The following is a 115,343-nucleotide window of genomic DNA, read 5'->3' as shown; positions in this document are numbered from 1 at the left end:
TCAGGGGCGTGCGGATCTCATGGGACACGTTCGCCACGAAGTCGCGCCGCATGGCCTCGGCCTGCTCCAGCGCCGTGACATCGCGCGACAGCAGCAGGGTGCGCCCGTCGCCATAGGGGTGCAGATGCACCGAGATGCGCACCGGCCGCGATGGCGTGCTGAAGCGCCCCTCCAGCACCACATCGTGGCTGAAATCCTGGGCGGCATAGTAGGCCGTGAACTCGGGATCGCGCACCAGGTTGCCGATCGACTGCATCACATCGCGCTGAGCGTCAAAGCCGAACTGGCTGGCGGCCATCTGGTTGCACCACTCGATGCGGCCTTGCGCATCCAGCAGCACCACCCCATTGGGCGTGGCCTGCAGCGCGGCCAGGATCTCCTGCAGCCGGTCCTGGCTGTCGCGGATCTGGGTCTCCTGCCTGCGCAAAAGGCGCCGCGCACGGTCTGCCGCCTCACCCCAGATACCGCGCATGGCCGGGACTTCGGACAGGTCACCCGTGCGCAGCCAGCGCAGCACACGCGCGCCACGCAGCAGATCCCAGACAAACCAGGCCCACGCCGCCAGGGCGGCGCCCAGGGCTGCGCCCCAGGGACCACCCTGCCACCATCCCAGCCCGCCACCCGCTATCTGCCAGAGCAGGAAATACGAAATACGCCACAGCATGCGGTCAGCAACGCCTTCTCAGAAAAACAGGGGCGCATCCTGTGCGCCCCATCGACAACATCAGGCCCGCGCCCTCAGCACCTGTTCACACTCTCGCTGGAGATCATGACCAGACTCTCAGACTCTCAGCCTCTCAGGCCTGCAACTGCACCTGGGGCTGAGCGGTGAGCCGGTAGCCCGCGCCACGCACGGTTTCCACCATCACGGAGGCGGCGCCCAGGGCTTCGCGCAGCCGCTTGACGTGCACATCCACTGTGCGCTCCTCGATGAAAACATGGTCACCCCACACCTTGTCGAGCAACTGCGAGCGGCTGTGCACACGTTCAGCGTGTTTCATGAGGAAATGCAGCAGCTTGAACTCGGTGGGGCCCACCTTGAGCGGCTGCCCCTGGAAGGTCACGCGGTAGGTCCCGGCATCGAGCACCAGCTCGCCAATGGTCACGCTGTCGCTGACCTGCTCGGGAGCACGACGGCGCAGCACGGCACGGATCCGCGCCAGCAGCTCCTGCGTGGAGAACGGCTTGGTGATGTAGTCGTCGGCACCCGCATCGAGCCCAGCGATCTTGTCGGGTTCATCGCCCCGGGCCGTCAACATCAGGATCGGGATCGGCTTGGTGCGGCTGTCCGCACGCCACTTGCGTGCCAGCGACAAGCCGCTTTGCCCCGGCAGCATCCAGTCGAGCAGGATGACATCCGGCAGCACGGCATCCAGCTCGCGCTGGGCCGAGTCACCGTCTTCCGCCCAAAAGGGCTGGAATCCGTTGTGGCGTAGATTGACTGCAATCAACTCGGCAATCGCAGGTTCGTCCTCAACGATGAGGACGCGTGGGAGCTTTCTCATAGTTTTGCCAAAGCTCTTTTTTTACAGAACGGCTGACTCGATCTCATCGAGGGCAGTGTGGCGCACATCCTTGCCCTTGACCAGATAGATGATCAACTCAGCCACGTTCTTGGAATGGTCGCCGATGCGCTCAATCGCCTTGGCCAGGAACAGCAGGTCCAGGCTGGGGGAGATGGTGCGCGGGTCTTCCATCATGTAGGTGATGAGCTTGCGCACGAATCCATCGAATTCTTTGTCGATCAGGTCGTCTTCCTTGAGGATGGCCACCGCCGCCTTGACGTCCAGGCGCGCAAAAGCATCCAGCGTCTTGCGCAGCAGGCCCGACGCCAACTCGGCTGCCGTGCGCAGGTCGCTCGACGGCAGCGAGCGAGGTGCACCACTCTCGATGATGGAGCGCACCATACGGGCCATCTTGTTGGCCTCATCACCCATGCGTTCGAGGTTGGCTGTGGCCTTGGAGAAGGCCAGCAGCAGGCGCAGGTCGCGCGCCGTCGGCTGACGGCGCGCGATGATGGACGACAGCTCCTGGTCGATCTCGACTTCCATCGCATTGATACGGGTTTCCATCGAGGCCACGGTCTCCACGGCCTCCAGGCTGAACTGCGACAGGGCGTATACCGCCTGGCGAATCTGCGATTCCACCAGGCCACCCATCTCCATCACACGGGCGGAGACGCTGTTGAGTTCGCTGTCGAACTGGGACGAAAGGTGTTTATCGGGCATCTGCGGTCTCCTTAGCCGAAACGGCCGGTGATGTAGTCTTCGGTTTCCTTGCGCTCGGGCTTGAAGAAGATCTGCTCGGTAGCACCGAACTCGATCATTTCGCCCAGGTACATGTAGGCCGTGTAGTCGCTGCAGCGGGCAGCCTGCTGCATGTTGTGCGTCACGATGGCAATCGTGTAGTCATGCTTGAGTTCGTCGATCAGCTCTTCGATCTTGGCAGTGGACAGCGGGTCCAGCGCCGAGGTGGGTTCGTCAAGCAGCAGCACAGAAGGCTTGACCGCCACGCTGCGTGCAATGCACAGGCGCTGCTGCTGTCCGCCAGAGAGCGACAAACCGCTTTGGTGCAGCTTGTCCTTCACCTCGGTCCACAAGGCGGCCTTGGAGAGCGCCCATTCCACGCGGTCGTCCATCTCGCTTTTGCTCAGGCTTTCGTAGAGCTTCACACCGAAGGCGATGTTGTCGTAGATGGACATGGGAAACGGCGTGGGTTTCTGGAACACCATGCCGATGCGGGCGCGCAGCAGGTTGATGTCCTGCTTGGGGTCCAGGATGTCCTGGCCGTAGAAGTTGATGGTGCCTTCGGCACGCTGGCCCGGGTACAGGCTGTACATGCGATTCAAAGTCCGCAGCAGGGTGGACTTACCACAGCCCGAGGGGCCAATGAAAGCAGTCACCTTGTGCTCGGCAATGTTGAGGCTGACGTTGCGCAGCCCCTGAAACTTGCCATAGAAGAAGCTGAGGTTGCGAAGTTCCAGCGCATTCTTGCTGGGGGTGACGGTAGCGGTGGCGTTCATTGTCAAATCCTGAAAATGGAGGCTGTCTGGGTGGTGTCTGCGTAATGGGCCGACAGGTCAGGCACGGCTCTTCTCGCGCAGGAAAACCCGCGCCACGATGTTGAGGATCAACACCGACAACGTGATGAGCAACGCCCCACCCCAGGCCAGGCGCACCCAGTTTTCGTAAGGGCTCAGGGCAAACTGGAAGATCACCACCGGCAGGTTGGCCATGGGGGCATTCATGTTGGTGCTGAAGAACTGGTTGTTGAGCGCCGTGAACAACAGCGGCGCAGTCTCGCCACTGATGCGGGCCACAGCCAGCAGCAAGCCCGTCATCACCCCACTGCGCGCAGCACGCAGGGTGACCATGGTGGACACTTTCCAGCGTGGTGCACCCAGTGCAAAAGCAGCCTCGCGCAGACTGCCGGGCACCAGGCGCAGCATGTTCTCGGTGGTACGGACCACCACCGGCACGGCGATCAGCGACAAGGCCAGGCTACCGGCCCAACCAGAGAAGTTGCCTACCGTCGCCACGGCAATGGCATAGACGAACAGGCCCAGAACGATGGAGGGCGCGGACAACATGATGTCGGTCACAAAGCGGGTGAGTTCGGCCGTCTTGCTCTGGTCGCCGTATTCCGCCAGGTAGACGCCAGCCAGTACACCAATCGGTGTGGATACCAGCACGGTAAAACCCACCATCATGAGGCTACCGACGATGGCATTGGCCAGCCCACCGCCTTCCGATCCGGGTGCCGGCGTGGACTGGGTGAACATGTTCCAGTCCAGCGCAGCAAAGCCGTTGGACAGCAGAACGCTCAGGATCCAGAGCAGCACGAACAGACCCAGCACCATCGCCCCCAGGGAAAGGGTTAGCCCGATGGCGTTGGAGCGCTGGCGCTTTTTGTAGAGTTGTTGGTTGAATTCCATGGAGCTTGTCTCAAAAGAGGTTCATGGTCAGGGCATGAGGACTCAAAGGCCCTTGGCCTTTTCAGCACGCAGCATCAGGATCTTGGCGGCCGAAAGCACCACGAAGGTGATCACGAACAGCAGGAAACCCAGCGCGAACAACGTGGAAAGATGGAAGTCAGCCGCCTCGCCGAACTCGTTGGCCAGCGTAGAGGCAATCGAGGTTCCCGGCGAAAAGAGGGATGTCGGCATGCGGTTGGCGTTGCCGATCACAAAGGTCACAGCCATGGTCTCCCCCAGAGCGCGACCCAGGCCCAGCATGATTCCGCCTATAACGCCCTTCTGGGTGTAAGGCAGCACCACGCGGCGCACCACTTCCCAGGTCGTGCAGCCCAGGCCATAGGCAGACTCGCGCAGGATGGGCGGAACAATCTCGAACACGTCGCGCATCACTGCCGCCACAAACGGCAGCACCATGAACGCGAGCACGATACCGGCCGCCAGGATGCCAAAGCCGTTGGTGCTGCCGCCAAACAGAAAGCCCACCAGCGGCATGGAGCCCAGCAGCTTTTGTACCGGCATCTGGAAGTAATCGGCAAACAGCGGGGCAAATACGAACAGACCGAACATGCCGTAGATGATCGAGGGGACGGCCGCCAACAGCTCCACTGCGGTGCCCAGGGGGCGCCGCAGCCAGACCGGGCAGGTTTCCGTCAGAAAAAGGGCAATGCCAAAAGCCAGAGGCACCGCAATCAGCAGCGCAATGCCAGCACTGGCCAGGGTGCCGACGATGGCAATCGCAGCACCGAATTCTTCATTGATGATGTCCCATTCCACGCGCCAGATGAACTGGACACCGAACTTATGGAACGTCGGCCAAGCGTAGATAAACAGAGAGACGATGATCCCCAGCAGCGCCGCCAGCACCAGCAGCGAAAGACTTTGGGTCAACCGATGAAAAAAGATGTCCTGAAGACGCTGCCGCCTGGCAATCGATACCATCGACTCCGTAGGGGCGTCCGTCTTTTTGGCGGACCCGGGTTGCGAACTCATGGTGGTTCCCACGCTCATGTTGACTCCCATCTGGCTTCTGGAGATCCCCACAAACCAGCACCCATCGGCCAGCCAAGGCGGCCGATGGGGGGTATTCTGGGGCAGACTGACTTACTTCTTGATCTGCGACCAGACTTTGGAACGGATCTCGGCGGTCAGGCTGTCAGGCAGCGGCACATAGTCCAGCTCCGTGGCCATGCCTTTGCCATTCTTGAACGCCCAATCAAAGAACTTCAGAACTTCAGCCGACTGCGCCTTGTCCGCAGGGTCCTTGTACATCAGGATGAACGAGGCTGTGCTGACAGGCCAGCTTTCTGCACCCTTGGCATTGACCATCGAGATGCCCATGCCAGGAACGCTGAACCAATCAGCGCTGGCTGCGGCTGCGGCAAAGGTCTTGTCATCAGGGCTCACATACTTGCCGTCAGCGTTTTGGAGCTGCAGGAAGTTCATGTTGTTCTTCTTGACGTAGGCGTATTCCACATAACCTACAGCGCCCTTCACGCGGGTCACGTTGGCGGCCACGCCTTCATTGCCCTTGCCACCCACCGACGACGCAGCAGGCCACTTCACGGCAGCGCCCTTGCCCACGGAGTCTGCCCATTCCTTGCTGACAGCAGACAGGTAGTCGGTCCAGTTGAACGTAGTGCCCGAACCATCAGCGCGGTGAACCACGGTGATGTTTTGGTCCGGCAAGGTCTTGCCTGGGTTCAGTGCGGCCAGCTTGGCGTCATTCCACTTGGCGATCTTGCCCAGGAAGATTTCTGCCAGTACAGGACCAGTCACGCGCAACTCGCCGGGCTTGAAGCCTTCCAGGTTGACCACGGGCACCGTACCACCAATGATTGCGGGGAACTGCACCATGCCATCTTTGTCAAGGTCAGCACCCGGCAAGGGGGCATCGGTAGCACCAAAGGCCACGGTCTTGGCGCGAATCTGGCGGATGCCCCCGGAAGAACCGATGGACTGATAGTTCAGCCCTGTGCCCGTTTCCTTTTTGTAGGCTTCAGCCCACTTGGCGTACATGGGGAACGGGAAGGTTGCGCCCGCGCCGGTGATGTCTGCCGCAAAAGCACTGCCTACAGCCATGGAGGCCAGTGCTACAGCGACGGTTTTGAGAAATGTGCGTTTCATTATTCAGTACCTTTTGGCTAGGGTTGACAGGATCAGGCTGAACTCTAGGGCTCCAAGATGACAATTCAGTGACACACCCCTCCCCCATCCCAGCAACTGCAACACAGGCATTCCACCCCCGTCCAACATCAGTAACGTCGTCATTGATTTGTCATACAAGCCGCAGACACTGGCGAAGATCACAGTCTCACGACCAGCCCTCCCGCCGTCCTGGTGGCGATGCGCTTTGCGCGGGCGCACCCAACGCTCGCGGTACCATGCCGAACGAAGCTCCAACCAGAAAAACATGCAGAACGGCACACGCCTCGCCGCAGTCGACCTCGGCTCCAACAGTTTTCGCCTTGAAATCGGGCGTTATGAGTTCGGTCATATCCAGAGGGTGGAATACCTCAAGGAGACCGTGCGCCAGGGCAATGGCCTGGACGAAGACCGCAATCTGACCCGCGACGCCATGGAGCGCGGCTGGGCCTGCCTGGCGCGATTTGGAGAGCGCTTGGCTGGATTTCCGCGCTCGCAGGTTCGCGCCGTAGCCACCCAGACCCTGCGCGAAGCACGCAACCGGGAAGAGTTTCTGTCACGCGGGAGCGAAGTGCTTGGCTATCCCATCGACGTCGTCTCCGGCCCCGAAGAAGCGAGGCTGATCTACCAGGGCGTCGCCCGCCTGCTCCCGCAGTCCGACGAGCGCCGCCTGGTGGTGGACATCGGGGGGCGCTCCACCGAACTCATTTTGGGCCAGCAATTCACGCCCCATGCCGTGGCCTCGTACCGCGTGGGCAGCGTAGCGTGGTCGCAGCGCTACTTTGCCAATGGTGAGTTCACCACGCAGGCGTTCCTGGCTGCCGAAATTGCAGCCAAGGCCGTGCTGGACGAAGCGCTGGAAACCTTCCAGCCAAATGCCTGGGAGGTGGCCTATGGATCATCCGGCACAGCTGGCGCCGTTGGCGACGTGCTTGCAGCTGCGGGCGGCCCCCAAGGCGTCATCACCCGCGAAGGCCTCGACTGGCTGCACGAACGCCTGCTGCGCGCCCAGTCTGCGGATCGCATCCGGCTGGAAGGCCTCAAGGAAGAACGGCGCGCCGTCATTGGCGGAGGGATCAGCGTACTGCGCGCCGTGTTTGATCTGCTGGACATCGAGCAGATGCAGGTGGCCCAGGGCGCCTTGCGCCAAGGCGCACTCTACGATCTGCTGGACCGCGAACAACCCGGAACCGACCTGCGCACCGCCACCGTGAACGGCCTGATGCAGCGGTTTGGCGTGGACATGGAGCACGCGGAACGGGTTGCACGCACGGCCTGTACGCTGTTTGACCAGGCTACGCCTTTTGGAAGTGAGCGAGCATCGCGCAAGCTCGACTGGGCGGCCAGGCTTCACGAAATTGGCTGCCTGATATCCCATAGCGATTCCCATCGCCATGGCGCCTACATCCTTGACAACACCGACGCAGCCGGATTTGCAGTCCCTGAACTGCACCGCTTGGGCATCTTGGTTCAAGGCCAGCGCGGCAAGGTCCGCAAGCTGGAAGCGGACCTGCAAGACCCCGTCTTCGTGCTTCAACTGCTGAGCATGCGGTTGGCTGTGGCACTGTGCCATGCCCGCCGCGACCCCGACACCCAAGGCTTGTCACTGCAGACTCAAGGCCACCGTTTCATTCTGAAAGCCCGCGCTGGCTGGGCTACGGCGTTTCCACAATCTGCACACCTGCTGCGCGAAGAAATCCAGGCATGGCAGAAGACCCCTTGGGAACTGGTGGTTGACCTTCCCTGAGCATTGGCAATAAACTATATAAACTGTTTATACCGTTTATTGAAAGCGTTTGTTTGCCATGACCACTTCAAGCCCCGCCCTGCCCGCAGCCCCCTCGCCCAGCCCCGCCCCCACCACAGTGGCAAAGTCGGTCAAGCCGGCTGCGGCGGCCACCAAGGCTCCCGCCAAAACGGCTGCGGTCGCCAAGCAGCCACAAAAAGCAGTCACAAAGCCTGCCTTGGCTTCCAAGAAAAAGGCGTCCACCGCCACGCAAGTGCCACCGAAATTGACCAAGACCCCCCCCGCTCCAGCCGCCGCCCGGGATACCAAGGCGAAGAAGCCCAAGCTGGTGCGCGACAGTTTCACTATTCCCAAAGATGAATACGCAGTCATAGAAACCCTGAAGCAGCGCTCGACTGCTCTCGCCCAGCCCGTGAAGAAAAGCGAGCTGTTGCGCGCGGGCTTGAAGGTCCTGGCCGCCATGTCTGACGCCGCCCTGCGCAGCGCGGTACAGGCAGTACCTTCCATCAAGACAGGTCGCCCCAAGGCGGAAGCCGCGCCTGCGGTTCCGGCGCCCGCCACCAAAACGTCGACCAAAGCCTCGCGCAAGTAGCCCCAGCTGTACCGAGGCATCCCCTCGGCACAACAGGTCTCAAAGAAACTCGGGGGACTGGACGGTGATCAACAAGGTCTGGCTCTGGTCCAGCCGCTGCCGCTGCCTCAACCACCAGACAGCTCCCTTGCGCACAGCGCATTCCGAAGCCTGCAGCCCCATCAGCTGCGCAATGGTCTGGCCCAGCATGGGTTGATGGCCCACAACCAGCACCGTCCCCTTGGCGCGCGGCCACTGCACAAGGTCCAGCAGATCTTGCGGCGTTCCACCAGGTAACAGCTCGGCGCGCATCTTGAACTTGCGCCCCAGGGCGTTGGCCGTTTGCTCGGTGCGCCGGGCCGGACTGGCAAGCACGCGCAAGCCCTCGGGCAATTGCCGGTCCAGCCAGGCCGCCATGCGCGCTGCCTGCTTTTCCCCGCGCGACGTCAAGGCCCTCGCCAGATCATCACCCGCCTCTGCGAGCTCCTCTGCCTCCGCATGGCGCCACAGGATGAGGTCCATCATGCCGCCCCCTGGTCCATGCGCGTCCCCGACGGGGCTGGACCGTAGCGAACCATTAAAGCGTTCTGGGCACCCAACCCATCCTGCGGACGGGGGGCTCGGCTGTAGGAGCCGTCAGCGTTCAGCGTCCATGCATCCCGGTCGTCATGCAAATAGGCGACCAGGCACTCGTCCACAATCTGCTGCCGCAGGCGCGGATCTGTCACAGGCCAGGCCAACTCCACACGCCGCATCATGTTGCGGTTCATCCAGTCGGCGCTGGAAAGGTACAGATCTTCCTCCCCCCCGCTGCGGAAGTAGAAGACACGTGTGTGCTCCAGGAAGCGGCCGATCACCGACCGTACACGGATGTTGTCGGTCACCCCGGGCACCTGGGCTGCCAGCATGCAAGCTCCCCGCACGATGAGATCAATGCGCGCACCGCGCTGGCCGGCCACGATCAGAGCACGCATCAGGGCCTCGTCGGTCAGGGCATTCATCTTGGCCACGATCCGCGCATCCTCTCCCCGGCTGGCCGCCAGACCCACTTGTTCGATTTTCTCCAGCATTCGCCGGTGCAGATGGAACGGAGCCAGCATCAGCTTGCGCAGCTTGGGCGGGCGGTTCTGGCTCGCAAGGTGATTGAACACCCCGTCCATGTCGGCGGTGGTTTCTTCATCGGCCGTAAGGTAGCTCAGATCGGTATACAGCCGTGCAGTACGTACGTTGTAGTTGCCCGTGGATAGGTGCCCGTAGCGCCGCAGTTTTCGCCCTTCCCTGCGCGTAACCAGCAGCATCTTGGCGTGCGTCTTGAGACCCACTACGCCGTAGACCACTTGGGCGCCAATCGACTCCAGGGCCTCGGCCCAGTTGATATTGGCCTCTTCATCAAAGCGCGCCTTGAGTTCCACCACCGCCATGACCTCTTTGCCACGGCGTACGGCCTCGGTGAGCAGGTCCATGAGTTCGGAGTCCGCGCCGGTGCGGTAGATGGTCTGTTTGATGACAAGCACATCAGGGTCATTGACGGCTTCACGCAAAAAGGCAAGGAGCCCGTCAAAACTCTCGAACGGCTGGTGGATCAGCACATCGTGCTTGCGCAGTTGTTCCAGGATGGACACGCCGGATTGCAGCTGCCGGGGCCACGCGGAATTCCAGGGCGGAAAGAGCAGGTCCGGCGCATCCACCAGATCCACCAGTTGCGTCAAACGCACCAGGTTCACCGGGCCATGCACCCGGTACAAGGCAGCGGCCGGCAAAGCAAACTGCGCCAACAGAAAATCCGACAAAAACTGCGAACACCCGGAGGACACCTCCAGCCGTACCGCCTGCCCATAGTGCCGGTGTTGCAAGCCCTGGCGAAGGGCTGTCCGCAGGTTGCGCACATCCTCTTCGTCCAGTGCCAAATCGGAATGGCGCGTCACGCGGAACTGCGAGAATTCCGTGACCTCCCGCCCCGGGAAAAGATCCTCCAGATGCGCGCGAACAATGCTGGAGAGGCTCACGAAAAGAGCCTCCCCAGGCGCCACGCGGGCGGGCATGCGGATCAGCCTTGGCAGCGCACGCGGCACCTTGACGATGGCAATCTCGTTCTCCCTGCCGAAAGCGTCGTGGCCCTTCAGGCGAACAATGAAGTTCAGCGATTTGTTGGCCACCTGTGGAAACGGATGGGCCGGATCCAGCCCCACTGGAATCAGCAGTGGCCGGACCTCGTTCACAAAATAGTCGTGGACCCAGCGCTTTTGGGCGGGTGATCGCTCGCCATACCCCACGATGCGAATCCCGTGCGCGGCAAACGCAGGCACCAGGGACTCGTTGTACAGCGCGTATTGCCGCTCCACCAGGCTGTGTATTTTGGCGGCCATGGCTTCGAACGATGCCGTCGAATAGAGCCCTTTGGTCTCACCTTTTTGAGCAGCGGTAATGTGCGGCGCAGCACGGACCTCAAAAAATTCGTCGAGATTGGACGACACGATGCACAGATATCGCAATCGTTCCAGTAGCGGCACATCCGGCCTCACAGCCCAGTCGAAAACACGCTCGTTGAAAGCCAGGATGCTGTGGTCCCTGTCCAGAAACATGTGAGGGGGCGCGCTGGCGGACTGTGAGGATCCTCCGCTCGTGCCACTGTCCGGCGACAGGGAGGCGTTGGCATGCACGAGAGCATCATCGGAAGGCAAAGGCAACATGGGTACGCAAACGCGGCTAGTGCAGGATGGCAGCAGTATTTAACGCCCAGATGACAAAGATGTGACAGATTTTGTGACAGTCACACGAGGCGAGCCCTGCGCTTGGGCGGGAACCAGATACTGCTCGAACAGCCGGGCGGCATGCGCCCAGGTGAAATCGAGTGCCCGTGCGCGCGCTTCGGACCGGGGTATCGCCAGTGCCTGCTGGCTTGCCACGAGCAAATCGTTGTGCAGCACGCCCCCTCTGGGCGGCTGACCTGAATGCGCCCCCAGCACCTCCATCGGGCCGTCCTCAGGGTAGGCGGCCACCGGCGTCCCGCAGGCCATTGCCTCCAGCATGACCAAGCCGAAGGTTTCTGACCGGCTGGGAAACACAAACACATCCGCAGCCGCATATACCTGCGCCAGCGCGGCGCGGTCCAGGATGCCCAGCCAACGGACCTGCGGATACTTGGCCTTGAGGCGAGCTTCCAGTGGACCGACCCCGCACACCACCTTGGAGCCTGGTATGTCCAACTGGAGGAAAGCTTCGATGTTTTTCTCGTACGAAATCCGCCCGACATACAAGGAGACGGGGTGCGCCAAAGCACCCGTGAGCGGGCTCTGGATGGTTGCACCGTGGAACGGAAAAGCCCGTGTGTCCACCCCATGGGTCCATGGGCGCAGATTGCGAAAGCCCCGTCGCTCCAGCATCTGCAAAACGCCTTGCGTAGGCACCATCACCCCCGAAGATGGCTGGTGAAAGTGCCTGAACAGCGCATACCCCCATCGCAGTGGCACGCGCAGCGCTGCATGCAGTATTTCCGGAAATCGCGTGTGGAAAGCGGTAGTGAATGCCAACCCCTTGCGCAGGCAATAGCGGCGCCCTGCCCAGCCCAACGGCCCTTCCGTGGCAAGGTGAATGGCATCGGGTTTCATCGCGTCCAGCATCGTCGTCACCCGCTTCGCCGGGCGCACTGCCAAGTCGATGCCAGGATAGCCGGGGCACGGACGGGTTGCGAACTGGCCGGGGTGCAGCACCTGCACCTCGTGCCCGGCCGCTTCAAGCTCCTGCACCAGTTCCAGCAAGGTGGTAACCACCCCATTGACCTGGGGCAGCCAGGCGTCTGTCAACAAGGCAATTTTCATACAACGGCAGCCGACTCGGCCCGGGAAATATTGGCGACAGGAGAAGCCGGCCACTGCAACAGTTCCAGCCTGCCGTCCATGTGCTCGACCAAGGCGGTGTGGCTTTCCACCCAGTCGCCGTCATTGCAGTAAAGCGTCCCACCGATCTCGCGCATCTCGGCACGGTGGATATGGCCGCACACGACGCCGTCATGCCCCCTGCGGCGTGCTTCAGCCGCAACAGCCACTTCAAAGTCGGTGACGTAGTTCAGGGCCTTTTTGACCTTGCCTTTCAGGTAAGCCGACAAAGACCAGTAGGGCAGGCCCATGCGGGCGCGCAATGTGTTGAGGTACCGGTTGAGCTTGAGCGTGAATTCATAAAGGTTGTCGCCCAGATACGCCAGCCACTTGGCGCACTGGATGACTCCATCAAAATGGTCGCCGTGCGTGACCCAGAGGCTGCGGCCATCCGCCGTGGTGTGCACCGCATCGGCCCGCACCTCGATGCCTCCAAACGAGTGGCCTACGAACGCGCGGGCAAATTCGTCATGGTTACCCGGCACAAACACCACCCGACACCCCTTGCGCGCACGGCGCAGCAGCTTTTGCACCACATCGTTGTGGGCTTGTGGCCAGAACCACTTGCGGCGCAGTTGCCAGCCATCGACGATGTCGCCCACAAGGTAGAGGTGATCGCTGGGGTGGTGCTTGAGAAAGTCCAGCAACGCAACCGCCTGGCAACCCGGCGTGCCCAGATGCAGATCAGAAATAAAGACCGCGCGGTACCGACGATGGCCGGCGGCTGAGGCATGTGCGTCTTCGGCCGCGTCCTCGTGGCCTATGGATGGCTCCATCCAGGGTCCCAGGGCATCGAACGCGGCGCGCATCAGGCCCCCAGAAAATGCTTGCGATAGCGAGGATGCAGGTCCGCCAGGCGCATCAGCATCGGCAAGTCTGCCGTGTTGAAGTCTGGATCCCAAGCCGGCGCGCCCAGCACGCGGGCCCCGAGCCGCAGGTAGCCTTTGATCAGCGCCGGTGGCTCCACCGTGATGGATCCGTCGAGTTGCTCCACTGGCAAGGGCAAACGGGGAAGCACGTGGTATTCGATGGGGGCAAGGTGTGTCTTTCGCACCTGCTGCCAGATGCTGGCGGCCGCATCGCCGCTGACAACGCCGTTGTGAAGCATGGGGATGCTTGCGCAACCGATCATCGTGTCCAACTGGTTGCGCACCATAAAGTCCGCCAGCGCGCTCCACAAAGCCATGATCACGCCGCCGTGGCGGTGGTCGGGGTGCACACAGCTGCGCCCCAATTCCACCATGCGGGGGCGCAGCGAGCGCAGCCGCGTCAGGTCAAACTCGGTATCGCTGTAGGTACCGCCGACGCGCCGGGCCTGGGCCGGAGTGAGCACCCTGTAAGTCCCAATGACTTGCTGGCTCTGGACATCGCGCACCAACAGGTGCTCGCAGTAATCGTCAAAAAGGTCCACGTCATGGCCCGCAATGGGGGTCGTCAATCGAGCGCCCATTTCCGCCGCAAACACGTCGAACCGCAGCCGCTGCGCCTGGCGCACTTCATCTTCATGGCGCGCCCAGGCCACCTCAATAGCGCCGCGTTCCGGCATCGGATGCGCAGCACCCGTCAAAGCGCCCACCCCTTGAAGCACTCTCGGGGAAGCAACTTCGGCAGACAGCGGTGGTGTCAAGGTGGACAGTTCATTCATGGTGCAACATCTCCTTGCATGAGGATGGGTTGGGCTGAAGGCACCAACCATGGCCGGGAATCTTTTTTCCCTGCGAGCAAGTGTGGAATTGGGACGTGACATCGCCATGTCGGAGGCGTGTCAATGCCGTGACAGCATTTCAGGCAGAAGCACCAACGCTCGCCATCGTGCGGACTGCATAATTGATTCAGGAACCCGCACCGTGCATGCCCCCTCCCCCGCTCGCCCCCGGAGCCCTGTTACGGGCCCACTGGTCGTGTTTGTTCTGGCGGCGCTGTGCGCAGGGGTGATGGTGTGGGCGCTGGAGCGCCAGGAGCATGCACAACAGCGCACCCAGGTGGCGGACATGGCGGGCGACCATGTGCAGGCCCTGCAACGCGCCATCGAGCTGGCCCTGTCGGCCAACAACGCCCTGGTGGCCCTCGTGCGCCAGGGAAAAGGCCAGGTAACGCAGTTTGAAGAGATCGGCACCCAGATGCTGCCGTTCTATCCGGGCATCGCCGCCATGGGGCTGTCACCCAACGGGGTGGTCAGGCACGTAGTTCCGCGCCAGGGCAACGAAAACTCCATCGGCTTCGATCAGCTCAACGACCCACGCCAAGGCCCCGAATCCGCCAGGGCACGGGAATCAGGCCGACTGACCCTGGCCGGCCCCATGGAACTGGTGCAAGGTGGCTTGGGAGTGGTGGGGCGCCAGCCTGTTTATCTGGAAGACACACAGGGCCACCGTGCCTTTTGGGGCTTTACCTACGTCACCATCCGATTGCCCGAGGTGCTGGCAGCCGCCCGACTGCCGCAATTGACCCAGCGGGGATACCACTACAGGTTGTGGCGCATCCGGCCCGACACGGGGGAAGAACAGACGATCGCAGCCTCGACCCCACCCGCTGGCCCCGACGCCGTGGGCCGTTCCTTGACGCTGCCCAACGGACAATGGACGTTGAGCCTGGTCCCCATCAAAGGCTGGGGAGACCCGGGCGTGCTGGCCATGCGATGCGCGGTGGCCTTGCTGTTTGCGCTGCTGATGACCTACCTCGCCCGGCTGCTTTTCGAGCTGAAGGCGCATGAGCGCGGTCTGGCCTACCAGGTGGCGCAGCGCACCTCCGAGATCCAGGCCACCCAGCAGCAGTTGCGTGCCACCGTCGATGCCATCCCGGACCCGCTTTTCGAGCTTGACCTGGACGGCCTGTACTGCAGCGTGCACAGCCAGCGCGCTGAGTTGCTCATGGCACCCGCAGACATGCTGGTCGGGCACAACGTGACCGAGGTACTGCCTGCGGTGGCCGCACTGTCGGTGATGGACGTGTTGAACGAAGCCCACGCCCAGGGCTGGTCCACCGGACGGCAGATCGTGCTTGATCTGCCCAGTCTGGGCGCCACCTGGTTTGAGTTGTCTGCGGCGCGCAAGGCCACCTCCCCCAGCGCAAAGCCCAGGTTCATTGTGCTGTCGCGCGACATCACCGAACGCAAGCGGTCCCAGGAGCAGTTGCAGCTCACCGCCCAGGTGTTTGACCAGAGCAGTGAAGCCATCGTGATTGCCGACGCGGCCCATACCATCGTGCGCATCAACCGGGCATTCACACGGATCACCGGGTACACGGAAGCCGAAGCGGTAGGACGGTCCGTGCGTCTGCTCACGGTCGCCGGAGCCGACGATGACTTCCACGCCGATACCGTCTACGCACAGTTGCCACAGGGCGGAAGCTGGGAGGGCGAGGCCTGGGGGCGCCGCAAGGATGCATCCACCTACCCGCAGTGGCTGTCGGTGAGCAGCGTGCGAGACGGCAATGGCGTTGTCACGCATTCCATCACGCTGTTCCGCGACATCACCCAGCAGCGAGAGGCCCAGGACCGCATTCAACGGCTGGCCCACTTCGACCCGCTCACCAACCTTCCCAACCGCGCGCTCCTGGCGGAACGCGCCCACCGCCACATTGCCGACGAGCAGGCGCGCGGCGGTACGCTGGCCATGCTGTTTCTGGACCTGGACCACTTCAAGAATGTCAATGATTCGCTGGGCCACAGAATCGGCGACATCCTGCTCGTGGCTGTCGCACAAAGGCTTCAGTCTCTCCTGAGGCCCCAGGACACGGTTTCGCGCCTGGGTGGGGACGAATTCCTGCTACTGCTCCCCGCCACTTCCGCCGCTGCCGCCGCCGACATGGCCACGCAGCTGCTGGCCGCCGTGGCCCAGCCCTTCCAGATTGACCCCTACGAACTCACCACCACCTTGTCGATCGGCATTGCGATGTACCCGGCCGACGGGGAATCGTTCGACACGCTGTACCAGCGGGCAGACGCCGCCATGTACCGTGCCAAGCAGAACGGACGCAACCGGTACGGATTCTTCACCGCCGATCTTGAAGCCCGCACCGCCCGTGCCCTCCAGATCGAAAATGCGCTGCGCCGTGCGCTGGAGCGCAACCAGTTTGAGCTGCACTACCAGCCGCAGGTCTCGCTCACCACGCGCCAGGTGGTGGGTGCCGAAGCCCTGCTGCGCTGGCGCCATCCCGAACTGGGCCTGGTGTCGCCAGCCGAGTTCATCCCCGTGGCCGAGAGCAGCGGCATGATCGTAGCAATTGGCGAATGGGTCATCCACACAGCGGTGAGGGACACCAAACGCTGGCTGGATCTGCACCTGCCCCTGCGGGCCGTTTCCGTGAACGTTTCCGCCGTGCAATTCAGGCACCCCCAGTTGCCCGAGATGGTGACCCGCTGCCTGGAACAGGCTGGCCTGCCTGCCCGCAGGCTGGAGCTGGAGCTGACGGAGGGTGCCGCCGTGGACGATCCCGCCGCCGCACTGGCGATGATGGACCAGCTGCACGACCGGGGCGTGCGCCTGTCGATGGATGACTTTGGCACTGGGTACTCATCGCTGAGCTACCTCAAGCGTTTTCAGATCTACAAACTCAAGATCGACCAATCGTTTGTACGCGACCTCGAAGAGGATGCCAACGACCGCGCCATCGTGAGCGCCATCATCCGCATGGCGCAGGCGCTGGGTATGCAAACCACGGCAGAGGGGGTGGAGACCGACGGGCAGCTCGAATTTCTGCGTGCGCAGGGCTGCGACGAAGCGCAGGGCTTTTACTTCAGTCGCCCCCTGCCCGCGGATGCCTTCGAGGCCTACTTGCGCCAGCAGCAGCAGCAGCAGCAGCAGCAGCAGCAGCAGCAGCAGGAGCAGCAGTCGTCGTCAGGCTAGGCACTTGCGCGCCGTTGGTTGCGGGCGGCATTGCGGCGGTTACCGAAGGTGCCCCCATGGGTTTGTAAGGGAGCGCTGCTACACTTTGGTACAAATTACCCAGGCCGCCAGGCCCTACAGCCCGTACCGGTCTCCATGTTTGCGCCGTACAGCACTCCAGAATCACAGCGTCCTGGAGTTGCCACCGACACTCCCTTGCAACGCGCGCTGCGCGAACAGCAAACCCTGCTCGACAGTGCGGGCGTAGGCATTGTGTTCCTGCGCCAGCGCAGTGTGGTGCGCTGCAACCAGCGGTATGCCGAAATTTTTGGCCATGCCAGCCCCGAGAGCCTGGTCGGGCTGAACACCGAAACCTTCTACCCTTCGCGCGAGGCGTTTCGCGATCTGGGCCGCACCGCCTACCCAGTCCTAGCCCAGGGCCAGGCGTTCCGCGTCGAGCGCCAGCTGCGCCGGCGCGACGGCAGCCTGTTCTGGGGCAGCCTGACCGGGCGGCTCATCAACCCGCACGACACAGCCGAAGGTTCCATCTGGATTCTGGACGACATCGACGAGCAAAAGCGTGCGCAGGCTGCACTGGGCGCAGCGGTGCGTGAAAAGCAGCTGCTCTTTGACAGCGCGATGGTGGGGATCGTGTTCCTGCGCGACCGGCGCCTGACCCGCTGCAACCACCACTTTGAGCAGATGCTGGGCTACGAGCCGGGTGAACTGGTAGGCAGCCCCTCGCGCCGGTGGTACGCCAGCGACGCTGCGTGGGAAGAGGTCGGCCGCCGATGCTATCCGCAGCTGGCCGCCGGCCACTCCTACGAGGGCGAGCTGGAGTTGTGCCGCAAGGATGGGACCCCCGTGATCTGCGAGGTGCGCAGCAAGTCCATCGACCCAGCCGATCCATGCCAGGGCTCCATCTGGATCACGATGGACATCACGGAGCGCAAGCAGGCGCAGGCCGTGCTTGCCAGTGCCCACGAAGACCTGGAAAGGCAGGTGCAGGACCGCACCCGCGAACTGCGCGAGACCGTGGACAACCTGCACCGTGAGATCAACGACCGCAAGGCCGATCAGGAGCGCATCTACTGGCTGGCCCACTACGACGCCCTGACAGGCCTGCCCAACCGCACGCTGCTGGCAGAACGGGCGCAGGAGGCCATCCGCGTCGCCCAGGAGGGCAACACGCCGCTGGCCCTGATCTTCCTGGACCTGGACCACTTCAAGCATGTGAACGACTCGCTGGGCCACCGCGTGGGCGATACCCTGCTCGTGGAGATCGCCAAGCGGCTGCGGGCCGTGGTGCGCGAGAAGGACACCGTGTCGCGCCTGGGCGGCGACGAGTTCATTTTGCTGCTGCCGGGCGCCAATGCCCATGGCGCCGCCCGCGTGGCCGGCAAGCTGCAGGAGGCATCGCGCCAGCACTACCAGATTGACCACCACGAGCTGACCATGGCGCCATCCATGGGCATCGCGCTGTTCCCGCAGGATGGCACGGACTTCGACACGCTGACGCAGTCGGCCGATGTGGCCATGTACCGCGCCAAGCTCGACGGGCGCAATACCTTCAAGTTCTTTACCCCCGAGATGCAGGCGCAGTCGGTGCGCGCCTTGCAGCTTGAAAACGCCCTGCGGCGTGCGCTGGAGCGCAACCAGTTCCACCTGCACTACCAGCCGCAGATGAGCCTAACTAACGGCTCCGTGCGCAGCGTGGAGGCATTGCTGCGCTGGCAACACCCGCAGTTGGGCGCAGTATCGCCGGCAGAGTTCATTCCCATTGCCGAAGACAGCGGGCAGATCCTGCAGATTGGGGAATGGGTGCTGCGCACGGCGCTGTCACAGCTCAAAACCTGGCGCACGAACGGATTCCCCCACCTGACGATGGCCGTAAACCTGTCAGCCATCCAGTTTCGCCAGCCGCAGCTGCCGGAGCTGGTGAGCCGCATGCTGGCCGAGTTCAGTCTGCCGCCCGACTCCCTGGAGCTGGAGCTGACCGAGGGCGTCGCCGTGGACGACCCCCATGCTGCCGTGGCTACCATGGACCAGTTGCACGCACGCGGCGTGCGCATGTCGATGGACGACTTTGGCACCGGCTACTCATCGCTGAGCCAGCTCAAGCGCTTTCAGATCTTCAAGCTCAAGATCGACCAGTCGTTCGTGCGCGACCTGGGTGATGACGGCAACGACCGCGCCATCGTCAGCGCCATCATCCGCATGGCCCAGGCGCTGGGCATGCGCACCACGGCCGAAGGCGTGGAGACCGAAGGTCAACTGGCCTACCTGCGCGAACAAGGGTGCGACGAGGCGCAGGGCTACCACTTCAGCATGCCGCTGTCCGCGCCCGAGCTGGAAGCCTTCATGCGGCGGCAGTTGCATTGACCGACACTGCCCCATGCTGGCCAAAGGGCTCGTGCGGCGGCCAATGAATGCATCGGTGGACGCAGCAGGGACAGCAGCCCATCGGCTCGAAAACAGCATGAAAACGGGGCCTAGCGCTTGATGGAAAAGCGCAAGCAGCTATAAATTAAGTAGCAAATACACCCAATCTGCAGGACCGAGGCTCCTGGGGCTGTGCGGGCTTTCAGCAGTCAGCACCCCATGCATCGTCGCCCAGGTCGGTCCCTGCAAGCGCAGTTCAGCGGATCGGAAACGCGTACATCAGGCCCTGCTTGCTCCACAGGTTGTTGAGGCCGCGCGGCAGCCCCAGCGCCGACTTCTGGCCGACGTTGCGCTCAAAGATCTCGCCGTAGTTGCCGGTGGTCTTGAGGGCGCGCAGCAACCAGTCCCGGTCCAGCCCCAGGAGCTTTCCAGTGTCTTCCGCAGTACCCACCATGCGCTGCACCACCGGGTGGGCGCTGCTGGCTTTCAGCGAATCCGCATTGGCTTGCGTCACACCATACTCTTCGGCTTCGATCAGGCCGTAGATCACCCACTTGACCACGGCAAACCACTCGTCGTCGCCCCGCCGCACCAAGGGCCCCAGGGGTTCCTTGGAGATGAGTTCCGGCAAGATCGTGTGCATTGCCGCACCTTGCGAAACACCGCTGCGCAAGGCTGCCAGGCCCGATGCATCGGTGGTGAATGCGGTGCACCGCCCCGCCAGATAGGCGGCCGTTGCAGCATCTACCTTCTCAAACATCACGGGTTTGATGTCGAGGCCGTTGGCACGGGAATAGTCGGCCAGGTTTTTTTCGGTGGTAGTGCCCGACTGCACACATACGGTCTGTCCCTTGAGCTGGCGGATGCTCCTGATCTTGCTCTTGGCAGGCACCATGAAACCCTGGCCGTCGTAGTAGGTAACGACCGTCTGGTGCAGACCCATCGATGCATCGCGCGCCAGCGAAAAGGTGGTGTTGCGCGAAAGCACGTCCACCTCGCCGGATTGCAAGGCCGTGAAACGCTGCGGCACGTCCAAAGGCACGTACTTGACTTTCTTGCCGTCGCCCAGCACGGCGGCTGCAATCGCCCTGCAGACATCCACGTCAAGTCCGGACCACTTGCCGCTGGAGTCTGCCATCGCAAACCCGGCCAGCCCGGTATTGACACCACACACCACCTGCCCGCGCGCCCTGATACCGTCGAGAGTCTTGCCCGCATGGGCCACGGGAGCGGCCAGCAACGCGGCCACAACGATGGCGCCCATTGCTGCGATCTGGCCAAAAGCTGTCTTCATGCGGTCAGGTCTCCGGGAGGGTGATTCACGGTGCCGCCAATGGCGCAGGCCCTGCCCCATCCAGCATCTTCTGCAGAAATTGCGCCTGCCCCATGCTGGGGTCCAGGGTGTAGGCAGCAAAGCCTTCCCGTTCGTACGCGCGCATTGCACTGTGGTTGCCCGAAAGCACTTCGAGCGTGAGCTTGCAGGCACCGCGCTCGCGGGCCAGCGCTTCCACCCGGTGCAGCATGCGCTGGGCGATGCGGTGGCCGCGCCAGCCGGGTGCCACCACCACGTCATGCACGTTGACCAGAGGCCGGCAGGCAAAGGTCGAAAAGCCCTCTAGGCAATTGATCAGCCCCACGGGCACCTCGCCGTGTGGCGCCGAAGCGTCCGCCGCCCAGGCCATCACGCTGAAAGCCTGCGGCCGCTGGCGCAGCGCCTCGGGCAAGCCCCGCTGGACCTCGGCGCTCAATGGAACGCCACCACCCGCCACGTCCCTTGCATAGCCGTCGAGCAGTTCGACCAACGCCCGCGCTTCGCGGGCATTGCCGTAGTCCACGGAACGGACGGTGATGGTGGAAGGTATGTCAGTGTTTGAAGGCATCTATGGGGTTCCCGGTCGGAGGCAAAGGCCGCAGCGTAGCGGATCGTGCGGCGCGCCAACGGTGGAAGGAGCTCTCGGCGGGATCACCATCAGCCAGCACGGGCCGCGTCGGCCAACCTTTGCGCGCAGGAACTGGCCATTTGCGCATCACGGGCCTCCACCATCACCCGCAGCAGCGGCTCGGTACCACTCGCGCGGATCAGCACGCGGCCTGACGCGCCCAGTTCCTGCTCGACGGCCTGGGTCGTGTCAGCCAGCAAGCGGTTGGCCTTCCAGTCCTGGCCAGGGGCCAGCCGCACATTCAGCAGCACCTGCGGATAGAGCGTGATGTCGGCCAACAGTTGCGCCAGGGTACGGCCACTGCGCACACAGGCCTGCAGCACCTGCAAAGCACTCACCAAGCCGTCGCCGGTGGTATGGCGGTCCAGCGCCAGCAGATGGCCCGAGCCCTCGCCGCCCAGCACCCACTGGTGCCGCGCCAGCTCTTCAAGCACATAGCGGTCCCCCACCTTGGCCCGCACAAACTTCACGCCCTTTGCCTTCAGCGCCACCTCCACTGCCATGTTGGTCATCAGGGTTCCCACGACACCTGGCACATGCTCATCGCGGCCCATGCGGTCCGCAGCCATCAGGTACAAAAGCTCGTCGCCGTTGTACAGGCGCCCCGTGGCATCGACGATCTGCAGGCGGTCCGCGTCGCCATCGAGCGCAATGCCATAGTCGGCGTGGTTGGCGCGCACGGCCCGCACGAGCGCATCAGGATGGGTGGCTCCCACCTCGTGGTTGATGTTGAGGCCGTCGGGCGAGCAGCCAATCGACAGCACTTCGGCACCCAGCTCGTGGAAGACCTTGGGTGCCACCTGGTAGGCCGCGCCATGCGCGGCATCGACGACGATCTTGAGGCCCTTGAGGGTCAGGTCCTGCGGAAACGTGCTCTTGCAGAACTCAATGTAGCGGCCCGCCGCATCATCGAGCCGCCGCGCCTTGCCCAGGCTGGCCGAATCGGCCCACACCGGGGGTTCGCCCAGGGCCGCTTCCACGGCCTGCTCCCACGTGTCGGGCAACTTGGTGCCCTGTGCACTGAAAAACTTGATGCCGTTGTCGGGATAGGCGTTGTGGCTGGCGCTGATGACCACCCCCAGGCTGGCGCGTTGTGCGCGGGTCAGGTAGGCCACGCCCGGGGTGGGCAAAGGACCCAGCAGCACCACATCCACGCCCGCGGAGTTGAAGCCTGACTCCAGCGCGCTTTCCAGCATGTAGCCTGAAATGCGGGTGTCCTTGCCGATCAGCACCGTGGGGCGCTCCTCGGTCCTGCGCAACACTCGCCCGACGGCATGGGCCAGGCGCAGAACAAAATCCGGGGTGATGGGTGGCTGCCCGACGGTGCCACGAATGCCATCGGTTCCAAAGTATTGGCGCGTCATGTTCTAGCGTCTCCTCGTGTGAATCTCATTGTTTGTTATCCATCGCCAAAGGGTCTGGCATGCGCCCATCCATACAACGCCCCAGCCTCCGGAAGACCCCGTCAGACCGCTTGCATTGCACGCCACACCGCGAGCGCCGCCACGGTTTCGCGGACATCGTGCACGCGCACCACAGAAGCTCCACGCTCCACGGCCAACACCGCCGCCGCCACGCTGGGCACCATGCGCTGCTCTACCGCCAGGCCCGTCACCGCGCCCAGCGAGGACTTGCGGGACCAGCCTGCCAGAAGAGGATAGCCTGCAGCCCGCAGCACCGACTGGTGCGCCAGCAGCGCAAAATTCTGTTCCACCGTTTTGCCAAAACCAATACCCGGGTCCAGCACAATCCTGTTCTTTTCGACCCCTAGCGCTTGCAGGTCAAGCGCAGAGCGCTGCAAAAAGTATAGTACCTGCTGTACCACATCGCCCTCCATCGGGGCCACCTGCATGGTTTGGGGGTCGCGGTGCATGTGCATCAGGCACACCCCACATTGCGGGTGCGATGCCACCACCTCTGCGGCACCCGGCTGGCGCAATGCCCAGATGTCATTGATGATGTCCGCGCCCAGGTCCAGCACCGCGCGCATGACCTCGGGCTTGTAGGTATCGATGGAGATAGGCACCCCCAGGGACACCGCGCCCTGCACCAGAGGCACCACACGCGCCAGCTCTTCGTCCAGCGGCACCGCCGGACTGCCGGGGCGCGTGGACTCCCCGCCAATGTCCAGAATGTGTGCCCCGTCGCGGAGCAACTGCTCGCAATGCCGCAGGGCCGCAGCGGTGGAGCCATGCCGCCCGCCGTCGGAGAACGAGTCCGGCGTGGCATTGACGATGCCCATCACGCGGGGCTCGGCCAGGTCAATAGAGAAACGGGAGGTCTGCCAGATCATGGGGGGATCGAGAAAGGGTCACAGGCGCCTTCCTGGTGGAGGTCGGGAGGCAGCACAACACCACCCATGAAAAACGGGGCACAAGGCCCCGTGAGAACGGATGGATCGGCCAGCAATCAGGCGGCCGATGGTGCGGTGTCCGTCGTCACCGCAGGCGTGCCGCCGCTGGAGTTGTCGCCGCCCGAGGGAGGTGTACGGGGCGTCCAGTCCTTGGGAGGACGGGGCTCCTTGCCAGCCATGATGTCGTCCAACTGCTCGGTATCGATGGTTTCCCATTCGAGCAAGGCCTTGGCCATGGCGTGCATCTTGTCGCTGTTCTCTTCGATCAGGCGGCGGGCCAGGTTGTACTGCTCATCGATGATGCGGCGCACTTCCATGTCCACCTTTTCCATGGTCTGCTCGCTCATGGTCGTGGTCTTGGTCACCGAACGGCCCAGGAACACTTCGCCTTCGTTCTCGGCGTAGACCATGGGCCCCAGGGCATCGGTCATGCCGTAGCGGGTGACCATGTCACGGGCAATATGCGTGGCACGCTCGAAGTCATTGCTGGCCCCAGTGGTCATCTGATTCATGAACACTTCTTCAGCGATGCGGCCACCAAACAGCATGCTGATCTGGTTGAGCATGTATTCGCGATCGTAGCTGTAGCGGTCCTGGGCAGGCAGGCTCATCGTCACGCCCAGGGCACGGCCACGGGGAATGATGGTGACCTTGTGCACGGGGTCGCACTTGGGCAGCAGCTTGCCAATGAGGGCGTGGCCAGACTCGTGGTAGGCCGTGTTGCGACGCTCTTCCTCGGGCATGACCATGCTTTTGCGCTCGGGGCCCATGAGGATCTTGTCCTTGGCCTTCTCGAAGTCCTGCATCTCGACGGTACGGGCATTGCGGCGCGCAGCCATCAGGGCAGCTTCATTGCACAGGTTGGCCAGATCGGCACCGCTCATGCCAGGGGTGCCACGGGCAATGATGCCAGGGGCCACGTCCTGACCAATCGGGATCTTGCGCATGTGCACGTTCAGGATCTGCTCGCGGCCACGGATATCGGGCAGCGTCACATAGACCTGACGGTCGAAACGGCCAGGGCGCAGCAGGGCGGCGTCCAGGATGTCGGGGCGGTTGGTGGCAGCCACCACGATCACGCCCAGGTTGGTTTCGAAGCCGTCCATCTCAACCAGCATCTGGTTGAGGGTCTGTTCGCGCTCGTCGTTGCCACCGCCCAGGCCAGCACCACGCTGGCGGCCCACCGCGTCGATTTCATCGATGAAGATGATGCACGGAGCGTTCTTCTTGGCGTTGTCGAACATGTCGCGCACACGGGCCGCGCCCACGCCGACAAACATTTCCACAAAATCGGAGCCGGAGATGCTGAAGAACGGCACCTTGGCTTCGCCTGCGATGGACTTGGCAAGCAGGGTCTTGCCGGTGCCAGGGGGGCCCACCAGCAGCAGGCCGCGTGGGATGCGGCCACCCAGCTTTTGGAATTTCTGCGGATCTTTCAGGAAGTCCACGACTTCCTTGACTTCTTCCTTGGCCTCGTCGCAACCCGCCACGTCCGCGAATGTGACCTGGTTGTTGTTTTCGTCGAGCATGCGGGCCTTGCTCTTGCCGAAGCTGAAGGCACCGCCCTTGCCGCCGCCCTGCATCTGACGCATGAAGTACACCCACACGCCGATCAGCAGCAGCATGGGGCCCCAGCTGACCAGGAGGGTCATGAGCAGGGAGCCTTCTTCACGGGGCTTGACGTCGAACTTGACGTTGTTGTTGATGAGATCGCCCACAAGGCCACGGTCCAGATAGGTGGCGGTCGTGCGGATCTTGCGGTCGTCATTGGTGACGGCCACGATCTCGGTGCCGCCCTGGCCTTCCTGGATGGTCGCGCTCTTGATGCGGTTGCTGCGGACTTCCTCCAGGAACTCCGAGTAGCCGACGTGGCCTGCGCTGGCTCCGGCACGGGTGTCAAACTGTTTGAACACCGTGAACAGCACCATGGCAATAACCAGCCACACGGCAATTTTTGAAAACCACTGATTGTTCAAGCGGGGCTCCAGTTGCGGGAAACAGAAAACGGACACACTGCCGTCATGGCACGCATGTGCGGCCCATTTTAGGTGTTTCAAGCCACCCGGCCATCCCTATTCCCCCTAGCGGCCATGGAAACAGCACGGGCTTTAGGGTCGAAATTCACGGATTCTTGACCTGAGGCAAGCCCGTTCAGGCGGTCTTCTTGAGGCCCATGCCCACCAGAAAGGTCTCGGACGATTTGTCGCGGGAGGCCTTGGGCTTCAACGGCTTGACCACTTTGAAGGTCTGTTTGAACAGCGTGACCAGATCGCTGTAGCCGCTGCCATGGAACAGCTTGACTACCAGGGCCCCATCCGGTTTCAAATGGTTGAAAGCAAACTCCACAGCCAGTTCGACCAGATGGGCAATGCGCGCAGCGTCGGCCGATTCGATACCGGACAGATTGGGAGCCATGTCCGAAACGACAACATCCACCACCCGACCATCCAGGGCCTGCTCCAGGCGCTCCAGCACCTCCGCCTCACGAAAATCACCGTTGATATAGGTAACGCCCTCGATGGGCTCCATGGGCAGAAGGTCTAGCGCAATGATGGTGCCGTTGAGTTGGCCCGCTGCAGCCCCCCCGGGCGACATGCGCCTGCGCAGGTACTGGCTCCAGGCGCCCGGCGTGGAACCCAGATCCACCACGGTGTAGCCGGGTTTGATGAGACCCAGCTGTTCGTCGATTTCCTTGAGCTTATAGGCGGCGCGTGCCCGGTATCCCTCTTTCTGGGCCAATTTGACATAGGTGTCGTTGACATGGTCGTTCAACCACGCCTTGTTGACCTTCTTGCTTTGGGTTTTGACTTTCATACCGCTCCATTGTCTCTCGACAATCAGCACCGCCGATAATACGGCCCATGCCCCAAATTCAACTGACTCCCGCCGAGCGCCGGGAACAACGCGCCAATGCCCACCACCTGGACCCCGTCGTCCTGGTCGGCGGCGATGGACTCACCCCTGCGGTCAAGAAGGAAATCGACGCCGCCCTGAACGCCCATGGCCTGATCAAGGTGCGCGTTTTCAACGATGACCGCGTGGCGCGCGAGCTGATGTACCAGGAGCTGACCGCCGAACTCAACGCAGCCCCCATCCAGCACATCGGCAAGCTGCTGGTACTGTGGCGCCCCCAACCCGTCAAGGAACGTACGGTCGATGAGGACCGCATGCCCGGCCCACGCGACGTCAAGGTGCTCAAATACAGCAAGCGCGGCGGCCAGCGCCCCGAGATCAAGCAACTGCGCGTGCTGGGCAACCAGCGCCTCACTTCGGGCGGCCAGATCAAGCGCGCCAAGCCCAAGCAAAAATCCATCAAGAAGCGCCAGGCAGACTGATGAGCCACGATGCAGGTTCGGCAGTACCTGCAAACTTTGCAGCACCTGCCGGCATGGCGCCCGTCCGCCACATCCTCTGCATGAAGTGGGGCACGAAATACGGCCCCGAATACGTCAACCGGCTGTATGCCATGGTGCGCAGGCACCTGAGCGGGGATTTTCGCTTTGTCTGCCTGACCGATGACAGCACGGGCATCCGCAGCGAAGTGCAGTGCCTGCCCATCCCCGCACTCGATCTGCCACCCGGCATCCCCGAGCGGGGCTGGACCAAGCTGGTCACTTTCAGCAAGGACCTGCACGGACTTCGAGGCACGGCCTTGTTCCTGGATGTGGACGTGGTCATCACCGGCAGCCTGGACGATTTTTTCACCCAGCCGGGTGAATTCCTGATCATCCACGACTACAAGCGCCCCTGGCGCATCACGGGCAACTCCTCGGTCTATCGCTTTGAGCTGGGAGCTCACCCCGACGTGCTGGAGCACTTTCGCGCGCATTTCTCAGAAATTCGTGAGCAGTTTCGCAACGAGCAGGCCTACTTGTCGGACTTCCTGCACCGGCAGGGCAAGTTGCAATACTGGCCTGCGGCGTGGTGCCCGAGTTTCAAATACCACGGGATACCGCCCTGGCCGACCAACTACTGGCGGCCGCCGTTTGTGCCAGCGGGCGCACGCATCGTGATCTTTCATGGGGAATGCAATCCCCCCGATGCTTTGGCCGGGCGGCGCAACCGGCGGTTTCGCTTCATTCGTCCGGCCACCTGGGTGGCGGAGCACTGGCGCGAATAGGCGGTTTGGAGGCAGCGCTGGTTGCGACCAGCGCTCGGTTCAGTCGTCTGCAGTGCCGTCAGGCCCGACCGGCAACAACGGCGGCTTCTGAACCTGGCGCAGTGTTTGCCACAACACGGCCAGTGCGCAGCACCACTGCAGCACATACATCACCGTCCCCACACTGTGCCACAGGCGCAAATCCTGCCGCGCCACGATACGCGGCGCCACGCCAAACTGCGTGAGCAGCGCCAGCAGCATGCCACCGAGTATAAAAACCATAGCAGCTTGCGCCCATGGATACTGCGCTATCGCCTGTTTTGGCCTTGAAATCAGCAGCAGAACCAGACAGCAGGCGACAGCCACCCAGGTCTGCGCCGCAAACAGCTTGGCCGCCATGTTGCCCGCCACCATGGGCGACGGAAGGTGGGCAAACAGCATGGGAACGACCAGAAACCCGATGGTAGTCAGGCTGCCCCACCAGAGCGCAGCGACCAGGGCAGGAAGGCGATGGAACATGCCGTTCCCGCTCACTGGTAGCTGACCGCCACCACTTCGTAGCGGCGAATCCCTCCGGGAGCCTGCACTTCGGCGGTATCGCCCTCTTCCTTGCCGATCAAGGCACGGGCGATAGGGCTCGATATATTGATGAGCCCTTGCTTCAGATCCGCCTCGTCCTCGCCCACGATCTGGTATTTCACAAGGTCGCCAGACTCTTCATCTTCAAGTTCGACCGTGGCGCCAAAGACGACCTTGCCGCCGCCATCCACGGCGCTGGGGTCGATCACCTGCGCCACCGACAGCTTCCCTTCGATCTCCTGGATGCGGCCTTCGATGAAGCCCTGGCGGTCCTTGGCGGCGTCATAGTCAGCGTTTTCGCTGAGGTCGCCCTGCGCGCGCGCTTCGGCAATTGCCGTGATCACAGCGGGGCGCTCTACGGTCTTGAGGCGGTGCAGTTCTTCCTTGAGCTTTTCAGCACCGCGCTTGGTAATCGGAATGGTGGCCATCGTGTTGCGTCTCCATAAATCAAAACGGTGAAAGCGCCAGAAGCACTTCCACCGGTCAATCGCCAGGCATGCCCGCGCTGCGCTGGGCGATGCGAATGGCAAGTCTACAAAAGGAAACCGCCGCACGTTGCCGCGCGGCGGTGTCTGTTCAGGCGGCAATTATGCCGCTTTTGCCGATGCTCAGGCAGCCAGTTGGGCGTGCAGCTCCTGCACCGAGTACACGTCGAGCTTGTCCAGGTACTTCATGCCCTCCACCGCCGCCTCGGCGCCAAAGATGGTCGTGAACGTGGTCACGCGGGCCAGCAGCGACGAGGTGCGGATCGCACGCGAATCGGCAATCGCATTGCGGCGCTCTTCCACGGTGTTGATGACCATGACGATCTCGTTGTTCTTGATCATGTCCACGATGTGCGGGCGGCCTTCGGTCACCTTGTTGACCACGCCCACAGGCACGCCAGCTTCGGCAATAGCAGCTGCAGTGCCCTTGGTCGCCACCAGCTCAAAGCCCAACGCCACCAGTTGGCGGGCGATGTCCACGGCACGCGGCTTGTCGGCATTCTTCACCGTGAGGAACACCTTGCCCGATGTGGGCAGCTTGGTGCCAGCACCCAGCTGGCTCTTCACAAAGGCTTCGCCAAAGGTTTTGCCCACGCCCATGACCTCGCCGGTGGACTTCATCTCTGGGCCGAGGATGGTGTCCACGCCAGGGAACTTCACGAACGGGAACACGGCCTCCTTCACGCTGAAGTACGGCGGTGTCACTTCCTTGGTGATGCCCTGCGAGGCCAGCGTTTGACCCGCCATGCAACGCGCCGCGACCTTGGCCAGCTGGATGCCCGTGGCCTTGGAAACAAACGGCACCGTGCGCGAGGCGCGGGGGTTCACTTCCAGCACGTAGATCACGTCCTTGCCGTCCATCTCCTGGATGGCAAACTGCACGTTCATCAGTCCCACCACGTTCAGGCCCTGGGCCATGGCGGCGGTCTGGCGCTTGATCTCGTCGATGGTGGACTGCGACAGGTAGTACGGGGGCAGTGAGCAGGCGGAGTCGCCGCTGTGCACGCCCGCCTGCTCGATGTGTTCCATGACCCCGCCGATGAAGGTGACGCCCGCCGAATCGCGCACGCAGTCCACGTCGCACTCGATGGCGTTGGAGAGGAAGCGGTCGAGCAGCACGGGCGAGTCGTTGCTTACCTTCACGGCCTCGCGCATGTAGCGCTCTAGGTCACGCTGCTCGTGCACGATTTCCATCGCGCGGCCACCCAGCACGTAGCTGGGGCGCACCACCAGGGGGTAGCCCAGGGCGGCGGCCTTTTCCAGGGCTTCGGGTTCGGTGCGTGCCGTGGCGTTGGGCGGCTGGCGCAGGCCCAGCTCACCCAGCAGCTTCTGGAAACGCTCACGGTCTTCAGCCGCGTCGATCATGTCGGGGCTGGTGCCGATGATCGGGACGCCAGCAGCTTCCAGACCCAGGGCAAGCTTCAGGGGCGTCTGGCCGCCGTACTGCACGATCACGCCGACCGGCTTTTCCTTGTCCACAATCTCCAGCACGTCTTCGAGCGTCACGGGCTCGAAGTACAGGCGGTCGGAGGTGTCATAGTCGGTGGAGACGGTTTCGGGGTTGCAGTTGACCATGATGGTCTCGTAGCCGTCCTCGCGCATGGCAAGGGCCGCATGCACGCAGCAGTAGTCGAACTCGATGCCCTGGCCGATGCGGTTGGGGCCACCGCCCAGCACCATGATCTTCTTGTTGTTCGTAGGCTCCGACTCGCATTCGGCGACACCACCGTGGGTGGCGACTTCGTAAGTGGAGTACAGGTACGCGGTGTTGGTAGCGAACTCGGCCGCACAGGTGTCCACACGCTTATACACGGGGCGCACTTTGAGCGCACGGCGTGCTTCGCGCACCGCCTTCTCGGTGGTCTTGAGCAGCTTGGCCAGCCGGCGGTCGGAGAAGCCTTTTTGCTTGAGCGTGAGCAGCGTGCCGGCATCCAGCGCCGCCAGGGCACCGTCACCCTTTTCGGCCACCAGCTTGTCGATGTCCAGCTCGATCTTCACGATTTGCTCAATCTGCACCAGGAACCATTTGTCGATCTTGGTCAGCTCAAACACTTCATCGACCGAAAGACCCATGGCGAAGGCGTCACCCACGTACCAGATGCGCTCAGGGCCGGGCTCGCCCAGTTCCTTTTCGAGCGTCTCGCGGTCCTGGGTTTTCTCGTTCATGCCGTCCACGCCAACTTCCAGGCCGCGCAGGGCTTTCTGGAAGGACTCCTGGAAGGTGCGGCCCATGGCCATGACCTCGCCCACCGACTTCATCTGCGTGGTCAGGCGGCTGTCGGCCGTGGGGAATTTTTCGAACGCAAAACGTGGGATCTTGGTGACCACGTAGTCGATCGAAGGCTCGAACGATGCAGGCGTCGCACCACCCGTGATTTCGTTCTTGAGCTCGTCCAGCGTGTAGCCCACGGCCAGCTTGGCGGCAACCTTGGCGATGGGGAAGCCCGTGGCTTTGGACGCCAACGCCGACGAACGCGACACGCGCGGGTTCATCTCGATGACAATCATGCGGCCGTCCTTCGGGTTGACCGAGAACTGCACATTGGAGCCACCCGTGTCCACACCAATTTCACGCAGCACTGCCAGCGAGGCGTTGCGCATGATCTGGTATTCCTTGTCGGTCAGCGTCTGCGCGGGGGCCACGGTGATCGAGTCGCCCGTGTGCACACCCATCGGGTCCAGGTTTTCGATGGAGCAGATGATGATGCAGTTGTCCGCCTTGTCGCGGACCACTTCCATCTCGTACTCCTTCCAGCCAAGCAGCGACTCTTCAATCAGCAGCTCGTTGGTGGGCGACGCTTCCAGGCCGCGCTTGCAGATGGTCTCGAACTCTTCAGGGTTGTAGGCAATGCCGCCACCGGTGCCGCCCAGCGTGAAGCTGGGGCGGATCACGGTGGGGAAACCCACGGTCTTTTGCACGGCCCAGGCTTCGTCCATGCTGTGGGCGATCCCGGAGCGCGCGGAGCCCAGACCGATCTTGGTCATGGCGTCCTTGAACTTCAAGCGGTCTTCGGCCTTGTCGATGGCTTCGGGTGTGGCGCCGATGAGCTCCACCTTGTACTTGTCGAGCACGCCGTTGTGCCACAGGTCCAGCGCGCAGTTGAGCGCTGTCTGGCCACCCATGGTGGGCAGGATGGCGTCGGGACGCTCCTTGGCGATGATCTTCTCGACCGTCTGCCAAGTGATGGGCTCGATGTAGGTGACGTCGGCCGTGGCCGGGTCGGTCATGATCGTCGCAGGGTTGCTGTTGATCAGGATGACCTTGTAGCCCTCTTCGCGCAGGGCCTTGCAGGCCTGTACGCCGGAGTAGTCGAACTCGCAGGCCTGGCCGATGATGATGGGGCCAGCGCCGATGATGAGGATGCTTTTGATGTCTGTGCGTTTTGGCATGGTGCGTCGATCAGTCGATCGTGGGTTCGGCTGCCTGGGGGCTGGGGGTTGGGGCAGAGGCTGCTGTTGCATCTGCGGGCAAACGCCGCTGGGTCAACTTGGCAAGCAGCGCCTCGGCGCGTGCGGGAGGAAGGTTCTTCTGCATCAGCTGCAGCAGGCCGTCGCCCTGGATCAGTGGGCGCAAGACTTCTTCTTCCGCGTCATAAAACGTCACTTCCCACTCCTGCAGCAGCTCTGCAAAGGCGGCATCGTCCAGCGTCTTGCCCTTGGCCACGAGCGTGACGAGCGGCATGGCCTTGTTCTCGACGAACGCTTTCTTGTAGGGCTTTTGCGCCCAACGTTCCGTGAACCACTCACGGTGGGGCGAAGGCAGGGTCAGGACACGCTTGTGGATCGCCTTTTCCAGCGATGCAAGGGGGAAGCTGAACAGTTTCATGGTGCTGTTTCCTTCCGCGCTTAACCGGCTTTTGCCGCGCGCATGGCGTCGGTGAAGCGGTCAAAGAGGTATGCGATATCGTGCGGACCTGGGGATGCCTCAGGATGCCCCTGGAAACAGAAAGCGGGCTTGTCCTTGTGGACCAGCCCTTGCAGCGTGCCGTCAAACAGGCTGACGTGCGTAGCGCGCAGATGGGCAGGAAGCGATTCCATGTCCACCGCAAAACCGTGGTTCTGGCTCGTGATGCTCACGCGGCCCGTGTCCAGGTCCTTCACCGGGTGGTTGGCACCATGGTGGCTGTGGGTCATCTTGAAGGTCTTGGCACCAGCAGCCAGGGCCATGATCTGGTGCCCCAGGCAGATGCCGAACGTGGGCATGCCACTGTCCACAATCGTGCGGGTCGCGGCGATGGCGTAGTCGCAAGGCTCGGGGTCGCCAGGGCCGTTGGACAGGAAAACACCATCGGGTTTGAGAGCCAGCACATCAGCGGCCGGCGTCTTTGCTGGCACCACGGTGACCTTGCAGCCACGTTCCGCCAGCATGCGCAGGATGTTCTTCTTGACGCCGAAGTCGTACGCCACTACGTGAAACTGTGGGGCCGACAGTTCGCCGTAGCCAGTACCCAGTTTCCACTCTGTCTGCGTCCACTCATAACGCGCTGCAGTGGTCACCACCTGGGCCAGGTCCAGCCCGGCCATGTTGGGGGCCGCCTTGGCCTTGGCGATGGCTTCGTCGATGAGCGCCTGCGTGACAGGCTGCCCTGCAGCAAGGCCGATGATGGTGCCGTTTTGCGCACCCTTGCTGCGCAGCAGGCGCGTGAGCTTTCGGGTGTCGATGTTGGCGATGGCAACGGTCTTCTCACGCACGAGGTATTGCGAGAGCGTTTCCGTGGAGCGGAAGTTGCTTGCCAGCAGCGGCAGGTCTTTGATGATCAGGCCTGCGGCGTGGACCTTGTCGGCTTCGATGTCCTCCACATTGACGCCGTAGTTGCCGATGTGCGGATACGTGAGGGTCACGATCTGCTGGCAGTAGCTCGGGTCGGTGAGGATTTCCTGGTAGCCGGTGATGGCGGTGTTGAACACCACTTCGCCGACGGTGGTGCCGGTGGCACCAATCGAATTGCCGATAAAGACCGTGCCGTCTGCGAGCGCCAGGATGGCGGGCGGGAAGTTTCCCTGTAGAGACAAAAGCACTGGGTTCTCCGGATGGTTACGGTCGCCCGGCGCCTGCAGTCCACTCGTGCACGCAAAGGTACGCAAGTGCTGGTGGCTGCTCTCAGATGGGTTGTTGCTTTGGGTGCGGTCGGGCGACGCTGTTGCGAGAAAAGCTCCCGATTATATCCTTCATGGCGCGCTCACCAACAAATGCGCGTCTTGCATAACCTTGTTACGTAAGCAAGTGTTCCAGACATTTCAGAGGACAACGGGCACCCTAGACTTCCCCCCGTTTCCCTACCGCCCCCACTCCAAAGGCTGATCCCGATGCGCATTTTTCTCCGACCCCTTGCCCTTTCCCTGGCGGGCCTGTGTGCCGCCATGGCCGCTCAGGCCCTGGAGCTGGCGAAATACCCCCAGGTGTTCGTGGCGCCCCAGGGCGTTGAAGTCGTGCTGGCTCCCACCGCAGACGGCAAGCAGGCCCTGGTGCGAGTGAGCGGCATCAACGACCCCATCGATCAGGTCGTCTTCCTGAGCCAGTTGGAGCAACGGGGCTCGGCGCGCGAGGTATACGCCACCACGCTCGATGGCCGCAGCTACGGTCTGCTGCAAAAGCAGAACCAGGCCTATCGCAATGGCGACCACTATGTGGTGTACCTGCCAGGCAAGCGCGATGGCGTGCCACTGGCCTTCAGCGAAGAAAAGAGCAAGGCCTTCAAGCTGGCGGACCTGCTGGCCAGCTACAAAGGCCAACAAAAGCAGGGCCTGCAGGACAAGCTGGCCCGCTTTGACCGCAACAAGCGCCTGGCCAGCGTGCAGGCCGAACTGGCCAAGGCCGATCAGGACGCCACCGCTGCATGCAGTACGCCAGTGAAGACCAACGTTGACTGGGCCACCATTGACGACGAAAAACTCCAGTCGCTGAGCATCGGCAGCTTCTGCGGCGTGGTGGCATCAGAGCTGGAAGCCATGTGCCGCAACACCCCCGCCTTCAAAAGCACGGCATCCGGCCTGGGCTTGGTGCAATGCAAGTTCGCGCCGCAGCTGAAAATCCGGGTGGAGAACCAGCAGGTGCTGTTCAGCACGGAGAAGGACGCCCCCAACCAGGAAGAATTCGTGCGCCAGTTCCTGCGCAATCTCTAAAAAAGAGTGAGGCGCTCCGCCCCCTGAGATCTGCTGGAAACGATCAAGAAGCGGTGGCTTCAGCGCCCGGCGCCGCTCGCATGCAGGCAGATCGCTGCAGCGGCCGCCACATTGAGCGACTCTTCGCCGCCCGGTTGTGCAATGCGGATGCGCAGAGCGGCACGCTCTTCCAGTGCAGGGGAAACGCCCTGCCCTTCGTGGCCCAACACCCATGCACACGGCCAGGGCAAGGCGGCACGGTGCAACCAGTCTCCGGCGTGCGAGCTGGTCACAAGCATGGGCACCTGCAGCGATTGAAGCTCGCCGTGCTCCACGCCCTCGATCAGGTCCAGCGCGAAATGCGCACCCATGCCCGCCCGCAGCACCTTGGGGGACCACAGCGCGGCGCTGCCCTTGATGGCAACCACCTGCCGGAACCCGAACGCGGACGCACTGCGCAGGATGGAGCCCACATTCCCAGCGTCCTGCACACGGTCCAGCACCACGGTCGCCGCACCCGGATGCACCGCAGCGGGCGCGGGCAAATCCATGATGAAACCCATCCGAGCGGGCGACTCCAGCCCACTGATGTCGTCAAACAGTGCGTCAGCAATTACTATGATTTTCATAGCTGCTTGCGCCCACTCCACATGCGCTATCCGCCAAAAAGACTCTGAAAATACCGCTATGGACGCGCGCTGGCCACGCTCCAGGGCCGCGCGGCAGAGGTGATCGCCCTCCAGCCAAACCCGGCCTTGCTTGCGGTAGGCCGTGGTGTCCTGCGCAAGACGGCGCAGGTCTTTCACGAACGTGTTGTCCCGCGAATGGATCGTGGTGATCGAGGAGGATGTCATGGTTGGGCAGGTTCAACCGCGCAGATTCTGCGCCACGGGCGCAAAGGAACGCCGGTGGTGGACGCACGCGCCGTGCTCGCGCAGGGCCGCCATGTGCACCGCCGTGCCATAGCCTTTGTGGCCCGCAAATCCGTACTGGGGAAATTCTTCATGCACCTGCACACACCAGCGGTCACGGTGCACCTTGGCCAGGATGGACGCGGCCGAGATGGCCGGCACCAGCGCATCACCCTTGACGATGGCCTCAGCCTGGATGTCGAGCGTGGGCAGCCGATTGCCATCGACGAGGACCATGACGGGCTTCAGGCGCAGCCCCATCACGGCCCGCCGCATGGCCAGCATCGTGGCCTGCAGGATGTTGAGCTGATCGATCTCTTCCACGCTGGCCTCGGCAATGCTGCAGCACAGCGCCTTGGCGCGGATTTCGTCGTAGAGCTTTTCGCGCCGGGCGGGCGTGAGCTTCTTGGAGTCAGCCAGGCCTGCGATGGGATGCAGATCGTCCAGGATGACTGCAGCAGCCACCACAGGCCCCGCCAGTGGGCCACGGCCCGCTTCATCCACGCCGGCCACAAGGCCTGGCGGGTGCCAGGGCAGGCAGGCCTGTTCAGGCAGCGGGACGGAGGATTTTCTGGATCGCATCGGCAGCCAGTTGGGGAGTGTTGCGGCGCAGGCTCTCGTGCAGCGCCGTAAAGCGCTGCTCCAGGGCCGTGATTTTTTCGGGATGGTGCTGGCGGGCATCCAGCCATTGGAGTGTTGCCGCACAAAGCGCCTGGGGTGTCGCGGCATCCTGGATCAGCTCGGGCACCACGAAGTCGCCACACAGGATGTTGGGCAAGCCCACCCAGGGCTGCAACTGCTTGCGGCGCATAAGCCACCAGCTCAATGGGTGCATGTGGTAGCCAATGACCATAGGGCGCTTGAACAGGGCCGCCTCCAGCGTGGCGGTGCCACTGGCGATCAGCGTGGTGTCGCAGGCGGCGAGCACGGCGTGGGATTGCCCGGAAACGATCTGCACCACACCGCCCAGCCCAGCGGCCTGGGCTGCCTGCACGATGCGTTCGCGCAGCGCTGGCACGGCAGGCACTATCAATTTAATAGCTGGTCGCGCTTTTCTGACAAGCGCTGCAGCCTCAAAGAAGGGTTGAGTGATGTAGGCGATCTCCGAAGAACGGCTGCCCGGCAGAATGGCCAGCACCTCGTCCGTATCCTGCAGCCCGAGCTGCGCACGGGCCGCAGCGCGGTCCGGCACCATGGGAATCACACCCGCCAGCGGGTGCCCCACATAGGTGGCGGCGATGCCATGCCGCGCGAGCAGTTCAGGCTCGAACGGAAAGATACACAACACATGATCAGCGCTGCGGCGAATCTTATCGACGCGTTCCGCGCGCCAGGCCCAGACGGAGGGGCACACGAAATGCACGGTCTTGATGCCCGCAGCGCGCAGGTCAGCTTCCAGCCCCAGGTTGAAATCAGGGGCATCCACACCGATGAAGACATCCGGGCTGTCCTTGAGCAACCGCTCACGCAGTTGCTTGCGAATGCCCAGCAACTCGCGCAGACGGCGCAGCACTTCCATGCTGTAGCCATGCACGGCCAACTTCTCGCTGGGCCACCAAGCATCAAAACCCCGGCGTTGCATTTGCGGGCCACCAATGCCGCAGGTCTGCAGGTCTGGCCAATGGGCCTGCATGCCGTCGATCAACAGACCGGCCAGCAGGTCGCCCGATGTCTCGCCCGCCACCATGGCGACGCGGGGGGAAGCAGCCATCACCCAGCCCTCAGCGCGCTATGCCGCGCGTGGCGTCGGCCAGGAACCGCTCCATCATCGCGGCATCCTCGCTGGCCTGCGGTGCGGACTGCACCAGCTCAGCAATGGCGGCACGTGCAGCCTCCAGCGTAAGGCCCTGACGGTAGATCAGCTTGTGCATCTGCTTGACAGCAGCAATGCGCTCAGGCGAGAAGCCGCGGCGGCGCAGCCCCACCACGTTATAGCCCCGCACGGCCAGCGGGTTGCCATCCACCAGCATGAAGGGAGGGACGTCCTGCGACACTGCGCTGGCAAAGCCCACCATGGCATGCGCCCCGACCTTGACGAACTGGTGGATGCCGGTAAGCCCGCCCACCGTCACCCAATCGCCCAGGTGGACATGGCCTGCCAGGGTGGTGTTGTTGGCCAGCGTGGTGTGGTTGCCCACATGGCAATCATGGGCGATGTGGGTGTACGCCATGATCCAGTTGTCGTCCCCCACCGTGGTGATGCCACCGGCCTGGGGCACACCGAGGTTCAGGGTGCAGAACTCGCGGATGGTGTTGCGGTCGCCGATGACCAGTTCGGTGGGTTCGCCCGCATATTTCTTGTCCTGCGGGATGGCGCCAATGGAGTTGAACTGAAAGATGCGGTTGTCGGCGCCAATCGTCGTGCGCCCGTCAATGACGCAATGTGCGCCGACCGTCGTGCCCGCACCGATCGACACATGCTCACCAATAACCGCATACGGTCCCACCGTGACCGAAGGGTCCAGGCGTGCGCCGTCCGCAACAATGGCAGTGGGATGAATATTGCTCACGATCCAACAGGCCCGGGTCGGTCAACCCACGCTGCGCATGGTGCACATGAGTTCGGCCTCGCAGGCCACCTCTTCGCCCACGCTGGCCACGCCCTTAAACTTCCAGATGCCGCCACGAACGCGATCGATGGTGATGCTCAGGATCAACTGGTCGCCGGGCTCCACCGGGCGCTTGAAACGCGCGCCATCAATGCCCACAAAGTAGTAGATATTGTTCTCATCGGGCACCTTGCCCATGGCATCAAACGCCAGCAAGCCCGCAGCCTGGGCCAGCGCTTCCAGGATCAACACACCCGGCATCACGGGACGTCCGGGGAAATGCCCCATGAAGTAGGGCTCATTGAACGTCACGTTCTTGATGGCCTTGATGCGGGTGTTGCTCTCAAGCTCGATCACTTTGTCCACCAGCAGGAACGGGTAGCGGTGGGGCAGTTGCTTGAGAATTGCGTGAATATCCATCATCGAGTTGTTCTTCCGTTCATGCTGCCTTGAGAGCCTGCTCAAGCGCCTTGATGCGCTCCCGCAAGCTGTGCAGTTGTTTGAGTGTTGCAGCGTTTTTTTCCCAGCGCGCATTGTCGTCGATGGGAAACATGCCCGTGTATTGCCCAGGCCGCGTGAGCGAGCGTGTGACCACCGTAGCTGCCGAGATATGCACGTTGTCGGCCAGCTCCAGATGGCCCAGCACAATCGCCCCGCCGCCCACAGTGCAGTGCGCGCCAATGGTCGCGCTGCCAGCCACCCCCACACACCCAGCCATGGCCGAGTGCTTGCCGATGCGCACGTTGTGGCCAATCTGGATCAGGTTGTCGAGCTTGACGCCATCTTCGATGACGGTGTCCTGAAGCGCGCCCCGGTCGATGCAGGTGTTGGCGCCGATCTCGACGTCGTCTCCGATGCGCACGGCACCGAGCTGTTCGATCTTGACCCACTGCCCTTGTTCGGGCGCAAAGCCAAAACCATCCGCGCCGATCACCACACCGGCGTGCACGATGCAACGCGCGCCGATGGTGCAGCCTTCGCCCACGGTTACACGCGACTTGAGGATGGTCCCCGCGCCCACCTGCGCTCCACGCTCCACCACACACAGCGGCCCAATGGTCGCAGTGGGGTGCACCAGTGCCGTGGGATCCACCACGGCACTGGCGTGTACCCCCGCGCGCTGCGCTGGCGCATTGCGTTGCCGCCACAACTGGGTGGCACGCGCGAAATACACGTAGGGGTTGTCCGCCACGATGCAGGCACCGCGCGCCAGAGCGACATCGCGCATGGCAGGCGCCACAATGACACAGGCCGCCCGGGAGGCGGCCAGTTGCTGTTGGTAGCGGGGGTTGCTCAGGAAACTGAGATCTCCCGGCCCGGCAACCTCCAGGGGCGCGATGCGGGAGATGACGACATCCCGTGTCGCACCTCCTTCCAGCGAGCCACCGAGCGCATCAACTATGTGCCCAAGAAGCAAGCTCACGCGCCACCTGTCCAGGGCTGCGGCTTACTTGCCAGCAGAGGCATTCAGCGCCTTGATCACCTTGTCGGTGATGTCATGCTTGGGGTTGATGTAGACGGCCTCCTGGAGGATCACGTCGTACTTCTCGGCTTCAGCCACCTGCTTGACGACCTTGTTCGCACGTTCGAGCACCTGGGACAGTTCCTCGTTCTTGCGGGCGCTCAGGTCTTCCTGAAACTCACGGCGCTTGCGCTGGAATTCACGGTCCTGGTCCACCAGCTGGCGCTGGCGGGTCGTGCGCTGGCTTTCAGCCATCGTGGGGGCTTCGCGTTCGAATTTCTCTGTGGCGGTCTTCAGGGTACTGCCCATGTCCACCAGTTCTTTCTCGCGACGGGAGAATTCCTGCTCCAGCTTGGCCTGTGCAGCCTTGGCAGTGCTGGCCTCACGGAAGATGCGGTCTGTATTGACAAAACCGGCTTTGAACGACTCTTGAGCTTGCGCAGGGGCTGCCACGGCCAGGGAGCCAAGCAGCAGAGCCAAAGAGATATGGCGAGAAATGGATTTCATTAGAAAGACGTTCCAATCTGGAATTGCAGTTTCTGGATTCTATCGCCGGCGAACTTGCGCACCGGTTGCGCAAAAGCCAGACGCAAAGGACCGAGCGGGGAAATCCAGCTCAAGCCCAGGCCCACGGAAGAACGCATGTCACTGAAGGTAACTTTTTCGTTTTCTCCGTACACATTACCCACGTCAAAGAAGGTGAATACACGCAGTGTCCGGTCGTTCCCTGCACCCGGGAACGGCGCGATCAGCTCCGCGTTCAGCGTCACCTTCTTTGGCCCCCCCAAAGAGGCCCCCGTCACGTCGCGCGGACCCAGGGTACCCTGGTCAAAGCCACGCACCGAGCCCAACCCGCCCGAATAGAAATTCTTGAACACCGGGAACGGCCGACCATTCATGCCCTTGCCGATACCCACCTCGCCATTGAAGGCGATGGTGAAACGTTTGTTCAGCGGTACGTACTGCTGGTACTGGTAGTTGGCCCGCACATAGCGAGCATCCCCAGCCACCGACCATTCTGAATTGAGGCGCTGATAGCGGCCGGAATTCGGTGCCAGAGCGCTGTCGCGGTCGTCCCGCGACCAACCGATCGTCAAAGGAATGGAGGTGCTACTGTAGCCAAACTGGTCGGCATAGGCCAAGTAGGTGGCGGGAATGTTCGTACCCGCCTTGATCTTGGTCTGCTCCAGCCCACCGCCAAAGAACACGGTATCGGTTTCACTGAACGGAACACCGAATCGCACCGACGTGCCGGTTGTCACCAACTCGTAGTTACCGCCCTGGTCTTCGTAAGGCTTGTCCGTGCGGTAGTACACGTCCAGCGTACGAGAAATGCCATCGGGCGTGAAGTACGGATTGGTGGTGCTGAACACGAGCGTGCGGCGGTACTTGCTGGTGTTGACATCAATGCCCAGGTAGTTGCCAGAGCCAAAAATGTTCTCTTGCTTGATACCAAACGACAGCGAGACCTTTTCGGCGCTGGAAAAACCCACCCCCATCTGCAGCGACCCGGTGGGTTTTTCTGCCACGTTGATCACCAGGTCCACCTGGTCTGGAGAGCCCGGGACCTCCTGGGTCTCCACATTGACCTCGGTGAAGAAGCCCAGGCGGTCCACGCGATCACGCGACAGGCGGATTTTTTCACCGTCGTACCAGGAGGCTTCGTACTGGCGGAACTCGCGGCGGATCACTTCGTCGCGTGTGCGGTTGTTGCCGCTCACATTGATGCGGCGCACATAGGCACGGCGCGAGGGCTCCGCCTGCAGAACAAAAGCAACGCGGTTGTTCTCGCGGTCAATCTCTGGCACGGCCTCTACCCGCGCGAACGCAAAGCCAAACCGGGAGAAATACTCGGAAAACGCCTTGGTCGTTTCAGTGACCTGGTCCGCGTTATAGGGTTCACCAGGGCGAATGGTGACCAGGGACTTGAACTCATCTTCACGGTCCAGGTAGTTGCCTTCCAGCTTCACGCCAGACACCACATAGCGCTCACCTTCGGTCACATTGACAGTGATGGAAATTTCCTGCTTGTCGGGCGAAATAGCGACCTGGGTGGAATCGACACGGAATTCCAGATAGCCGCGCTGCAGGTAGTAGGAGCGCAGGGTTTCCAGATCGGCGTTGAGCTTGGCACGTGAATAGCGGTCCGACTTGGTGTACCAGCTGAGCCAGCCACCGGTGTCCTGATCAAACAGGCCTTTGAGCGTGGATTCGCTGAAGGCCTTGTTGCCAACAATGCGTACTTCCTTGATGCGGGCGGGATCGCCTTCGATCACGGTGAAAGTCAGGTTGACACGATTGCGCTCGATCGGGGTCACGGTCGTGACGACCTCGGCGCCATAGAGGCTCTTGTTGATGTACTGGCGCTTGAGCTCCTGCTCGGCACGGTCGGTCAGCGCCTTGTCATAGGGACGACCTTCGGTCAGCCCGACATCGCGCATGGCCTTCTTCAGCGCGTCCTTGTCAAACTCGCGGGTACCGGCGAAATCCACGTCGGCCACAGTGGGGCGCTCCTCCACCACAACCACCAGCACATTGCCAGTCGCCTCCAGGCGCACGTCCTTGAACAGGCCCAGACCGAAAAGTGCGCGAATGGCAGCTGCGCCCTTCTCGTCGTTGTAGTCGTCACCAACCCGCAGTGGCATGGAGGCAAACACGGTGCCGGGCTCGACGCGCTGCAGCCCCTCGACGCGGATGTCCTGCACCTTGAAAGGCTCCAGAGCCCATGCCGCATTGGCGGCAAAAATCATGGCTGCAACGGCCGATGCGGTACGCACGCCCAGGCGATTGATGTGTTTTTTCATGAATGAAGCTGGCGCCGCAGTTGCAGGGCAAGCGCGGCAAAAGTGTTAGCCAAAGAGCCGAGTGATATCGTTGAACAGGGCAATGGACATCATGAGAAGCAAGACCGCAACGCCTCCACGCTGCAGGCGCTCCATCCACGCGTCTGACACCCCCCTGCCCGTGACACCCTCCCAAAGATAATACATCAGGTGCCCTCCGTCCAAGACGGGCAGCGGCAGGAGGTTGAGCACGCCCAGGCTCACGCTGATCAGGGCGAGGAAAACGAGGTACTGCGTCAGGCCCAGACTGGCAGAACGCCCGGCATAGTCGGCGATGGTCAAGGGCCCGCTGATGTTCTTGAGAGATGCCTCACCAATCACCATGCGGCCCATCATGCGCAGCGTCAATACCGACACATCCCAGGTCTTGACCACACCGGCCCAAGCGCCTTCCAACATGCCATATTCAACGGTCACGAAATCAGGCGGAGCGCCAACGTAGGCCCCAATGCGGCCTATGGTCGCGCCCAGTTCCGGCTTGGCCTCCGGCAAAACATCCAAGGTCAGCACCTGCCCCGCGCGATCCACGCGCCAAGGCTGGGCCAGTGGCTCGCTGCCACGCACGGACTGCCGGATCAACTCGCGCAGCTGCTGACCATCCACCACATCGATGGCGCCAATCTTGAGCACCACATCCCCTAGGCGCAATCCGGCGCGCGCAGCGGCTCCGTCAGGCATGACCTCGCCCAGCACCGGACGTGTCCATGGCCCCAGAATGCCTATTTTGCGAAACAGCTGGGCGTCTGCTTCGCGGCTGTCGATCTTCGACATGTCCAGCACAATTTCCCGGTGTGCAGCCCCCGACTGTGGCTGCACTTCCAGGCGCACGTTCACCCCCTCCAGGGCACCGCGAGTAAGCAGCCAGCGCAAATCTTCAAACGACCGCACGGGTTCCAGGTCGTCAGAACCCAATGCTGCCTGCGCGACCAGTTCACCGCCACGCAGGCCCGCGCTCTGCGCCACGGAACCAGCCACCGGGCTGGCCAGGACCGCCTTGGGCTCCTCCACCCCGTTCCAGTTGACGATGGAATACAGCAGCACGGCCAGCAGCAGATTCGCAACAGGGCCTGCGGCCACGATGGCAGCGCGAGACCGCAGAGGTTGGGTGTTGAAGGCCAGATGACGCTCTTCGGGGGGCACAGGCGCTTCCCGCTCGTCCAGCATGCGCACGTATCCACCCAGCGGAAACGCCCCCAGGACAAACTCCGTGGGCGAGCCCTTGGGTTGCCAGCGCAGCAGCGGGTTGCCAAAGCCCACCGAGAAGCGCAGCACCTTCACTCCGCACGCCACGGCCACCCGGTAGTGGCCGTATTCGTGTACGGCAATCAGAAGGCCGAGGGCCACGATGAAGGCAACGATGGTGAGGAGCATGTGCGGGTCCGTGTTGCGGTGGAGACTCAGGCAGCCAGGCGGTCTGCAGCTTGCTCAGCGGCATTGCGCGCTTGGCTGTCCAGGTCCAGCAACGCTTCGAGCGAATTGGGCTTGGAGGGGGAAACCGCCTCCAAAGTTGCAAGATTCACGGCATGAATATGGTCAAAACGAAGCCGTCCCGACAAGAATGCTCCCACAGCCACCTCATTGGCAGCATTCAATACGGCCGTCGTCCCTTCGGCCGCTTTCAGCGCTTGCCAGGACAGGTGCAAACCCGGGAAGCGGTGGGCGTCAGCATCTTCAAACGCCAGCGCGGACAGGGTCGAAAAGTCCAGTTTGCTCGCACCACTCGCAATGCGCTCCGGCCAGGCCAGGCCGCAGGCAATGGGCACGCGCATGTCGGGCGTTCCCAATTGAGCCAGGATCGATGCATCCTTGAACTGCACCATGGAATGGATGATCTGCTGCGGATGGATCACCACCTTGATCTGGTCCGGGTGCAGATCGAACAACCAGCGGGCCTCGATGACTTCGAGCGCCTTGTTCATCATCGTGGCCGAATCCACCGAAATCTTGCGCCCCATCGAGAAATTGGGGTGCGCGCAGGCCTGGGCAGGTGTGATCTCAGCCAGCGTGGACGGGTCTCGTTGCCGAAACGGCCCCCCAGAAGCCGTGAGCAAAATGCTGTCCACCCGTTGCGCCCAAGTGGCAGGGTCTTCGGGCAGGCATTGAAAGATGGCGGAGTGTTCGCTATCGATTGGCAACAGCGTCGCCCGCCCCTCGCGCACCGTCTGCATGAACAACCCACCACCAACCACCAGCGCTTCCTTGTTGGCCAGCAGCAACCTCTTGCCCGCGCGCGCAGCCGCCAGACACGGTGCGAGACCCGCAGCGCCCACAATGGCCGCCATCACCGCATCCACCTCTTCGTGTGACGCTATCAATTCAAGAGCATCTTGCGCTTGAAGGACCTGCGTTGGAAGGCTATTGGCCACTAATTTTTCAGCCAGAAGCGCCGCATGGGGCGCGCTCGCCATCACCGCGAAGCGAGGACGGAACTGTGCACACTGCGCCAGCATGAGATCCACCTGGGTGGCAGCACTGAGCGCAAACACCTCGAAGCGATCGGGATGGCGGGCCACCACATCCAGCGTGCTGGTGCCAATGGAGCCGGTGGAACCGAGGACGGTGATTTGTTGTTTCTTCATGGAGTCGTCAGGCTCGTGAGCATCATGGCCAGGGGGAGCGTGGGCAGCAGAGCATCCACGCGGTCGAGCACACCACCGTGTCCGGGCAACAGGCCGCTGCTGTCCTTGACACCGGCGCTGCGCTTGATGAGGGACTCCACGAGATCTCCCGACACACTCATGGCCACCATGAACAGCGCGGCAAGCACCAGCATCCACCAGCCTTGTAGCGCCATTCGGCTGTAAAAACTGGGCACAGCCGCCTGCCAGTGCGCATCGGCCACGACCCAGACGAAGGCCATGACCATCACGCCCGCCAAACCGCCCCACACGCCCTCCCAACTTTTGCCAGGACTGATCGAAGGGGCCAGCTTGCCTTTTGTGAAGCGCAGGCCAAAAGCACGGCCGGCGAAATAAGCAAAGATGTCTGCGACCCACACCAGGAGCAGCACCGACAACAGGAAATTGATACCCACATTGCGCGCCTGCACAACGGCGAGCCAAGCGAGCCACAGCGCCAATACCCCTGCCACCAGGCGCACTCCACCCGGAATGCGGGGCCAACCAGGCACCCCTGCCTTGAGCAGCCAGGCAGCCGCCAAGACCCACAGCCCCCCGCCCACCACCCACAGGGCGGTCAACGAACGATCGACCCAGCCCAGGGCCCACGAACCCGCACACAGTGCGACACATGCAGCGCCCACGGTCAGAGAGCCGGCCTGGCCAAAACCGCTCAGACGCCCCCACTCCCAAGCACCCGCAGCCATGAGCACCAATACGACCACGGTGAAGGGCACCGTAGATGGGTAAAAAAGCGCTGGCAGCAAAATGGCCAGCAGGACAAGGGCTGTGATAACGCGCTGCTTGAGCATGGGGCCTTTCAGAACCTGTTCAGGTTCTTAGCCCGGCATCGGCTGGGGATGCGCGGACAGGATTTGTTCGGAGGTTTTGCCAAAACGGCGCTCGCGGCCACCGAAGGCAGCAATCGCCTCGTCCAGCGCCGACTCATCGAAATCCGGCCACAACCGGTCGCTGAAGAAAAACTCGGAGTATGCGGCCTGCCACAGCAAAAAGTTGCTGATGCGCATTTCCCCGCCGGTGCGAATCACCAGGTCCGGATCGGGCACATGGGCCATGCCCATCGCACCCTGCAGGCTGGCCTCGGTGATAGGCTCACCGCGTGCCGCCAGCGACGCTGCGGCCTGGGCAATGTCCCAGCGGCCACCGTAGTTGAAACACACGTTGAGCACCAGGCGGGTGTTTTCAGCCGTAGCGGCTTCTGCCTGCGCCAGGCCATCGCGGACCTTCTGCGAAAGACCCGCACGCTCACCCACGAAATACAGGCGCACGCCATCCTTCTTGAGTTGCGGCACTTCGCGCGCCAGCGCCATCGCCAACAGTTCCATGAGGCCAGAGACCTCGTCGGCGGGGCGGTTCCAGTTTTCGGAGGAGAACGCAAACACCGTGAGTACAGCCACACCGCGCTGCACGCAGGCGCGTGCACAGCGGCGCAGTGAATCCACGCCTTGCTTGTGGCCCGCCAGGCGCGGCAAAAAACGGCGCGTGGCCCAGCGGCCGTTGCCATCCATGACGATGGCAATGTGGTGTGGCACCAACGAAGAGTCAGCCATGTGAATGTTCAAGCCCTGGGGCCTAGAGCGTGTGATGCACTTTTACGTGCCCGCGAAAGTCGGGGAAAGGCCCGGCAACTAGGCGCAGGACGCGCCGCGGTATGAATACCGCAAGCGGCTTGCAACGACGTAGCCGGGCCTTTCCCCGACTTTCCCAAAGGGTTGGCCCCACACGCAGGCACTCGCGGCGCTGCAGCGCTTGCCAAGGCCGGGGCCTTGCCTGCGCACTGCGCCTTGCGATCACCTGCGTGTGGGGCCAACGCGGGTACGTAAAAGCGCATAACACGCTCTAGACCGCCATGATTTCCTGCTCTTTGGCGGCCACCAGCGCATCGATCTCGGCGATGTGCTTGTCGGTGAACTTCTGCACGTCGGTTTCGGCGCGCTTCTGGTCATCTTCGGACGCGAGCTTGTCCTTGACCAGCTTCTTGACGGATTCGTTGGCATCGCGGCGCAGGTTGCGCACGGCGATCTTGGCGCTCTCGCCCTCGTTGCGCGCGAGCTTGGTCATTTCCTTGCGGCGTTCTTCGCTCATGGGGGGCATGGGCACGCGGATCAGGTCGCCCATGGAGGCGGGGTTCAGGCCCAGGTCGCTCTCGCGAATGGCCTTTTCGATCTTGGCGCCCATGCCCTTTTCCCAGGGCTGGACGCTGATGGTGCGCGAGTCGATCAGCGCCACGTTGGCCACCTGGCTCAGAGGCACCATGGAGCCGTAATACTCCACTTGCACCGTGTCGAGCAGTGCGGGGTTGGCACGGCCCGTGCGGATCTTCTGCAGGTTGTTCTTGAACGCTGTGATGGACTGGTCCATCTTGGTTTCAGCGGTTTTCTTGATGTCGGCAATCGTCATGTTTTCTCCTGGGGCCGACCTGCATCCGGTGCAGGTCCATCCATCGTGATCAAGCGTAAACCAGCGTACCCTCGTCCTCGCCCATCACCACGCGCTTCAGGGCGCCATGCTTGATGATCGAGAACACCTTCACCGGCAGCTTCTGGTCGCGGCACAGGGCAAAAGCGGTCGCATCCATGATGCCCAGGTTGCGGGACATGGCCTCGTCAAAACTCAACTTGGTGTAGCGCGTGGCCGTGGGGTCCTTCTGGGGGTCGGCAGTATAAACGCCGTCCACCTTGGTGGCCTTGAGCACCAGCTCGGCCCCGATCTCCGCACCGCGCAACGCTGCGGCGGTGTCCGTGGTGAAAAAGGGATTGCCCGTGCCTGCGGCAAACACAACGACCTTGCCCTCTTCGAGGTATTGCAAGGCCTTGGGGCGCACATAGGGCTCAACCACCTGCTCGATGGCGATGGCGGACATCACGCGGGCCACCAGGCCCTGCTTGTCCATGGCATCGGCCAGGGCCAGCGCGTTCATCACGGTGGCCAACATACCCATGTAGTCGGCAGTGGCACGGTCCATACCGACCGAGCCCCCTGCGACGCCACGGAAGATATTGCCCCCACCGATCACCACGGCCACCTGGACACCCAGGCGGGTCACTTCGGCGATCTCCTCGACCATGCGCACGATGGTGGCGCGGTTGATACCGAAGGCGTCATCCCCCATCAGCGCCTCACCAGACAGCTTGAGCAAAATGCGCTTGTGGGCTGGTGCAGCGTTGGACATGGGAAATTTCTCCGGTAAGTGGTACGAGGCTTTGGTGGGGTGGTTACAGGGAACGATCAGGCAGCAGCCTTGGCAGCAGCCACCTGGGCAGCCACTTCGGCAGCAAAGTCGTCCACCTTCTTCTCAATGCCTTCGCCCACCACGTACAGGGTGAAGCCCTTCACGTTGGTGTTGGCAGCCTTGAGCATCTGGGCCACGGTTTGCTTGCCGTCGGCAGCCTTCACGAAGACCTGGTCGGCCAGCGAGACTTCCTTGAGGTACTTCTGCACCGCGCCGTCGATGCGCTTGGCCGTGATTTCAGCGCTTTGTGCAGGCTTGCCAGCAGCCACGAGTTCCTTGTTGGCTTCGTCGGCCTTGCCTTCGGCGACCGAGCGCTCCTTGGCAATCAGGTCTGCAGGCACGTCGGCGCTGGTCAGGGCCACGGGCTTCATGGCGGCCACGTGCATGGCCACGTCCTTGGCTGCTGCAGCGTCGCCTTCGAACTCCACCACCACGCCGATGCGTGAGCCGTGCAGGTAGGCTGCCAGGTTGGAGCCGCTGAAGCGCTTGAAGCGGCGGAACGACATGTTCTCGCCGATCTTGCCGATCAGGCCCTTGCGCACGTCTTCCAGCGTGGGGCCGAAGCTGTCTTGGCTATAGGGCAGCGCGCCCAAGGCTTCGACGGTGGCGGGGTTGTGTTCAGCCACCAGCTTGGCAGCAGCGTTGGCCATGGCGATGAAGCTGTCGTTCTTGGAGACGAAGTCGGTTTCGCTGTTGACTTCCACCAGGGCACCGGTGGTGCCGTCGATGTAGCTGGCGACCACGCCTTCAGCCGTGATACGAGATGCAGCCTTGCCAGCCTTGGTGCCCAGCTTGACGCGCAGCAGCTCTTCAGCCTTGGCCATGTCGCCGTCAGCTTCCGTCAGCGCCTTCTTGCATTCCATCATCGGAGCGTCGGTCTTGCCACGCAGTTCAGCAACCATGCTTGCGGTAATTGCAGCCATCTTTGTTCCTTCAGTGTTCAGTTCAGTCAGTTCAGATTCGGGCTAAAAAAAAGGGGGCTCACCAGGGGCCCCGCTTTTGTTCGCGACGGATCGCGCAGCCGGGCTATCAGGCAGCGGCTTCTTGCACTTCCACGAATTCGTCGGTGCTCTCTGCAGTAGCAGCCTTCACGACTTCATTCACGGCGTTGGCACGGCCTTCGATGATCGCGTCAGCGATGCCACGGGCGTACAGCGTCACAGCCTTGGCCGAGTCGTCGTTGCCAGGGATCACGTAGTCGATGCCTTCAGGCGAGTGGTTGGTATCGACCACACCAATCAGCGGGATGCCCAGCTTCTTGGCTTCGGCAACGGCGATCTTGTGGAAGCCCACGTCGATGATGAAGATGGCATCGGGCAGAGCAGCCATGTCCTGAATGCCGCCGATATCCTTTTCGAGCTTCTCGATTTCGCGGGAGAACGTCAGTTGCTCCTTCTTGCTCAGGCTGTCGAGGCCAGCTTCTTGCTGGGCCTTCATGTCCTTGAGGCGCTTGATCGAGGTCTTCACGGTCTTGAAGTTCGTCAGCATGCCGCCCAGCCAGCGCTGATCCACGAAAGGCACGCCAGCGCGTTGCGCTTCGGTGGCCAGGATTTCACGGGCTTGGCGCTTCGTGCCGACCATCAGGATCGTGCCGCGGTTGGCAGCCAGTTGCTTGGCGAACTTTTGGGCTTCCTGGAACAGTGGCAGCGACTTTTCCAGGTTGATGATGTGAATCTTGTTGCGATGGCCGAAGATGTAGGGGGCCATCTTGGGGTTCCAGAAGCGGGTTTGGTGACCGAAGTGGACACCGGCTTCCAGCATTTCGCGCATGGTAACGGACATAAAAATACTCCAAAGGTTAGGTCTAAAATCAGCCCCAATATTTGCAGTGCCGTGATCTTCACGAACACCGCAACACCTTGACAGGGCTGCTTTGCGATTGGTCTTGCCGCAGCGGCCACGCTGGTTGTGCAAACCTTGCACCACTGCGCTACTGCTCCCAGCAAAACCCAAAGATTCTAGCACACCCATGCTCTCTGACCTGATCGCCACCCGTGAGCAACTGCGGGACGGCGCCACTACCGCGCCCGCCGAGCTGGAACGCTGCATCGACGCTGCCCAGGCCACCTCCAACACCCACAGCTTTGTGCGAACCCTGTTCGACGAGGCTCGCACCACAGCGGTGCAACCGGGCGTAGCCCAGTTGCCTCTGGCCGGGCTGTCGGTGTCGGTGAAGGACCTGTTTGACGTGGCCGGCCAACCCACCCCGGCGGGCTCCACCGCGCTGGCAGGGGCTCCCGCAGCAGCTCAAGACTGCCCGGCCGTGGCCCGACTGCGCGCAGCGGGTGCCAGCCTGATTGGCCGCACCAACATGGTGGAGTTCGCTTTCTCGGGCGTGGGCGTCAACCCCCACTACGGCACGCCTGCTGCCTGGGACGCCCGTTTTGGCGCCGTGCCCGGCGCACCCCGGGTGCCCGGCGGGTCTTCGTCCGGCGCCGGGGTGTCGGTCGCCACTGGCGCCGCGTTCATCGGGCTGGGGTCGGACACCGGTGGCTCCATCCGCATTCCTGCAGCGCTCAACGGCATCGTGGGCTTCAAGAACACCGCCCGGCTGGTGCCTACCGCTGGCGCCGTGCCGCTGTCCACCACCCTGGACACTGCCTGCGCCATGACGCGCACCGTGCGCGACGCCATCGTGGCGCACGAGGTGTTGGCCGCCCGGCGCGTGACGCGCAGCCTGGCGCCGCTGTCGCAGTACCGGCTGGCGGTGCCGTCCACCCTCTTCCTCGACGGGCTGGATGCCACCGTGGCGCGCGCCTTTGAGCGCAGCGTGGAAGCCTTGCGCCAGGCCGGCGCCCAGATCGACACCATCGACCTGCCCGCCGTGCTGGAGCAGCCCGCCTATGGTTTTGCCGCCCCCGAAGCCTACGCCTGGCACCGCGAGCTGCTGCAGCGCGCGGGCGACCGCTACGACCCCCGGGTGCGCATGCGCATTGAAAAAGGCGCCACGCTGATGGCCTGGGAATACATCGACCTGGTGCAGGCGCGCCAGCAATGGATTGCACGCATGCTCTCCGACATGGAGCGCTATGACGCCCTGCTGTCCCCCACCGTTCCCATCGTGGCACCGCTCATTGCCGATGTCGCACCGGCCGATGGACTGGACAAAGTCCAGGACGCCGCCCGCGACGCCGAGTTCTTCCGCGTCAACAACCTGCTGCTGCGCAACACCAGCGTGGTCAATCTGCTGGATGGCTGTGCGCTGTCGCTGCCTTGCCATGTGCCAGGGGAACTCCCGGTCGGGCTGATGGTCTGGCACGGAGCGCTCAGGGACGACACGGTGCTCAACGTGAGCCTGCAGATCGAACAAATACTACAAAAATAATAGCTGCTCGCGCTTTACCAACAAGCGCTAGAAGCCAAAAATACCCATATTCATGAAGATTGCTATCGTGGGCGCCGGCATCATCGGCGTCACCACCGCATACGAGCTGGCCAGCGACGGCCACGAAGTCACGGTGTTCGAACAACGCAGCGCAGCCGCCGAGGAAGCCAGCTTTGCCACTGCAGGACTGCTCGCACCCTACCTGCTGAGCCCCTGGGCAGTGCCGGGCTTTGGCCAGCCGCTGCGACTGATGGGGGCACAGGCCACCCTGCGGATGGCGGGCGGCCTGACCCTCGCCAACTGGGCCTGGTTGCGCCGCTGGCGCAGCATGGCCCGCAGCCAAAGTGCCCCGGCTACAGCCGTCGAGCGCCTGGCGCAGTACAGCCAGGCGCGCCTGCAATCCATCGCCAGCCAGCACGAGCTGGATTTCGAAGCCAGCGATGGCCGCCTGGTGCTGCTGCGCACTGAGGAAGACCGCACGCGCCTGCAGCCCGCACTGCAGGTGCTGCGCGACAGCGGCGTGACCTTGCGCGAGATCGACGCCGATGTGGCGCGCCAGATCGAGCCCGGCCTGTCGCCCGAGGCGCCGCTGGCAGGCGCCATCCACTTGCCCGACGCGCGCGCGGGCAACTGCCGCCTGTTTGCCCAGCTGCTGCGCCAGGGTATTCAGGGCGGTGGCGTGCAGTTTGTGTTCAACACCCGCGTGGACCGACTGGGCAGCAGCCCCACCGGCGTGGTGCTGCAAGGTGAAGCGGACCTGCGTCGATTTGATGCCGTGGTGCTGTGCGCGGGCATGGCATCAGCCACGCTGCTGCCCGCGCTGGGCCTGGGCCTGCCCATGGCGGCCGTGTATGGCTACTCCGTCAGTGCCCCGCTGCGCGAATCCACCCACGCCCCGCGCGCCAGCGTGGTGGATGCGGGTCAGCAGATATCCATCACCCGCCTGGGCCAGCGTGTGCGCATTGCCGGTGGCGCCGAACTGGCCGGGGCCGATGCCGAGCACCACACCCCCACACTGCAGCGCCTGTACCGCACGTTGAACGACTGGTTCCCCGGTGGCGTGCAGCTGTCATCCAACCTGCAGATCTGGCGCGGCGCCCGCACCATGCTGCCCGACGGAGCACCGGTGGTGGGCGCCAGCGGCGTGCCGGGCTTGTGGCTCAACACCGGCCACGGCGCAAGTGGCTGGGCTCTGGCCTGCGGCAGCGCCCGGGCGCTGGCCGACCTGATCGCGCAGCGCGAGCCCGAGGTGTCGCTGGACGGGCTGGGCATGCGTCGGCTCTAGGAGCCTGCGCTTTGCCCCCACGGGGTGTCGGCGCACAATGGCAGGCGCGCTGCCACTGTCAGCAGCCCTTGCCCACTGCAGCCCATGCACCGCATCACCGCCCACCAGCCTTATCCCCTGTTCAACACAGCCGCCACCCGCCGCCTGGAAAATGCGGCGGCGGTCGCCCTGCCCCCGCACACGCTCATGCAACGCGCCGGCCTGGCCGTGGCGCAATTGGCCCAGGCGCTGGCCCCCCACGCACGCACCCTGTGGATTGCCTGCGGGCCCGGGAACAACGGAGGTGACGGGTTGGAGGCTGCCATGCACCTGCAGCGCAGTGGTCGCAGAGTGGTCGTGACCTGGCTGGGCCAGCCCGATACGGCCCCGGCCGATGCCAGGGCCTCGTGGCAGCGCGCACGGGATGCGGGCGTGGTCTGGGCAGACACCGCACCCGGCGATCTGGGGGCCAACGACCTGTGCATTGATGCGCTGCTGGGCATTGGCGTCTCTTCTTCGCCCCACAGCCCCGCACGCCCGCCCGGCGCAAGGCTCCAGGCCTGTCTGCAAGCCCTGCACCGCAGCCCGGCCCCCGTGCTGGCCGTGGACCTGCCCAGCGGGCTGGACGCAGACACCGGCCAGTTTGCTGCAGGCCTTGCGCCCGACACCCCAACCCACCAGCACTACCACCTGCACCACCAAGCGCCCCCGCCACGCCACACGCTGAGTCTGCTCACCCTCAAGCCCGGCCTGTTCACCGCCGCCGGGCGGGACGCAGCAGGCCAGGTCTGGCTGGATGATCTGGGCGTAGAACCCGGGCACGAGCCGCCCAACGCCTGGCTTTCCGGCCCCGCCCTGCCCGCCCCCCGCGCCCATGCCAGCCACAAGGGCAGCTATGGCGACGTGGCTGTGGTGGGCGGCGAAGGACTGGCGGCGCGGGGCATGGGCATGGCGGGCGCCGCTCTGCTGGCCGCTTCGGCCGCTCTGCACAGCGGCGCGGGCCGGGTGCTGGTGGCTTTGCTCGACAACGGTCAGCAGCAACTCGACCCACAGCAGCCCGAGTTGATGTTCCGCCGCTTTGAAGCGCTGGCACTGGAACAGCTCACCGTGGTCTGCGGCTGTGGCGGCGGGCAGGCCATCGCACGCGTTCTGCCCGAGGTCATCACCCGCGCGGCCCGACTGGTGCTGGATGCCGACGCGCTCAACACCATCGCCACCCAGGCCGCACTGCACGCGCTGGTGGTGGCACGCGGACAGCACGGGCAAGCCACGGTGCTCACACCGCACCCGCTGGAGGCCGCCCGCCTGCTGGGCCTGACCACCGCCGAGGTCCAGGCCAACCGGCTTGGGGCCGCGCAGCAGCTGGCAGACCAGTTCAACTGCGTGGCCGTGCTCAAGGGCTCGGGCACCGTGGTTGCCGCACCCGACCGCGTGCCCGCCATCAACCCCACGGGCAACGCGCGCCTGGCCACGGCGGGCACGGGCGATGTGCTGGCGGGCATGGTGGGCGCCCACCTGGCCGCCGGCGCCAGCGCCTTGCGCGCTGCGAGTGAAGCGGTGTACCAGCATGGCCAGGCGGCTGATGATTGGCCAGCGCGCCAGGCGCTGACGGCCAGTGTGCTGGCGCGGCGCGTGGGCGGACGCTGAACCTCAGGCCAGCAAGGTCACCGTCTTGAGCGGCTTGAGCACGCTCGACGGTGTCATGCCAAAGGTCTGCCGGAACATGCGGCTGAAGTGGGCCGAATCAGAAAACTCGCCATGTAGCGCCGCGTCGGTCAGGCGCGGGCTGAGCGCCAGCCCCGCCATCGCCAGCCGCACCTGGGACCAGACGCGGTAGCTGCGCAAGCTCACGCCCATCTCGGCGCGAAACAGGTGGTTGAAACGCGATGCCGAAAGCTGGACGCCCGAGGCCAGGTCACCCCGTGCCACCCGCCCCGCCTGCGGATGGCGCAGCACGTGCAGGCTGCGGACGACGCGAGGATCGAGCGGCGCCACCTCGCTACCGAGCGGGCAACGCAGCAAGGCGGGCAGGTCGAAGTGATGCAGATAACGCTCCATGGCGCTACGCGCGCCCACGGAGACTGCGACATCCAGCACCACGCCACCCTCTTGCCGGAACAGACCGCGCAACCCCCGTGCTTCGCCCGAATCGGGCTCCAGGTACACCAGGGCAACCGTCTCGCCGCAAGGGTCGAACAGGTGCTCCACGCCCGCATCCACCAGCGCGCTGTGGCAGGTCTCCACACGCCCTGCCCCCCAGTGCACCGCGAACCGACCCGAGAGCCCCATCAGCAGCACCGGCGACGCATGGCAGTGCCAGCCCGTGGCCGGGATCTCCCCGACGTAGAGCGCCCGGTCAGTGCCCAGGGTCAGTGTGTTGCGTGCTGGCATAGCCCAAACCTACAAGTTTTTTTACCGCGTTCTCCGTAGCCTTGCCTCTCCCGCCAGGGGCCGAGCGTGCGTTGACGCTTGAAGCAGCAGTCCCTGGCATGCACGCAGCCATATCCTTGGAGAACGCTTCTTGAAACGCATCGTTATTTCTGTCGCAACGGCTCTGGTACTGGGCACGGTCGGCCTCTACTACGGGGCACCTTCGCTGTTCAAAGAGCCGCTGCTCAGCGCCAATCGCCATCTGTCCGGCCTGGAAGAAAAAACCGCCGATGCGGCCATGCACACCATCCACTACCTGGATAACGGCACGCCCCCAAACCCCGCGCCGGGCCACGGCAGTGGCACACCCATCGTTCTGCTGCACGGCATTTTTGCGGAGAAAGACCATTGGGTGGATTTTGCGCGACCGCTCACCGGCCAGTACCGGGTGATTGCCCCAGATATCCCGGGCTTTGGCGAGAGCACACGGCGGGACGACCAGCCCTACGACTACGCCGCCCACGTCACGCGGCTGGCCGCGTTTCTGGACGCGCTCGGCCTTGCGAGAGTGCATCTGGCGGGCAACTCGATGGGCGGCACCATCGCCGCTCTCTTTGCTTTGCAGCATCCCGAGCGCGTGGCCAGCGTGGCGTTCATCGGCGCACCCCACGGCATTCGCTCGCCCCAGCCCAGCACCATGGACTACCTCATCGACACCGGACAACGCCCGCTGGTAGCCCACGATGCCGCAGCCTTCGGTGCCATGATGGCTCTGGTGTTTGAAAAGCGCCCCTTTTTGCCCTACCCCATCCTGCATGCGTCTGAGCAAGAAGCGTTGCGCAACGCCACCTCCAACACGCGCCTGTGGGACGCGCAGCTCAAAGACCGCTACCTGCTGGAGCAACGACTGAGCACGTTGCAGCACCACCCCATCCTCGCCCTGTGGGGCGAGAGCGACCGCGTGTTCGACCACTCTGGACTGCAGACTTTGCAAAAGCTGTTGCCCCACGCCCATGCCGAAGCACTGCCCGGCATTGGCCACCTGCCCATGATGGAGGCGCCCAAAGAGACGGCGCAGCGGTACGCCCGCTTCTTGGGAGTTGTGGCCACGACCCCGCGCGAGACCACGCCGAAAATCCAATAAAAATAGCTTCTAGCGCTTATCTATAAAGCGCTAGCAGCTATCAATTAGTGAGCAATAACTTGAGCGTGATTTTGTACGCCGTACCCGCTTGTGTCAGCCCCGGCGGGGCTTGCGCGCCTTGCTCTTGCTGGATTTTCCCGCAACCGCCTTCTTGACAGATGCTTTCAGAGACTGGATCGGTGAACGCGCGGCCCGCTCACGCGAAAGGCCCGCTTGCTCCGTGGCAGATGGGGTTGGGCCCTTGTCGGACTTGCGTCCACCGGACCGGCCACCCGCCTTGCGGGCGCCACCAGCGCCTTCTGTGCCCAGGCCCTTGTCTTTCAACGCGCGGCCCAGCAACTCTTCGCCCTCGCGCACCAGGCGGAAGTCGATCTTGCGTCCGTCCAAGTCCACACGGCTGACCTGCACCCGGACCCGCGCGCCGATGGCGTAGCGGATACCGGTGCGCTCGCCGCGCAGCTCCTGGCGCGCCTCGTCGAACTTGAAGTACTCGCCGCCCAGCTCGGTGATGTGCACCAGGCCTTCGACATACATCGCGTCCAGCGTGACGAAGATGCCGAAGCTCGTTGCTGCGCTGACCACGCCGCTGTATTCCTCGCCCAGGTGCTCGCGCATGTACTTGCACTTGAGCCAGGCTTCCACATCGCGGCTGGCCTCGTCGGCACGGCGTTCGTTGGCACTGCAGTGCAGGCCTGCGGCCTCCCAGGCCTGGGTGTCGCGGCTTGGCGGTGCTACATCCTTGCGGGGCTTGGTGCCGGGCGCCGCCACGCGGGCCGCCAACCGCTTGGCCAGCTTGGCATGGGCTTCGCCGGGTGTAGGCAAGGACGGCAGCGCGTACTTCGTCTTGCTCAGAATGGCCTTGATGACCCGGTGCACCAGCAGGTCGGGGTAGCGCCGGATCGGGCTGGTGAAATGCGTGTAGGCATCGAACGCCAGGCCAAAGTGACCACTGTTGACGGGCGTGTAGATGGCCTGCTGCATGGAGCGCAGCAGCATGGTGTGGATCTGCTGAGCGTCGGGCCGGTCCTTGGTTGCCGTGGCGATGGCCTGGAAGTCGCCCGGCTTGGGATCGTCGCCAATCGTCATGCCCACAGCCATGGCCTTGAGGTAGTTGCGCAGGATCTCCTGCTTCTCGGGCGTGGGGCCTTCGTGCACACGGAACAGGCCGGGCTGTCCGCCTTGGGCGATGAAGTCGGCGCTGCACACGTTGGCGGCCAGCATGGCCTCTTCGATGAGCTTGTGCGCATCGTTGCGGGTGCGGGGCACGATTTTTTCGATGCGACCGTTCTCATCGCAGACGATCTGCGTTTCGGTCGTCTCAAAGTCCACCGCACCGCGTGCCTGGCGTGCGATGAGCAGCGCACGATAGACGTCGTGCAGGTTGAGCAGGTCCTTGACCCGGTCCTTGCGCTTGCTGGCCTCGGGGCCGCGCGTGTTGGCCAAAATCGCCGCCACCTCGGTGTAGGTGAAGCGCGCGTGGCTGAACATCACGGCCGGGTAGAACTGGTACGCATGCACCTCGCCCTTGGCGGTGACCAGCATGTCGCAGACCATGCACAGGCGCTCTACCTCGGGGTTCAGAGAACAGAGCCCATTGCTGAGCTTCTCGGGCAGCATGGGGATCACGCGGCGCGGAAAGTACACGCTGGTGGCGCGGTCGTAGGCATCGATGTCGATGGCACTGCCCGTCTCCACATAGTGGCTCACGTCGGCAATCGCCACCAGCAGGCGCCAGCCCTTGCTGCGGCCGACCTTGGCGGGCTCGCAGTACACGGCATCGTCGAAGTCACGCGCATCTTCGCCGTCGATGGTGACCAGGGGCACGTCGGTCAGGTCCACGCGGCGCTTCTTGTCCTGCGCGCGCACCTTGTCGGGCAGCTCCTTGGCCTGGGCGAGACACTCTGCCGAGAACTCGTGTGGCACGCCATACTTGCGCACCGCGATCTCGATCTCCATGCCAGGGTCGTCCACTTCACCGAGCACTTCGGTGATACGCCCCACAGGCTGGCCGAACAGGGCTGGAGGTTCTGTCAGCTCAACCACCACGACCTGCCCAGGTTTCGCGGCGCCGGTGGCGCCCTTGGGGATCAGTACATCCTGACCGTAGCGCTTGTCTTCGGGGGCCACGAGCCACACGCCGCTTTCCTGCAGCAGTCGGCCGATGATGGGCTGGGGCGGACGCTCAATGATTTCAACGACGCGCCCTTCGGGGCGGCCACGGCGGTCCTGGCGGACGATGCGCACGCGCACACGGTCCTTGTGCAAGACTGCGCGCATTTCGTTCGGGGGGATATAGATGTCGCCTTCGCCATCGTCACGGATGACAAAACCGTGTCCATCACGGTGCCCTTGCACGCTGCCTTCAATCTCGTCCGACAAATGCGTGGACTGCGTGCCGGGGGTGGTTTTTTTGATATACAATCTTAGACTTTCCTGAAATGCCCAGGTGGCGGAATTGGTAGACGCACTAGTTTCAGGTACTAGCGAGTAACATCGTGGAGGTTCGAGTCCTCTCCTGGGCACCAAGTTTAACGAGAACCAGCGATGGTTTTCAAAATATCGAAGCCGCTGTACACACAGCGGCTTTTTTATTTGGCGATACGTTTTGCCCTCCCTGTTGCGGCCAAAGAATTTTGAACCGACGGCACATTTTTTTGAAAACTCTTCAGAAGCCCGAGTTTCTTATCCTATAATTCGAGGCTGATCTGAAAGCCCAGGTGGCGGAATTGGTAGACGCACTAGTTTCAGGTACTAGCGAGTAACATCGTGGAGGTTCGAGTCCTCTCCTGGGCACCAAACACATAAAAAGCCGTTGCAGTTGCAACGGCTTTTTTGTTTTCTGGCCGCCAAAGAAAAACGAGACCACCAGCGATCTCGTCTTGCGTGTTGCGGTAAGCGCTGTGAGCACACACACACCGCAGTGCACATGCCCACCCGTCACATCACATCACTTGCGCAGCAGTGTTTTCAGCACGTTCTGCAAACGGCGTGCGCTGCCTGCATCGCTGGAGCTGGCCAGCACGCGCGCCACATCCTGCCCCCAGGTCTGTGCAGGCGCAGGATCATTGCGGCGCGTCAGCAGCTGCAACTGCAGCATGCGACGGGCAGCGATGTGCTCCGCCGGCGTGGGAGCCTCAGCCGCCATCTCCAGGCGCAGCAGCGCTTCTGCCGCATCACCCTTGGGGGCAGCCGTCAGCGCTTGCGTCCAGGCGCTGCGCACCGATGCCGTCACACCCGAACCCAGATCTTGCGTGCCGGGCACCAGCGCTGCATCGCGCTTCTCCCAGGCCGTCAACAACTGGGTCAGCGCCTCGCCGTGGGCCTGAGCCGCCAGCTTCTTCAAGGCCAGCTGGGCATGCTCCATGGCTTCGCGCTGGGCGCGGAACGCGGTGTCACCCAGGCGGGGGCCGCGGTCCTCGAACGCTGGGCGCTCGCCAAAACGGCCGCCACGGTCAGCACGGTCGCCCATGCGGCCATCGCCACGCGGGCCACGGGCGCCATCGCGATCACCCGGACGACCATCGCGGCGGTCGCCTGGACGCGCACCACGGCCAGGGGCCGCAGGCGCATCCTTCTTCATGCCGGGGCGGTCGTCACCGCGCACTGCCACCACAGGCCGGGCAGCAGGCTTAGGTGCTGCGGGCGCTGGAGTGGCAACCTCGGCAACTTCACCACCATCGGGGGTTTCGGCAGATTCACCGGCGCCACCCTCGGTAGCAACCGGGAGAGCGCCTGCCTGCGCCTCTGAATGCGCCTGAGCATCCTTTTGCGCCGTGGCCACAGCTTCTGCCGCCTGGGCCTGACCGCGCAGTGCAGCTTCCAGCGCCTGCATGGCCGCGCGAATCTGCTGCGCATCACCGCTGGCATTGGCAGCCTCCAGGGCCTTCGAAGCCTCCAGCACCACGCGATCACGTGCGCTCAATTCGGTCACCGCGCGCTCGCGGTCTGCCGACTTGCGGTTGAAGGCTTCATCGATGGGTTTGCGAAACGCATCCCACAGCTTCTGCTCGTGCTTGCGGTCCAAGGGCACGGTTTGCGCCTCAGCCTGCCAGCGCTGCTGCAGCGCCTTGACCGCATCGATGCGCAAAGTGGGGGCCGCACCAAGGGCCATGGCCTCATCAATCATTGCATGACGGCGGGCCAGGCTTTCCTTCTGTGCAGCTTCCAGGGGAGCAGCTGCCATGGAAATCGCCTGCTTCCAAAGGGGTTGCAGTTCCGCAAACAGCTTCTCGCCCACATGGCCGCCTTCGCGCCAGCGATCACCAAACTGGTGGAGGGCACGGTTGATGGCTTTCCAGTCGCCAGAGTTGGCATGTTCCTGCGCCCACGCCTTGACCTCTTCGATCAGCGCCAGACGTTGGGCTTTGTGCTCAGCGGCTTCGGTGCGGATCTTGTCAAGCCACGCCTCCACCACCTTGTGCGCAGCGTTGCAGGCTTCGTCGAATTTCTTCCACAGGCTGTGGTTGGGAGCCCCGCCCTGGTCTGCCTGTTTCCACTGCTCGCGCAGGTTGCGCAGGGTTTCCTGCATCTTGCGGCCGCCCAGGGCCTGGCCCTCAGGGCGGTTGAGCAAGGCCTCAGCCTTGGCCACCAGGTCTTCGCGCACCTGGTCTGCGCTCCAGCGTTGCCAGCCTTCCAGCTCACCAGCCGCCACCAGGGCCGTATGCACCTGCTGCTCCAGGGTGCTATCGATGTGTTTGCCATGCACCTTGAGCACGGCGCGCAGCGCGGCTGCAGCCCCGGCACTGGCCTTCCCATGGCCCTCGGCAGTTTCCTTTTCGAGGACCGCCAAGGCTTCCCGCACGCTTTGCGCGGCCTTTTCAATCACTTCCGGCGCGACTTTGGGCTTGGCAACACGCGCAGGCTTGGCGGCCGCAGCGGCAGCAGCAGCCTCCGTGGGCTGGCCGCGCGCGGTACGCAGCTCATCCGCCCAGACGGGCACTGGCGGCAGCGGTGCATTGACATCTTCGGCGGCCGCTACAGCCTGGGCCAGTGCGGGCTGGAATGCCTCCCACACCACCAGCAGCTGGGTGCGCGACGCATCGAGCAAGGGGGGGAAACGTGCCTCCACACTGGCCCAACTGGCATCGCCAGTCAACTCCTGCGCCTGTTCCTGCCAGCGGGCCACATCGGCACGCAACAGCTCCAACGCCGCCTGAGCGTCACGCCAGGACTTGGTGGAAAGCACTTCGATGCGCTGGGCCAGCAGCACAGCCGCCTCACGCTGCACCTGAACGCGGTGCTGCAGATCCTCGATCACCTTCACGCGATCCGCGACCTGTACCTTGAGCACAGACAAGGGCTCGCGGGACAGCGGTGCGCCCGCCTTGGCGGCATCACGCTGCCATGCCAGGGCATCGGCAATGTTGAGCTTAGGGGCTGCAAGCAGCACCTGCGCTTTTTCAGCCCACTCGGCGGCAATGACCTCCTGGCCCTTGGCGCGGCGGATTTCATCGAGGCGCTCACGCACCGCGCGCGCGGCGCCCTTGTCACGCCCGCTCAACTCTTTGAAAACCTCCTGCAACTGCTCGTGGTCTGGCTGGGTAGCCAGCCAGTCACGAATGCGGGAGGCGCGCTCGCCTGAGGTAGCGGCAGAAAAAGCGCCACCGGTCAGCGCATCAAGCGGATGCGGCTCATGGGTTTTGGCCGGGGCCGGATTCACTTCAGGTGCGTCGGACATTTTGCTGCGGGAAAAAAATGGAAACATGGATCCAATGGATAACAAAGGCGGCCCCGGGCGCACTGCCTGAAGGCCTGCCCCGGCAACTGCGCTGCACGCGCGCCAGGGCAACAAAGCGGCTATTTTCACCGGGTTTGGCAAACAGGCCGCAGCATGGCGGTGTGCCAAGCCCTGGGGGGTGATCTGGCACAAGGCTTTGCCAGACGGGCTGACATGCTGCGGCCCTGCAAGGGTGCCGCCGCTCTAGGGAACAGCCCCCATTATCTATATATAAGGGCCAAGAGCCCAAAAGCACGCCACGCCACAAACAAGAAAGCCCGGCAGACAGGGCCTCAAGGCCTGCCTGCCGGGCTTGACGGCTGACACAACGGTCTTTGCCATCGGTCGCGATGCGGAGATGAAGGTCCACATGGCGAGGAGGCAAGGTATTGCCTCCAGGGGTTTGCCGTAGAGGCCGCATCTGCTGCACCAGGACACTGAATGCCCTCGGAGGGAGACTTGGCTTCGTCTGGCGATGCCTGAAATCTACAGGCAGCGCAACCTTACCAAAGGCGCCGCCGCAACTCAAACTGGATTCTCAATGGCAAAAAGACCGGCGATTGAATTTGACATACGCACGTAACAACAGCTCGCGAAGTCCCAAGCCCCAGGTCGGCGCACACCCCCTAAAACCTGTGATTTTTTACATACTTTTCATAACTTAATGATCTTAAAAATCAAGATGTTAGTATTGACTAAGCATTTAGTGAACTTCTAGAATCCGCCAGCCCCAAAACGGGCTAGTAAAAACCCCAACCTCGCTGCCGAACCCGGCTAAGTCAAAGCAGGCCCCAAGCACACCAAAGACGTGCGGCCTCACTTGATGGCGTACCAATCCAGGCGATCCGCCGAGACGAGACAGTCCCCGACGACTGCCCGGCTCACTGTGGCGCCTCAGAAAGGAAGAGCTATGACAGCGTCAGGAAAAATAGTCTCCGGCGTGCGGACCTTCGTGGCCGACGTGACCGAAGGTTTTCTTGAAATCACCCACAACAGCTTTGCCCTCATCGGTCTTGCTGTCGCCTTCGTCGTGATCACCCTCACGGCCCGCCCGGACTTGCGCCAGGTTGGTGAAGCACAGTTGATGAACTGGCTGCAGGCCCGCCAAGTGGAAGTGCTTGGCATGCCCATCGAACCAGAAGCCAGTGAGCGCGCCACGGCGGGCAACCCCAAGGACCTGCCCAAAGAGCAGGCTGCCGTCGCCTTCTGGCTCAGCAAGAAGTACCGTGTGGCCCCTGAGCCGCTGAGCGTGCTGGTGGCCGAGGCCTATGAAATTGGCGCAAAGTCCAAGATCGACCCGACGCTGATCCTTGCCATCATGGCCATCGAGTCGAGCTTCAACCCGTTTGCACAAAGCGCCGTTGGCGCCCAGGGGCTGATGCAGGTGATGACCAATGTGCACACCGACAAGTACCAGAACTTTGGCGGGCACTTTGCTGCCTTTGACCCCGTGAGCAATCTGCGTGTGGGCGTGAAGGTTCTGCAGGAGTGCATTGCGCGCGCCGGTTCGGTGGAGGGCGGGCTGCGCTTTTATGTCGGCGCAGGCAACCTTGCCGACGATGGCGGCTATGCGGCCAAGGTGATGGCCGAGCATTTCCGGCTGCGCCAGGTCGCCGGTGGCCGTACCATGCCCACCACGCCACCACCCAACCTCTCCACCCAGGCTCCCGCACAGGTCATCCCGGTGGCCGCACCGCCCGCAACGCCTGCCGCCAGCGGTGACAAAGTGGCCCTGCTCTCTGGGCTCTGACAAGGTTCGCGAGCCCCTGGGGGCAGAAACATCCCCCGGGCACACCGCCTCCCATTTCCCTGGCACCTTTGTGTGCGTCACGTCAGCTACACTAGCGAGGTACGCGACTGGCGATAGGCGCGGCATCCCACACAGGGTGCTGCCGCTGACGTGGAAACCGACAAGGGCCTGCCTCTTGTGAACCACTGGGAAGCGTGCCGCACGGGGTTTATCCCTTCTGCGTTCAGCCGTTCGCCTGGGCAGCCCTTGTTTCAAGGGACACAAGTTCATAGGACTGCCAATCATGTACGACCGCAATATTCTTGTCGAACAAACCGACCCCGAACTGTTTGCCGCCATCCAGGCTGAAAACGCCCGGCAAGAGCACCACATCGAGCTGATCGCCAGCGAGAACTATGCCTCCCCCGCCGTGATGTGGGCGCAGGGCACGCAGCTGACCAACAAATACGCCGAAGGCTACCCCGGCAAGCGCTACTACGGTGGCTGCGAGCATGTGGACGTGGCCGAGCAACTGGCCATCGACCGCGTCAAGCAGATCTTCGGCGCCGAAGCCGCCAACGTGCAGCCCCACTGCGGCGCCTCTGCCAACGAGGCCGTGTTCCTGGCCTTCCTCAAGCCCGGCGACACCATCATGGGCATGAGCCTGGCCGAAGGCGGCCACCTCACACACGGCATGCCGCTGAACATGTCGGGCAAGTGGTTCAACGTGGTCTCCTACGGCCTGGACGCCAACGAAGCCATCGACTATGAAGCGATGGAAAAGAAGGCCCACGAGACCAAGCCCAAGCTCATCATCGCCGGTGCATCGGCCTACAGCCTGCACATCGACTTTGCGCGCTTTGCCAAGGTGGCCAAGGACGTGGGTGCGATCTTCATGGTGGACATGGCCCACTACGCTGGCTTGATCGCAGCTGGCGTGTACCCCAACCCCGTGCCCCACGCCGACGTGGTCACCTCCACCACGCACAAGAGCCTGCGCGGCCCCCGTGGCGGCATCATCCTGATGAAGGCCCAGCACGAAAAGGCTATCAACAGCGCCATCTTCCCCGGCCTGCAAGGCGGCCCGCTGATGCACGTGATCGCCGCCAAGGCCGTGGCCTTCAAGGAAGCTCTGCAGCCCGAGTTCAAGGCCTACCAGGAGCAAGTAGCGAAGAACGCCAAGGTGGTGGCCGAGACGCTGACCGCACGCGGCCTGCGCATCGTGAGCGGCGGCACGCAAAGCCACGTGATGCTGGTGGACCTGCGCGCCAAGGGCATCACCGGCAAGGAAGCCGAGGCCGTGCTGGGCGCCGCCCACATGACCATCAACAAGAACGCGATCCCCAACGACCCTGAAAAGCCGATGGTGACCAGCGGCGTGCGCATTGGCACCCCCGCCATGACCACGCGCGGCTTCAAGGAAGAAGAGGCCCGCATCACGGCCAATCTGATCGCCGACGTGCTGGACAACCCGCGCGACGAAGCCAACATCGCTGCGGTGCGTGCCAAGGTCAATGCCCTGACCGCCCGCTTCCCCGTCTACGGCTAAATCCACAGCCGAAAACCATGAAGTGCCCCTTCTGCAGCCACCTCGAGACGCAAGTCGTTGAAACGCGGGTGTCTGAGGATGGGGTCTTCATCCGCCGCCGCCGCCAGTGCGGCGCGTGCGACAAGCGCTTTACCACCTACGAGCGGCCGGAAGTGAACTTCCCGGCCATCGTCAAGAAGGACGGGCGCCGCATTGAATACGACCGGGGCAAGCTGCTCGCCTCGTTCAACCTGGCTTTGCGCAAGCGCCCCGTGAGCACCGACCAGATCGACAGCGCCATCGAGCGCATCGAGGAAAAGCTGCTCAACCTGGGCCAGCGCGAGGTGATCTCCAGCCGCATTGGTGAGCTGGTGATGCGCGAGCTCAAGAAGCTCGACAAGGTGGCCTACATCCGCTTTGCCAGCGTGTACCGCAGCTTTGAAGACATCGACGACTTCCGCGCCATGGTCGACGAAGTGCGCAAGTAAAAGCCTTCGTATTGCTGTCTGCACCGGTGTCGGCTACAGGGCCGGATGATCTCAGGCGATTTTGGCCTCCAGCGCTTATCACACAAGCGCTAGCAGCTGCAAATAATGTAGCAATCACATCCACAGGCGATACCTGTGGACCTGCGCGGGCGGGCGCTGTCGCGCGTGCTACACCGCAGCACGCTCCAAAATTAATAGCTGCGCACGCTTTCTGGACAAGCGCTAGACGCCAATTTGGCTTGAAAACTGGCCTGGTGCGAGCCAGCGCGCGACTCGCCTGTACTCCACAATGCGCCCGGTGAAAACCCGCCACTTCCTGCAGCTGGTGCTGCTGTCCGCCCTGTGGGGCGCCTCCTTTCTTTTCATCCGCATTGCCAGCCCCGTGCTCGGGCCCAACGTGATGGCTGCGCTGCGCATTGGCCTGGCCACGTTGACGCTGATGGGCATCATGCGGGTCGCCAACGAACCCTGGCCGTGGCGCCATTGGCGCGAGCTGTTCGGGCTGGGCACGCTCACCGTCGCACTGCCTTTTCTGCTGTATGCCTGGGCGGCCTTGCACCTGCCCGCCGGCTACAGCTCACTGCTCAACACCATGGCCGTGCCCTTTGGCGTGATTGCCGCCGCGTGGATGAAGGAGGACACACTGAGCACGCGCAAGTGGCTGGGTTGCGTCTGCGGCTTTGCGGGGGTGGCGCTGATCGTGCAGCTGGGGCCCGTGGAGCCCACGCCTGCCTTGCTGATGGCAGCGGCGGCCTGTGTGGCAGCGTCAGCCTGCTATGGCATCTCTACGACGTGGATGAAGCGCGCCACGACGCGAATGTCCCCGTTGTCGATTGCCGCAGGCATCCACGCCGCCGCACTGGTGTTGCTGCTTCCGGGCGCTGCGTGGAGCTTGCCCGAGGCCCGTTTCACACCGGGGGCACTGGCTGCGGTGGCCGTGATGGGCATCGTGACCTCGGGCCTGGCCTACTGGCTCAACCTGCGGGTGCTCAAACATGTCTCGCCCGTGGCAGCAATGAGTTCGGCCTTCATGATCCCGCTGTTCGGTGTGGCCTGGGGCCACATCTTTCTGGGCGAGGCCTTGGGCCCCGGGATGGTGTGGGGCGGAGCGCTGGTGCTGGTGGCCACCGGGCTGGTGACAGGATTCAACCCGCTGCGCTGGCTGGCGGCAATGCGCCCGGGGCGCAGCTAAGAACCAGCAAGCGCCTCAGCGGGCCCCGCGCGTGATGCGGTCCGTGGCGGGCACCGGCACCGGGCTGTGGGCGCGGAAGTAAGCCTCCAGCGCATCCAGGTCCAGCCCGCCCACCAGGCGGTCGCGGCCTTCGGCCAGCACGGTGAAGTTGTCCCCGCCGCTGTCGAGGTAGCTGCTCATCACCACGCGCACCTGCGCATCGTCGTGCAGCGGTGTGCCGTTCAGCACCATGTGGCTAATACGCGCACCCACTGGCTGGGTGAGGTCATAGCGGTACGAAAACCCTGCAGACACCAACAGCACCCGGGGCCGCTGCACGGTGTTGCTGCCGCTGGCGAACTGCTGCTCCAGCGCCGCCTTGATCTGCGCGCCCGTGAAGGTCTTGACGACCAACTGGTTGCCGAAGGGCTGCACCGCATAGAGCTGGCCATAGCGCACCAGCCCTTGTTCATCGGGCACCAGATCAGCGCGCAGGCCACCCGGGTTCATGAACGATAGCTGCGCCCCACCCTGCTCCGGTGCACGCATGGCGTGGAGCTGGGCATCGGCCACCAGATTGCCCAGCGCGCTTTCGAGCGACGGGGCCGGTGTGCGCCGCAGGGCGCCAGCGGCCTGCCCCACGGGGCGCTGGGCCAGCGGCACGGCAGCCGCGCGGTAGGTGTCGATGACTTTCTGCACCTGCGGATCCGCCGCAAAGGACGGCACGGCGGAGGTCAGGGGCACGTGCCCCTGGCTGCCCGTGAACGCCTCGCCCTGCACGATGACATTGCGCGCGGCTTTGTGCACCACGCGGCGGGTGCGCGTGTCCACCCGCAACTGGATGTCCGTGAGCAGCGTGCCGTACTGGCCCGCGCTGGTCAGCAGAAAGGGCTTGGCCGGGTTCACGCGGCCGTAGTCGCAAACATAGGCCTGGTGCGTGTGGCCCGAGACCACCACGTCCACCGCCGGGTCCAGCCGCTCCAGGATGGGCACGATGTCGCCCGAAAGGCCCGCGCAGCTGGTCTCCTGCACGCCGGCCGTGGCGCCGCCGCCCTCGTGGATGACCACAGCGATTACATCGGCGCCCTGGGCACGCAGCAGCGGAATCAGCGCGTTGGCCGTGGCCGCTTCGTCCTCAAAGCGCAGGCCCGCCACACCCGAAGGGCTGACCATGGTGGGCGTGGCCTGCAGCGTGAGGCCGATCACGCCCAGGGTGACGGTCACTCCACCCTCGGTAAATCGTTTGATGCCGGTGGCAGGCAGCAGCGTGCGCCCATCCTCGGTGCGCACGGTGTTGGCGGCCAGGAAGCCGAACCGCGCCCCAACGAAGGGCTGGCTGATCTGGCAGGGCTGGCGCGCAGTGAACTTCTCGCAGCCGCCGTGCTGCAGGCGCAGCAGTTCGCGCCAGCCCCGGTCGAACTCATGGTTGCCCACGGCATTGAAGTCGATCTGCATGGCGTTGACCGCCTCGATGGTGGGCTCATCCAGGAACAGTGACGACAGCAGCGGCGATGCACCCACCATGTCCCCCGCCGAAACCACGGCGTGGTGCGGCCCCCGGGCCTTGAGCGCCGCCATGGCGCTGGCGAAATAAGCCATGCCCCCGGCAGGCACCGAGACCGGCCCCGCCGCAGTCTGGACGGTATGCGCCATGCGCGGCGGTTCCAGGTTGCCGTGCAGGTCGTTGAAGCCAATGAGCGTGATGTCGATGTGCTGAGGGGTTCGCCCATCGCCAGTTGGCAAAGCCGTGCCGCAGCCCGCCAGCAGCGCCCCCAGTGTGGCCACCGTCGCGAGTGTGACCTTGCGGCGACCTCGCTGCGATCCCATGAAACCCTGTGCCAACAAGCTGCGCATGGACTACCTCATTCCATCCAAGAAAAAAGGGCGCGCATCGCTGCACGCCCTCTGCGTCACCAGCACCGAAAGCCCGTGCTCTACCCGCAGCGCAGCGCGCCCGTTACAGGAACGATGCCTGGATAGGCGGCACCGGGGGCACCACGTCGCCACACTGGGCGCGATGGCGCAGGGCGTGGTCCATGACGACCAGTGCCAGCAGCGCCTCGGCAATCGGGGCGGCGCGGATGCCCACGCAGGGGTCGTGGCGGCCCTTGGTGATGACCTCGGTGCTGTTGCCATGCACATCGATCGATTCACGCGGGCTGATGATGGAACTGGTGGGCTTGATCGCAATGCTCACCTCCAGGTCCTGCCCGGTGCTGATGCCGCCCAGCACACCACCGGCGTTGTTGGTGCGAAAGCCCTGGGGCGTCATCGAGTCACCGTGCATGGTGCCCCGATGGGCCACGCTGGCAAACCCAGCGCCGATTTCCACGCCCTTGACAGCATTGAGGCCCATCATGGCGTGGGCAATGTCGGCATCAAGCTTGTCGTACAGCGGCTCACCCAGGCCCACCGGCACGCCGGTGGCCTGCACGCGGATGCGGGCACCGCACGAATCACCGGCCTTGCGCAGGGCATCCATGTAGTCCTCGTACTGCTGCACGTCGGCCACGGGGGCGAAGAAGGGGTTGCTGCGCACATGCTCCCAGCTCTCGAACGGGATGGCCAGCTCGCCCAGCTGCGTCATGCAGGCGCGAAACTGTGCACCGTATTGCTGGGCCAGCCACTTCTTGGCCACCGCGCCCGCAGCCACCGTGGGAGCCGTCAGCCGGGCCGACGACCTGCCACCGCCACGCGGGTCCCGGATGCCGTACTTGTGCCAGTAGGTGTAGTCGGCATGGCCGGGGCGAAAGCTCTCGGCGATGTTGCTGTAATCCTTGCTGCGCTGGTCGGTGTTGCGGATCAGCAGCGCGATGGGCGTGCCCGTGGTCTTGCCCTCGTACACGCCGGAGAGGATTTCCACCGCATCGGGCTCGTTGCGTTGCGTGACGTGGCGGCTGGTGCCAGGGCGGCGCCGGTCCAGGTCGGCCTGGATGTCCGCCTCGGACAGCGGCATGCCGGGCGGACAACCGTCGATCACGCAGCCAATGGCCGGGCCGTGGGATTCACCAAAATTGGTGACTGCGAATAGGGTTCCGAAGGTGTTGCCGCTCATGGGGCGGGATTATCCCAGAGCGGCGTGCGCCGCCGTCGCTGGACCCCGCCAGAGAGCATGCCCCACCCAAGAATGACAGGCACAACATGGGGTTCAGATGAATACTTGCCACAAACGCGCTTGGCAGTGCGGCGCGCACTTGCTAGCATCCATGGACGATCTTTGGGACATCCATGCCCGTTTCAGCCCCGCACACTTCCGGCCCTCCTTCCCACCACGGCATCCTGCCGCCAGCCCCTTTGGCCGATGCCCCGTTGCGCAGGGCACTGGATGCCAGCGACAACGCCATCGTGATGAGCAACAGCACCCGGCACGTGGTGTATGTGAATGAAGGATTCACCCGCCTGTTTGGGTTCAGCCCTGCGGAGGTGCTGGGCAAATACCTCAGCGACGTGCTGCTGGGCCCACACTCCGACCCCGGGCTGCTGAGCGAAATCCGTGATGGCATCGACCAGCAAGGGGGCTTTCATATAGAGACGCTGCTGTACAGCAAGGCTGGCCAGCCACGCTGGGTGTCGATGATGATCAATGCCTCGAACGAGGCCTCCGGCGGACCGGGGGGCAGCATCACGGTGCTGACCGACATCACACTCACCAAGATGCACGAGGTGCTTCAAAAGCGCGTGCTGGAGGGCATGGTCAACGAATTGCCGCTCGCCGACCTGATGGCTCTGGTGTGCCGCGAAGTGGAACGCATCGCCCCCGAAGTCACGGCCTCCATCCTGTCCGTGGACGAGCTGGGCCTGCTGCACCCGCTGGCAGCGCCCGGGCTGCCCCCCGCCATCTGCCAGGCGCTGGACGGGGTTCCCATCGGCCCTTGTGCCGGATCGTGTGGCACTGCGGCCTTCCGGCGGGCGCCTGTTGTGGTCACCGACATCGCCACCGACCCCTTGTGGGCCGACTACCGCACCCTGTTTGAGCCCAGCGGCATGCGAGCCTGCTGGTCCAGCCCGATCTGTGACCACGCAGGCAAGGTGATTGGCACCTTTGCCTTTTATTTTCGGGAGCCGCGCGCGCCCGACGCGCTGCACCATAGGCTGGTGGACGTGTGCCTGCACTTGTGTGCGCTGGCCATTGAACGCAACGCCACACGCCAGCGCATTCACCAACTCGCCTTTTTTGATGAACTCACGGGCCTGCCCAACCGCGCCATGTTCCGCAGCAGTGCGGAGCGTGCGCTGGCCAGCCTGCGGCAGGAAGACCACCCTGGTGCGGTGCTCTTCATCGACCTGGATCGCTTCAAGCAGGTCAACGACACCCTGGGCCATTCCGCAGGCGACGCGCTGTTGTGCGAAGTGGCCAAGCGACTCACGCAGTGCCTGCGCGCGCGCGATCTGATCGGCCGGCTGGCGGGTGATGAATTCGTGCTGCTGTTGTCCGAGTGCAGCACTGGGCAAGTCGTGCAGATGGCCCAGAGCATCCTGCAAGAGATGGCCCGCCCCATGGACCTCCACGGGCAAGCCCATGCCTGCCACGCCAGCATTGGCATTGCGATGTTTCCGGACGATGGCGATGCGATCGACACGCTGCTGCGCCACGCTGACCAAGCCATGGTCCAGGCCAAAAGCGACCACAGGCACAGCCTGCAATTGTTCAGCGCCGAAATGAACCGGCGCGCACAGGAGCGCGCCGCCCTGGAACGCGCCTTGCGCCAGGCGCTGGCCGACCGCAGCCTGAGCCTGCACTACCAACCCCAGGTGCTCAGCAGTGCGCCTGGCACCCTGCACGGTGTGGAAGCCCTGGCGCGCTGGCAACACCCCGAATGGGGCATGGTGCCCCCCAGCCGGTTCATCCCAGTGGCCGAAGAGGCCGGCCTCATTCACGAACTGACCTTGTGGCTGCTGGACGAAGCCTGTGCGCAGCTGTCGGCCTGGCGTGCAGCTGGCCACAGCGTGCCCTGCGTGGCCGTGAACCTGTCAGGACGCAGTTTTCACCAGGCAGAGTTTGCGCAGCAGGTCTGCGACGCGCTGGAGCGCCACGGCCTGCGCACCAACGATGTGCTGCTGGAGATCACCGAAAGCGTGATGATGGATGCACGGCCGGTAACGCTGGCCAACATCGAGGCGCTGCACCACAAGGGCTTTAAGCTGTCGCTCGATGACTTTGGCACCGGCTACTCCAGCCTGAGCTACCTGCACCGCCTGCCCATCAGCGAACTCAAGCTGGACATGGCGTTTGTGCAGGACCTCACCACCAGCCCCACCGCACGCGCGCTCACGGTATCGGTGCTCAGCATTGCCCACAGCCTGGGCATGGTGGTGGTGGCCGAAGGGGTGGAAACTACAGGCCAGCAGCAATGGCTACAGGCCCACGGTTGCCCTGTGATGCAGGGCTATCTGTTCGGCAGGCCCATGCCACCAGATGAACTGGAAGCCTGGCTTTGTGCGCCTGCGCGGGGCGTGAGTTGAGAACAGCGCTCGGTGTCGCAGACGTCGCAGCGTTCAGCCGCTGCGGGACTCGTCTTCCGGCCAGTCGCGGATGTAGGCCTTGAGCATCTTGTTCTCGAAGTTCTGGCTGTCCACGACGGCCTTCGCCACGTCGTAAAAGCTGATCACGCCCATCAGCATGCGGCGGTCCATCACGGGCATGTAGCGCGCATGGCGGTCCAGCATCATGCGGCGCACTTCGTCCATGTCGGTTTCGAGCGTGCAGGTCAGGGGCGCGTCGTCCATGGCCGAGCGCACCAGCATCGTGCCCACGCTGCCCCCGTTTTTGACCAGGGCCTGGATCACCTCGCGGAAGGTGAGCATGCCCACCAGGTCGCCATGCTCCATCACCACCAGCGAGCCAATGTCGCGCTCGGCCATCAGGCTCACGGCACCCGCCAGCGGCTCGTCCGGCAATGCGGTGTAGAGGGTGTTGCCTTTGACGCGAAGGATGTCGCTGACTTTCATGGTGCAGAGTCTCCGGGGGATCGGGAAGAGTATGTGTGGACCCACAGGCACCAGCACATCCGCTGGGGTTGCCGAGGTGCTGCAGGCCGTTTGTCGGCAAATATAGCCCACAATGCCCGCCTGCATTGACAACATGGGAGACACAAGATGCCCGGTTACTCCGACCCCGGCTTTGACACGCTGGCGCTGCACGCAGGCGCGAGCCCCGACCCCGCCACTGGCGCGCGCGCCACGCCCATCCACCTGACCACGTCGTTCGTCTTCGAGTCGAGCGACCACGCGGCTTCGCTGTTCAACCTGGAGCGCGGCGGCCATGTGTACAGCCGCATCAGCAACCCCACCAACGCGGTGCTGGAACAGCGCGTGGCAGCACTGGAAGGCGGCGTCGGCGCGATTGCCACCGCCAGCGGCCAGGCCGCGCTGCACCTGGCGATTGCCACACTCATGGGCGCGGGCAGCCACATCGTGGCCAGCACGGCGCTGTATGGCGGCTCGCAGAACCTGCTGCACTACACGCTGTCGCGCTTCGGCATCGAGACCACGTTCGTGAAGCCCGGCGACATCGACGGATGGCGCGCTGCCGTACGCCCCAACACCAAGCTGTTCTTTGGCGAAACCGTGGGCAACCCCGGCCTGGATGTGCTGGACATCCCCACCGTGAGTGCGATTGCGCACGAGGCCGGTGTGCCGCTGCTGGTGGACTCCACGCTCACCTCGCCCTGGCTCATCAAGCCCTTCGAGCATGGCGCCGACCTGGTCTACCACTCGGCCACCAAGTTCCTTTCAGGCCATGGCACCGTGGTGGGTGGCATCGTGGTCGACGGCGGCAGCTTCGACTGGGACGGCCCAAAATCCGCCGGCAAGTTTGCCGAGCTGACCCAGCCCTACGACGGCTTTCACAACATGGTGTTCACCGAGGAGAGCACCGTGGGCGCCTTTCTGCTGCGCGCGCGCCGCGAGGGCTTGCGCGACTTTGGCGCCTGCATGAGCCCGCACACGGCCTGGCTCATCCTGCAAGGCATTGAAACCCTGCCGCTGCGCATGGCGCAGCACATGCGCAACACCGAGAAGGTGGTCGATTTTCTGGCCACACAGCCCTTTGTGTCGCGCGTGGGCCACCCCATGCTGGAGTCGCACGGGAGCCACGCCCTCGCGCAAAAGCTGCTGCCACGCGGCGCTGGGTCGGTGTTCAGCTTCGACCTCAAGGGCAACCGCGAGCAGGGCAAGAAGTTCATCGAAACCCTCAAGGTCTTCAGCCACCTGGCCAATGTGGGCGACTGCCGCAGCCTGGTGATCCACCCGGCCAGCACCACGCATTTCCGCATGAGCGACGAAGCGCTGGCGGGCGCAGGCATCAGCCAGGGCACGATCCGCCTGTCCATCGGCCTCGAAGATGCCGACGACCTCATTGACGACCTGAAACGCGCGCTCAAAGCCGCAGAAAAGGCGGGGGCCTGACCATGCACATCCAAGTCAACGGCGCCTCCATCTACTGCTACGCCGGCGGCAAGGCATTTGATGCCGCCAAACCGACCGTGGTGTTCATCCATGGCGTGCTCAACGACCACAGCGTGTGGGCCCTGCAAAGCCGCTACATGGCCAACCACGGCTGGAACGTGCTGGCCATCGACCTGCCCGGCCACTGCCGCAGCAGTGGCGAGGCGCCCGCCACGGTGGAGCAAGGCGCGGACTTCATCGGTGCGCTGCTCGATGCCGCCGGTGTGCAGCGCGCAGCGCTGGTGGGCCACAGCTGGGGTTCACTCATTGCCATGGAGGCGGCCGCGCGCCTGAAGGACCGCATCAGTCACCTGGTGCTGGTGGGCACCGCCTTCCCGATGAAGGTCTCGCCCGCACTCATCGAAGCGTCACAGACCGACCCCGAGAAGGCGATGCGCATGGTCAACGTGTTCTCGCGCAGCACCTTGTCTGCGCCCCCATCGGCCCTGGGCCCAGGCACCTGGGTGTTTGGCGCGGGCATGGCGCTGGGGCGCAAGGTGCTGCGCAGCAATACGGCGGTCAACGTGTTCCACCGGGGGTTTGTGGCCTGCGATAGCTACACCGGCGGCGAAGCCGCCATGGCGCAGCTCACCTGCCCGGTGCTGTTTGCGCTAGGCAGCCAGGACCAGATGACACCGCCCAGAGCCGCGCAGGGCCTGGTGAATGCGGCACGCGCAGCAGGCAAATCCGTGTCGATGGCCAACCTGCCGGTGGGCCACAACCAGATGACCGAGGCGCCGGAAGAAACGCTGTTCGCGCTGCGCGACTTTCTGGCCCGCTGAGCAGCGCTCCGCACGCGTCCCGGCCTGCAGTCAGGCCGGGACGCGCCGCCATGCGGGCCACTGCCACTGCGTGAAAGCACGCAGCAGCCATTCCACCGGACCATAGGCTTGCGTGGCCATCCAGCGGTGGCTCCACGCCAGCTGGGTGGCGTACAGCACCAGCACGCCCAGCACCACCCACCCAGGCGACACTTGGCCCACCAGCGCCAGTCCGTAGGCCGTAAAGACCAGCGCCCCCACCAGCGACTGCAGCAGGTAGTTCGTCAGTGCCATGCGCCCCGCTGGTTGCAGCGCAGCGCCCAGCCGGCGGCCGGCAGGGCCGCGCTGCAGCAACCACAGCAGCAGTGCGACATAGCCGAAAGTGAGAAACGGTGCGGTGGCCAAATCCACTGCCAGTGCAGCCAGACCCACATGCTCGGGCGAGTGAGCGCTGCCGCCTCCCTGCGTAGAGGCATAGAACAACGCACCCGCCACACCGACCGGCAGGCAGCACACCATCCAGCGGTGCAGTCGCGCGGGGTGCTGCGCCACAGTGGCCAGATAGCCGGTGCGGTGCGCCGCCAGCCCCAACAGGAACATGGCCAGCGCACACGGGCCCTGCACGAACACCAGCACAAACCACACGCCCTCGGCCATGTCCCGCCCGCTCTGCGCAATGGCCTCCAGGGCGCTGGCGCGATACGCTTGCGCGGCTTGCTGCGCCTTGGCGTGCAGCTCTGCCAGGGGCAAGTCCATCGGCGGCACCTGCGCCACCAGCCAGGCCAACAGGCCCCAGCCAGCGGCAGTGGCCCCCAGCAGCACCAGTGCCAGCACCACTGCCGTGCCCGGACGCACGTCCCGCCATGCGAGCAGCAGCACACCCAGCAGCGCATAGGTAACCAGGATGTCACCCGCAAACAGCAGCCACGCATGCGCCAGCCCCAGCAATGCGAGCCCCAGCAAGCGCCGCAAAAAACGCGGTACAAAAACGCTGCCGGTGCGCCGGGCAGCGTCCATCTGCAGCGCAAAACTATAGCCAAACAGCATCGAGAACAGCAGATAAAACTTAGTCTCGAAGAAGAAGCTCACCAGCCAGCGCACGGCGTGGTCCACCGGCCGCGAGAAGGCCGGGTCAGACACCCCCACGCCAAAGTAGGTGGAGGCAAAGCTGCCCGCATTGACCATGAGGATGCCCAGCAGCGCAAAGCCGCGCAGCGCGTCGATGGCGTGTTCGCGGCCCCCTGCGGGGGCAGCGAAGGACGGGGTGGTTGTGGATTCCGTGGAAGTCATCCTGGCGATGGTGACAGAACCTGTTCAACGACAGCCCACGGCATCTCATGTCCACAGTGGCACTGCATTTTCAAGGGCTTGGGCGTATAAAGCGTTTGGCATCAGGTAGCCCCACCCCCAAGGAGACAACGATGGACATCAGTGCCCCCCACACCACGACTACCGACCCGCGCACCTTCAAGCGTTTCGCCGAGTTCTACCCCTTTTACCTCGGCGAACACAGCAACCGCACTTGCCGCCGCCTGCATTTTGTGGGCTCCACGCTCACCCTGGTCTGCCTGGCCATGCTGGTGGTCACGGGCAAACCGCAGTACCTGCTGTATGGCCTGCTGTGCGGCTACGGCTTTGCCTGGGTGGGTCACTTCGGCTTTGAGAAGAACAAACCCGCCAGCTTCAAGCGGCCGCTCTACAGCTTCATGGGCGACTGGGTGATGTACAAGGACATCTGGACGGGGAAGGTGCCGTTCTGAAGCGGTGATTCGCCACAGCTGTCACGGCGATAAATTCAAGTAAAAACAGGCCATAGCGCTTATCCAGCAAGCGCAAGCAGCTATATTTTCGATAGCTTACATGGGCACGGCCCGCTGCGCGCCCAGGCCGGGGTCAGCGCCTGCGCCCACCTGCAGCACATCCTCCAGCAGCAACCCGTCCAGCCGGGCCTGTGACCACAGCGGCTGCAGGCTCTCGGCGCGCTCCAGCAGCAGGCGCTGCACCAGCGGCGCCAGGGGTGTCGCGCCCGGGTTGGCCAGCAGCACATAGCGCGGCTCGGGCACGTCCGCAGCGTCCACCGCCGCATCGTTGACCTGGCCCACCCAGTCCAGCGCGGTCAGCGCCTCGAGCACCGGGGCCAGCTGCAGCACGTCCACCCGCAGCAACTGGGCGAGCTGGCCGGGGCGCAGGCCTTTGAGGGGCTGGTGGCGCACGCGGTGCAGTTGCTGCAGCACCTCCACTGCCAGTTGAAACGTCCAGCCCGCCACGGTGCCGCGCCGCGCCACACCTGCCAGCAAGCTGGGCAGGTAGGCCGTAACCACCGCGCCCAGCAGCACGATGACCCAGGCCACATAGATCCACACCAGCAAAATGGGCAGCGTGGCGAATGCACCGTACACCACCGAATACGTTGGCACCTTGCCGAGGTACAGCGCCAGCACCTTCTTGGCCAGCTCGATGCACACGGCCACGAACAGCCCTCCCGTCCAGGCGTGCCGCCACTTCACCGGCGTGTTGGGTACATAGTGGTACAACGACGCCATGCCGCCCGCCAGCACCACAAACTGGATCGAATCGAACAGCAGCTGCACACCATCGGGCAGGCGCTTGACCAGCCCGCCCGAGGCCGACATCACATACGACGTGAGCGCCAGGCTCGCCCCCATGAGCAGCGGGCCGAGTGTGATGGCGGCCCAGTAGATCAGCACCCGCTGGCCCAGCGGCCGCAGCCGCTGCACGCGCCAGATGTCGTTGAGGGTGCGGTCGATGGTGAGGATCAGCGCCAGCGCCGTGGCCAACAAAATGCTGAAACCTGCCACCCCCAGGCTGCTGGCCTTGGCCGCAAACTGCGTGAGGTAGCCCAGCACCTGGCGCGAGATGCTGTCGGGCACCAGGCTGTTCACCAGCCAGCCCTGCAGCGCATCCTGCAGCTTGCCGAAGATGGGGAAGGCCGTGAACACTGCCAGCGCCACGGTGAAGAAGGGCACCAGCGCCAGGATGGTGGTGAAGGTCAGGCTGCTGGCCGTGAGCCCCAGATGGTCCTCACGAAAGCGCTCACGCAGCGTCTGGGCCGTGGTTTTCCAGGGGAAGTGCGACAGCTCGGTCACCAGCGCCTCCGCGCGCTGGGCCACTGCCTGTAAGGACAAGGACATGGCCGATATGATGCCACCCCAATGACCGCATCACCTTCTGCCCCGCCCGCCCTCCCCGTTCCCGCAGACAGCGCTGTGGAATCCACGCGCTGGCTGGCCACTTGCAGCCTGCTGGCGCTGATTGTTCTGTGCCTGGCCTGGGAGCTGGTGCTGGCCCCGTTGCGCCCTGGTGGCTCATGGCTCGCACTCAAGGCGCTTCCGCTGTGCATCCCGCTGGCGGGCATTCTCAAGAACCGCATGTACACCTACCGCTGGGTCAGCCTGGTGATCTGGCTGTATTTCACCGAAGGCGTGGTGCGCGGCTGGAGCGACAAGCCCCCTTCGCAGTGGCTGGCCTGGGCCGAGGTGGCCCTGTGCCTCGTATTGTTCACCGCCTGCACGCTGCATGTGCGGCTGCGCCAGCGCAATGCCAAGGCGGCTGCAGCCGCCTCTGCTGCATCCTGATGCCAACCTCCTCTTTTCATCGCCTTGAAGAAGAAACTCCTTGACCATGACCACTCTGCTTGACACCCTGCGCGCCATCGTCGGCCCCGCCCATGTGATCACCGAAGGCGACCTCTCTGCCTGGGAGCAGGACTGGCGCCGTCGCGTGCGCGGCAAGGCCCTGGCCGTGGTGCGTCCCGCCAGCACGCAGGAAGTGGCGGCCGTGGTCAAGGCCTGCGCAGCAGCAGGCACCGCCATCGTGCCCCAGGGCGGCAACACTGGCCTGGCCGTGGGCTCCACGCCCGACGACTCGGGCACGCAGATCGTGCTGAGCCTCACCCGCATGAACGCGGTGCGCAGCGTGGATACCGACAACCTCACCATGACGGTGGAAGCTGGCTGCATCCTGCAGAACCTGCAGGATGTGGCGCAGAACGCGGGCGTGCTGTTCCCCCTGAGCCTCGCTGCCGAGGGCAGCTGCACCATTGGCGGCAATCTGGGCACCAACGCAGGCGGTACACAGGTGGTGCGCTATGGCAATGCACGCGACCTGTGCCTGGGCCTCGAAGTGGTCACCGCCCAGGGCGAGGTGTGGGATGGCCTGAAAGGTCTGCGCAAGGACAACACGGGTTACGACCTGCGCGACCTGTTCATCGGCAGCGAGGGCACGCTGGGCATCGTCACCGCTGCGACGATGAAGCTCTACCCCGAGCCCGCCGCACGCCTCACCGCCTGGGCCGCCGTGCCGTCGATGGAGCACGCCGTGGCGCTGCTGGGCCTGGCGCACAAGCAGCTGGGTGCGGGCCTCACGGGCTTTGAGGTGATGGGCCAGTTTGCGCTGAGCCTGGTGGGCAAACACATGCCGCAGCTGCGCGTGCCCTTCCTGGGAGACGACAACGCGCCCTGGTGCGTGCTGCTCGAAAACTCCGACAGCGAATCCGAAGAACACGCGCGTGCACGGTTTGAGTCGCTGCTGGAGACCGCGTTTGAAATGGGCTGCGTGACCGACGCCGTGGTGGCCGAGAACCTCACGCAGGCCCACCAGCTCTGGCACATCCGCGAGAGCATTCCGCTCGCGCAGGCCGAGGAAGGCCTGAACATCAAGCACGACATCTCAGTCCAGATCTCGCGCATCCCCGCCTTCGTGGCACATACCGATGCGGTGCTGCAGCGCGAGATCCCCGGCGTGCGCCTGGTCAACTTCGGCCACCTGGGCGACGGCAACCTGCACTACAACGTGCAGGCGCCCGCCGAGGGCGACCCCAAGGCCTTTCTGCGCGAGCACGAAGCCCATGTGAACCACCTCGTCTATGAGGCCGTGGCCGAGTTCGGCGGCTCATTCTCGGCCGAGCATGGCATTGGCGAACTCAAGGCCGACAAGCTGGAGAAGTACCAGTCGCCTGTGGCCATGGGCATGATGCGCGCCATCAAGCAGGCGCTGGACCCGCAGGGAATCATGAACCCGGGGCGGGTGCTGAAGGTCTAACGCCGCACGATGTGTAGCCCGCACACGGCCAGCAGCTCGTGCATCTGGGGCAGCAGCCCCCTGCCAAACGCGTCGGCCTCGTACATTGCATAGCGCTCCAGGGCGCGTTGCTCGAAGTCAGGGGCGTTGACTGCAGCAGCTACCAGCAGATCGGGGTGGTAGTTCAGCAAGCGGTAGTCGCTGAGTTGGCGCAGGCCCACGAAGGGGCATTCCTCATCCGGCACGCGGTTGGCCCATCTGTCCAGATCCTCCAGGCTGTGCAACCGGTCCAGCCAGTCCAGCACGGCCCTGTCGTACAGCGCCGCCAGCTCATCCCGGCGCGTGGCAGCACTGTCTGCGCTGCCCATGGGCAACTCGTAGATCACCCCTCCCGCCTGTTTTTGGAACAGTGCCGGTGGCTCCAGGTAAGTGAAGGGCAGCCTGTGCGTCTGCGCGAAGTGCTGCAGGGACACCCTGAAGGCCGGCCCGCCATCGCTGTTAAGAGCGGACTGCAGGTGGGAGGGCAATGCAAGGCGTATCCACACGCCGTGGTGCAAGGTGTCTCGCACCATGTCCGAGTACACCAGCGCCTCGCCCACAGGCAGCTTTTTCTTGAACCAGAATTCGCCCCGCACCTTGCGCCAGCCCCGCTGCACAAACAAGGGCTCCAGCGATTGTTGCACCCAGCGGCTGCGCGCCGAAGGCGAAGTATCCAGATCAGGGGGCACAGGCACATCTGCCACGGCTGCAGCAGATCCCCCAGGGCCCATCACCCGCCCCGAAGGGGTGTGCACCTCGCCGCTCTGCGGATCAAAAATCACCCACCCCAGCTGGCGGGCCACGCGCTCGATCACCGGCAGCACCGCCTCCAGCTCGGCCACGTCAGGGCTCAGGCTTTGCACCAACGCAAACGGGTCTGGCTCCGGGATTTCGGTCCAGTAGTCTTCCGGCGCTCCCTCCGGGGGCAGCGCGGATGCGATGGCCTCCAGCAACTGGCCCGCCGCAGCATCGGGGCTGAAGCTCAGTTGCTGGCGCAGGTCGTGCAGCGTGGCTCGCGCATCCTCGCTGGAAACAGGGACCGGATGGCGCCAAAGGTGCAGGACATAGCTCATGGGCGGGCAGTGGAAGGTTGGAGACGGGATGCCAACGAGCGCACATCGTAGCCACGCCCACGGCACCGCAGCCCAGGCCGTCGCGAGAAACCCACAGGGCCTTGCGTTCGCTGCTGTTGGGTGCCCGTCACGACCCCGGAGCCGTGCCTTGCGGTGCGCTGGCACTGACACCCATCCCTTTCCACCACCTGCACAATCAGGGCTCCAGCAACACCGCCAGGCCGACCATGAGTTCCACTTTGACCGTGCGCCCCGTCCAGCCCGAAGACTATGCCGCCTGGCGCCCGCTCTGGGACGGCTACAACGCGTTCTACGGCCGCTTTGGCGCCACAGCGCTGCCCGAACACATCAGCGCAACCACCTGGCAGCGCTTGCTAGACCCGGCAGAGCCCGTCTTCTGCCTCGTGGCGCACGACGCTGCGGGCGGCAAGATCCTCGGGCTTGCGCACTACCTTTTTCACCGCAGCACAACACGCATCGATCCCATCTGCTACCTGAGCGACCTGTACACCAACGAAGCCGCGCGGGGCCGGGGCGTGGGGCGTGCGCTCATCGACGCCGTGTACAGCGCAGCGCGGGCAGCCAAGGCATCGCGCGTGTATTGGCAAACCTACGAAACCAATACTACCGCGCGACTGCTGTACGACAAGATGGCCAAGCACCATGGGTCCATCGTCTACTCGCAGGAACTCTGATCAACGCCTGCCGGCCACGCCGAGATTTACTATGAAAACAATAGCTTATTGCGCTTACACATCAAGCGCCAGGGCCATTTTTTACTAGCATTCTCGCTTCCAACAACTGCCATAACCCCGATGGACAGGGCACTCGGCGAAGTCGTGGCTCTGGGCATCGCGTTCCACGCGGCCGAGAGCCCCCTTCAGAACACCTTGCGCATCGGCTGTGCCTGCAGCCCTGCCCAAGACTGCACTGCACCTGCGGGTTCATAGCCATTGCGGCGGTAAAAAGCCTCCGCCGTTCGCGTGCTCTCCAGCCCCAGTGCCGCCAGCCGCGACTGTCGCGCGTGAGCCTCGGCCTCACGCAGTAGGGCGTGGCCTACGCCCTGGTGCAACGCCTCTGGCACCACATAGCACAACGCCAACGTGGCCCTCGCCAGCAGCGCAAAGCCCACCATCATTCCGCCCCGGTATGCGCCCCACACCGCAGCGCCCGGCGCGGACATCCACGCAGCAAGGTTCTCGGGCGTCTTGTTGGCCAGCCAGGCCGTCAGGATAGCGGGGTCATTGGCATGGTCGAGCACGCAGCAGTGGGTGATGGACTGGCGGATGACCGTGCAGGCGTCTTCTGCCGCCTCGGGGCCGACCGGGATGATCTTTGTGCCCTGAGGCACTGCGCTAACCGCAATCACGCCGAAACCAGCCCTGCAAGCGCGACAGCCAGCACAGCGAGCACCCCATAGAACAACAAGCCCACGAATATCAGGCCGTTGGTCGTCACCACACGTTGTCCTTCATGCCGGAACGACAGTGCGCCCGCTGCACTCCAGGTCCGCGCTTCGTTGCTGCCCCAGCGCTCAGAGCGCCAGCGGCCCAGGCCGACCACCCGCACCACCTGAGCACCCGTGAAGACGATCAGCACTTCAACCACTGACCACAGCATCGCAACCAGAAACTCCGTCATCGGCATCCTCCGCAAATCTGCGACGGGAAATGATAGACGGACAGCCTTGACGAGGGCGATACCCCTCCTCGGACGTCAGCGCGGGTCTTGGGCTGCCGGATTCTGCTGGCTCCACACGAGGGCGGCCTCCCAGTCCGGTGGCACGCAGCCTTGCTCCATCACGCACAAACTGGCGCTGGCCAGCGCATGGCGCAGCGCCTGCTGGCACGCATCGGCCGCCAGCGCTTCGACAAACCGCACAAAGCTCGCACCACCGGCAGCCTGCGATTGCCGCAGCAAATGCGCCAGCAGCCCGGCCAGAAAGCTGTCGCCCGCGCCCACGGTGTCCACCACTGGCAGCGACTGGGCCTCTTTGGCAAAACGCTGCGCGCCGTTACGGTGCAGCAGCCAGGCGCCTTCCGCGCCCAGCGTGAGTGCCAGCAGATGGGCCTGTGGGTTGGCGGCCAGCAGGTGCTGTGCGCGGGCCAGGGTATCCACACCAGGCACAGCGAGATGCTCCAGGTCTTCGTCGCTGGCCTTGATGATGTGGGCGTGGGCCAGCGCGGCATGCACCGTGGTGCGGTAGGCCGCCAGGTCGGGCATGACGGAGGGGCGCAGGTTGGCATCAACCACCACACAGCGGCCTGCGGCGCGCTGGGCGGCCAGCCACGGCAGGTAGATGGCAGTGTCACGCGCGTCGAGCGCCAGCGCGCCGGTGCACACCAACTGCAGCGCGGGCAAGGCGGCGCAGCTATCGCCCAGACCTGCGGCGGACACGGCGCGGTCGGCCACGCCTTCACGGTAGAAGGCGTAGTCGGGGTGGCCATGTGCGTCGAGGTTGACCACGGCCAGTGACGTGACCTGCTGCACGGGCTCGGGCTGGGCCAGCACCACGCCGTCAGCCACCAGTTGCGCAGCCAGTTCACGCCCAAAACGGTCGCGCGACAGGGGGTTGAGGTACTGGGTGCCCACGCCTTGGCGGGCCAGCGCACGGCACAGGTTGTAGAGCGCGCCGCCCAGGCACGGCAGGTAGCTGCCATCGGGGCGGCGGATCAGGTCGATGAGGGCCTCGCCGGCAATGGCGGCGTGGATGGGCGCTATGCCGTTAGAAATCGTGGATGCGGAAGTCATGGACGTTTGGAAGGAAGCAGACAGTGCGTCAGAACTGCGATTGCAGCGCGGGGTACAGCGCGACAAAGCGGGCATAGCGTTCGGCCAGCTGGGCTTGTTGTGCGGGCTGTGGCATGAAGGTGGCGTCAGCGGGCAGGGGCTGGCACCAGTGGGCTTCGTCACCACCGCAGACCATGGCCGCCAGGCGCGCAGCCCCCAGGGCGGCTGCGGCGTGTGCGCCCTGCGGGCGCTGCAGCGGGGTGCCCAACGCGCTGGCCAAGAGCTGCGCCCAGGGGTTGCTGCGGGCACCGCCACCGACCAAGGCCAGGGCTTCATCATCCCGGCGGGCAGCACCACCCTGCCCGGCCCCGGCAGCACGCATGGCATTGAGGCCATCGAGCAGGCCAAAGCCCACGCCTTCCATCACGGCATAGGCCAGGTCCGCCGCTTCATGCTCGGCCCGCAGGCCCATGAACACGCCGGTGGCAGCCGCGTTGTTGTGCGGTGTGCGCTCGCCACTCAGGTACGGCAGAAACAGTGGCGCCTGCGCCTGGCGGCTGGCGCTAAGGGCTCCCACGGCGTCAGACAGTTGCGCCTCGTCGCCCCGCCCCGTGAGCCGGGTGATCCAGCCAAACGCACTCGCTGCACTGAGCATGACCGACATGTGGTGCCAACGCTGCGGCAGCGCATGGGCAAAGGCGTGCACGGCGCGCTCGGTGGCAGGCGCAAAAGCGTCCGTCACGCGAAAGACCACACCCGAGGTGCCCAGCGACACAAAACCCTGCCCTGCAGTGCGGGCGCCCACCCCCACGGCACTGGCGGCGTTGTCGCCCGCGCCCGCAGCCACGACGACATTGCCACCAAGACCCCAGCGGCGTGCCACATCGCTGCGCAGCGTGCCCGTGGGCGCACTGCCCTCGGCCAGCGCGGGCATGTGGGATGTATCCAGCCCACAGGCCTGCAGCATGGCCGGGCTCCAGGCGCGCGCCTGCACGTCCAGCCACAGCGTGCCCGATGCGTCGGACATGTCGCTCACTGCATCGCCAGTGAGTTGCAGGCGCAGCCAGTCCTTGGGCAGCAGCACGTTGCGGATCTGGTCGAACACGGCAGGCTCGTGCATGCGCAGCCACAGCAGCTTGGGCGCGGTGAAGCCGGGCATGGCGAGATTGCCGGTGATCTGGCGCGAGGTGGGCACAGCCGATTCCAGCTGCGCACATTCGGCGCTGGCACGGCCGTCGTTCCACAAGATGGCCGGGCGCAGCACCCGGCCCTGCGCGCCCAGTACCACCGCGCCATGCATGTGGCCCGAGAGGCCGATGCCCCGTACCTGCGCCCACGCTGCGGGAGCCTGCGCGCGCAACTGCGCCACGGCAGTCTCCACGGCGGCCCACCAGTCGGCGGGGTGCTGCTCGCTCCAGGTGGGCTGGGGGCGCAGCTGGGGCACGGCGGCATCTGCCGTAGCGACCACAGTGTGCGCATCGTCCAGCAGCAGGAGCTTGACACCCGAGGTGCCTAAATCGATTCCGAGGTACATGGGTGATGGACAGATGTCAGTGATTCACAGTGAAAGCCATGGCCCGGCCTTTGTCTTTGGCGGGCTGCGTGAAGGGGTCACGCAACAAGTGCCTCCCCTCTCAGGGTGCAGATCCGGCCAGGGATCAGGAAGTCTTTCCAAACCTTCCCGCGCCCTGCTTGCGGTACTCGCTGGGCGTCATGCCCTTGATGTCCAGAAAGCGGCGGTTGAAGTTGGCCATGTTGTTGAAGCCCACGTCATACGCAATGTGCGTGATGTAGCGCTCGGTCTCCATCAGCAGCTGGCACGCGCGGTTCACGCGCACCAGGTTCACAAAGTCGGTGAAGGTATTGCCCGTGGCACGGCGGAAGAAGCGTGAGAAGCGGCTCTCCGTCATGCCCAGCTCTTGCGCCAGGTCGGCTGCAGACAGCGGGTCGGCCAAGTGGTCGGTGATGCGGCTCACGATGGCGTTGATCTGGTCGAGCTGGGTATCGTTGTCCTCGCTTTGCAGCTGCGTGCTCGACAGCAGGCGAAAGTCGGTGCAGCGCGCCAGGTCGCTCATGAATTCGCAGAACGCGCCGAACCGGGCGAGCCCCTGGCGCGCCTTGATGCGGTGCCAATGCTCTTGCGCCTGCGCTTCCATGCCAAAGAACTCCACGCCGTGGCGCGCGCGCTCCAGCAGAGGCAGTACCTCGCGCAGCTCGGGGATGGTCTCGCTGCTGGCCACCAGCGGCGCGTGCGAGAACTGGATCACCAGGTCGCGCAGCGGCACGCCGCCCTCCGGCAGGTCCATGCTGATCCAGTTGTGCGGCAGGCGCGGCCCGGTCAGCACCAGGTGGCCGGGCTGGAACTGACCAATCCAGTCCCCCACAAAGACCTTGCCAGAGGTCGCGGTGATCAGGTGCAGCTCGTACTCGTCGTGGTAATGCCAGCGCGCCAGCGGCGTGGGAAACCCGTGCGACAGGCAACGGATGAAGCCCGCCGTCTCGGGCGACTCGTAGCCCAGCGCGGGCGAGCGCACATAGTCATGCTCCAGCTCGGGCTTGGTCTGGCGCGGGGCGATGGGCATCTTCACGGTCATGGCGGTAGTGGGCTCAAATTACACCAGCATCAGGCGCCTGTCCGCTCCGCCACAAAAGCCAACACGCGGGCATAGGCTTTGCGCAGCGCGTCCAACAATTGGGGGTGGCTGGCCATCTCGCCCCACAAGGTCGTGTCGGCCGCAAAGGCCGCCACGGGGTCAGCGGCATCGCAGATGGCATGGGCCACGGCGGGATCCATGGCCTGGTCCTGGTAGCTGTAGGGGATCTGCCCCGCGTGCCAGCACTGCAGGTAGGCCAGGAACAGCGCAGGCAGCATGGCCACGCTGTCGAACGACGCGTTGCGCGCGAGCTTGTCGCGGATGGTGGGCGCAATCATGCCGGGGATCTTGGAGAACGCATCCATGGCCACGCGCTGGTTGGTGTCGGCAATGGCGGGGTTGCCGAAGCGGTCCAGCACCACGTCGCGGTACTGCTCCAGGTTGATGGGGCATGGTTGCTCGGGCGTGTGGAGCACAGGGATCGCGTCGTCGGTGACGTAGTCGTAGGCCATCTGGCGAATGGCCGCGTCGTGTGTGCCTTCGTGGATGTACTGGTAGCCCGCCAGCGTGCCCGCCCACGCAATGCAGCTGTGGGTTGCGTTGAGCAGGCGGATCTTGGCCTCTTCATGGGCCTGCACCGACTGCACCATCTCGACACCGACCGTTTCCCACGCGGGGCGGCCTGCAATGAAGTCGTCTTCAATGACCCACTGGATAAAGCTTTCACCCATGAGTGCTGCCTTGTCGTCCCAGCCGGTGGCAGCCTTCACGCGCTCGGCCACATCGGGCGTGGGGCGCGGCGTGATGCGGTCCACCATGGCGTTGGGGCTGGTGGTGTTCTGCTCTACCCACTCTTTGAGTGGCGCATCGCCCAGCGCCTCGATGAACTGCAGCAGCCCGCCGCGCGAGCGGTCGCCGTTGTGGCGCAGGTTGTCGCAGTTCATCAGCGTCACGGCGCCCGCACCAGCTGCCCTGCGCGCGCGCAGGATGCTGACCAGGCCGCCGTAGATGGTGTGGCCTGCCTGGCCCGCCTTCACGGCCGCCAGGTCGGCGCGCAGGTCGGCAAACGTGGGCCAGTCGAGCTGGTTCTGCGCATCCAGGTAGTAGCCCGCCTCGGTCACCGTGAAGCTGATGATGCGCGTGGCAGGGTCGGCACCCATGGCAATCAGCGGGGCCAGGTCATCCTGGTAGGGGATCACCCGCTGGATCGACTCGATGACGGTGTAGTTGCGCTCGCCTTGGGGGGTGACGGTTTCGAGCGTGTAGCGCCCATCCTGCGCTTGCAGCGCCGCGATGGTGTCGGCCATGTCCGGGCGGAGGTTGCCGCCTGCGATGGCCCAGCCCGTGTCGCCCTGCTGGCGCAATGCGTGAACGTAAACGGCCTGGTGGGCACGGTGGAACGAGCCCAGGCCCAGGTGCAGGATGAAATTCATGGTGCGTGACTGCGGGTTTCTAGAGATCAAAGTTCGTGGGCATCATCACGACGTCGCGGATGGTCATGCCGCGCTGGCGGGTGAGCATGAAGAGCACCACGTCGGCCACTTCGGAGGCCTCGATGAGGCTGCCGCTGGCCTTGGCCTCGGCGAGCTTTTCCGCGGGCCAGTCGGCCAGCAGCGAAGTGATGACAGGCCCGGGCGAAATGGAGCCCACGCGGATGCCGTGCTTGAAGACCTGGCGGCGCACGGTCTGCACGAAGCAGTTGACGGCCCACTTGGACGATGCGTAGACGGGCTCCCACGGCGTGGGGAAATGCGCGGCCAGCGAGCTGGTGACGATGATGTCGCCCGTGCCGCGCTCAATCATGTGGGGCAGCACGTTGTGCACGTTCTTCATCACCACGTTGACGTTCAGGTTGAGCATGCGGTCGATGGCGTCGGGGTCGGCATCCAACAGGTCGCCGCCCACATACAGCCCGGCGTTGGCGTGGAAGATATCGAGTTGTCCCGCAATGGCCAGCGTGCGCGCAAGCAGGCTCGCACACTGCTTTGTGTCCAGCAAATCCAGCACCAGCGGCGACGCTTGGGCGCCGATGGCAGCGCAAGTCTTGTCCAGCGCTTTTTCATCGCGGTCGATAAGTACCACGTGCGCTCCAGCGTCGGCCATGGCCTTTGCACTGGCAAACCCGATGCCCGATGCAGCGCCGGTGACGGCGGCCACCTTGCCGTGCAACTCCCGGCCTGCGGTCACGGCGGTCATGCAGCTGCACCCGCGACAACACGGCCCGCAGGGTCGAACCAATGGGCGTGCGACGCGTCGATGTCCAGGCTCACCGCATCGCCGGCGCGCAGGCCTGTGCGGTCGTTCTGGCGCGCCACAAACTGCGCGCCGCTGGGCGTGCTCACGTAGATCAGCGTCTCTGCGCCCAATGCTTCCACCAGGTCCACCTGGCCCGGCACCAGCGTCGCGCCGGTGTTGCGCACCGTGATGTTCTCGGGGCGCAGGCCGATGGCGCCGCCCTCCGCCCCGACGGGTGCCTGCTGCTGCACGGGCGATGGCAGCTGCGGCAAGGGCACCACGTTCATCTGCGGCGTGCCGATGAACTGGGCCACGAACTGGTTGGCAGGCTTGTCGTACAGCTCCAGCGGCGTGCCCACCTGCTCGATGACGCCATCGCGCAGCACCACCACGCGGTCGGCCAGCGTCATGGCCTCGACCTGGTCGTGCGTGACGTAGATGGTGGTGGCCCCAAGGTCGCGGTGCAGCTTGGCGATCTCCACACGGGTCTGGCCGCGCAGCGCCGCGTCAAGGTTGGACAGTGGCTCGTCAAACAGGAACACCTTGGGCGCGCGCACGATTGCGCGGCCGATGGCCACGCGCTGGCGCTGCCCGCCCGACAGCTCCTTGGGCGTGCGCTGCAGGTACTGCGTGAGGTTGAGGATGCGCGCGGCGTTCTGCACCTTCTCGTCGATCACCTGCTTGTCCACCTTGGCGAGCTTGAGCGCAAAGCTCATGTTCTCGTACACACTCATGTGCGGGTACAGCGCGTAGCTCTGGAACACCATGGCCAGGTCGCGCTTGCTCGAGGGCTGGTCGGTGATGTCGCGGCCGTCCAGCATCAGGGTGCCGCCGTCGATGTTTTCGAGCCCCGCGATCAGCCGCAGCAGCGTGGACTTGCCACAGCCCGAGGGGCCGACGAAGACGATGAACTCGCCTTGCTGGATGGTGAGGTCGATGCCCTTGATGGCGCGGTGCTCACCAAAGAATTTCTCGATGCCGCGCAGTTGAAGGTAGGCCATGGAATCGGGTTCCTGAAATCTTGAAAACTGGGAGGAAAACTACGGCTTACTTGACCGCACCAAACGTCAGGCCCTGCACCAGCTGCTTCTGGCTGAACCAGCCAAAGACCACGATGGGTGCAATGGCCATGAGCGAGGCAGCGGACAACTTGGCCCAGAACAGGCCCTCAGGGCTGGAGTACGACGCGATCAGTGTGGCCAGCGTGCCGGCCTTGGCGGCGCTGAGGTTCAGGCTCCAGAAGGCCTCGTTCCATGACAGCACCAGGCACAAGAGGCCGGTGGACGCGAGGCCGCCCATGCCCAGCGGCAGCAGCACCAGCCGCACCTCCTGCCACAGCGTGGCGCCGTCCATGCGCGCGGCTTCCAGGATCTCGCGCGGGATGTCCTTGAAGTGCGAATACAGCATCCAGACCATGATGGGCAGGTTGGACAGCGCGAACACGATGATGAGCGCAAGCTGCGTATCGAGCAGGTGGCTCTTTTGCGCCAGCACATAGATGGGTACCAGCGCGCCCACGGCGGGCATCATCTTGGTCGAGAGCATCCACATGAGGATGTCCTTGGTGTACTTGCCCTTGAAGAAGGCCATGGCGTAGGCCGCAGGCGCGGCCAGCATCAGGCCCACCAGGGTAGAGACCACGCTGGTGATGACCGAATTCTTGGCGTACAGCAGGTAGTCGCTGCGCTCCTGCACCTCGTGAAAGTTCTCGAGCGTGGGGATGAAGAACAGCTGCGGCGGCACGGCGATGGCCTGCAACTCGGTCTTGAACGCAGTGAGGAACAGCCAACCCAGCGGAAAGAACAGCAGCAGGGCCACGCCCCAGGCGGCCACGGTGCGCAAAGCCAGCAGGCCCAGCGGGTAGTTGGAGCGGCGTCGTTTTGTCGTTGTCATGAGCGTTGCCCCGTCTTACTTGTCAAGGTTCTTGCCGACCATGCGGATCAGAAACACCGCCGCGATATTGGCCAGCAACACTGCGAACAGCGCCCCGGCCGAGGCCACGCCCGCGTCGAAGTTGAGCAGTGCCTGCTTGAAGATCAGGAAGGTGACGTTGGTGCTCGCATCGCCCGGCCCGCCACCCGTGGTGGTGTAGATCTCGGCAAAGATGCTGAGCAAAAAGATGAGTTCGATCATCACCACCACCGCCACCGAGCGCGCCAGGTGTGGCACATACAGGTAGCGCAGCTGCTGCAGGTAGTTGGCGCCGTCCATGCGCGATGCTTCGAGCTGCTCGTGGTTCATGCTCTGCAATGCGGTCATGAAGATCAGCGTGGCAAACGGCAGCCACTGCCATGACACCATGACGATCACCGAGAACAGCGGGTGGTCGGTAAGCCAGTCCACCGGCTGTGCGCCAAAGAACATCCACACCTGGGCGAGCACGCCGTAGATGGGGTTCATCATCATGTTCTTCCACATCAGCGCGTTCACCGTTGGCATGACGAAGAACGGCGAAATCAGCAGCACCCGCACGATGCCACGGCCCGCAAACGGCTCGTTGATGAGCAGCGCAATCGCAATGCCGAACACCACCGTGATGAGAATCACACTACCCAGCAGCAAGATGGTGTTGACCACCGCCGTGCCGAACGAGGGGTCGGTGACGAAATACTCAAAGTTCTCCAGCCCGGCAAAGCCGGTCTGGTCCGGCTGCATGAGGTTGTAGCGGATGAGCGAGAAGTAGATCGTCATCACCAGCGGCACGATCATCCACAGGAAGAGCGTGGCCATGGCAGGCGTGAGCAGCAGGCGGGGGAGCAGGCGGCGGTTCATGGAAGCCTCAGAAAATAGTCCAGCAAAAATAGGCGTTCAGTCGGCGACGCGAGTGGGCCGAGTCGGGGTTGCTGTACCGGAGCCGCACGTTTGTACGGCGAGGAATACAGGCCCCGGATCGGCCCGCGCAGTAGCCGAATGAATGCCTATTTGTAGTAGCCGGCCTTTTTCATTTCGCGGTCAGCCGACACCTGGCTGGCCTTGAGCGCGGCGTCCACCGTCGTCTTGCCCGCCAGTGCTGCGCTCATCTGCTGACCCACCGCGATGCCGATGGCCTGGAACTCAGGAATGGCCGCGAACTGCACACCCACGTACGGGCTCTTCGGCAGGGTCGAATCCGTCGGGTTGGCCGAGTCGATGGCAGTCTTCTCTGCGGCCGCAAAGCGCGCTGCCTTCTGGAACTCCGGCGCCGCATACGTGCTCTTGCGCGTGCCGGTGGGCACGTTGGCCCATCCGTTGGTCTTGGCCACCAGCTGGATGTAGTCCTTGCTGGTGGACCAGGTGATGAACTTCTGCGCGGCGTCGACCTTTTTGGAACCGGCCGGGATGGCCAGATTCCACGACCACAGCCAGTTGGCGCCCTTGGGCGTGTTCATGGTGGGCGCCTGGGCAAAGGCCATCTGGTCGGCCACCTTGGACTGCTTGGGGTCCGCCACGAACGATGCCGCGATGGTGGCATCCACCCACATGCCGCACTTGCCCGAGTTGGTCAGCGCCAGGATCTCATTGAAGCTGTTGGCGGCAGAGCCGGGCGGGCCGTAGTTCTTGAGCAGGTCCACGTAGAAGTTGATCGCGTCCTTCCAGGGCTTGGACTCGAGCTGCGGCTTCCACTGCATGTCGAACCACTGGCCGCCGAAGGTGTTGACCAGCGTGGTCAGGAAGGCCATGTTGTCACCCCAGCCCGGCTTGCCGCGCAGGCAGATGCCGTACACCCCGTTCTTGGGGTCGTGCATCTTGGCGGCCAGGTCCTTGATCTGCGGCCAGGTGGGACGCTCGGGAACCTGCACGCCCGCCTTGTCAGCCAGGTCCTTGCGGTACATGAGCATCGAGCTTTCGCCGTAGAACGGCGCAGCGAACAGCTTGCCGTCGATGGACAGGCCGTTTCGCACGGCGGGCAGCAGGTCGTCCACGTCGTACGCAGCGTCGGTTTTCAGCTCCTGCAGCCAGCCCTTCTTGCCCCAGATGGGCGCCTCGTACATGCCGATCGTCATCACGTCGAACTGGCCGCCCTTGGTGGCGATGTCTGTCGTCACGCGCTGGCGCAGCACGCCTTCTTCCAGCGTCACCCACTTGAGCTTGATGTCGGGGTTCGCCTGCTCGAAGTTTTTGCTGAGCTTTTGCATCTCGATCATGTGGCCGTTGTTCACGGTCGCAATGACCAGTTCAGTCTGCGCGCTGGCGGCGCCGCACAGCGACAGGGCCAGTGCAGCGGCCAGGGCGAGGCGCTGGGGAGCAAAAACACGGGGGGAATGTGGCATCGGAATGTCTCCTTCGTAATTGGTATGGGATCGACCGTTCAACGCCAGTGCAGGCATACGGCATTGACGAACTGAACGATACCGATGCTGCAATGCTCGATTGGTACTCCAGATGCCTCCACAAATACTAATTTGCACCAGATACTCAGGATTTATACCTAGAGGTGTCAACAGGGTATCTAACCGACCGGGAAGAGAGGGGCCGGCCCCCCAGCACGGTTAGTCGCGGATGCCCCAAATCACTATCAAATCAATAGCTTTTGGCGCTTATCTATCAAGCGGTAGAGGCCAATTTAATCCATATATCGTGCACCAAGGCCCACCGGGGAAGACACCACTACCCCCTCCTCCATCCATTTGTCCGTCCGCCCACGGCAGCACTGCTCCCGTCAGAAATCCACCGTGGCAGAGAGAGTCACCGTGCGAGGACTTCCCACGTACAGCCAGTTGCCGGAGCCGCTGGACCAGTAGTTGCGGTTGAACAGGTTGTCCACGCCCGCGCGCAGCACCAGCGGCCGCCCCCCGGCGCGGATCTTGTAGCGAGCACCGATGTCCCAGCGCGTCCAGCCCGGAATGCGCCGCAGGTTGGCGGCGTCCACATGCTGCGCGCTGCTGGCGATCATGCGGGCCGACAGCGTCAGTCCTGGAACGGCAGCCACGTCGTGGTCGCTGCCCAGGTTGAGCTGCCAGCGCGACACATTGGGTGCGGCGTTGCCGTTGTAGGTGCCGCCTTCGGTTTTGGTCAGCCGGGCATCGTTGAAGGTCACGCCGCCCAAAAGGCGCGTGCCCCGGGCCACCTCGCCGAAGACATTGAGTTCAACGCCGCGGTTGCGCTGCTCTGCACCGACCTGGTAGGTGAACGTGCCATCGCCGTTGGAGCCCACCAGCCCGCTCGGCTTCTGGATGTGGAACAGGCTCGCCGTGGTGCTGAAGCGGCCCCAATCGGCCTTCACTCCCACCTCGCGTTGTTTCGTCCGGACCGGCGGAAACACCTGTCCGGCATTGGTGGTGCCCAGTGGCGCTGAATCGCCCTGGACCAGCCCTTCGATGTAATTGCCGTAGAGCGATACGTGCGGCTGTAGCTTGAACACCGCCGCCAGCGCCGGCGTTACCGCGTGCTCGTCGTACTCGGTGCTGCCTGCCCCGGTGGTGGTGTCGTACTTGACGACCTTCACGCGCTGGTAGCGGGCACCCAGGGTGACGGACAGGCGGTCTTGCCACAGCGAGACGGTGTCGGCCAGCGCCACAGACGGCAACTGCAAGGAATCGGTCTGTGGCGGCCGCGATGAGAAACCGTCGATGGACGGACGCGCGGTGGCCGCGGGCGCATACATGTTCGTGGCGAAGCTGTCGAAGCCGTAGTACTGCGCCGTGAAGCCGCTGTCCTTCTTCAGGTACGACGCATGCAGGTGGATGCGATGCGTGAGTTCGCCGGCACGCACCGTGCCTTGCAGGCCGCCTTGCACGGTGCGGTAGTTCGTCCAGTTGGGCCAGAAGTACGTGGTGGCCTGCGCATCGCCCTGCACGCTGGTCACGAACACGTCGGTGGCGAGGTAGCGGGACCGCGTGTGGCTGCCACCGGCCGCCGCAGAGAGCATCCAGTCCGGGGTGAGGTCGTACTCGGCTTTGGCCAACAGGTAGTTGCTCTGCGACCTGGCGAACTCCCAGTCCTGCGCGATGCGATGGCTGGCCCGGGGCGGCCTGGGGATGGCAATGGCGTCGTCGATGCCAAAGCCCGCGGCGCCTTGCGGCGCTTCGTTGTTCATCGTCTGGTGGCCGGCATCTACCGAGGCCCGCAGCTGGCTGCCCCGGTAGTCCACGGCCAGCGCCGCAGCCCCCAGCTCGACGGACTGGCCCTGGGTGGCGGTCTTCCCGTCACGGTAGACGCCGTTGAAGCGCACACCCCACTGGTGGTCGTCGCCGAACCGGCGGCCCACGTCCAGGTGGCCGCCCAGGTTGCCCTTGGACAGGTAAGTGGTGGTCAGGCGGGTCAGCGGCACATCGCCCGCCCGCTTGGGCACCAGGTTGATGGCGCCGCCCACCGCGCCGCCCGCCCCAGGCGCCATGCCGTTGAGCAGCGCGTTGGGGCCCTTGAGCACCTCGACGCGCTCGGCCGCTTCGACCGCCACGGCACGGTTGGTGGCGATGCCTCCGATGCCGTCGAACAGCACCGAGTCCTGCACCGAGAAGCCGCGGATCAGAAAGATGTCGCCCCCCGCAGCAGCGTTCGTCAGGCTGTAGGACACCGTGCGCACGGACGGGTCGTTGGCCAGCACATCGGCCACGGTGATCGCCTGCTGGTCCTGCATGAGTTCGGCCGTATAGCTGGTGATGTGAAACGGCGTGTCCATCAGGCTCTGCTGACCCAGCAGGCCGACCCGGCTGCCCGTGGCGACCTGGCCGCCGGCATAGGCGGGCGGCAAATCGCCGGGCGCTGCCTCGGCGCTGGCCGTCACGGTGACGGCGCCCAGGGTGGCGGCATCGCTGAGCCGGGGTGCCTGCGCTGCAGGGCGCGATGCCTCGCGCAGCGTGAAGACGCCGCCCGTGGCCTGCCGCAGCTCCAGCCCCGAACCCGCCAGCGCGCGGCGCAGTGCCTCGGGTGCATCGAAGCGGCCCCGTACAGGCGCCGCGTTGCGGCCTTCCACCAACTGCGCATCGGCGGTGAGGGCCAGGCCTGCGTCGCGCGCGATGCGGTTCAGGGCAGCCCCCAATGGCCCGGCGGGCAGGTCGTAGTCGCGCACCGCCGCAGCGCTGGCCGTGGCCGCGGGGGTCTCTGCCGTGGCTGGCTGTGCAGCCACCGCAGAGGCCGCCAGCGCGAGCAGCAGCGCCGCAGCGCAGGGGTTCAGCGGAAAGGGGAGAACAGCAGAGGGCATGGGTCAGGCTCCGAAACGGGTCACGTCAGAAAAGAGGGGCAACCGCGCGGATGCACGGTCTCTGTCTGATTGCCGAACGGGTGCCGAAAAGTGAGAGGGGGCCGGGGCAATTTCTTTTTCGGGCCGGCATCGTTGGTGGATGGGGTGCCAGCTGGCAGCGGCGCTCTGGGTTGATCTGCTTCGGCGGGTTGATCTGGGTTGAACTGAATGGAACCGTCGATCAACCGCACCAAGCCACTCATTTTTTTATAGCTGCCAGTGCTTACCCATCAAGCGGTAGCGGCCGATTTTCTTAGTATTTTCATCCTCAGGGCGCAGCACGCGGCTTGAGCATGACCCACCAGCGCGTGGTCCAGACCACCTCCACCGGCACGGCCGCAGTCAGAGCCAACAGGGCCTGGTCCGTGTCCGCCAGGGGCAGCGTGCCCGTCACGCGCAACCCGGCCACACGGGGGTCGACACCCAGGTGGCCGACCCGGTGCCGCGCCAGCATGGCCACCACCTCGCCCAAGGGTTGGTTGTTCACGACCAGCATGCCGTCCTTCCAGGCGTCGGCATCGGGTGGGGCCACCCACGGGTCCACCCGCCCGCCTTCCAGCCGCGCGCCCTGCCCGGCCGACACGATGCGCTCGGCAGCGCACGGCTCGGACGCTGCTGCCGCACAGCTCGCCGGGCGCGCCGCGACGGCCGACTGGGTGACTGCGACCTCGGTGGCGGGCGCGCCACGGCCCTGAGCCCCATCGGTGCCAGTGGCGTGCGCCTGTGGCCAGCGGCGCACGGTGAAGCGGGTGCCCAGGGCGCGCAGGCTGCCGTCCTCGGTCAGCACGACGAACGGGCGCCGCTCGGCCGGGTCGGCATGGCTGGTTTCCACGGCCACCTCGCCCGCGCGCAGGTGGATGGCGCGCTGGTCTTGGCTGAACACGACATCCACAGCGCTGCGGGTGTTCAGGTGCAGCACGGTCTGGTCGGGCAGCACGATGGTGCGGCGCTCACCGGTGGCGGTGCGGTGGTCGGCCAGCAACTGGCCCACGGGCTGGTAGCGGTCCAGCACCAGCACCCCGCAGGCCACCGCCGATGCCAGTCCCAGCACGGCGCCCGCCACACGGGCAGGACGGCGCTGGCGCGGTGGCAGCAGCAACGCTGCGCGTGCTCCGGGACCTGCGGCGGCACGGGCCAAGTGCTGGTCGATGTCGCCCAGCTGGCGCCAGGCGCGGGCATGGTCGGGGTGTGCGGCCAGCCAGTCGGCCAGGGCTTGGGCGTCCGCCGGCGAGTTATCACCCTCGCCCTGGCGCAGTTGCCAGCCGATGGCGGCCTCCAGCACGGCAGGCGGCACGGGATGGTCGTCGCCTGTACCACCAGGTGGGCCGCCCATTGTCCAGCCCGCACTGCTCACGCCGCGCCGCCAAAACGCAGGTGGTAGGCGTGGCGCATGGCGTTGGCCAGGTACTGGCGCACGCGGGGCACCGACACCTGCAGCTGCTCGGCAATCTCTGCATGCGTGAGGCCATCGAGCCGGTTCATGAGCCACGCTGCGCGCGTCTTGGGCGTCAGGCCCTGCAGCAATGCATCGACCGCATGGAGCATCTGCACGGCGGCCAGGCGCTCTTCGGGGGATGGCTGCAGCACCTCGGGCTGCAGGGCCAGGTCTGCCAGGTAGGCGCGCTCCAGTTCACCCCGGCGCCAGAAGTCCACCAGCAGCCCGCGTGCCACGGTGGTCAGGTAGGCGCGCGGCTCGCGCATCGCGTCGGGGGCGATGGCGGTCGGCCGTGCGAGCAGGCGCACGAAGGTGTCCTGCGCCAGGTCGGCCGCATCGTCGGCACAACCGAGCCGCCTGCGCAGCCAGGACTGCAGCCATCCGTGGTGGTGGCTGTAGAGCGCGTGCAGGGGATGAGCGGCAGACATGGCGTGACGGCCTTTTTGAGAATGATTCTCGATTATAGAAACACATTCCCGCCCAGATCCTGGGCACGCCACCACGCGGACAGGTCGGCTGCGAGTTCAGCGCCGCGCGTTTTCCATCATCGTGGCAACGTGGGCCGGCAGGGTCTTCGGGGTCCCCAGGTCCTGCACGTCCCATTCCTCCCCGCCGGTCAGCAGCCATACGCGTACCGTGTCGGTGGCGGCGTGGATCACGATGGCGGCGGCCGCCGTGTCGCTTGCGTCCGGCCGGTTGCCGGTGATGTAGAGCATGGAGCCGTCTTGCCGCAGCGGCCCACTCACCTGCAGGTTGTCCAGCAGCACGTTGTAGTTGGCGAGACCGAGTAGCCCACGCAGCCGCTCGGCCAGCGGGCCGGCACGCAGGAAGTCTGAGCCCCCGACCGGATAGTTGCCTACCTGGGTTTGCAGGTTCCCCCAGGGATTGGCGGGCGCGGCAGGTACGTCGTTGGGCACAGGACGCGCGACCTTGCGCGGCGCAGTGGGCGCCGTGGGCGCGGTGGGTACCGTGCCCACGCAACCCGGCAGCAGCACCGCCAACGCAAGAGCGGCCAGCACGGCGCGTGACAAAGGGGCTGGAGAGACAGGGCGCATGATCGGGGGCTTCTTTCTAGAAAGGGCAGCTGGGCGAAAAGGTCTGCGAGCTTAGCCGGTTCCTGCCGGCAGCCGCCCCCTAAAATTGCGTCTTTCGCCTTCCAACTGCCATGACAGAACACGCCCGCCCCGTCCGCTCACAATACGAAGACTTCATGCGCCACGTGTTCACCCATGGGGTGCACAAATCCGACCGCACCGGCACCGGCACCACCAGCGTGTTCGGTCATCAGATGCGGTTTGATTTGAAAGAAGGCTTCCCGCTGGTCACCACGAAGAAGGTGCACCTCAAATCCATCATCCAGGAGTTGCTGTGGTTCCTCACGGGGTCGAGCAACAACAACTGGCTGAAAGAGCGCGGCGTGACCATCTGGGACGAATGGGCGCGAGAGGACGGCGACCTGGGCCCGGTGTACGGCGTGCAATGGCGCAGCTGGCCCACGCCGGACGGCGGACACATCGACCAGATCAGCGATGTGATCAATACGCTCAAAACGAATCCCGACTCGCGCCGCATCATCGTGAGCGCCTGGAACGTGGCCGAGCTGCACGAGATGGCGCTCATGCCCTGCCACGCGTTCTTCCAGTTCTACGTGGCCCCGGCACAAGAGCCCGGCGGGCGCGGCACGCTGAGCTGCCAGCTGTACCAGCGCAGCGCAGACATCTTCCTCGGAGTGCCGTTCAACATCGCCAGCTATGCACTGCTGACCCACATGGTGGCCCAGCAGTGCGACCTGGACGTGGGCGACTTCATCTGGACAGGCGGCGACTGCCACATCTACAGCAACCACCACGAGCAGGTGCAGACCCAGCTGGCGCGCACGCCCTACCCCTACCCGGTCTTGAACATCAAACGCAAGCCCGACAGCATCTTTGACTACGAGTACGAAGACTTTGAAGTGCTGGACTACCAGTGCCACCCCGCCATCAAGGCCCCTGTGGCCGTTTGATCAGCCGACATCCCTCTTTGGTACCCCCTACCTCTTGAGTCCCAAGGGCAGAGTCAACAGCGCCCTGCCTGCTTCCACCCAACACCACGAGCTTTTATCCATGTCTTCCGGCGGATTTCACGTACACGGCCCCCACGACCACGCAGTGGAGCATGCCACCCACGGCGACCACGCTGCAGCGCACGGCACCGACAGCAACTCGTCGATGAACAAGATCGCCATGTTCACCGCCATCGTGGCCACGGTGGGTGCCATCTTTGCCTACATGGGCGGCGCCACGCAAGCCAATGCCGGCCTGCTCAAGAACGACGCAGCCATCAAGAAGACCGAAGCATCCAACCAGTGGAATTACTTCCAGTCCAAGAGCACCAAGCAATCCCTTGCCGAGCTGGCCCGCGACCTGGCGCCCGACGACCGCAAGGCAGGCTACCAGACCAAGGTGGAGCGCTACGAGGCCGAGAAAAACGAGATCAAGGTGGTGGCCGAGAAGCTCGAAGCCGACGCCCATGAGTTCGACCGCAAGAGCGAGGCCCAGATGCACCAGCACCACCGCTGGGCACAGGCCACCACGGCGCTGCAGGTGGCGATCGCCCTGGCCGCCATTGCGTTGCTGACCAAGAAAAAATGGCTGGAGTACGGCATGTACGGCGTGGCTGCCGTAGGCCTGGGCGTGGGCGCCCTCGCCGCCTTGCATATCTGAAACAAGGAGGCCCCACCATGCCCCTGCACCTCATCTACGCCCGCGCCGCCAATGGCGTCATTGGCAAGGACAACACCATCCCATGGCACATCCCGGAGGACATGGCGCACTTCAAGCAACTCACGCAGGGCTGCGCCGTCATCATGGGCCGCAAGACTTGGGACTCATTGCCCCCGCGTTTTCGCCCCCTGCCCGGCCGCACCAACATCGTGGTCACGCGCCAGGGCGACTGGCAGGCCGAGGGCGCCGTGCGCGCCACCAGCCTGCAGGATGCGCTGCAGCAGGCACCTGCCGATCAGACGGTGTGGGTGATCGGCGGCGCGCAGATCTACGCCGAGGCCCTGCCCCTGGCCGACCGCCTGGAAGTGACCGAGATCGACCAGGAATTCGACGGGGATGCCTACGCGCCCACGCTGGGTGCGCCATGGACAGAATCCGCACGCAGCCGCCACGTCAGCACCAAGGGGCTGCCGTTCAGCTTTGTGACCTACGTGCGCGCAGGTTGACACGGCTCCGGAACGCAAAGCTCATCAATTGATAGCACTTAGCGCTTACCCATCAAGCGCTGGAGGCAAAAAACATGCAAATCGCCACCTGGAATGTCAACTCCCTCACCGTCCGCCTGCCCCAGGTGCTGGCCTGGCTCGCGGCCAACCCGGTCGATGCGCTGTGCCTGCAAGAGCTCAAGCTCACTGACGACAAGTTTCCGCACGACGCGTTCAAGGAGGCAGGCTATGAGGCCGTGACCTTTGGCCAGAAGACCTACAACGGCGTCGCTATCCTGAGCCGCCACGCCATGCGCGACGTGGTGCGCAACATCCCCGGGCACACGGACGAGCAGGCCCGCGTCATTGCCGCCACGCTGGACACGCCCGACGGGGAACTGCGCCTGGTGAACTGCTACTTCGTGAACGGCCAGGCCCCGGGATCGGAGAAGTTTGCCTACAAGATGCTGTGGCTTGCGGCGCTGCACCGCTGGCTGCGTGAAGAGCTGCTGGCCCACCCGCGCCTGGCGCTGCTGGGTGACTTCAACGTAGCGCCCGAAGACCGCGATTCGTTCGACCCGGTGGGGCTCAAAGACACCATCCACCACACGGTGGAAGAGCGCCAGCATTTCCAGGACCTGATTGCCCTGGGCCTGACAGACACCTTCCGCATGTTCGAGCAGCCCGAGAAAAGCTACTCATGGTGGGACTACCGCATGCTTGGGTTTCAGAAGAACCGGGGGCTGCGCATTGACCACATTCTGGTGAGCGATGCACTGCGTGTGAGTGTGACCGCCTGCACGGTAGACCGCGCCCCCCGCAAGAACCCACAACCCAGCGACCACGCGCCCGTGGTGCTCACCATGACGTAACAACCCCTTGACGACGCAGGCCGTGCGGCAACAAGCGGACGCCCGGCATACACAAAAGGCTGCAAGGAAAATCCTTGCAGCCTTTTGTTATTGGGGAATCGGCGCGCAAGAAAGCTGCGCCCAAAAAATCCCTATGGCCTATGGCCTATGGCCTATGGCCTATGACTTGCGACGCGCCGTGAGCCCCTGAACGAAACCCCAGCGCGCAAGCTGTGCCCTATCAGCTATTGGCGAACGTGTCGCGCAGGCCACGTACTTCATCGTGGTTGCGCTGCGCGCCCTGCGACTGGCGCTCTACCAGGGCCCGCACATCCAGCGGCAGGGTGGCCTTCAGGGCCTTGCGGTAACGGGCCACGGCAGCATCTTCGCCGCGTTCGCATTCCTGCAGCACGGCCTTGTCGTCGTGCACCGACAGGGCGGATTTCACCGACACCCAGCCGCGGTGCAGCGCGCCAGCCACGGTGCCGCCTGAAGCAGGCTCGCCCCCCAGGCGACGCACCTCGTGCTCCAGCTCGACAGCGGCGGCCGCACATTCGCGCGCATGGCGCTGGAACACGCTCTTGAGCTGGGCAGAGTCGGCATGCTCGGCGCAGGCGGTGAAGCCGTATTCGCCATCGCGGGACGACTCCAGCAGGTCGTTGAGCACATCCACCACGTCTTCGTTGTCCACGACATCCATGGGGCGGTCGTCGTTCAGGCTGGAGCGCGAGACCCGTTCCCAGGCGGCGCGGGCGGCGGGGCGGGCATCCGTCCAGGCCAGGCCGTCCGAATGGCGCGCCCGCCAGTCATCGGCCAGCCGGGGTTCCACCGCCTCAAAATCGCCTTCATAGCGGCCCACCGACGACCAGCCCAGTTCGTAGGCAGGGCGGTATTGTTCGTAGGTGCGGCCACCCACGTAATAAGGCTCGCGGTGGAAGCTTTCGCGCCAGTAGGCATCTTCCTCGGTGGGGTTGACAGCCTCGGCGGCGGCCTTGCCCGCCAGGCCGCCGGCTACCGCACCGGCCACGCCGCCAATGGCTGCGCCGACCGGGCCGCCAAAGGCGCCTGCTGCGGCACCCGCAGCGGCGCCGCCCAGGGCAGCACCGACCCCGGTTCCGACGGGATGGGAACCCGGTTCATTGGTCAAAGGGTCACGGTTGGCATCGTTGAAATCCGACATAGAAGCTCTCCGGTTGGTTGACAGTGCCTTCATTGTTGAAGTCACTCCCGGAGGGCTGGGTCGGCCCAAGGAGGGCCTGCTTGTAGGACATTGGGAGGTGTGCCTGCCCCGGCATCCGCCAAGACAGACCCACCTCAAGCACTACAAAATTTATAGCCCCTAACGCTTTACCATCAAGCGCTAGAGGCTATTTTTATGCCTCATCGGGCGCATCCAGGCCCAGCTCCTGGATCTTGCGCGTGATGGTGTTGCGGCCAATGCCCAGGCGCTGCGCGGCTTCCATGCGGCGCCCATGGGTGGCGGTGAGCGCGGTGCGGATCAGGCGCGATTCAAACCGCCGCGTAAGGGCGTCCCACACTTCGGGCTGGCCGCCCGCAAGCAGCTTCTGCGCCTCGGTCTCCAGCGCCTGCTCCCAGGTCGCCGCAGTGCCAACGGTGGCAGCTATCCCGCCCGAACCCGTCGCCATCTGCGCCTCGGCGGGCCAGTGGGGCGTAGCGCCCAGCGCCGGGGTGGCAGAGGCCGCAATACCGCCCACCAGGGGCTGCGTGGCGACAGTGGCAGGTTGTGGCAGCCCTCCCACCAGCTCCACCGCCGGCGCAGGGGTTGGCATTGGGGGCACAACGGCGTGCACGGCAGCTACCGCCGCAGACGGATCACTGCCGGGTCGGGGAGCGGGTTGGTAAAGGGGCGCTTCCAGCACTTCGGGCGGCAGATCCTGCAGCGAGATGACCTGCGCGGGCGCCATCACCGTGAGCCAGTGGCAGATGTTCTCCAGCTGGCGCACATTGCCCGGAAAGGCGAACTGCTCCAGCCGTGCGATGGCCGAGTCGGCAATGCGCTTGGGCTCCACGCCCAGTTGCCGCGCGCTTTGCTGCAGGAAATGGCGGGTGAGCACAGGCACGTCCTCGTGCCGCTCGCGCAGCGCGGGCAGGCGCAGGCGGATGACGTTGAGGCGGTGGAACAAGTCTTCGCGAAAGCCCCCCTCCTTCACGCGCCGCTCCAGGTCCTGGTGGGTGGCAGCAATCACGCGCACGTGGGCCTTCACGGCCGCATGGCCGCCCACACGGTAGAACTGGCCGTCCGACAGCACGCGCAGCAGGCGCGTTTGCAGATCGAACGGCATGTCGCCGATTTCATCGAGGAACAGCGTGCCGCCCTCGGCTTGCTCGAAGCGGCCCCGCCGCTGCGTCTGCGCGCCGGTGAAGGCGCCGCGCTCGTGGCCGAAGAGTTCAGATTCGAGCAGGTCCTTGGGGATGGCCGCCGTGTTGATGGCGACAAAGGGTCCGTCTGCGACCGGCGAGTGCTTGTGCAGCGCGCGCGCCACGAGCTCCTTGCCCGAGCCCGATTCGCCGGTGATGAGCACGGTGACCTGGCTTTGGCTCAAGCGGCCGATGGCGCGGAACACGTCCTGCATGGCGGGCGCCTGGCCGAGCATCTCCGGGGCTTCGGCCTGGCGCTCTTCGGTCACTTCCTCGCGCTGGCTTTCTTCGACCGCGCGGCGGATGAGCTCCACCGCCTTGGGCAGGTCAAATGGCTTGGGCAAGTACTCGAACGCGCCGCGCTGGAAGGCCGACACGGCGCTGTCCAGGTCGGAGTACGCCGTCATGATGATGACGGGCAGGCCTGGCTGCAGTTCGCGGACTTTTTCCAGCAGCTGCAGGCCGGAGCCGCCAGGCATGCGAATGTCGCTCACCAGGACCTGAGGGCCCTGCCGCGCCGGGTCGCCGGGGGTGATGTCAGCCAGCGCGTCCAGCACTTCGCGGGGGTGCGTGAAGCTGCGCGTAGGCAGGTTCTCGCGGGCCAGCGCCTTTTCGAGGACGAAGCGGATCGAGGGGTCGTCATCTACTATCCAGATCGGCTTCATATGTTTTTCTTACCTTCCCTGTGGTTGCGTGTCAGGGACCGTCATGCGTTTTTTTAAGGCAAGGGAATCAGGATACGGAAGTCGGTGCGACCCGGCGCGCTGTCGCATTCGATCAACCCGTGGTGGCGTTGCACGAAGGTTTGCGCCAACGTGAGCCCCAGCCCTGACCCGCCGTCCCGACCCGACACCAGAGGGTAAAAAATCCGCTCCTTGATCGCGTCGGGCACGCCCGGTCCGTTGTCGATGACATGCAATTCCAGTGCCAGCCGATAGCGCTGGCGACCAAACGTTACTTGTCTCGCAACACGGGTGCGCAGTGTGATCGTCGCCTCACCCTCTGCGATGCGCTCGGTCAGCGCCTGGGCTGCGTTCTGCACGATGTTCAGCAGCGCCTGGATGAGCTGGGCGCGGTCGCCCCGGAACTCAGGGATCGAGGTGTCGTAGTCGCGCAGCACCTTGAGGCCCTGGGGGTACTCCACCAGCACCAGAGACCGCACGCGCTCGCACACCTCATGAATATTGACGTCACCCACCAGGTGGGGATGGCGATGGGGTGCCAGCAGCCGATCTACCAGGCTTTGCAAGCGGTCGGCCTCGTGGATGATGACCTGGGTGTACTCGGTCAGCTCGCGGCTTTCAAGCTCCATCTCCAGCAGTTGCGCAGCGCCGCGAATCCCGCCCAGCGGGTTCTTGATCTCGTGGGCCAGGTTGCGGATCAACTCCTTGTTGGCCTGGGCCTGGTCCAGCAGGCGCTCCTCGCGGTCCTGGCGGGCCTGCTGCTCCAGCGGCCACAGCTCCACCAGGATTTCGCCGACCTGCTCCGCATCGGCCACGCTCACATGCACGGGCACCGGGTCCTGGTGCTGGCGCTTGAGGCTGGCTTCATACCGCAGGGCCGCGAAGTCCTTGCCCCGCGCGCCCGCCAATGCGGTCTGTAGCAAGGCGGGGTCGGTGAAGAAGGTGGAGAAGTCCACGCCCTCCAGGGTGCGGCGCGAGAGGCCGAGCGCGTTCTCCAGCGCTGCATTGGCGAATTGCACGGCACCATCGGCGCGCAGCACCGCCACCAGGGTGGACATCAGGTCCAGCGAATGAAAGCGCCCCGTGTCGGAGGCTGGGGCTTCTGTGAAGGGTGAGGAACTCACACGCGTGCCAAACGAGGGAAAGAGATTCAGTTGGCCGGAAGACGGGCGATTTCGCGCTTGATGCCTGCGATATCGCTTTCGCTGCGGGCGACGCTGGCCTTGAGTTCTGCCGTGCGCTCCATGTAGCGCTGCGGGTTGCGCAGGTCGAGCGCGTTGCGCTCCGGCGCGCCACCGTTGTATTCCTTCACCAGCTCGGCATGGCGCGCCTCGGCCTTGCGCAACTCGGATTCGAGGATGGCACGGGCATCGGCATCGCGGGCCTTCTGGTCGTTGGTGGCGACACGGGGTGCAGACGGGGGAGATGCGGCGGGAGCTGTGCCCGCCCCAGCCCCGGTTCCCGCCGCTGGCGCTGCCGTTGCGGCGCCTGCAGGTCGGGTGCCCTGGACCACGGTGACGTTGCCTCCCTCAACCAGCTTGCAGCCGCGCTCCTTGGCCTGCTGGGCGTTGTTGGTGTATTCGTTGCCGCAACGGTAGATGCGGTCTTGCGCCCATGCGGCGGGAGCCGTCGCGGCGATCAGTAACAGGGTGATGAGCGTTTTCTTCATTCGGTTTCCTCGCACTGCCATGCAGGGGTTCGGGGAGTATCCCCCAATCGCCACACATCGCCAATCCAACACCAGCAGCCCCGCACAGGGCTTTGTACAAGGATGCAACGGCCCAGCCAGTGGTTCCGTTTCAGCGAAACCCGCTCCTTGAGCGCCATAAAAAAAGGCGGCCGGGGCCGCCTTTTTGAGGGTAATGGCCTGCAGGCAGGCGATTACAGGGAGTAGTACATGTCGTACTCGACAGGGTGAGGCGCCATGCGGAAACGCGTGACTTCGCCCATCTTGAGTTCGATGTAGGCATCCAGCATGGAGTCGGTAAAGACGCCACCCTTGGTAAGGAAACCACGGTCCTTGTCCAGATATTCGAGCGCTTGGTCCAGGCTGTGGCACACGGTGGGCACCAGCTTGTCTTCCTCGGGTGGCAGGTGGTACAGATCCTTCGTGGCGGCTTCGCCGGGATGGATCTTGTTTTCCACACCGTCCAGGCCCGCCATCATCAGTGCCGAGAAGCACAGGTATGGGTTGGCCGATGGATCGGGGAAACGCGCTTCGATGCGGCGGCCCTTGGGGTTAGCCACGTAAGGAATGCGGATCGAGGCCGAGCGGTTGCGGGCCGAGTAGGCCAGCTTCACAGGGGCTTCAAAGCCAGGAACCAGGCGCTTGTACGAATTGGTGCCGGGGTTGGTGATGGCGTTCAGGGCACGTGCGTGCTTGATGATGCCGCCGATGTAGTACAGCGCAAAGTCGCTCAGGCCGGCATAGCCGTCGCCAGCGAACAGGTTCTTGCCGTCCTTCCAGATGGACTGGTGCACGTGCATGCCGGAGCCGTTGTCGCCAGCATAGGGCTTGGGCATGAAGGTGGCGGTCTTGCCGTAGGCGTTGGCCACGTTCCAGACCACGTACTTCAGGACCTGCGTCCAGTCGGCGCGCTCGACCAGCGTGCTGAAACGCGTACCGATTTCGTTCTGGCCAGCGCCCGCCACTTCGTGGTGGAACACTTCGACCGGGATGCCCAGGGATTCGAGGATCAGGGACATCTCAGCGCGCATGTCTTGCGTGCTGTCGACGGGAGGCACTGGGAAGTAGCCGCCCTTGACGGTGGGACGGTGACCACGGTTGCCACCTTCAAGCTTGGCGCCCGAGTTCCAGGGGGCTTCGTACTCTTCGATCTCGAACATGACCTTGCCGGGTTCGTTGGACCAACGCACGCCGTCGAAGATGAAGAATTCTGGCTCTGGGCCGAAGAACGCCGTGTCGCCCAGGCCGGAGGCCTTGAGGTAGGCTTCAGCGCGCTTGGCGATGGAACGTGGATCGCGGTCGTAGGCCTTGCCGTCACCGGGTTCGATCACATCGCACTGCAGGAACAGTGTGGTTTCTTCAAAGAAGGGGTCGATGTTGGCGGTGCTGGGGTCGGGCATGAGTTGCATGTCCGAGGCTTCAATGCCCTTCCAGCCGGCTACCGAGGAGCCATCAAATGCATGGCCGGACGTGAACTTGTCTTCGTCGAAGTGGGACACAGGCACGGTCACGTGCTGTTCCTTGCCACGGGTATCGGTGAAACGGAAGTCAACGAACTTGACTTCGTTCTCCTTCACCATCTTCATCACGTCTGCAACGGTCTTGGCCATCAGGTTCTCCTGGATAAAGCGCTTGTTGAAAAAAGGAATTTGCTGAAATAAAAGCAGTTTGCGTGCCAGCTGGGTGCAGCCGCCGCACTATGAAGGAGCACTAAGGACTGCAGGCCGAGGGAGCACCCGCCGAACCGCACCAATTTAGTGCAAACCTGCTATCAACACAGGGCATCGCAAGCTGCGCACCAATTCAGGGCCGCAATTTGCACCAAATTCGTGCAAACCCCGTTTCAGATCCTGCCATGCAGCGGGAACGAGGGGAGCAGGACCTTTGACACCCAGTTCGATATGCCGCCCGTATTGTGGATGATCCACGCTGGGCAAACTGAACACCCGAACGTTCGGGTGCGTTTTTTCGATGCGCTCCATGAGGGGCGTCAAAGCCGCTTCCATGGCCCCATAGACCACCACCGACTGCTCGGTCTGTGGCGTGCGGTTGAACAACGCTGCGTAGTGCTGGTCCAGCACCCACTCGATCATCGGCCAGGCCATGACAGGGAATCCAGGAACAAAATGCACGGCCCCTCCACGACCGCCCTCGCAGCTGAACCCGGGGATCTTGTTGTAAGGGTTGGGAATGATGTGGGCACCTGCCGGAAACACCCCCATGTTGAGCCGGTGCACGTTGTCGGGACGGTCCGGCTCATACGTCACACCCTGCTCCTGAGCCACGTCCTGCATGCGCTCGCGGATCAGCGCCTCAGCGTCGGGGTGTAGTACCAGGTCCCGGCCCAGGGCGCGCGCGGCGCATTGGCGGGTGTGGTCGTCCGGCGTTGCGCCAATGCCACCGCAGGAAAACACCACGTCACCCGACGCAAAAGCGCGCTGCAGCGTGGCCGTGATGCGGTCCGGGTTGTCGCCTACATAGTCGGCATAGGCCAGCGAAAGCCCTCGCGCTGACAGCAGTTCGATGACCTTGGGCATGTGCTTGTCGGTACGCTTGCCGGACAGGATTTCATCACCCACGATGATCAGGCCGAAGGATGGGGTCATGGTGCAGGGGCTCCGTTGGCAGGAGATATGGGGGCAGGAAGAACAGCAGTGGACGCCAGCGGCCCCGCGTCTGCTGCCACCGGTGTAAACGCGTCACCGGGGGGTCTCCCTCCGCCCTCGGCGCGCAAACGCTCTAGGGCTGCCAGGCAATAGTGGGTGAACCAGAGTGAGGAGAACGCAAAAACCAGGGTGTAGATCCAGATCGCAAGCGGCACCAGGATAAAAAAAGCGGCGGCAAAGACCACGCCCGAGGCCCACACGATGCTGGGCGCCGCCCCGAGGTAGCCCGTGAGGATGCCAATGCCCAGCAGGCTGCTGCGGTGGCGGCGGAAAATCTCTTGCCGCTCTTCCTTGCTGGCATGGTCAGCCAGCGCATCAAACACCATCACGCGGTAGGTCAGCCACCCCCAGATCAAGGGGGGCAGGATGAGCACCAGGGGTGGCACCAGCCACAGGGGCACCGACACCACCAAGGCGATCAATGCCAGCACGGTGGAGCTGACCGACCAAGCCACGCTGGCGATGAAGGAGCCACCCTTCTTGCGCTCCAGCACAGGGAAACGCCGATCCGCCACCAACGCCACCAATGCGGGCGTCATGAGCACCGCGACCACCAGCAGCGAGACCACCACCAAAGCCGGAGCCACCGCCAAAACCACCATGAGGGGCGCCACGACGGAGGTGACATCACCCAACCCCCACCCTTGCAGCCAATTCCAGAAGCTGGCCAGAAGCGGAGAGGCATCCAGCAGCGCGCGCATGCCCTGCACGGCTCCGTCCCAATAAAAATAGCCCAGCCCCAACGCCAGCCCCACCATCAGCAGCAACGGCAAAACGGACAGGGCCATGACGCGGGGCCGCAGGCAATAGGCCGCAGCACGCCAGAAAGAATCAAGCAAAAGTCCCATGCCGACAAGCATACCTTCTTGACCGCGTGGAGGGTCTTTCAGGCCTTGCCCAGCAGCCTCAGAACACCCCGCCATTGCTGCGACCAAAAGCCCCTGCCATAGTCGCGCAAGCGCCCGTCTGGCCCCGGCTCCACCTGATCGCGCACGCCCGTGGGATCAAAACGCAATTCAAAGTTGGCCGTGCGCATCAGCATGTCCCACCAGGGCAGCAATACGCCGAAGTTGTGCCCGCCCAGCACCACGCGGTATCTGGCGCCCTGCGCAGCAGCAGCCTCCCCTGACAATGGCTTGACGGTCTCATGGCCGATTCCGATGCTGTGGTGCAGCCGGTGAAACCGCGGACTGATCCACAGCCGCTCGCCCCAGCGCCCAAACCACAGGCGCACATTGGCGTGCTGAAAGCTCTCGCTGAGCTGCGTGATGGCCACGATAGCGATGAACTGTCCAGGTGCCACACCGATGAGCTGCGCCACCACCACCAAGATGGTGTCGCGCAGCACGTCGTCCAGCAGATGGTTGCGGTTGTCGCTCCACATGGTCATCTGGCGCTGCGCGTGGTGCAAGGAATGCAGGCGCCACCACCATTCAAAGTGGTGCTGCCCCCGGTGAATCCAGTAGTCCACGAAGTCGAACACCACCAGGTACAGCAGCAGGCTGACCCAGGGTACGTCGGTGAACCCAGGCCAGAGGCCATCAAGCTGGAAGGTGCTGATGCCAGCCACTCGCAATGCCCCAAAGATGGAATCCATCAACGGATCCACCGCGAGGAAGAGACCCAGGCGAAACAGCCCCAGCCGGTGAATCAGCGTGTAGAGAATGTCGGTGCGGATCGTCGCGCGGTCGGTCACAGCCTCTACCGGCCGCCAATGCTGCAATGGGCCAATCACTGCGGCGATCACCACCAGCTGCAGCAGCCCCACCAGCACCCATCCAGCGGCCTCGTAGCCATTTTCGAGCTGGTTCCCCAAACCGATAGCAAACATCACTGGCTGCAACAGGCTCTCGAAAAGCCATTGCTGAGCCGCATCAAACCCATTGCCTAGCCAACCCATTGCGTCATGCTCCGTCTATCTCTCACCACACACGCCCTTGCTCCGAACGGCCTCCACGATTTGCCTCGCCTCCACCACTGCAGTCAGCGCCTCATGAAAGGCGCGTAGTCAGGATGCTCTCGCAACGTGCGAAAACAGAATCCGCGCTCCTTCAGCCCAACGATCAGCGGCTCCAGCACGGCAGGCGCCCAGGGATCCTTGCGTGACCAGATCCCCAGGTGCGCAAGCAGAATGTCACCACTGCGCACATCCCGCAAAGCCTTGTTCAGCAGCGCGGTGTTGCTGGCCTTTTCACTGGGCAACTCATCGCCCAGGAATCCCGCCGGTGACCACCCCACATGCGTGTACCCACATGCGCGGGCACTGGCAAGCAACTGCGGCGAAGTCTTTCCACCTGGGGCGCGAAACAAAGGCAAGGGTGTTTTGCCGGTCACGTGCTTCAACCGATCTGCGGCCCGAGCGATCGCCTCACAGTAACCGGCTGCCGTCAGCACAAAATCCTGCCCAGCGCGCGGCCCGGCCGATGGTCGAACACGGAACGAAGGGGCCTGAGCCGATCCCAGATCCGCGCGCCAATAGGTGTGGTCCCAGGTGTGGGATGCAAATTCGTGTCCCTCTGCGGCCCGTGCGTGCCACCAGGAAGCCCAGTGGTCGCCCAGGCTGCCATCGCCTTCCTGGGTGCGTTCGTTGGCGGCGAAAAACGTCACGCGTACCTGCTGGCGTGCGAGAACGTCGGCGACCAAAGGCGCCACGGCCATATGGCCAGTATCGAAGGTCAGATAGAGAGGCTTTTTACAGTCTTTTTGGGCACTAGCGCTGGATACAAAAACGCTAATAGCTACAAAATAAATAGCAAAACAAAATCGCAGAGACACTCCCCTGCGAGGCGCCGACGCCCGCACACCATCGCCAATCAGCGGGGCGCGTGTTCCAACGTCCATACGCCATGGGGCGACTTGCCCACAGTGACCTGCCGCACGACCTTCTTGGCCTCGGTATCCACCACAGAGAGCTTGCGCGCCCAGCGGGAACTCACATAGATGAAGCGGCCATCGGCCGACACTTCCATACAGTCCGGCCCACCGGGTACCGGATAGGATTCGACAACCTGCTGGGTGGTCATGTCGATCTTGCTGATGGAATTGGCCACCCGGTTGCTGACATACAGGTGGCGCCCGTCGCCGGCTGCGCGAAAGGCGTGGGCACCGTTGCCCGTTTTGATCTTCTTGATACTCACGGGCTCGCGTCCCGAGACGTCAAACACCTCCACGCTGTCGCTACCGGTCAGGCCCACAAAAAGGCGCTTGTCGTCCGCGCTGCCATATACGTCCGCCGGCATGGCACCCGTCTTGGTGCGCCACTTGATCGTCTGCGTTGCGATATCGATGGCCACCAGCTCATCGCTATCCTGCATGGTGGAATACACCGTGGTGCTGCGACTGTCGATCCACAAATGGCTGGGAGTCCGGGAGGTGGCCACCCGCTGGACGAGGGTCAACTCCTTCCCGTCCCAACGGTAAAAATCCACATGGTTCAAACGATTGGCAGCGGTGATGAACCACTTCATGTCGGGTGTGAACCGCAGGTGGTATGGGTCCACAATGCCCCGCACCGTGCGCTGAATCTGCGCGGTGCGCGGATCCAGAAACGTCAGCGTATCCCCCAACGCATTGGCCACAATGATCGACTTCTCATCCGGCGTGAGATACAGATGGTGCGGCTCCTTGCCCGTAGGAATGCGGGCCGTCTCGGTCCAGGACACCGGGTCAATAACACTGACATTGGCTTCGAGGGAGTTCAGCACAAACAGTGGAGGCGCGGCAGCCAGTGCCCCCCCTATTGAGATCCACAGCCCACCCAAGACAGCGCACGCGCGTGCAATCGAGAAAATCTTCACAGAACCACTTTCAACACAGCCAAGAAGTGTAGCTGTGCACTTACCAATACCTTGGGGGAGAACACGTAACATTCTTGATGTGGAACGAATTTCGACGAGCAAAAGAGCACCTCACTCGACTGGCAACCACTGGGGCTCATCATAGATTCGTCAAGTCAGCGCATTCGCCGCCACGCTCTCGTCATCGTCGGATCTCTTCAGAGGTGTAACGGTCGCTTCGCTTAGCCAGATCGCGCACAAAGTAGCGCTTCACCATCGGGTCCATACCCTTCAGGACGACTGAACCAGCAAGGACAGATCCTCCTGACTGAGCCATTTCCATGCCCCAGGAGGCAGGTCAGCGGGCAACACCAGAGCACCGATCTGCGACCGATGCAATCCCTCTACACGATTACCGACGGCAGCAAGCATGCGCTTGACCTGATGGTACTTGCCTTCGGTCAGGGTGAGGTCCAGCCGATGGCTCGCAGTCTGCTCACAAGCCGCCGCTTTGACCGGCTTGGGGTCATCGTCCAGAACCACCCCCGCCAACAAGCTCGATATCTGTTTTTCATCGACTGGGTGTTTGGTAGTGACCTGATAAACCTTGGGCACATGTTTCTTGGGCGAACTCATGCGGTGAATGAACTGCCCGTCATCGCTCAACAACAGCAACCCGGTGGTGTCTTGGTCCAGCCGTCCTACGGCCTGCACCCCTTGCACCGCGCTTTTTGTAGGCCGCTGCCGCAAAGGGGCTGGCAACAAGGTATAGATGCTGGGATAGGTTGAGGGTTTTTGAGAGCACTCTGTCCCCGCCGGCTTGTGCAGCAGCACATAGGCTTTCGCGTGGTAGGGCCAATTGATGCCTTGGACCTGCAGCTGCAGGCCTTCTGGGTCCAGCTCAGCAGTCGCATCGACGCACGGCTCGTAATCCTGAGTATCAGATGATGACCCGCGTATAGAAACCCAGCCCTGCTGAACCAGCCCCGCACAGACACGGCGGGTGCCAAAACCTTGGGAATACAAAATATCCTGGAGCTGCATAGAAAGGGGCAGGAAAAAGAATTCTTGAGTCACAAAGCAAAACGCCCTTCTACTCGATTGAGCAGAAGGGCGATTTGGGCTGTAAGAGCCTGACGATGACCTACTTTCACACGGGAACCCGCACTATCATCGGCGCAAAGTCGTTTCACTGTCCTGTTCGGGATGGGAAGGAGTGGTACCAACTTGCTATGGTCATCAGGCATAACTTGGTGCTGAGCTGTTCAAGGAACAGCTCAGCGAATTCATAGAGTTTGGAATCAGATTTTTGTGTCTTTTGACTGCGTCAACTTGGCATAACAATCTTTGAGCTTTTCACACATTCCTTACGGTTTGCATATTGGCTATCAAAGTTATAGGGTCAAGCCGCACGAGCAATTAGTATCAGTTAGCTTAACGCATTACTGCGCTTCCACACCTGACCTATCAACGTCCTGGTCTTGAACGACTCTTTAGGGGGCTCAAGGCCCCGGCAGATCTCATCTTGAAACGAGTTTCCCGCTTAGATGCTTTCAGCGGTTATCTCTTCCACACTTAGCTACTCGGCAATGCCACTGGCGTGACAACCGATACACCAGAGGTGTGTCCACTCCGGTCCTCTCGTACTAGGAGCAGGCTTCCTCAAATCTGCAGCGCCCACGGAAGATAGGGACCAAACTGTCTCACGACGTTTTAAACCCAGCTCACGTACCTCTTTAAATGGCGAACAGCCATACCCTTGGGACCGGCTACAGCCCCAGGATGAGATGAGCCGACATCGAGGTGCCAAACACCGCCGTCGATATGAACTCTTGGGCGGTATCAGCCTGTTATCCCCAGAGTACCTTTTATCCGTTGAGCGATGGCCCTTCCATACAGAACCACCGGATCACTATGTCCTGCTTTCGCATCTGCTCGACTTGTCAGTCTCGCAGTTAAGCACGCTTATGCCATTGCACTATCGTCACGATGTCCGACCGTAACTAGCGTACCTTCGAACTCCTCCGTTACGCTTTGGGAGGAGACCGCCCCAGTCAAACTGCCTACCATGCACTGTCCCCGATCCAGATAATGGACCTAGGTTAGAACCTCAAACACACCAGGGTGGTATTTCAACGTTGGCTCCAT

The 115,343-nt window shown here is 63.9% G+C and carries 100 protein-coding genes, 2 tRNA genes, 2 rRNA genes and 1 riboswitch (2 of these 105 running past the window's edge); of the genes, 28 read left to right on the top strand and 76 right to left on the bottom strand.

Annotated features, from left to right (window positions below):
* From phoR to pstS, 7 genes are all read right to left on the bottom strand, one after another.
* On the bottom strand, positions 1-664 hold the 5' end (the start) of the coding sequence (phoR, locus tag C8C93_RS03990; protein WP_055398208.1) for a phosphate regulon sensor histidine kinase PhoR. Its footprint begins 680 nt before the window's first position; 664 of the gene's 1,344 nt are visible here — the first part of the coding sequence; it begins with the start codon at positions 662-664; its stop codon lies off the left edge, out of view.
* Positions 665-797: 133 nt separating this feature from the next.
* The gene (gene phoB, locus C8C93_RS03985) at positions 798-1,505 is read right to left on the bottom strand and encodes a phosphate regulon transcriptional regulator PhoB (protein ID WP_029412769.1); all 708 of its coding nucleotides are present in this window, start codon (positions 1,503-1,505) and stop codon (positions 798-800) included.
* A 21-nt stretch (positions 1,506-1,526) separates the two neighbouring features.
* Entirely contained in the window at positions 1,527-2,228 is a 702-nt protein-coding gene (gene phoU / locus C8C93_RS03980; RefSeq protein WP_055398209.1) for a phosphate signaling complex protein PhoU, read from the bottom strand.
* Positions 2,229-2,239: 11 nt separating this feature from the next.
* A complete protein-coding gene (gene pstB, locus C8C93_RS03975) occupies positions 2,240-3,022 on the bottom strand; it encodes a phosphate ABC transporter ATP-binding protein PstB (RefSeq protein ID WP_055398210.1) in 783 nt (260 codons plus the stop codon).
* Positions 3,023-3,079: 57 nt separating this feature from the next.
* The gene (gene pstA, locus C8C93_RS03970) at positions 3,080-3,934 is read right to left on the bottom strand and encodes a phosphate ABC transporter permease PstA (RefSeq protein WP_055398211.1); all 855 of its coding nucleotides are present in this window, start codon (positions 3,932-3,934) and stop codon (positions 3,080-3,082) included.
* A 42-nt stretch (positions 3,935-3,976) separates the two neighbouring features.
* Positions 3,977-4,966, bottom strand: coding sequence for a phosphate ABC transporter permease subunit PstC (pstC, locus tag C8C93_RS03965; protein WP_228897760.1), 990 nt, complete (start codon positions 4,964-4,966; stop codon positions 3,977-3,979).
* Positions 4,967-5,077: 111 nt separating this feature from the next.
* The gene (gene pstS, locus C8C93_RS03960; RefSeq protein ID WP_055398213.1) at positions 5,078-6,100 is read right to left on the bottom strand and encodes a phosphate ABC transporter substrate-binding protein PstS; all 1,023 of its coding nucleotides are present in this window, start codon (positions 6,098-6,100) and stop codon (positions 5,078-5,080) included.
* 286 nt (positions 6,101-6,386) lie between these two features.
* On the opposite strand from pstS, the gene C8C93_RS03955 reads away from it, so the two are divergent.
* Positions 6,387-7,865 carry a Ppx/GppA phosphatase family protein gene (locus C8C93_RS03955; protein ID WP_121508647.1) on the top strand — a complete coding sequence of 493 codons (1,479 nt, stop codon included), beginning with the start codon at positions 6,387-6,389 and terminating at the stop codon, positions 7,863-7,865.
* 58 nt (positions 7,866-7,923) lie between these two features.
* Complete coding sequence (locus tag C8C93_RS25205) at positions 7,924-8,457, top strand: hypothetical protein (RefSeq protein ID WP_199726980.1); 534 nt, start codon at positions 7,924-7,926, stop codon at positions 8,455-8,457.
* A gap of 39 nt (positions 8,458-8,496) precedes the next feature.
* Here C8C93_RS25205 and C8C93_RS03945 read toward each other — a convergent pair whose 3' ends face one another.
* The 5 genes from C8C93_RS03945 to C8C93_RS03925 are packed head-to-tail and all read right to left on the bottom strand — an operon-like array spanning position 8,497 to position 13,956.
* Positions 8,497-8,961: a histidine phosphatase family protein gene (locus tag C8C93_RS03945; protein ID WP_055398215.1), complete on the bottom strand. Its 465-nt coding sequence runs from the start codon at positions 8,959-8,961 to the stop codon at positions 8,497-8,499.
* Entirely contained in the window at positions 8,958-11,126 is a 2,169-nt protein-coding gene (ppk1, locus tag C8C93_RS03940; RefSeq protein ID WP_255577712.1) for a polyphosphate kinase 1, read from the bottom strand. Before ppk1 ends, C8C93_RS03945 begins: the two co-directional genes overlap by 4 nt.
* A 39-nt stretch (positions 11,127-11,165) precedes the next feature.
* On the bottom strand, positions 11,166-12,254 hold the full coding sequence (locus C8C93_RS03935) for a glycosyltransferase family 1 protein (RefSeq protein WP_121505983.1): 1,089 nt from the start codon (positions 12,252-12,254) through the stop codon (positions 11,166-11,168).
* Positions 12,251-13,120, bottom strand: coding sequence for a UDP-2,3-diacylglucosamine diphosphatase (locus C8C93_RS03930; protein ID WP_121505982.1), 870 nt, complete (start codon positions 13,118-13,120; stop codon positions 12,251-12,253). Before C8C93_RS03930 ends, C8C93_RS03935 begins: the two co-directional genes overlap by 4 nt.
* Positions 13,120-13,956 carry a GNAT family N-acetyltransferase gene (locus tag C8C93_RS03925; protein ID WP_121420534.1) on the bottom strand — a complete coding sequence of 279 codons (837 nt, stop codon included), beginning with the start codon at positions 13,954-13,956 and terminating at the stop codon, positions 13,120-13,122. Before C8C93_RS03925 ends, C8C93_RS03930 begins: the two co-directional genes overlap by 1 nt.
* Before the next feature lie 289 nt (positions 13,957-14,245).
* Between C8C93_RS03925 and C8C93_RS03920 the strand changes: the two genes are divergently transcribed.
* Positions 14,246-17,158, top strand: a complete 2,913-nt coding sequence (locus tag C8C93_RS03920) for an EAL domain-containing protein (protein ID WP_233559570.1) — start codon at positions 14,246-14,248, stop codon at positions 17,156-17,158.
* Positions 17,159-17,293: 135 nt separating this feature from the next.
* The gene (locus C8C93_RS03915; protein WP_121505980.1) at positions 17,294-19,519 is read left to right on the top strand and encodes a bifunctional diguanylate cyclase/phosphodiesterase; all 2,226 of its coding nucleotides are present in this window, start codon (positions 17,294-17,296) and stop codon (positions 19,517-19,519) included.
* A 256-nt stretch (positions 19,520-19,775) separates the two neighbouring features.
* Here the strand turns inward: C8C93_RS03915 and C8C93_RS03910 are convergent, their stop codons facing one another.
* The 6 genes from C8C93_RS03910 to C8C93_RS03885 form a co-directional block, all read right to left on the bottom strand.
* On the bottom strand, positions 19,776-20,813 hold the full coding sequence (locus tag C8C93_RS03910) for an amino acid ABC transporter substrate-binding protein (RefSeq protein WP_121505979.1): 1,038 nt from the start codon (positions 20,811-20,813) through the stop codon (positions 19,776-19,778).
* Positions 20,814-20,838: 25 nt separating this feature from the next.
* Positions 20,839-21,399: a GNAT family N-acetyltransferase gene (locus C8C93_RS03905; protein WP_121505978.1), complete on the bottom strand. Its 561-nt coding sequence runs from the start codon at positions 21,397-21,399 to the stop codon at positions 20,839-20,841.
* 89 nt (positions 21,400-21,488) lie between these two features.
* Complete coding sequence (glmM, locus tag C8C93_RS03900; protein WP_121505977.1) at positions 21,489-22,823, bottom strand: phosphoglucosamine mutase; 1,335 nt, start codon at positions 22,821-22,823, stop codon at positions 21,489-21,491.
* 101 nt (positions 22,824-22,924) lie between these two features.
* Complete coding sequence (gene folP, locus C8C93_RS03895) at positions 22,925-23,752, bottom strand: dihydropteroate synthase (protein ID WP_121420539.1); 828 nt, start codon at positions 23,750-23,752, stop codon at positions 22,925-22,927.
* Between the two features lie 116 nt (positions 23,753-23,868).
* The gene (gene ftsH, locus C8C93_RS03890) at positions 23,869-25,788 is read right to left on the bottom strand and encodes an ATP-dependent zinc metalloprotease FtsH (protein WP_055398225.1); all 1,920 of its coding nucleotides are present in this window, start codon (positions 25,786-25,788) and stop codon (positions 23,869-23,871) included.
* 175 nt (positions 25,789-25,963) lie between these two features.
* Positions 25,964-26,626 (bottom strand): RlmE family RNA methyltransferase, encoded by a 663-nt coding sequence (locus C8C93_RS03885; protein ID WP_121505976.1) that lies wholly within the window; start codon positions 26,624-26,626, stop codon positions 25,964-25,966.
* Between the two features lie 47 nt (positions 26,627-26,673).
* Here C8C93_RS03885 and C8C93_RS03880 point away from each other — a divergent pair, with 47 nt between their 5' ends.
* Both C8C93_RS03880 and C8C93_RS03875 read left to right on the top strand, forming a co-directional pair.
* Positions 26,674-27,147: a YhbY family RNA-binding protein gene (locus C8C93_RS03880; RefSeq protein ID WP_055398227.1), complete on the top strand. Its 474-nt coding sequence runs from the start codon at positions 26,674-26,676 to the stop codon at positions 27,145-27,147.
* Positions 27,147-27,932 carry a hypothetical protein gene (locus C8C93_RS03875; protein WP_055398228.1) on the top strand — a complete coding sequence of 262 codons (786 nt, stop codon included), beginning with the start codon at positions 27,147-27,149 and terminating at the stop codon, positions 27,930-27,932. Before C8C93_RS03880 ends, C8C93_RS03875 begins: the two co-directional genes overlap by 1 nt.
* 39 nt (positions 27,933-27,971) lie before the next feature.
* Here the strand turns inward: C8C93_RS03875 and C8C93_RS03870 are convergent, their stop codons facing one another.
* The 5 genes from C8C93_RS03870 to carA all read right to left on the bottom strand — a co-directional run bounded on the left by C8C93_RS03870 (position 27,972) and on the right by carA (position 33,994).
* A complete protein-coding gene (locus tag C8C93_RS03870) occupies positions 27,972-28,430 on the bottom strand; it encodes a DUF4149 domain-containing protein (RefSeq protein ID WP_055398229.1) in 459 nt (152 codons plus the stop codon).
* Positions 28,431-28,441: 11 nt separating this feature from the next.
* A complete protein-coding gene (greA, locus tag C8C93_RS03865) occupies positions 28,442-28,918 on the bottom strand; it encodes a transcription elongation factor GreA (protein ID WP_055398230.1) in 477 nt (158 codons plus the stop codon).
* Positions 28,919-29,098: 180 nt separating this feature from the next.
* Positions 29,099-32,365 (bottom strand): carbamoyl-phosphate synthase large subunit, encoded by a 3,267-nt coding sequence (gene carB / locus C8C93_RS03860; RefSeq protein ID WP_121505975.1) that lies wholly within the window; start codon positions 32,363-32,365, stop codon positions 29,099-29,101.
* Between the two features lie 10 nt (positions 32,366-32,375).
* A complete protein-coding gene (locus C8C93_RS03855; protein ID WP_055398232.1) occupies positions 32,376-32,801 on the bottom strand; it encodes a hypothetical protein in 426 nt (141 codons plus the stop codon).
* A gap of 20 nt (positions 32,802-32,821) precedes the next feature.
* A complete protein-coding gene (gene carA, locus C8C93_RS03850) occupies positions 32,822-33,994 on the bottom strand; it encodes a glutamine-hydrolyzing carbamoyl-phosphate synthase small subunit (protein WP_199726979.1) in 1,173 nt (390 codons plus the stop codon).
* 288 nt (positions 33,995-34,282) lie between these two features.
* Between carA and C8C93_RS03845 the strand changes: the two genes are divergently transcribed.
* The gene (locus tag C8C93_RS03845; protein ID WP_121505973.1) at positions 34,283-35,098 is read left to right on the top strand and encodes a hypothetical protein; all 816 of its coding nucleotides are present in this window, start codon (positions 34,283-34,285) and stop codon (positions 35,096-35,098) included.
* 59 nt (positions 35,099-35,157) lie between these two features.
* On the opposite strand, the gene C8C93_RS03840 is transcribed toward C8C93_RS03845, so the two are convergent.
* The 16 genes from C8C93_RS03840 to rpsB all read right to left on the bottom strand — a co-directional run bounded on the left by C8C93_RS03840 (position 35,158) and on the right by rpsB (position 50,495).
* Positions 35,158-35,931 (bottom strand): RNA methyltransferase, encoded by a 774-nt coding sequence (locus C8C93_RS03840; RefSeq protein WP_121505972.1) that lies wholly within the window; start codon positions 35,929-35,931, stop codon positions 35,158-35,160.
* Positions 35,932-35,943: 12 nt separating this feature from the next.
* A complete protein-coding gene (rnhB, locus tag C8C93_RS03835; RefSeq protein ID WP_121505971.1) occupies positions 35,944-36,570 on the bottom strand; it encodes a ribonuclease HII in 627 nt (208 codons plus the stop codon).
* On the bottom strand, positions 36,536-37,699 hold the full coding sequence (gene lpxB, locus C8C93_RS03830) for a lipid-A-disaccharide synthase (protein ID WP_121505970.1): 1,164 nt from the start codon (positions 37,697-37,699) through the stop codon (positions 36,536-36,538). The genes rnhB and lpxB overlap by 35 nt, the downstream gene beginning before the upstream one ends.
* Before the next feature lie 10 nt (positions 37,700-37,709).
* A complete protein-coding gene (lpxA, locus tag C8C93_RS03825; protein ID WP_121505969.1) occupies positions 37,710-38,498 on the bottom strand; it encodes an acyl-ACP--UDP-N-acetylglucosamine O-acyltransferase in 789 nt (262 codons plus the stop codon).
* A gap of 21 nt (positions 38,499-38,519) precedes the next feature.
* A complete protein-coding gene (fabZ, locus tag C8C93_RS03820; RefSeq protein ID WP_010457855.1) occupies positions 38,520-38,960 on the bottom strand; it encodes a 3-hydroxyacyl-ACP dehydratase FabZ in 441 nt (146 codons plus the stop codon).
* A 16-nt stretch (positions 38,961-38,976) separates the two neighbouring features.
* Positions 38,977-39,960 (bottom strand): UDP-3-O-(3-hydroxymyristoyl)glucosamine N-acyltransferase, encoded by a 984-nt coding sequence (gene lpxD / locus C8C93_RS03815; RefSeq protein ID WP_121505968.1) that lies wholly within the window; start codon positions 39,958-39,960, stop codon positions 38,977-38,979.
* 24 nt (positions 39,961-39,984) lie between these two features.
* Positions 39,985-40,506: an OmpH family outer membrane protein gene (locus C8C93_RS03810; protein ID WP_121505967.1), complete on the bottom strand. Its 522-nt coding sequence runs from the start codon at positions 40,504-40,506 to the stop codon at positions 39,985-39,987.
* Positions 40,506-42,803 (bottom strand): outer membrane protein assembly factor BamA, encoded by a 2,298-nt coding sequence (bamA, locus tag C8C93_RS03805; RefSeq protein ID WP_121505966.1) that lies wholly within the window; start codon positions 42,801-42,803, stop codon positions 40,506-40,508. Before bamA ends, C8C93_RS03810 begins: the two co-directional genes overlap by 1 nt.
* A 45-nt stretch (positions 42,804-42,848) precedes the next feature.
* Entirely contained in the window at positions 42,849-44,213 is a 1,365-nt protein-coding gene (gene rseP, locus C8C93_RS03800) for an RIP metalloprotease RseP (protein ID WP_121505965.1), read from the bottom strand.
* A gap of 26 nt (positions 44,214-44,239) precedes the next feature.
* Positions 44,240-45,421, bottom strand: a complete 1,182-nt coding sequence (gene ispC, locus C8C93_RS03795) for a 1-deoxy-D-xylulose-5-phosphate reductoisomerase (protein ID WP_121505964.1) — start codon at positions 45,419-45,421, stop codon at positions 44,240-44,242.
* Positions 45,418-46,272 carry a phosphatidate cytidylyltransferase gene (locus tag C8C93_RS03790; RefSeq protein ID WP_121505963.1) on the bottom strand — a complete coding sequence of 285 codons (855 nt, stop codon included), beginning with the start codon at positions 46,270-46,272 and terminating at the stop codon, positions 45,418-45,420. The genes ispC and C8C93_RS03790 overlap by 4 nt, the downstream gene beginning before the upstream one ends.
* A gap of 27 nt (positions 46,273-46,299) precedes the next feature.
* Complete coding sequence (uppS, locus tag C8C93_RS03785) at positions 46,300-47,031, bottom strand: polyprenyl diphosphate synthase (protein ID WP_121420552.1); 732 nt, start codon at positions 47,029-47,031, stop codon at positions 46,300-46,302.
* A 289-nt stretch (positions 47,032-47,320) separates the two neighbouring features.
* Entirely contained in the window at positions 47,321-47,881 is a 561-nt protein-coding gene (gene frr / locus C8C93_RS03780) for a ribosome recycling factor (protein ID WP_015013554.1), read from the bottom strand.
* 49 nt (positions 47,882-47,930) lie between these two features.
* A complete protein-coding gene (gene pyrH, locus C8C93_RS03775; RefSeq protein WP_008906712.1) occupies positions 47,931-48,653 on the bottom strand; it encodes a UMP kinase in 723 nt (240 codons plus the stop codon).
* 56 nt (positions 48,654-48,709) lie between these two features.
* On the bottom strand, positions 48,710-49,636 hold the full coding sequence (gene tsf / locus C8C93_RS03770; protein ID WP_121505962.1) for a translation elongation factor Ts: 927 nt from the start codon (positions 49,634-49,636) through the stop codon (positions 48,710-48,712).
* A 106-nt stretch (positions 49,637-49,742) separates the two neighbouring features.
* Positions 49,743-50,495 (bottom strand): 30S ribosomal protein S2, encoded by a 753-nt coding sequence (gene rpsB, locus C8C93_RS03765; RefSeq protein WP_055398248.1) that lies wholly within the window; start codon positions 50,493-50,495, stop codon positions 49,743-49,745.
* Positions 50,496-50,682: 187 nt separating this feature from the next.
* On the opposite strand from rpsB, the gene C8C93_RS03760 reads away from it, so the two are divergent.
* The 3 genes from C8C93_RS03760 to C8C93_RS03750 all read left to right on the top strand — a co-directional run bounded on the left by C8C93_RS03760 (position 50,683) and on the right by C8C93_RS03750 (position 54,949).
* Positions 50,683-52,038, top strand: a complete 1,356-nt coding sequence (locus C8C93_RS03760; protein ID WP_121505961.1) for an amidase — start codon at positions 50,683-50,685, stop codon at positions 52,036-52,038.
* A gap of 52 nt (positions 52,039-52,090) precedes the next feature.
* Positions 52,091-53,323, top strand: a complete 1,233-nt coding sequence (locus tag C8C93_RS03755) for an FAD-dependent oxidoreductase (protein WP_121505960.1) — start codon at positions 52,091-52,093, stop codon at positions 53,321-53,323.
* An 84-nt stretch (positions 53,324-53,407) separates the two neighbouring features.
* Positions 53,408-54,949, top strand: coding sequence for an NAD(P)H-hydrate dehydratase (locus C8C93_RS03750; protein WP_121505959.1), 1,542 nt, complete (start codon positions 53,408-53,410; stop codon positions 54,947-54,949).
* A 3-nt stretch (positions 54,950-54,952) separates the two neighbouring features.
* On the opposite strand, the gene C8C93_RS03745 is transcribed toward C8C93_RS03750, so the two are convergent.
* The gene (locus tag C8C93_RS03745; protein WP_121505958.1) at positions 54,953-55,693 is read right to left on the bottom strand and encodes an AraC family transcriptional regulator; all 741 of its coding nucleotides are present in this window, start codon (positions 55,691-55,693) and stop codon (positions 54,953-54,955) included.
* A gap of 130 nt (positions 55,694-55,823) precedes the next feature.
* Here C8C93_RS03745 and C8C93_RS03740 point away from each other — a divergent pair, with 130 nt between their 5' ends.
* Positions 55,824-56,816, top strand: coding sequence for an alpha/beta fold hydrolase (locus C8C93_RS03740; RefSeq protein WP_121505957.1), 993 nt, complete (start codon positions 55,824-55,826; stop codon positions 56,814-56,816).
* A 93-nt stretch (positions 56,817-56,909) separates the two neighbouring features.
* Here the strand turns inward: C8C93_RS03740 and rnr are convergent, their stop codons facing one another.
* Entirely contained in the window at positions 56,910-59,237 is a 2,328-nt protein-coding gene (gene rnr / locus C8C93_RS03735; protein WP_055394778.1) for a ribonuclease R, read from the bottom strand.
* A gap of 19 nt (positions 59,238-59,256) precedes the next feature.
* On the opposite strand from rnr, the gene C8C93_RS03730 reads away from it, so the two are divergent.
* Positions 59,257-59,341, top strand: a tRNA-Leu gene (locus tag C8C93_RS03730).
* A 186-nt stretch (positions 59,342-59,527) separates the two neighbouring features.
* Positions 59,528-59,612: transfer RNA gene (locus C8C93_RS03725), tRNA-Leu, on the top strand.
* A 151-nt stretch (positions 59,613-59,763) separates the two neighbouring features.
* Here C8C93_RS03725 and C8C93_RS03720 read toward each other — a convergent pair.
* Positions 59,764-62,520, bottom strand: coding sequence for a DUF349 domain-containing protein (locus C8C93_RS03720; RefSeq protein ID WP_121505956.1), 2,757 nt, complete (start codon positions 62,518-62,520; stop codon positions 59,764-59,766).
* Positions 62,521-63,442: 922 nt separating this feature from the next.
* On the opposite strand from C8C93_RS03720, the gene C8C93_RS03715 reads away from it, so the two are divergent.
* From C8C93_RS03715 to C8C93_RS03700, 4 genes are all read left to right on the top strand, one after another.
* Positions 63,443-64,282, top strand: a complete 840-nt coding sequence (locus tag C8C93_RS03715; protein ID WP_121505955.1) for a lytic transglycosylase domain-containing protein — start codon at positions 63,443-63,445, stop codon at positions 64,280-64,282.
* Between the two features lie 93 nt (positions 64,283-64,375).
* Positions 64,376-64,530, top strand: a riboswitch (ZMP/ZTP riboswitch).
* A 35-nt stretch (positions 64,531-64,565) separates the two neighbouring features.
* Complete coding sequence (gene glyA / locus C8C93_RS03710) at positions 64,566-65,810, top strand: serine hydroxymethyltransferase (RefSeq protein ID WP_121420559.1); 1,245 nt, start codon at positions 64,566-64,568, stop codon at positions 65,808-65,810.
* A gap of 17 nt (positions 65,811-65,827) precedes the next feature.
* Positions 65,828-66,277, top strand: a complete 450-nt coding sequence (gene nrdR, locus C8C93_RS03705; protein WP_055394770.1) for a transcriptional regulator NrdR — start codon at positions 65,828-65,830, stop codon at positions 66,275-66,277.
* 289 nt (positions 66,278-66,566) lie between these two features.
* Positions 66,567-67,469, top strand: coding sequence for a DMT family transporter (locus tag C8C93_RS03700; RefSeq protein WP_121505954.1), 903 nt, complete (start codon positions 66,567-66,569; stop codon positions 67,467-67,469).
* Positions 67,470-67,484: 15 nt separating this feature from the next.
* Here C8C93_RS03700 and C8C93_RS03695 read toward each other — a convergent pair whose 3' ends face one another.
* Entirely contained in the window at positions 67,485-69,302 is a 1,818-nt protein-coding gene (locus tag C8C93_RS03695; protein WP_121505953.1) for a bifunctional UDP-sugar hydrolase/5'-nucleotidase, read from the bottom strand.
* A 103-nt stretch (positions 69,303-69,405) separates the two neighbouring features.
* Positions 69,406-70,503 carry a chorismate synthase gene (gene aroC, locus C8C93_RS03690; protein ID WP_055394766.1) on the bottom strand — a complete coding sequence of 366 codons (1,098 nt, stop codon included), beginning with the start codon at positions 70,501-70,503 and terminating at the stop codon, positions 69,406-69,408.
* Positions 70,504-70,676: 173 nt separating this feature from the next.
* Here aroC and C8C93_RS03685 point away from each other — a divergent pair, with 173 nt between their 5' ends.
* Positions 70,677-72,911: an EAL domain-containing protein gene (locus C8C93_RS03685; protein ID WP_233559235.1), complete on the top strand. Its 2,235-nt coding sequence runs from the start codon at positions 70,677-70,679 to the stop codon at positions 72,909-72,911.
* 33 nt (positions 72,912-72,944) lie between these two features.
* Here C8C93_RS03685 and C8C93_RS03680 read toward each other — a convergent pair whose 3' ends face one another.
* Positions 72,945-73,397, bottom strand: a complete 453-nt coding sequence (locus tag C8C93_RS03680) for a CBS domain-containing protein (RefSeq protein ID WP_121505952.1) — start codon at positions 73,395-73,397, stop codon at positions 72,945-72,947.
* 147 nt (positions 73,398-73,544) lie between these two features.
* Here C8C93_RS03680 and C8C93_RS03675 point away from each other — a divergent pair, with 147 nt between their 5' ends.
* Together C8C93_RS03675 and C8C93_RS03670 are read left to right on the top strand one after the other, a co-directional pair.
* Positions 73,545-74,855, top strand: a complete 1,311-nt coding sequence (locus C8C93_RS03675; protein ID WP_121505951.1) for an O-acetylhomoserine aminocarboxypropyltransferase — start codon at positions 73,545-73,547, stop codon at positions 74,853-74,855.
* A gap of 2 nt (positions 74,856-74,857) precedes the next feature.
* The gene (locus tag C8C93_RS03670; RefSeq protein WP_121505950.1) at positions 74,858-75,676 is read left to right on the top strand and encodes an alpha/beta fold hydrolase; all 819 of its coding nucleotides are present in this window, start codon (positions 74,858-74,860) and stop codon (positions 75,674-75,676) included.
* 30 nt (positions 75,677-75,706) lie between these two features.
* Here the strand turns inward: C8C93_RS03670 and C8C93_RS03665 are convergent, their stop codons facing one another.
* The gene (locus C8C93_RS03665) at positions 75,707-76,945 is read right to left on the bottom strand and encodes a DUF418 domain-containing protein (RefSeq protein WP_370108148.1); all 1,239 of its coding nucleotides are present in this window, start codon (positions 76,943-76,945) and stop codon (positions 75,707-75,709) included.
* A 131-nt stretch (positions 76,946-77,076) separates the two neighbouring features.
* Between C8C93_RS03665 and C8C93_RS03660 the strand changes: the two genes are divergently transcribed.
* Positions 77,077-77,415: an Mpo1-like protein gene (locus C8C93_RS03660; RefSeq protein WP_121505948.1), complete on the top strand. Its 339-nt coding sequence runs from the start codon at positions 77,077-77,079 to the stop codon at positions 77,413-77,415.
* 96 nt (positions 77,416-77,511) lie between these two features.
* On the opposite strand, the gene C8C93_RS03655 is transcribed toward C8C93_RS03660, so the two are convergent.
* Positions 77,512-78,807, bottom strand: a complete 1,296-nt coding sequence (locus C8C93_RS03655; protein WP_121505947.1) for a YihY family inner membrane protein — start codon at positions 78,805-78,807, stop codon at positions 77,512-77,514.
* 21 nt (positions 78,808-78,828) lie between these two features.
* Here C8C93_RS03655 and C8C93_RS03650 point away from each other — a divergent pair, with 21 nt between their 5' ends.
* Together C8C93_RS03650 and C8C93_RS03645 are read left to right on the top strand one after the other, a co-directional pair.
* Entirely contained in the window at positions 78,829-79,251 is a 423-nt protein-coding gene (locus tag C8C93_RS03650) for a DUF2069 domain-containing protein (RefSeq protein WP_121505946.1), read from the top strand.
* 46 nt (positions 79,252-79,297) lie between these two features.
* Positions 79,298-80,716, top strand: coding sequence for an FAD-binding oxidoreductase (locus C8C93_RS03645; RefSeq protein ID WP_121505945.1), 1,419 nt, complete (start codon positions 79,298-79,300; stop codon positions 80,714-80,716).
* On the opposite strand, the gene C8C93_RS03640 is transcribed toward C8C93_RS03645, so the two are convergent.
* Complete coding sequence (locus C8C93_RS03640) at positions 80,713-81,807, bottom strand: hypothetical protein (protein WP_121505944.1); 1,095 nt, start codon at positions 81,805-81,807, stop codon at positions 80,713-80,715. The two genes, C8C93_RS03645 and C8C93_RS03640, sit on opposite strands and share 4 nt — an antisense overlap.
* Positions 81,808-82,034: 227 nt before the next feature.
* Between C8C93_RS03640 and C8C93_RS03635 the strand changes: the two genes are divergently transcribed.
* Entirely contained in the window at positions 82,035-82,502 is a 468-nt protein-coding gene (locus C8C93_RS03635; protein WP_121508643.1) for a GNAT family N-acetyltransferase, read from the top strand.
* A gap of 185 nt (positions 82,503-82,687) precedes the next feature.
* Here C8C93_RS03635 and C8C93_RS03630 read toward each other — a convergent pair whose 3' ends face one another.
* The 15 genes from C8C93_RS03630 to C8C93_RS03560 all read right to left on the bottom strand — a co-directional run bounded on the left by C8C93_RS03630 (position 82,688) and on the right by C8C93_RS03560 (position 99,018).
* Positions 82,688-83,158, bottom strand: coding sequence for a GNAT family N-acetyltransferase (locus tag C8C93_RS03630; protein WP_233559234.1), 471 nt, complete (start codon positions 83,156-83,158; stop codon positions 82,688-82,690).
* A 14-nt stretch (positions 83,159-83,172) separates the two neighbouring features.
* Positions 83,173-83,448: a hypothetical protein gene (locus C8C93_RS03625; protein ID WP_055402739.1), complete on the bottom strand. Its 276-nt coding sequence runs from the start codon at positions 83,446-83,448 to the stop codon at positions 83,173-83,175.
* Positions 83,449-83,523: 75 nt separating this feature from the next.
* Entirely contained in the window at positions 83,524-84,558 is a 1,035-nt protein-coding gene (locus C8C93_RS03620; protein WP_121505942.1) for a PfkB family carbohydrate kinase, read from the bottom strand.
* Positions 84,559-84,586: 28 nt separating this feature from the next.
* Complete coding sequence (gene xylB, locus C8C93_RS03615; protein WP_121505941.1) at positions 84,587-86,071, bottom strand: xylulokinase; 1,485 nt, start codon at positions 86,069-86,071, stop codon at positions 84,587-84,589.
* A 124-nt stretch (positions 86,072-86,195) separates the two neighbouring features.
* Positions 86,196-87,131, bottom strand: coding sequence for an AraC family transcriptional regulator (locus C8C93_RS03610; RefSeq protein WP_056743668.1), 936 nt, complete (start codon positions 87,129-87,131; stop codon positions 86,196-86,198).
* Between the two features lie 29 nt (positions 87,132-87,160).
* Positions 87,161-88,564, bottom strand: coding sequence for a D-arabinitol 4-dehydrogenase (gene dalD / locus C8C93_RS03605; protein WP_121505940.1), 1,404 nt, complete (start codon positions 88,562-88,564; stop codon positions 87,161-87,163).
* A gap of 19 nt (positions 88,565-88,583) precedes the next feature.
* Positions 88,584-89,327, bottom strand: a complete 744-nt coding sequence (locus C8C93_RS03600) for an SDR family oxidoreductase (protein ID WP_121505939.1) — start codon at positions 89,325-89,327, stop codon at positions 88,584-88,586.
* The gene (locus tag C8C93_RS03595; protein WP_121505938.1) at positions 89,324-90,367 is read right to left on the bottom strand and encodes an ABC transporter ATP-binding protein; all 1,044 of its coding nucleotides are present in this window, start codon (positions 90,365-90,367) and stop codon (positions 89,324-89,326) included. Before C8C93_RS03595 ends, C8C93_RS03600 begins: the two co-directional genes overlap by 4 nt.
* A gap of 46 nt (positions 90,368-90,413) precedes the next feature.
* Positions 90,414-91,259, bottom strand: a complete 846-nt coding sequence (locus C8C93_RS03590; protein ID WP_121420576.1) for a carbohydrate ABC transporter permease — start codon at positions 91,257-91,259, stop codon at positions 90,414-90,416.
* Between the two features lie 15 nt (positions 91,260-91,274).
* A complete protein-coding gene (locus C8C93_RS03585; RefSeq protein ID WP_069105336.1) occupies positions 91,275-92,138 on the bottom strand; it encodes a carbohydrate ABC transporter permease in 864 nt (287 codons plus the stop codon).
* Between the two features lie 146 nt (positions 92,139-92,284).
* A complete protein-coding gene (locus tag C8C93_RS03580) occupies positions 92,285-93,616 on the bottom strand; it encodes a sugar ABC transporter substrate-binding protein (protein WP_121420577.1) in 1,332 nt (443 codons plus the stop codon).
* Positions 93,617-94,005: 389 nt separating this feature from the next.
* A complete protein-coding gene (locus C8C93_RS03575) occupies positions 94,006-96,489 on the bottom strand; it encodes a TonB-dependent receptor (protein WP_121505937.1) in 2,484 nt (827 codons plus the stop codon).
* A 307-nt stretch (positions 96,490-96,796) separates the two neighbouring features.
* Positions 96,797-97,861 carry a FecR domain-containing protein gene (locus tag C8C93_RS03570; protein ID WP_121505936.1) on the bottom strand — a complete coding sequence of 355 codons (1,065 nt, stop codon included), beginning with the start codon at positions 97,859-97,861 and terminating at the stop codon, positions 96,797-96,799.
* 17 nt (positions 97,862-97,878) lie between these two features.
* On the bottom strand, positions 97,879-98,391 hold the full coding sequence (locus C8C93_RS03565; protein WP_121420580.1) for a sigma-70 family RNA polymerase sigma factor: 513 nt from the start codon (positions 98,389-98,391) through the stop codon (positions 97,879-97,881).
* Positions 98,392-98,487: 96 nt separating this feature from the next.
* Positions 98,488-99,018, bottom strand: a complete 531-nt coding sequence (locus C8C93_RS03560) for a hypothetical protein (protein WP_121505935.1) — start codon at positions 99,016-99,018, stop codon at positions 98,488-98,490.
* A gap of 110 nt (positions 99,019-99,128) precedes the next feature.
* On the opposite strand from C8C93_RS03560, the gene C8C93_RS03555 reads away from it, so the two are divergent.
* The 4 genes from C8C93_RS03555 (at position 99,129) to xth (ending at position 102,025) form a co-directional block, all read left to right on the top strand.
* Complete coding sequence (locus C8C93_RS03555) at positions 99,129-99,968, top strand: thymidylate synthase (protein ID WP_121505934.1); 840 nt, start codon at positions 99,129-99,131, stop codon at positions 99,966-99,968.
* Positions 99,969-100,068: 100 nt separating this feature from the next.
* Positions 100,069-100,668 (top strand): DUF4337 domain-containing protein, encoded by a 600-nt coding sequence (locus C8C93_RS03550; protein WP_055400411.1) that lies wholly within the window; start codon positions 100,069-100,071, stop codon positions 100,666-100,668.
* 17 nt (positions 100,669-100,685) lie between these two features.
* The gene (locus C8C93_RS03545; RefSeq protein ID WP_121420583.1) at positions 100,686-101,174 is read left to right on the top strand and encodes a dihydrofolate reductase; all 489 of its coding nucleotides are present in this window, start codon (positions 100,686-100,688) and stop codon (positions 101,172-101,174) included.
* A 74-nt stretch (positions 101,175-101,248) separates the two neighbouring features.
* Positions 101,249-102,025 (top strand): exodeoxyribonuclease III, encoded by a 777-nt coding sequence (gene xth / locus C8C93_RS03540; protein WP_121505933.1) that lies wholly within the window; start codon positions 101,249-101,251, stop codon positions 102,023-102,025.
* A 220-nt stretch (positions 102,026-102,245) separates the two neighbouring features.
* On the opposite strand, the gene C8C93_RS03535 is transcribed toward xth, so the two are convergent.
* The 13 genes from C8C93_RS03535 to C8C93_RS03475 all read right to left on the bottom strand — a co-directional run.
* The gene (locus C8C93_RS03535) at positions 102,246-103,184 is read right to left on the bottom strand and encodes a PA2169 family four-helix-bundle protein (protein WP_055397175.1); all 939 of its coding nucleotides are present in this window, start codon (positions 103,182-103,184) and stop codon (positions 102,246-102,248) included.
* A 193-nt stretch (positions 103,185-103,377) separates the two neighbouring features.
* Positions 103,378-105,048 carry a nitrogen regulation protein NR(I) gene (ntrC, locus tag C8C93_RS03530; RefSeq protein ID WP_121505932.1) on the bottom strand — a complete coding sequence of 557 codons (1,671 nt, stop codon included), beginning with the start codon at positions 105,046-105,048 and terminating at the stop codon, positions 103,378-103,380.
* Between the two features lie 53 nt (positions 105,049-105,101).
* Entirely contained in the window at positions 105,102-106,124 is a 1,023-nt protein-coding gene (gene glnL / locus C8C93_RS03525) for a nitrogen regulation protein NR(II) (RefSeq protein WP_121508642.1), read from the bottom strand.
* A 92-nt stretch (positions 106,125-106,216) separates the two neighbouring features.
* Positions 106,217-106,735 carry a hypothetical protein gene (locus C8C93_RS03520; protein WP_055397181.1) on the bottom strand — a complete coding sequence of 173 codons (519 nt, stop codon included), beginning with the start codon at positions 106,733-106,735 and terminating at the stop codon, positions 106,217-106,219.
* Between the two features lie 212 nt (positions 106,736-106,947).
* Positions 106,948-108,363 (bottom strand): type I glutamate--ammonia ligase, encoded by a 1,416-nt coding sequence (gene glnA / locus C8C93_RS03515; RefSeq protein WP_121420585.1) that lies wholly within the window; start codon positions 108,361-108,363, stop codon positions 106,948-106,950.
* Positions 108,364-108,507: 144 nt separating this feature from the next.
* The gene (locus C8C93_RS03510) at positions 108,508-109,359 is read right to left on the bottom strand and encodes a molybdopterin-binding protein (RefSeq protein ID WP_121505931.1); all 852 of its coding nucleotides are present in this window, start codon (positions 109,357-109,359) and stop codon (positions 108,508-108,510) included.
* Complete coding sequence (locus C8C93_RS03505; RefSeq protein ID WP_121508641.1) at positions 109,356-110,267, bottom strand: EI24 domain-containing protein; 912 nt, start codon at positions 110,265-110,267, stop codon at positions 109,356-109,358. The genes C8C93_RS03510 and C8C93_RS03505 overlap by 4 nt, the downstream gene beginning before the upstream one ends.
* A 38-nt stretch (positions 110,268-110,305) precedes the next feature.
* On the bottom strand, positions 110,306-111,319 hold the full coding sequence (locus C8C93_RS03500; RefSeq protein WP_121505930.1) for a sterol desaturase family protein: 1,014 nt from the start codon (positions 111,317-111,319) through the stop codon (positions 110,306-110,308).
* Between the two features lie 83 nt (positions 111,320-111,402).
* Entirely contained in the window at positions 111,403-112,194 is a 792-nt protein-coding gene (locus C8C93_RS03495; RefSeq protein ID WP_233559233.1) for a polysaccharide deacetylase family protein, read from the bottom strand.
* A 38-nt stretch (positions 112,195-112,232) separates the two neighbouring features.
* Positions 112,233-113,216: a YncE family protein gene (locus C8C93_RS03490; protein WP_121505929.1), complete on the bottom strand. Its 984-nt coding sequence runs from the start codon at positions 113,214-113,216 to the stop codon at positions 112,233-112,235.
* 270 nt (positions 113,217-113,486) lie between these two features.
* Positions 113,487-114,239 carry a 16S rRNA pseudouridine(516) synthase gene (locus C8C93_RS03485; protein WP_121505928.1) on the bottom strand — a complete coding sequence of 251 codons (753 nt, stop codon included), beginning with the start codon at positions 114,237-114,239 and terminating at the stop codon, positions 113,487-113,489.
* A gap of 87 nt (positions 114,240-114,326) precedes the next feature.
* Positions 114,327-114,439, bottom strand: a 5S ribosomal RNA gene (gene rrf / locus C8C93_RS03480).
* Between the two features lie 154 nt (positions 114,440-114,593).
* Positions 114,594-115,343, bottom strand: a 23S ribosomal RNA gene (locus C8C93_RS03475); it runs 2,129 nt beyond the window's last position.

It is taken from the genome of Acidovorax sp. 93 (assembly GCF_003633835.1).
GTDB lineage: Bacteria > Pseudomonadota > Gammaproteobacteria > Burkholderiales > Burkholderiaceae_C > Acidovorax > Acidovorax facilis.
Note: the sequence above shows the minus strand (reverse complement) of the source record. Positions and strands in the feature narration are given on the sequence as shown.

Coding starts and splice junctions, on each gene's coding strand:
- pstB (WP_055398210.1), bottom strand. CDS start 3,022: ATGAACGCCACCGCTACCGTCACCCCCAGCAAGAATGCGCTGGAACTT.
- C8C93_RS03720 (WP_121505956.1), bottom strand. CDS start 62,520: ATGTTTCCATTTTTTTCCCGCAGCAAAATGTCCGACGCACCTGAAGTG.
- folP (WP_121420539.1), bottom strand. CDS start 23,752: ATGATCTGGCAGACCTCCCGTTTCTCTATTGACCTGGCCGAGCCCCGC.
- aroC (WP_055394766.1), bottom strand. CDS start 70,503: ATGAGCGGCAACACCTTCGGAACCCTATTCGCAGTCACCAATTTTGGT.
- glnA (WP_121420585.1), bottom strand. CDS start 108,363: ATGGCCAAGACCGTTGCAGACGTGATGAAGATGGTGAAGGAGAACGAA.
- C8C93_RS03590 (WP_121420576.1), bottom strand. CDS start 91,259: ATGACAACGACAAAACGACGCCGCTCCAACTACCCGCTGGGCCTGCTG.
- dalD (WP_121505940.1), bottom strand. CDS start 88,564: ATGAATTTCATCCTGCACCTGGGCCTGGGCTCGTTCCACCGTGCCCAC.
- C8C93_RS03680 (WP_121505952.1), bottom strand. CDS start 73,397: ATGAAAGTCAGCGACATCCTTCGCGTCAAAGGCAACACCCTCTACACC.
- C8C93_RS03535 (WP_055397175.1), bottom strand. CDS start 103,184: ATGTCGGATTTCAACGATGCCAACCGTGACCCTTTGACCAATGAACCG.
- C8C93_RS03585 (WP_069105336.1), bottom strand. CDS start 92,138: ATGAACCGCCGCCTGCTCCCCCGCCTGCTGCTCACGCCTGCCATGGCC.
- pstC (WP_228897760.1), bottom strand. CDS start 4,966: ATGAGTTCGCAACCCGGGTCCGCCAAAAAGACGGACGCCCCTACGGAG.
- rnhB (WP_121505971.1), bottom strand. CDS start 36,570: ATGCGATCCAGAAAATCCTCCGTCCCGCTGCCTGAACAGGCCTGCCTG.
- C8C93_RS03685 (WP_233559235.1), top strand. CDS start 70,677: ATGCCCGTTTCAGCCCCGCACACTTCCGGCCCTCCTTCCCACCACGGC.
- C8C93_RS03930 (WP_121505982.1), bottom strand. CDS start 13,120: ATGCGCGCCGCGTTCGATGCCCTGGGACCCTGGATGGAGCCATCCATA.
- C8C93_RS03875 (WP_055398228.1), top strand. CDS start 27,147: ATGAGCCACGATGCAGGTTCGGCAGTACCTGCAAACTTTGCAGCACCT.
- pstA (WP_055398211.1), bottom strand. CDS start 3,934: ATGGAATTCAACCAACAACTCTACAAAAAGCGCCAGCGCTCCAACGCC.
- C8C93_RS03750 (WP_121505959.1), top strand. CDS start 53,408: ATGCACCGCATCACCGCCCACCAGCCTTATCCCCTGTTCAACACAGCC.
- rpsB (WP_055398248.1), bottom strand. CDS start 50,495: ATGTCCGTTACCATGCGCGAAATGCTGGAAGCCGGTGTCCACTTCGGT.
- C8C93_RS03715 (WP_121505955.1), top strand. CDS start 63,443: ATGACAGCGTCAGGAAAAATAGTCTCCGGCGTGCGGACCTTCGTGGCC.
- ntrC (WP_121505932.1), bottom strand. CDS start 105,048: ATGAAGCCGATCTGGATAGTAGATGACGACCCCTCGATCCGCTTCGTC.
- C8C93_RS03600 (WP_121505939.1), bottom strand. CDS start 89,327: ATGACCGCCGTGACCGCAGGCCGGGAGTTGCACGGCAAGGTGGCCGCC.
- C8C93_RS03955 (WP_121508647.1), top strand. CDS start 6,387: ATGCAGAACGGCACACGCCTCGCCGCAGTCGACCTCGGCTCCAACAGT.
- C8C93_RS25205 (WP_199726980.1), top strand. CDS start 7,924: ATGACCACTTCAAGCCCCGCCCTGCCCGCAGCCCCCTCGCCCAGCCCC.
- glmM (WP_121505977.1), bottom strand. CDS start 22,823: ATGACGCGCCAATACTTTGGAACCGATGGCATTCGTGGCACCGTCGGG.
- C8C93_RS03845 (WP_121505973.1), top strand. CDS start 34,283: ATGCGCATTTTTCTCCGACCCCTTGCCCTTTCCCTGGCGGGCCTGTGT.
- C8C93_RS03510 (WP_121505931.1), bottom strand. CDS start 109,359: ATGACCCCATCCTTCGGCCTGATCATCGTGGGTGATGAAATCCTGTCC.
- C8C93_RS03700 (WP_121505954.1), top strand. CDS start 66,567: ATGCGCCCGGTGAAAACCCGCCACTTCCTGCAGCTGGTGCTGCTGTCC.
- C8C93_RS03570 (WP_121505936.1), bottom strand. CDS start 97,861: ATGGGCGGCCCACCTGGTGGTACAGGCGACGACCATCCCGTGCCGCCT.
- C8C93_RS03810 (WP_121505967.1), bottom strand. CDS start 40,506: ATGAAATCCATTTCTCGCCATATCTCTTTGGCTCTGCTGCTTGGCTCC.
- C8C93_RS03670 (WP_121505950.1), top strand. CDS start 74,858: ATGCACATCCAAGTCAACGGCGCCTCCATCTACTGCTACGCCGGCGGC.
- C8C93_RS03935 (WP_121505983.1), bottom strand. CDS start 12,254: ATGAAAATTGCCTTGTTGACAGACGCCTGGCTGCCCCAGGTCAATGGG.
- C8C93_RS03920 (WP_233559570.1), top strand. CDS start 14,246: ATGGTGTGGGCGCTGGAGCGCCAGGAGCATGCACAACAGCGCACCCAG.
- C8C93_RS03905 (WP_121505978.1), bottom strand. CDS start 21,399: ATGCCTTCAAACACTGACATACCTTCCACCATCACCGTCCGTTCCGTG.
- phoB (WP_029412769.1), bottom strand. CDS start 1,505: ATGAGAAAGCTCCCACGCGTCCTCATCGTTGAGGACGAACCTGCGATT.
- C8C93_RS03695 (WP_121505953.1), bottom strand. CDS start 69,302: ATGCGCAGCTTGTTGGCACAGGGTTTCATGGGATCGCAGCGAGGTCGC.
- C8C93_RS03580 (WP_121420577.1), bottom strand. CDS start 93,616: ATGCCACATTCCCCCCGTGTTTTTGCTCCCCAGCGCCTCGCCCTGGCC.
- pstS (WP_055398213.1), bottom strand. CDS start 6,100: ATGAAACGCACATTTCTCAAAACCGTCGCTGTAGCACTGGCCTCCATG.
- C8C93_RS03945 (WP_055398215.1), bottom strand. CDS start 8,961: ATGATGGACCTCATCCTGTGGCGCCATGCGGAGGCAGAGGAGCTCGCA.
- glyA (WP_121420559.1), top strand. CDS start 64,566: ATGTACGACCGCAATATTCTTGTCGAACAAACCGACCCCGAACTGTTT.
- C8C93_RS03925 (WP_121420534.1), bottom strand. CDS start 13,956: ATGAATGAACTGTCCACCTTGACACCACCGCTGTCTGCCGAAGTTGCT.
- xth (WP_121505933.1), top strand. CDS start 101,249: ATGCAAATCGCCACCTGGAATGTCAACTCCCTCACCGTCCGCCTGCCC.
- C8C93_RS03610 (WP_056743668.1), bottom strand. CDS start 87,131: ATGACCGTGAAGATGCCCATCGCCCCGCGCCAGACCAAGCCCGAGCTG.
- uppS (WP_121420552.1), bottom strand. CDS start 47,031: ATGGCTGACTCTTCGTTGGTGCCACACCACATTGCCATCGTCATGGAT.
- glnL (WP_121508642.1), bottom strand. CDS start 106,124: ATGTCCACCCTGGTGGCGGTGCTGCGCGCCGATGGTGCCGTGCAATTC.
- C8C93_RS03595 (WP_121505938.1), bottom strand. CDS start 90,367: ATGGCCTACCTTCAACTGCGCGGCATCGAGAAATTCTTTGGTGAGCAC.
- C8C93_RS03840 (WP_121505972.1), bottom strand. CDS start 35,931: ATGACATCCTCCTCGATCACCACGATCCATTCGCGGGACAACACGTTC.
- ispC (WP_121505964.1), bottom strand. CDS start 45,421: ATGAAGAAACAACAAATCACCGTCCTCGGTTCCACCGGCTCCATTGGC.
- ppk1 (WP_255577712.1), bottom strand. CDS start 11,126: ATGTTGCCTTTGCCTTCCGATGATGCTCTCGTGCATGCCAACGCCTCC.
- C8C93_RS03910 (WP_121505979.1), bottom strand. CDS start 20,813: ATGAAGACAGCTTTTGGCCAGATCGCAGCAATGGGCGCCATCGTTGTG.
- C8C93_RS03625 (WP_055402739.1), bottom strand. CDS start 83,448: ATGACGGAGTTTCTGGTTGCGATGCTGTGGTCAGTGGTTGAAGTGCTG.
- C8C93_RS03555 (WP_121505934.1), top strand. CDS start 99,129: ATGACAGAACACGCCCGCCCCGTCCGCTCACAATACGAAGACTTCATG.
- frr (WP_015013554.1), bottom strand. CDS start 47,881: ATGACGATTGCCGACATCAAGAAAACCGCTGAAACCAAGATGGACCAG.
- C8C93_RS03520 (WP_055397181.1), bottom strand. CDS start 106,735: ATGAAGAAAACGCTCATCACCCTGTTACTGATCGCCGCGACGGCTCCC.
- pyrH (WP_008906712.1), bottom strand. CDS start 48,653: ATGTCCAACGCTGCACCAGCCCACAAGCGCATTTTGCTCAAGCTGTCT.
- C8C93_RS03755 (WP_121505960.1), top strand. CDS start 52,091: ATGAAGATTGCTATCGTGGGCGCCGGCATCATCGGCGTCACCACCGCA.
- C8C93_RS03485 (WP_121505928.1), bottom strand. CDS start 114,239: ATGCAGCTCCAGGATATTTTGTATTCCCAAGGTTTTGGCACCCGCCGT.
- C8C93_RS03885 (WP_121505976.1), bottom strand. CDS start 26,626: ATGAAAGTCAAAACCCAAAGCAAGAAGGTCAACAAGGCGTGGTTGAAC.
- C8C93_RS03560 (WP_121505935.1), bottom strand. CDS start 99,018: ATGCGCCCTGTCTCTCCAGCCCCTTTGTCACGCGCCGTGCTGGCCGCT.
- C8C93_RS03635 (WP_121508643.1), top strand. CDS start 82,035: ATGAGTTCCACTTTGACCGTGCGCCCCGTCCAGCCCGAAGACTATGCC.
- tsf (WP_121505962.1), bottom strand. CDS start 49,636: ATGGCTGCAATTACCGCAAGCATGGTTGCTGAACTGCGTGGCAAGACC.
- bamA (WP_121505966.1), bottom strand. CDS start 42,803: ATGAAAAAACACATCAATCGCCTGGGCGTGCGTACCGCATCGGCCGTT.
- C8C93_RS03675 (WP_121505951.1), top strand. CDS start 73,545: ATGCCCGGTTACTCCGACCCCGGCTTTGACACGCTGGCGCTGCACGCA.
- C8C93_RS03575 (WP_121505937.1), bottom strand. CDS start 96,489: ATGCCCTCTGCTGTTCTCCCCTTTCCGCTGAACCCCTGCGCTGCGGCG.
- C8C93_RS03550 (WP_055400411.1), top strand. CDS start 100,069: ATGTCTTCCGGCGGATTTCACGTACACGGCCCCCACGACCACGCAGTG.
- greA (WP_055398230.1), bottom strand. CDS start 28,918: ATGGCCACCATTCCGATTACCAAGCGCGGTGCTGAAAAGCTCAAGGAA.
- C8C93_RS03620 (WP_121505942.1), bottom strand. CDS start 84,558: ATGACTTCCGCATCCACGATTTCTAACGGCATAGCGCCCATCCACGCC.
- C8C93_RS03545 (WP_121420583.1), top strand. CDS start 100,686: ATGCCCCTGCACCTCATCTACGCCCGCGCCGCCAATGGCGTCATTGGC.
- C8C93_RS03790 (WP_121505963.1), bottom strand. CDS start 46,272: ATGCTCAAGCAGCGCGTTATCACAGCCCTTGTCCTGCTGGCCATTTTG.
- C8C93_RS03665 (WP_370108148.1), bottom strand. CDS start 76,945: ATGACTTCCACGGAATCCACAACCACCCCGTCCTTCGCTGCCCCCGCA.
- C8C93_RS03650 (WP_121505946.1), top strand. CDS start 78,829: ATGACCGCATCACCTTCTGCCCCGCCCGCCCTCCCCGTTCCCGCAGAC.
- rseP (WP_121505965.1), bottom strand. CDS start 44,213: ATGCTCCTCACCATCGTTGCCTTCATCGTGGCCCTCGGCCTTCTGATT.
- C8C93_RS03500 (WP_121505930.1), bottom strand. CDS start 111,319: ATGGGTTGGCTAGGCAATGGGTTTGATGCGGCTCAGCAATGGCTTTTC.
- nrdR (WP_055394770.1), top strand. CDS start 65,828: ATGAAGTGCCCCTTCTGCAGCCACCTCGAGACGCAAGTCGTTGAAACG.
- C8C93_RS03870 (WP_055398229.1), bottom strand. CDS start 28,430: ATGTTCCATCGCCTTCCTGCCCTGGTCGCTGCGCTCTGGTGGGGCAGC.
- lpxB (WP_121505970.1), bottom strand. CDS start 37,699: ATGGCTGCTTCCCCCCGCGTCGCCATGGTGGCGGGCGAGACATCGGGC.
- C8C93_RS03880 (WP_055398227.1), top strand. CDS start 26,674: ATGCCCCAAATTCAACTGACTCCCGCCGAGCGCCGGGAACAACGCGCC.
- phoU (WP_055398209.1), bottom strand. CDS start 2,228: ATGCCCGATAAACACCTTTCGTCCCAGTTCGACAGCGAACTCAACAGC.
- C8C93_RS03760 (WP_121505961.1), top strand. CDS start 50,683: ATGCTCTCTGACCTGATCGCCACCCGTGAGCAACTGCGGGACGGCGCC.
- C8C93_RS03855 (WP_055398232.1), bottom strand. CDS start 32,801: ATGAAACTGTTCAGCTTCCCCCTTGCATCGCTGGAAAAGGCGATCCAC.
- C8C93_RS03645 (WP_121505945.1), top strand. CDS start 79,298: ATGACCACTCTGCTTGACACCCTGCGCGCCATCGTCGGCCCCGCCCAT.
- xylB (WP_121505941.1), bottom strand. CDS start 86,071: ATGTACCTCGGAATCGATTTAGGCACCTCGGGTGTCAAGCTCCTGCTG.
- C8C93_RS03640 (WP_121505944.1), bottom strand. CDS start 81,807: ATGAGCTATGTCCTGCACCTTTGGCGCCATCCGGTCCCTGTTTCCAGC.
- C8C93_RS03655 (WP_121505947.1), bottom strand. CDS start 78,807: ATGTCCTTGTCCTTACAGGCAGTGGCCCAGCGCGCGGAGGCGCTGGTG.
- C8C93_RS03745 (WP_121505958.1), bottom strand. CDS start 55,693: ATGCCAGCACGCAACACACTGACCCTGGGCACTGACCGGGCGCTCTAC.
- C8C93_RS03565 (WP_121420580.1), bottom strand. CDS start 98,391: ATGTCTGCCGCTCATCCCCTGCACGCGCTCTACAGCCACCACCACGGA.
- C8C93_RS03915 (WP_121505980.1), top strand. CDS start 17,294: ATGTTTGCGCCGTACAGCACTCCAGAATCACAGCGTCCTGGAGTTGCC.
- C8C93_RS03660 (WP_121505948.1), top strand. CDS start 77,077: ATGGACATCAGTGCCCCCCACACCACGACTACCGACCCGCGCACCTTC.
- C8C93_RS03505 (WP_121508641.1), bottom strand. CDS start 110,267: ATGGGACTTTTGCTTGATTCTTTCTGGCGTGCTGCGGCCTATTGCCTG.
- fabZ (WP_010457855.1), bottom strand. CDS start 38,960: ATGATGGATATTCACGCAATTCTCAAGCAACTGCCCCACCGCTACCCG.
- carB (WP_121505975.1), bottom strand. CDS start 32,365: ATGCCAAAACGCACAGACATCAAAAGCATCCTCATCATCGGCGCTGGC.